The sequence below is a fragment of the Acetatifactor aquisgranensis genome, from assembly GCF_943193215.1.
GTDB lineage: Bacteria > Bacillota > Clostridia > Lachnospirales > Lachnospiraceae > Acetatifactor > Acetatifactor aquisgranensis.
In genome coordinates, this window is sequence record NZ_CALPDH010000017.1 from 1 (window position 1) to 115,343 (window position 115,343).

Annotated in this window: 109 protein-coding genes, 1 tRNA gene and 2 pseudogenes (1 of these 112 running past the window's edge); 85 read left to right on the forward strand and 27 right to left on the reverse strand. The window is 51.4% G+C overall.

Translation table 11 applies throughout. The features are described 5' to 3' along the window. Positions 1–186: 186 nt before the first annotated feature. On the forward strand, positions 187–552 hold the full coding sequence (locus tag NFS35_RS15110) for a hypothetical protein (protein WP_251207959.1): 366 nt from the start codon (positions 187–189) through the stop codon (positions 550–552). A 210-nt stretch (positions 553–762) separates the two neighbouring features. Here the strand turns inward: NFS35_RS15110 and NFS35_RS15115 are convergent, their stop codons facing one another. The 3 genes from NFS35_RS15115 to NFS35_RS15125 form a co-directional block, all read right to left on the reverse strand. Further along, positions 763–1,053: a hypothetical protein gene (locus NFS35_RS15115; protein WP_251207960.1), complete on the reverse strand. Its 291-nt coding sequence runs from the start codon at positions 1,051–1,053 to the stop codon at positions 763–765. Positions 1,054–1,262: 209 nt separating this feature from the next. After that, complete coding sequence (locus tag NFS35_RS15120; RefSeq protein ID WP_251207961.1) at positions 1,263–2,171, reverse strand: DUF2268 domain-containing protein; 909 nt, start codon at positions 2,169–2,171, stop codon at positions 1,263–1,265. A 25-nt stretch (positions 2,172–2,196) separates the two neighbouring features. Continuing rightward, positions 2,197–2,916, reverse strand: coding sequence for a MerR family transcriptional regulator (locus NFS35_RS15125; protein ID WP_251207962.1), 720 nt, complete (start codon positions 2,914–2,916; stop codon positions 2,197–2,199). 124 nt (positions 2,917–3,040) lie between these two features. Here NFS35_RS15125 and NFS35_RS15130 point away from each other — a divergent pair, with 124 nt between their 5' ends. The 6 genes from NFS35_RS15130 to NFS35_RS15155 all read left to right on the forward strand — a co-directional run bounded on the left by NFS35_RS15130 (position 3,041) and on the right by NFS35_RS15155 (position 6,106). After that, positions 3,041–3,214: a hypothetical protein gene (locus NFS35_RS15130; protein ID WP_251207963.1), complete on the forward strand. Its 174-nt coding sequence runs from the start codon at positions 3,041–3,043 to the stop codon at positions 3,212–3,214. 45 nt (positions 3,215–3,259) lie between these two features. Then, a complete protein-coding gene (locus NFS35_RS15135) occupies positions 3,260–3,439 on the forward strand; it encodes a hypothetical protein (protein ID WP_251207964.1) in 180 nt (59 codons plus the stop codon). A gap of 210 nt (positions 3,440–3,649) precedes the next feature. Further along, complete coding sequence (locus NFS35_RS15140) at positions 3,650–4,183, forward strand: Uma2 family endonuclease (protein ID WP_251207965.1); 534 nt, start codon at positions 3,650–3,652, stop codon at positions 4,181–4,183. Positions 4,184–4,458: 275 nt separating this feature from the next. Beyond that, positions 4,459–4,716, forward strand: coding sequence for a CD3324 family protein (locus NFS35_RS15145; protein WP_251207966.1), 258 nt, complete (start codon positions 4,459–4,461; stop codon positions 4,714–4,716). A gap of 135 nt (positions 4,717–4,851) precedes the next feature. Further along, positions 4,852–5,349 (forward strand): GNAT family N-acetyltransferase, encoded by a 498-nt coding sequence (locus NFS35_RS15150; RefSeq protein ID WP_251207967.1) that lies wholly within the window; start codon positions 4,852–4,854, stop codon positions 5,347–5,349. 34 nt (positions 5,350–5,383) lie between these two features. Then, on the forward strand, positions 5,384–6,106 hold the full coding sequence (locus NFS35_RS15155) for a TrmH family RNA methyltransferase (protein ID WP_251207968.1): 723 nt from the start codon (positions 5,384–5,386) through the stop codon (positions 6,104–6,106). Between the two features lie 85 nt (positions 6,107–6,191). Here the strand turns inward: NFS35_RS15155 and NFS35_RS15160 are convergent, their stop codons facing one another. Further along, the gene (locus NFS35_RS15160; protein ID WP_251207969.1) at positions 6,192–6,842 is read right to left on the reverse strand and encodes a hypothetical protein; all 651 of its coding nucleotides are present in this window, start codon (positions 6,840–6,842) and stop codon (positions 6,192–6,194) included. A gap of 277 nt (positions 6,843–7,119) precedes the next feature. Here NFS35_RS15160 and NFS35_RS15165 point away from each other — a divergent pair, with 277 nt between their 5' ends. The 6 genes from NFS35_RS15165 (at position 7,120) to NFS35_RS15190 (ending at position 12,245) form a co-directional block, all read left to right on the forward strand. After that, positions 7,120–7,947, forward strand: a complete 828-nt coding sequence (locus NFS35_RS15165; protein WP_251207970.1) for a hypothetical protein — start codon at positions 7,120–7,122, stop codon at positions 7,945–7,947. Between the two features lie 65 nt (positions 7,948–8,012). Further along, on the forward strand, positions 8,013–9,311 hold the full coding sequence (locus tag NFS35_RS15170; RefSeq protein ID WP_251207971.1) for an ATP-binding protein: 1,299 nt from the start codon (positions 8,013–8,015) through the stop codon (positions 9,309–9,311). 118 nt (positions 9,312–9,429) lie between these two features. Beyond that, complete coding sequence (locus NFS35_RS15175) at positions 9,430–10,311, forward strand: ABC transporter ATP-binding protein (protein WP_251207972.1); 882 nt, start codon at positions 9,430–9,432, stop codon at positions 10,309–10,311. Then, entirely contained in the window at positions 10,308–11,249 is a 942-nt protein-coding gene (locus NFS35_RS15180; protein WP_251207973.1) for a hypothetical protein, read from the forward strand. The genes NFS35_RS15175 and NFS35_RS15180 overlap by 4 nt, the downstream gene beginning before the upstream one ends. Continuing rightward, positions 11,246–11,689, forward strand: a complete 444-nt coding sequence (locus NFS35_RS15185) for a hypothetical protein (RefSeq protein ID WP_251207974.1) — start codon at positions 11,246–11,248, stop codon at positions 11,687–11,689. The genes NFS35_RS15180 and NFS35_RS15185 overlap by 4 nt, the downstream gene beginning before the upstream one ends. Next, complete coding sequence (locus NFS35_RS15190) at positions 11,634–12,245, forward strand: hypothetical protein (protein WP_251207975.1); 612 nt, start codon at positions 11,634–11,636, stop codon at positions 12,243–12,245. Before NFS35_RS15185 ends, NFS35_RS15190 begins: the two co-directional genes overlap by 56 nt. Positions 12,246–12,320: 75 nt before the next feature. On the opposite strand, the gene NFS35_RS15195 is transcribed toward NFS35_RS15190, so the two are convergent. Then, positions 12,321–12,785, reverse strand: coding sequence for a DUF6985 domain-containing protein (locus NFS35_RS15195; RefSeq protein WP_251207976.1), 465 nt, complete (start codon positions 12,783–12,785; stop codon positions 12,321–12,323). Positions 12,786–13,341: 556 nt separating this feature from the next. Here NFS35_RS15195 and NFS35_RS15200 point away from each other — a divergent pair. From NFS35_RS15200 to NFS35_RS15225, 6 genes are all read left to right on the forward strand, one after another. Then, positions 13,342–13,524, forward strand: coding sequence for a hypothetical protein (locus tag NFS35_RS15200; RefSeq protein WP_251207977.1), 183 nt, complete (start codon positions 13,342–13,344; stop codon positions 13,522–13,524). A 93-nt stretch (positions 13,525–13,617) separates the two neighbouring features. Beyond that, positions 13,618–13,827 carry a hypothetical protein gene (locus tag NFS35_RS15205; protein ID WP_251207978.1) on the forward strand — a complete coding sequence of 70 codons (210 nt, stop codon included), beginning with the start codon at positions 13,618–13,620 and terminating at the stop codon, positions 13,825–13,827. Between the two features lie 631 nt (positions 13,828–14,458). Further along, on the forward strand, positions 14,459–15,067 hold the full coding sequence (locus tag NFS35_RS15210) for a hypothetical protein (RefSeq protein ID WP_251207979.1): 609 nt from the start codon (positions 14,459–14,461) through the stop codon (positions 15,065–15,067). Positions 15,068–15,215: 148 nt separating this feature from the next. Further along, entirely contained in the window at positions 15,216–16,286 is a 1,071-nt protein-coding gene (locus NFS35_RS15215; RefSeq protein ID WP_251207980.1) for an SGNH/GDSL hydrolase family protein, read from the forward strand. A 35-nt stretch (positions 16,287–16,321) separates the two neighbouring features. Further along, a complete protein-coding gene (locus tag NFS35_RS15220) occupies positions 16,322–17,017 on the forward strand; it encodes a response regulator transcription factor (protein ID WP_251207981.1) in 696 nt (231 codons plus the stop codon). Further along, positions 17,014–18,309 carry a HAMP domain-containing sensor histidine kinase gene (locus NFS35_RS15225; RefSeq protein ID WP_251207982.1) on the forward strand — a complete coding sequence of 432 codons (1,296 nt, stop codon included), beginning with the start codon at positions 17,014–17,016 and terminating at the stop codon, positions 18,307–18,309. The genes NFS35_RS15220 and NFS35_RS15225 overlap by 4 nt, the downstream gene beginning before the upstream one ends. Positions 18,310–18,703: 394 nt before the next feature. Here the strand turns inward: NFS35_RS15225 and NFS35_RS15230 are convergent, their stop codons facing one another. Then, entirely contained in the window at positions 18,704–19,264 is a 561-nt protein-coding gene (locus tag NFS35_RS15230; protein WP_251207983.1) for a helix-turn-helix domain-containing protein, read from the reverse strand. Between the two features lie 201 nt (positions 19,265–19,465). On the opposite strand from NFS35_RS15230, the gene NFS35_RS15235 reads away from it, so the two are divergent. Then, positions 19,466–20,224, forward strand: a complete 759-nt coding sequence (locus NFS35_RS15235; RefSeq protein ID WP_251207984.1) for an ABC transporter ATP-binding protein — start codon at positions 19,466–19,468, stop codon at positions 20,222–20,224. Between the two features lie 2 nt (positions 20,225–20,226). Then, the gene (locus NFS35_RS15240) at positions 20,227–22,572 is read left to right on the forward strand and encodes an ABC transporter permease (RefSeq protein WP_251207985.1); all 2,346 of its coding nucleotides are present in this window, start codon (positions 20,227–20,229) and stop codon (positions 22,570–22,572) included. Positions 22,573–22,633: 61 nt separating this feature from the next. Here NFS35_RS15240 and NFS35_RS15245 read toward each other — a convergent pair whose 3' ends face one another. Together NFS35_RS15245 and feoB are read right to left on the reverse strand one after the other, a co-directional pair. Next, entirely contained in the window at positions 22,634–24,010 is a 1,377-nt protein-coding gene (locus NFS35_RS15245) for an MATE family efflux transporter (protein WP_251207986.1), read from the reverse strand. 74 nt (positions 24,011–24,084) lie between these two features. After that, complete coding sequence (feoB, locus tag NFS35_RS15250; protein WP_251207987.1) at positions 24,085–26,445, reverse strand: ferrous iron transport protein B; 2,361 nt, start codon at positions 26,443–26,445, stop codon at positions 24,085–24,087. A 471-nt stretch (positions 26,446–26,916) separates the two neighbouring features. Here feoB and NFS35_RS15255 point away from each other — a divergent pair, with 471 nt between their 5' ends. Further along, complete coding sequence (locus NFS35_RS15255; protein WP_251207988.1) at positions 26,917–28,263, forward strand: C1 family peptidase; 1,347 nt, start codon at positions 26,917–26,919, stop codon at positions 28,261–28,263. A 108-nt stretch (positions 28,264–28,371) separates the two neighbouring features. Then, complete coding sequence (locus tag NFS35_RS15260; protein ID WP_251207989.1) at positions 28,372–28,527, forward strand: hypothetical protein; 156 nt, start codon at positions 28,372–28,374, stop codon at positions 28,525–28,527. 61 nt (positions 28,528–28,588) lie between these two features. On the opposite strand, the gene NFS35_RS15265 is transcribed toward NFS35_RS15260, so the two are convergent. Next, positions 28,589–28,948, reverse strand: a complete 360-nt coding sequence (locus NFS35_RS15265) for a YccF domain-containing protein (protein ID WP_251207990.1) — start codon at positions 28,946–28,948, stop codon at positions 28,589–28,591. 88 nt (positions 28,949–29,036) lie between these two features. Beyond that, entirely contained in the window at positions 29,037–30,377 is a 1,341-nt protein-coding gene (locus NFS35_RS15270; RefSeq protein WP_251207991.1) for a DUF4317 domain-containing protein, read from the reverse strand. 191 nt (positions 30,378–30,568) lie between these two features. On the opposite strand from NFS35_RS15270, the gene NFS35_RS29700 reads away from it, so the two are divergent. The 3 genes from NFS35_RS29700 (at position 30,569) to NFS35_RS15285 (ending at position 32,195) form a co-directional block, all read left to right on the forward strand. Beyond that, the gene (locus tag NFS35_RS29700; RefSeq protein WP_275564694.1) at positions 30,569–30,769 is read left to right on the forward strand and encodes an AAA family ATPase; all 201 of its coding nucleotides are present in this window, start codon (positions 30,569–30,571) and stop codon (positions 30,767–30,769) included. Positions 30,770–30,907: 138 nt separating this feature from the next. Beyond that, positions 30,908–31,150, forward strand: a complete 243-nt coding sequence (locus NFS35_RS29310; protein WP_330640255.1) for an MscL family protein — start codon at positions 30,908–30,910, stop codon at positions 31,148–31,150. Continuing rightward, on the forward strand, positions 31,140–32,195 hold the full coding sequence (locus NFS35_RS15285; protein ID WP_251207993.1) for a tetratricopeptide repeat protein: 1,056 nt from the start codon (positions 31,140–31,142) through the stop codon (positions 32,193–32,195). The genes NFS35_RS29310 and NFS35_RS15285 overlap by 11 nt, the downstream gene beginning before the upstream one ends. A gap of 157 nt (positions 32,196–32,352) precedes the next feature. Here the strand turns inward: NFS35_RS15285 and NFS35_RS15290 are convergent, their stop codons facing one another. Beyond that, positions 32,353–32,568, reverse strand: a complete 216-nt coding sequence (locus tag NFS35_RS15290; protein WP_251207994.1) for a cold-shock protein — start codon at positions 32,566–32,568, stop codon at positions 32,353–32,355. Positions 32,569–32,824: 256 nt separating this feature from the next. Here NFS35_RS15290 and NFS35_RS15295 point away from each other — a divergent pair, with 256 nt between their 5' ends. From NFS35_RS15295 to NFS35_RS15350, 12 genes are all read left to right on the forward strand, one after another. Continuing rightward, on the forward strand, positions 32,825–33,496 hold the full coding sequence (locus NFS35_RS15295; RefSeq protein ID WP_251207995.1) for a PTS glucose transporter subunit IIA: 672 nt from the start codon (positions 32,825–32,827) through the stop codon (positions 33,494–33,496). Between the two features lie 105 nt (positions 33,497–33,601). Continuing rightward, positions 33,602–34,654 carry an SGNH/GDSL hydrolase family protein gene (locus NFS35_RS15300; protein WP_251207996.1) on the forward strand — a complete coding sequence of 351 codons (1,053 nt, stop codon included), beginning with the start codon at positions 33,602–33,604 and terminating at the stop codon, positions 34,652–34,654. A gap of 131 nt (positions 34,655–34,785) precedes the next feature. Further along, complete coding sequence (locus NFS35_RS15305; RefSeq protein ID WP_251207997.1) at positions 34,786–35,121, forward strand: metal-sensing transcriptional repressor; 336 nt, start codon at positions 34,786–34,788, stop codon at positions 35,119–35,121. 46 nt (positions 35,122–35,167) lie between these two features. Next, positions 35,168–38,245, forward strand: coding sequence for a heavy metal translocating P-type ATPase (locus NFS35_RS15310; RefSeq protein WP_251207998.1), 3,078 nt, complete (start codon positions 35,168–35,170; stop codon positions 38,243–38,245). A 48-nt stretch (positions 38,246–38,293) separates the two neighbouring features. After that, positions 38,294–39,184, forward strand: coding sequence for an AraC family transcriptional regulator (locus tag NFS35_RS15315; protein WP_251207999.1), 891 nt, complete (start codon positions 38,294–38,296; stop codon positions 39,182–39,184). Positions 39,185–39,348: 164 nt separating this feature from the next. Next, complete coding sequence (locus NFS35_RS15320) at positions 39,349–40,365, forward strand: glycoside hydrolase family protein (protein WP_251208000.1); 1,017 nt, start codon at positions 39,349–39,351, stop codon at positions 40,363–40,365. Between the two features lie 300 nt (positions 40,366–40,665). After that, a complete protein-coding gene (locus NFS35_RS15325; RefSeq protein WP_251208001.1) occupies positions 40,666–41,610 on the forward strand; it encodes an ABC transporter permease in 945 nt (314 codons plus the stop codon). A gap of 27 nt (positions 41,611–41,637) precedes the next feature. Further along, positions 41,638–42,525 (forward strand): carbohydrate ABC transporter permease, encoded by an 888-nt coding sequence (locus NFS35_RS15330; protein WP_251208002.1) that lies wholly within the window; start codon positions 41,638–41,640, stop codon positions 42,523–42,525. Between the two features lie 126 nt (positions 42,526–42,651). After that, complete coding sequence (locus NFS35_RS15335; protein WP_251208003.1) at positions 42,652–44,283, forward strand: type 2 periplasmic-binding domain-containing protein; 1,632 nt, start codon at positions 42,652–42,654, stop codon at positions 44,281–44,283. 183 nt (positions 44,284–44,466) lie between these two features. Beyond that, the gene (locus NFS35_RS15340; RefSeq protein WP_251208004.1) at positions 44,467–46,494 is read left to right on the forward strand and encodes a glycoside hydrolase family 127 protein; all 2,028 of its coding nucleotides are present in this window, start codon (positions 44,467–44,469) and stop codon (positions 46,492–46,494) included. A 282-nt stretch (positions 46,495–46,776) separates the two neighbouring features. Then, positions 46,777–47,946 carry a MotA/TolQ/ExbB proton channel family protein gene (locus NFS35_RS15345; RefSeq protein WP_251208005.1) on the forward strand — a complete coding sequence of 390 codons (1,170 nt, stop codon included), beginning with the start codon at positions 46,777–46,779 and terminating at the stop codon, positions 47,944–47,946. Next, positions 47,930–48,856: an OmpA family protein gene (locus tag NFS35_RS15350; RefSeq protein WP_251208006.1), complete on the forward strand. Its 927-nt coding sequence runs from the start codon at positions 47,930–47,932 to the stop codon at positions 48,854–48,856. The genes NFS35_RS15345 and NFS35_RS15350 overlap by 17 nt, the downstream gene beginning before the upstream one ends. Before the next feature lie 83 nt (positions 48,857–48,939). Here NFS35_RS15350 and NFS35_RS15355 read toward each other — a convergent pair whose 3' ends face one another. Further along, positions 48,940–50,034 carry a hypothetical protein gene (locus tag NFS35_RS15355; RefSeq protein WP_251208007.1) on the reverse strand — a complete coding sequence of 365 codons (1,095 nt, stop codon included), beginning with the start codon at positions 50,032–50,034 and terminating at the stop codon, positions 48,940–48,942. Between the two features lie 211 nt (positions 50,035–50,245). On the opposite strand from NFS35_RS15355, the gene clpB reads away from it, so the two are divergent. The 11 genes and pseudogenes from clpB (at position 50,246) to NFS35_RS15410 (ending at position 60,749) form a co-directional block, all read left to right on the forward strand. Further along, the gene (clpB, locus tag NFS35_RS15360; RefSeq protein WP_251208008.1) at positions 50,246–52,828 is read left to right on the forward strand and encodes an ATP-dependent chaperone ClpB; all 2,583 of its coding nucleotides are present in this window, start codon (positions 50,246–50,248) and stop codon (positions 52,826–52,828) included. Between the two features lie 193 nt (positions 52,829–53,021). Then, on the forward strand, positions 53,022–54,110 hold the full coding sequence (locus tag NFS35_RS15365; protein WP_251208009.1) for an LCP family protein: 1,089 nt from the start codon (positions 53,022–53,024) through the stop codon (positions 54,108–54,110). Positions 54,111–54,212: 102 nt separating this feature from the next. Then, positions 54,213–54,386 carry a DUF4250 domain-containing protein gene (locus NFS35_RS15370; protein WP_251208010.1) on the forward strand — a complete coding sequence of 58 codons (174 nt, stop codon included), beginning with the start codon at positions 54,213–54,215 and terminating at the stop codon, positions 54,384–54,386. Between the two features lie 107 nt (positions 54,387–54,493). Next, positions 54,494–55,735: a 6-phosphofructokinase gene (locus tag NFS35_RS15375; protein WP_251208011.1), complete on the forward strand. Its 1,242-nt coding sequence runs from the start codon at positions 54,494–54,496 to the stop codon at positions 55,733–55,735. A 96-nt stretch (positions 55,736–55,831) separates the two neighbouring features. Then, on the forward strand, positions 55,832–57,430 hold the full coding sequence (locus tag NFS35_RS15380) for a glucosyltransferase domain-containing protein (protein ID WP_251208012.1): 1,599 nt from the start codon (positions 55,832–55,834) through the stop codon (positions 57,428–57,430). Between the two features lie 120 nt (positions 57,431–57,550). After that, complete coding sequence (locus NFS35_RS15385; RefSeq protein ID WP_251208013.1) at positions 57,551–58,252, forward strand: polysaccharide deacetylase family protein; 702 nt, start codon at positions 57,551–57,553, stop codon at positions 58,250–58,252. Between the two features lie 106 nt (positions 58,253–58,358). Further along, positions 58,359–58,712, forward strand: coding sequence for a nucleotidyltransferase domain-containing protein (locus NFS35_RS15390; protein ID WP_251208014.1), 354 nt, complete (start codon positions 58,359–58,361; stop codon positions 58,710–58,712). Continuing rightward, positions 58,705–59,121, forward strand: coding sequence for a HEPN domain-containing protein (locus NFS35_RS15395; RefSeq protein ID WP_251208015.1), 417 nt, complete (start codon positions 58,705–58,707; stop codon positions 59,119–59,121). Before NFS35_RS15390 ends, NFS35_RS15395 begins: the two co-directional genes overlap by 8 nt. A 297-nt stretch (positions 59,122–59,418) precedes the next feature. Continuing rightward, positions 59,419–59,838, forward strand: a pseudogene (gene tnpA / locus NFS35_RS15400) (IS200/IS605 family transposase); the annotation flags it as partial. Between the two features lie 125 nt (positions 59,839–59,963). Continuing rightward, positions 59,964–60,200: a nucleotidyltransferase domain-containing protein gene (locus tag NFS35_RS15405; RefSeq protein WP_251208016.1), complete on the forward strand. Its 237-nt coding sequence runs from the start codon at positions 59,964–59,966 to the stop codon at positions 60,198–60,200. An 18-nt stretch (positions 60,201–60,218) separates the two neighbouring features. Then, positions 60,219–60,749: a hypothetical protein gene (locus tag NFS35_RS15410; RefSeq protein ID WP_251208017.1), complete on the forward strand. Its 531-nt coding sequence runs from the start codon at positions 60,219–60,221 to the stop codon at positions 60,747–60,749. Positions 60,750–60,789: 40 nt separating this feature from the next. Here NFS35_RS15410 and NFS35_RS15415 read toward each other — a convergent pair whose 3' ends face one another. Continuing rightward, positions 60,790–61,176, reverse strand: a complete 387-nt coding sequence (locus NFS35_RS15415; RefSeq protein ID WP_330640265.1) for a TetR/AcrR family transcriptional regulator — start codon at positions 61,174–61,176, stop codon at positions 60,790–60,792. 189 nt (positions 61,177–61,365) lie between these two features. On the opposite strand from NFS35_RS15415, the gene NFS35_RS15420 reads away from it, so the two are divergent. From NFS35_RS15420 to NFS35_RS15485, 14 genes are all read left to right on the forward strand, one after another. Continuing rightward, positions 61,366–61,818, forward strand: a complete 453-nt coding sequence (locus tag NFS35_RS15420; RefSeq protein WP_408629641.1) for a PDDEXK nuclease domain-containing protein — start codon at positions 61,366–61,368, stop codon at positions 61,816–61,818. Positions 61,819–61,885: 67 nt separating this feature from the next. Continuing rightward, positions 61,886–63,163, forward strand: a complete 1,278-nt coding sequence (locus NFS35_RS15425; protein ID WP_251208019.1) for a helix-turn-helix transcriptional regulator — start codon at positions 61,886–61,888, stop codon at positions 63,161–63,163. Continuing rightward, a complete protein-coding gene (locus tag NFS35_RS15430; RefSeq protein WP_251208020.1) occupies positions 63,150–64,118 on the forward strand; it encodes a WYL domain-containing protein in 969 nt (322 codons plus the stop codon). The genes NFS35_RS15425 and NFS35_RS15430 overlap by 14 nt, the downstream gene beginning before the upstream one ends. Positions 64,119–64,233: 115 nt before the next feature. Beyond that, on the forward strand, positions 64,234–64,932 hold the full coding sequence (locus NFS35_RS15435; RefSeq protein ID WP_251208021.1) for a vWA domain-containing protein: 699 nt from the start codon (positions 64,234–64,236) through the stop codon (positions 64,930–64,932). Further along, positions 64,932–65,645, forward strand: coding sequence for a protein phosphatase 2C domain-containing protein (locus NFS35_RS15440; RefSeq protein WP_275564696.1), 714 nt, complete (start codon positions 64,932–64,934; stop codon positions 65,643–65,645). The genes NFS35_RS15435 and NFS35_RS15440 overlap by 1 nt, the downstream gene beginning before the upstream one ends. A gap of 3 nt (positions 65,646–65,648) precedes the next feature. Continuing rightward, positions 65,649–67,079: a protein kinase domain-containing protein gene (locus NFS35_RS15445; RefSeq protein WP_251208023.1), complete on the forward strand. Its 1,431-nt coding sequence runs from the start codon at positions 65,649–65,651 to the stop codon at positions 67,077–67,079. Positions 67,080–67,088: 9 nt separating this feature from the next. Beyond that, positions 67,089–70,226: a DEAD/DEAH box helicase gene (locus tag NFS35_RS15450; RefSeq protein ID WP_251208024.1), complete on the forward strand. Its 3,138-nt coding sequence runs from the start codon at positions 67,089–67,091 to the stop codon at positions 70,224–70,226. Next, complete coding sequence (locus NFS35_RS15455) at positions 70,219–71,817, forward strand: hypothetical protein (protein WP_251208025.1); 1,599 nt, start codon at positions 70,219–70,221, stop codon at positions 71,815–71,817. Before NFS35_RS15450 ends, NFS35_RS15455 begins: the two co-directional genes overlap by 8 nt. An 11-nt stretch (positions 71,818–71,828) precedes the next feature. Next, positions 71,829–74,309 (forward strand): hypothetical protein, encoded by a 2,481-nt coding sequence (locus tag NFS35_RS15460; protein ID WP_251208026.1) that lies wholly within the window; start codon positions 71,829–71,831, stop codon positions 74,307–74,309. Next, positions 74,309–76,447, forward strand: coding sequence for a hypothetical protein (locus tag NFS35_RS15465; RefSeq protein WP_251208027.1), 2,139 nt, complete (start codon positions 74,309–74,311; stop codon positions 76,445–76,447). Before NFS35_RS15460 ends, NFS35_RS15465 begins: the two co-directional genes overlap by 1 nt. A 196-nt stretch (positions 76,448–76,643) precedes the next feature. Continuing rightward, complete coding sequence (locus NFS35_RS15470) at positions 76,644–77,120, forward strand: PD-(D/E)XK nuclease domain-containing protein (RefSeq protein WP_251208028.1); 477 nt, start codon at positions 76,644–76,646, stop codon at positions 77,118–77,120. Between the two features lie 140 nt (positions 77,121–77,260). Then, positions 77,261–77,803, forward strand: a complete 543-nt coding sequence (locus NFS35_RS15475; RefSeq protein WP_275564693.1) for a polysaccharide deacetylase family protein — start codon at positions 77,261–77,263, stop codon at positions 77,801–77,803. An 11-nt stretch (positions 77,804–77,814) separates the two neighbouring features. Beyond that, positions 77,815–78,030 (forward strand): hypothetical protein, encoded by a 216-nt coding sequence (locus NFS35_RS15480; protein WP_251208030.1) that lies wholly within the window; start codon positions 77,815–77,817, stop codon positions 78,028–78,030. A 178-nt stretch (positions 78,031–78,208) separates the two neighbouring features. Further along, positions 78,209–79,612: a uracil-xanthine permease family protein gene (locus NFS35_RS15485; RefSeq protein WP_251208031.1), complete on the forward strand. Its 1,404-nt coding sequence runs from the start codon at positions 78,209–78,211 to the stop codon at positions 79,610–79,612. A gap of 2 nt (positions 79,613–79,614) precedes the next feature. Here NFS35_RS15485 and NFS35_RS15490 read toward each other — a convergent pair whose 3' ends face one another. The 5 genes from NFS35_RS15490 to NFS35_RS15510 form a co-directional block, all read right to left on the reverse strand. Further along, on the reverse strand, positions 79,615–80,499 hold the full coding sequence (locus tag NFS35_RS15490) for a nucleotidyltransferase family protein (protein WP_251208032.1): 885 nt from the start codon (positions 80,497–80,499) through the stop codon (positions 79,615–79,617). A gap of 7 nt (positions 80,500–80,506) precedes the next feature. After that, positions 80,507–80,848: a winged helix-turn-helix domain-containing protein gene (locus NFS35_RS15495; RefSeq protein ID WP_251208033.1), complete on the reverse strand. Its 342-nt coding sequence runs from the start codon at positions 80,846–80,848 to the stop codon at positions 80,507–80,509. A 73-nt stretch (positions 80,849–80,921) separates the two neighbouring features. After that, entirely contained in the window at positions 80,922–81,713 is a 792-nt protein-coding gene (locus NFS35_RS15500) for an ABC transporter ATP-binding protein (protein WP_251208034.1), read from the reverse strand. Positions 81,714–81,736: 23 nt separating this feature from the next. Continuing rightward, positions 81,737–82,717 carry a FecCD family ABC transporter permease gene (locus NFS35_RS15505; protein ID WP_251208035.1) on the reverse strand — a complete coding sequence of 327 codons (981 nt, stop codon included), beginning with the start codon at positions 82,715–82,717 and terminating at the stop codon, positions 81,737–81,739. Continuing rightward, complete coding sequence (locus tag NFS35_RS15510; protein WP_251208036.1) at positions 82,717–83,850, reverse strand: ABC transporter substrate-binding protein; 1,134 nt, start codon at positions 83,848–83,850, stop codon at positions 82,717–82,719. The genes NFS35_RS15505 and NFS35_RS15510 overlap by 1 nt, the downstream gene beginning before the upstream one ends. 162 nt (positions 83,851–84,012) lie before the next feature. Here NFS35_RS15510 and NFS35_RS15515 point away from each other — a divergent pair, with 162 nt between their 5' ends. From NFS35_RS15515 to NFS35_RS15540, 6 genes and pseudogenes are all read left to right on the forward strand, one after another. Beyond that, a complete protein-coding gene (locus tag NFS35_RS15515) occupies positions 84,013–84,804 on the forward strand; it encodes an FAD binding domain-containing protein (protein ID WP_251208037.1) in 792 nt (263 codons plus the stop codon). After that, positions 84,804–85,256, forward strand: a complete 453-nt coding sequence (locus tag NFS35_RS15520) for a (2Fe-2S)-binding protein (protein WP_251208038.1) — start codon at positions 84,804–84,806, stop codon at positions 85,254–85,256. Before NFS35_RS15515 ends, NFS35_RS15520 begins: the two co-directional genes overlap by 1 nt. Before the next feature lie 37 nt (positions 85,257–85,293). Then, the gene (locus NFS35_RS15525; RefSeq protein WP_251208039.1) at positions 85,294–87,591 is read left to right on the forward strand and encodes a xanthine dehydrogenase family protein molybdopterin-binding subunit; all 2,298 of its coding nucleotides are present in this window, start codon (positions 85,294–85,296) and stop codon (positions 87,589–87,591) included. A gap of 39 nt (positions 87,592–87,630) precedes the next feature. Continuing rightward, the gene (locus NFS35_RS15530; protein WP_251208040.1) at positions 87,631–88,071 is read left to right on the forward strand and encodes an Rrf2 family transcriptional regulator; all 441 of its coding nucleotides are present in this window, start codon (positions 87,631–87,633) and stop codon (positions 88,069–88,071) included. A 93-nt stretch (positions 88,072–88,164) separates the two neighbouring features. Then, positions 88,165–88,344: pseudogene (locus NFS35_RS15535) on the forward strand (iron-containing alcohol dehydrogenase); the annotation flags it as partial. Further along, a complete protein-coding gene (locus NFS35_RS15540; protein WP_251208041.1) occupies positions 88,344–88,823 on the forward strand; it encodes an aldehyde dehydrogenase family protein in 480 nt (159 codons plus the stop codon). The pseudogene NFS35_RS15535 and the gene NFS35_RS15540, both read left to right, overlap by 1 nt. 25 nt (positions 88,824–88,848) lie before the next feature. Here the strand turns inward: NFS35_RS15540 and NFS35_RS15545 are convergent, their stop codons facing one another. Together NFS35_RS15545 and NFS35_RS15550 are read right to left on the reverse strand one after the other, a co-directional pair. Further along, positions 88,849–89,025: a hypothetical protein gene (locus NFS35_RS15545; protein WP_251208042.1), complete on the reverse strand. Its 177-nt coding sequence runs from the start codon at positions 89,023–89,025 to the stop codon at positions 88,849–88,851. Then, positions 89,022–89,174, reverse strand: a complete 153-nt coding sequence (locus tag NFS35_RS15550) for a hypothetical protein (RefSeq protein WP_251208043.1) — start codon at positions 89,172–89,174, stop codon at positions 89,022–89,024. Before NFS35_RS15550 ends, NFS35_RS15545 begins: the two co-directional genes overlap by 4 nt. Positions 89,175–89,284: 110 nt before the next feature. On the opposite strand from NFS35_RS15550, the gene NFS35_RS15555 reads away from it, so the two are divergent. Together NFS35_RS15555 and NFS35_RS15560 are read left to right on the forward strand one after the other, a co-directional pair. Beyond that, positions 89,285–89,536, forward strand: a complete 252-nt coding sequence (locus NFS35_RS15555) for a hypothetical protein (RefSeq protein ID WP_251208044.1) — start codon at positions 89,285–89,287, stop codon at positions 89,534–89,536. Positions 89,537–89,635: 99 nt separating this feature from the next. Next, positions 89,636–90,625, forward strand: coding sequence for a Gfo/Idh/MocA family protein (locus NFS35_RS15560; RefSeq protein WP_251208045.1), 990 nt, complete (start codon positions 89,636–89,638; stop codon positions 90,623–90,625). A gap of 17 nt (positions 90,626–90,642) precedes the next feature. Here NFS35_RS15560 and NFS35_RS15565 read toward each other — a convergent pair whose 3' ends face one another. Next, complete coding sequence (locus NFS35_RS15565; protein WP_251208046.1) at positions 90,643–91,635, reverse strand: phosphotransferase family protein; 993 nt, start codon at positions 91,633–91,635, stop codon at positions 90,643–90,645. Between the two features lie 236 nt (positions 91,636–91,871). Between NFS35_RS15565 and NFS35_RS15570 the strand changes: the two genes are divergently transcribed. Next, the gene (locus NFS35_RS15570) at positions 91,872–92,891 is read left to right on the forward strand and encodes an aldo/keto reductase (RefSeq protein WP_251208047.1); all 1,020 of its coding nucleotides are present in this window, start codon (positions 91,872–91,874) and stop codon (positions 92,889–92,891) included. Here the strand turns inward: NFS35_RS15570 and NFS35_RS15575 are convergent. After that, positions 92,827–93,501 carry a helix-turn-helix transcriptional regulator gene (locus NFS35_RS15575; protein ID WP_251208048.1) on the reverse strand — a complete coding sequence of 225 codons (675 nt, stop codon included), beginning with the start codon at positions 93,499–93,501 and terminating at the stop codon, positions 92,827–92,829. The two genes, NFS35_RS15570 and NFS35_RS15575, sit on opposite strands and share 65 nt — an antisense overlap. Between NFS35_RS15575 and NFS35_RS15580 the strand changes: the two genes are divergently transcribed. The 10 genes from NFS35_RS15580 to ptsP all read left to right on the forward strand — a co-directional run bounded on the left by NFS35_RS15580 (position 93,461) and on the right by ptsP (position 108,922). Continuing rightward, positions 93,461–93,733, forward strand: a complete 273-nt coding sequence (locus tag NFS35_RS15580; protein ID WP_251208049.1) for a hypothetical protein — start codon at positions 93,461–93,463, stop codon at positions 93,731–93,733. The two genes, NFS35_RS15575 and NFS35_RS15580, sit on opposite strands and share 41 nt — an antisense overlap. Positions 93,734–93,885: 152 nt before the next feature. Beyond that, positions 93,886–94,884, forward strand: coding sequence for a GH116 family glycosyl-hydrolase (locus tag NFS35_RS15585; RefSeq protein ID WP_251208050.1), 999 nt, complete (start codon positions 93,886–93,888; stop codon positions 94,882–94,884). After that, positions 94,826–95,734, forward strand: coding sequence for a GH116 family glycosyl hydrolase (locus NFS35_RS15590; protein ID WP_251208051.1), 909 nt, complete (start codon positions 94,826–94,828; stop codon positions 95,732–95,734). The genes NFS35_RS15585 and NFS35_RS15590 overlap by 59 nt, the downstream gene beginning before the upstream one ends. 63 nt (positions 95,735–95,797) lie before the next feature. Further along, on the forward strand, positions 95,798–98,551 hold the full coding sequence (locus NFS35_RS15595; protein WP_251208052.1) for an alpha-mannosidase: 2,754 nt from the start codon (positions 95,798–95,800) through the stop codon (positions 98,549–98,551). A gap of 156 nt (positions 98,552–98,707) precedes the next feature. Then, positions 98,708–99,547: an AraC family transcriptional regulator gene (locus NFS35_RS15600; protein WP_251208053.1), complete on the forward strand. Its 840-nt coding sequence runs from the start codon at positions 98,708–98,710 to the stop codon at positions 99,545–99,547. A gap of 136 nt (positions 99,548–99,683) precedes the next feature. Continuing rightward, the gene (locus NFS35_RS15605) at positions 99,684–101,948 is read left to right on the forward strand and encodes a pyruvate formate lyase family protein (protein ID WP_251208054.1); all 2,265 of its coding nucleotides are present in this window, start codon (positions 99,684–99,686) and stop codon (positions 101,946–101,948) included. A gap of 88 nt (positions 101,949–102,036) precedes the next feature. Further along, the gene (locus NFS35_RS15610; protein WP_251208055.1) at positions 102,037–102,951 is read left to right on the forward strand and encodes a glycyl-radical enzyme activating protein; all 915 of its coding nucleotides are present in this window, start codon (positions 102,037–102,039) and stop codon (positions 102,949–102,951) included. Positions 102,952–103,254: 303 nt separating this feature from the next. Continuing rightward, on the forward strand, positions 103,255–105,840 hold the full coding sequence (locus NFS35_RS15615) for a hybrid sensor histidine kinase/response regulator (RefSeq protein ID WP_251208056.1): 2,586 nt from the start codon (positions 103,255–103,257) through the stop codon (positions 105,838–105,840). 72 nt (positions 105,841–105,912) lie between these two features. Further along, the gene (locus NFS35_RS15620; protein ID WP_251208057.1) at positions 105,913–107,235 is read left to right on the forward strand and encodes an ABC transporter substrate-binding protein; all 1,323 of its coding nucleotides are present in this window, start codon (positions 105,913–105,915) and stop codon (positions 107,233–107,235) included. Positions 107,236–107,293: 58 nt separating this feature from the next. Continuing rightward, entirely contained in the window at positions 107,294–108,922 is a 1,629-nt protein-coding gene (gene ptsP, locus NFS35_RS15625; RefSeq protein WP_251208058.1) for a phosphoenolpyruvate--protein phosphotransferase, read from the forward strand. Positions 108,923–108,936: 14 nt separating this feature from the next. Here the strand turns inward: ptsP and NFS35_RS15630 are convergent, their stop codons facing one another. After that, on the reverse strand, positions 108,937–109,356 hold the full coding sequence (locus tag NFS35_RS15630; protein ID WP_251208059.1) for a GNAT family N-acetyltransferase: 420 nt from the start codon (positions 109,354–109,356) through the stop codon (positions 108,937–108,939). Positions 109,357–109,486: 130 nt separating this feature from the next. Beyond that, positions 109,487–109,864 carry a helix-turn-helix domain-containing protein gene (locus NFS35_RS15635; RefSeq protein WP_251208060.1) on the reverse strand — a complete coding sequence of 126 codons (378 nt, stop codon included), beginning with the start codon at positions 109,862–109,864 and terminating at the stop codon, positions 109,487–109,489. A 274-nt stretch (positions 109,865–110,138) separates the two neighbouring features. On the opposite strand from NFS35_RS15635, the gene NFS35_RS15640 reads away from it, so the two are divergent. Then, positions 110,139–111,680 (forward strand): Na+/H+ antiporter NhaC family protein, encoded by a 1,542-nt coding sequence (locus NFS35_RS15640; RefSeq protein ID WP_251208061.1) that lies wholly within the window; start codon positions 110,139–110,141, stop codon positions 111,678–111,680. Here NFS35_RS15640 and NFS35_RS15645 read toward each other — a convergent pair. Next, complete coding sequence (locus tag NFS35_RS15645; RefSeq protein ID WP_251208062.1) at positions 111,647–112,243, reverse strand: FGGY-family carbohydrate kinase; 597 nt, start codon at positions 112,241–112,243, stop codon at positions 111,647–111,649. The genes NFS35_RS15640 and NFS35_RS15645 overlap by 34 nt on opposite strands. Beyond that, on the reverse strand, positions 112,240–112,545 hold the full coding sequence (locus tag NFS35_RS15650; protein WP_251208063.1) for an FGGY family carbohydrate kinase: 306 nt from the start codon (positions 112,543–112,545) through the stop codon (positions 112,240–112,242). The genes NFS35_RS15645 and NFS35_RS15650 overlap by 4 nt, the downstream gene beginning before the upstream one ends. A gap of 98 nt (positions 112,546–112,643) precedes the next feature. Between NFS35_RS15650 and NFS35_RS15655 the strand changes: the two genes are divergently transcribed. Further along, positions 112,644–114,095, forward strand: a complete 1,452-nt coding sequence (locus NFS35_RS15655; RefSeq protein WP_251208064.1) for an aminoacyl-histidine dipeptidase — start codon at positions 112,644–112,646, stop codon at positions 114,093–114,095. 244 nt (positions 114,096–114,339) lie between these two features. Here NFS35_RS15655 and NFS35_RS15660 read toward each other — a convergent pair. Beyond that, positions 114,340–114,414, reverse strand: a tRNA-Pro gene (locus tag NFS35_RS15660). Between the two features lie 259 nt (positions 114,415–114,673). Here NFS35_RS15660 and rlmD point away from each other — a divergent pair. Then, positions 114,674–115,343: the 5' portion of a 23S rRNA (uracil(1939)-C(5))-methyltransferase RlmD gene (gene rlmD / locus NFS35_RS15665; protein WP_251208065.1), read on the forward strand. 662 nt of this gene lie beyond the right edge of the window; 670 of the gene's 1,332 nt are visible here — the first part of the coding sequence; its start codon is at positions 114,674–114,676; its stop codon lies off the right edge, out of view.

A 115,343-nucleotide genomic window follows, 5' to 3' on the forward strand; every position in this document is an offset into this window, starting at 1 on the left:
CTTTTTGTGTTTAAACACCAAGGATACGGGCAGTTTCAAAAAGATGGGGATAAAAATATCTTAAGGATAAGCAAGTTATACACATTTCCACGGTGCTTGTCTTTTGGTCTTTGATTTCTTTGGTTCGGAATAGTGTGGTGCTGGCGGTCTATCTCTTGTTTTCGGTTGCTTGCTTCTTTACCGTACATGAGCATTACTCCCCGGATTGTGATTTCCATCGCGGAGGTGCCGGAGTGGGAGGACGAGGCTTACCTGAAGAGGGCATTCCGCCTGGAGGTGATACACCAGGTCTGCCAGTGCACGGAGGGGTGCCTGGCATCCACATGCGCCTGCGGGACGCTCCATCTGAATGAGGACATCGTGTGGATTGAGCGGGAATATCTGGACGGGAACCGGTTCATCCCCATCGTGATGGATTTTGAGCGGAAAGCCCAGTCCATCATCTGCTACCGGCTGAACGACATTTTGGTGGAAAAGAAGAGCCCCTGCGGCTGCGGAAGCCTGTTCCTGGCTCTGGAGATGAAACGGGTAGAACTCGCGAGAGAAGGCTGATTCACCTGGAGAAAAAAGTTCCTGTGAGACGGCAAATCTGCAAAAGGGGCAGAGCCGCCCTTCAAGCTTGTACTACCTATTGTCACAACGGTATACCGAACGATGCAAAAGCGAATGGGTAAGAGTTCAGAAAAAAGCAAGAACGATAAAAAGACGTGATGCCTGCCGGCGTGAGATGACTGGCAAGAATGGAACGCCGTTTCTATCATTTTATACGAAGTGAAACAAATTCGGAATGTGGCCGCCAAATGTTCTGACGGCCATTCGATACATTGCCTTTGCGTGGATACGGTCATGCCAAATAAAGCGCCGCATCACTTTTCGCAATGACCATTCTTCGCCATAGCTGCCCAGATAGACAGGATTCTTCAAAAAATCTGGCTGGCTTTCCAGCAGCGCAAAACCTCGCTGTCGGCATTCTGCAATGGTTCCCTCATGGTCAGTCTCAACGCCGATTTCCCCAAAGTAATAGTCATTGACATTTTTTGTATGCTCGTACATTTCAGATGCTGTGCGGGGAACTTGCCCATAGAAAGTTAAACACATCGTATTTTCATGACCATTCTCCAGTAAATGTTGATTTATCTATTATATGTTCCAATAATTTATTCGGCATATCGATAATGGTACATCTCATGTTATCGTGTTCTTTGTCATATTTTACCACATTGCCCTGATTTACTCAATCAGAAAAACATCGTTCCGAAGCCTCACCCTTTCCAAAATTCTTCAACCTCCCTCAAAATCTCATCATGAGGAAGAATGGTAGCCTCCTCAATGCTGATGCCGGTCTTTTGGAGATAATATTTGATCAGATGGTACCCCACGGCATATCCCGCACAATAAGGCAGGCCTGCTTCGGGAAAGCACTGCATCCTGGCCATTTCATCGCCGTACAGATAGGCGGTGATGTTTTCAAAGCCCGTTGCGTTCAGGCCGTCATAGATGATTTCTTTTATCAGCGGCAACAGTTCGGGGTCTGTCTTGCTCACCCACGGCCCCAGAAATGCTTCCCCATGTATCGCCGTAGCATAGTTCTCCGCCAGACCCTCTCCCACAAGCATCTCGCCAAGGGTGACGTCTTTCGTCCATTTGATGAACTGGTACCTGACATTATGATTTGCCTCATGGGCAAGGGCGGCAGGGAGCTTTTTCAGATTGCTTTCCGTGGGAACCAGCCATCCCATCACAAAGCCCGGAATACCTCCGTCCCCGCAATAGCCCTCGTTCATTTTCGTATAAGCATTCTCCGGATTAGCCAGAAATACAGAAAACAGATACTCCTGCACCTTGAGTTCGATTCCCTTGCTGAGAAAGCGTTCCAGAGCGTCCTCGATGGACTTTTGGCAGGCATCCCATAGACTCTCACTGGAAATGGCTTCAATCCAGTCCTTTGTCGTCAGGTCCACTTTGGACGGCGGGAAAATCCCCAGCCTGTCGTTCGCCATGATGATGTCATAAGCGCCTTTTTTAGAAGCCTTGAGAGGGATATGATAGCAATCCCATTTGCCCTGAAAAGGGAGCATCAATTCGTAGCGGTAGATGTCCTCCTTTTTCTCCGGAGCCGCAGTCATTATTTTTCTGTAAACATCCGGCGAATATACACGTTTCACAATCATAATAGTCTCCTCCTGTTCTCCGGCCTCAGCCACAATAAGCCTGTATGGCTTCCATCACAAATACCGCTGTGCCCTCACCCGCGTACGCGTCGATATTTTTTGTAAACTCCCCGCCGCTGGCATACATTTTACCCAGCTCGCTCAGAACCTTGTCCGTGCACTTATAAAAGTGTTCTGTCATGAAGTTTTGCAGCTTTATGACCAGTGCCCGGGCGGCTTCGGAGGATGGATCGGTGCCTTTGAGCGCAGCAAATTCCCGGAATATCATCATGCACCGTTCCTCCAGAAGCTGCCGTTCCTCAGGTGTGCGGGCTTTCGATTTTTCCTGGTACTCCCTGTATTCCGGGGAATCGCCCCATGCGGCTTTTGCCCGGGCGGCGTATTCCTCCAGCTTGCTCCTGTCAAATGCCGAAAAATCCGTATGTTTTTGGCGGGACACTTTCATCGCAAAGGCTATCAGGTTCTCTAAATGGTCCTTTTTTAGCTTCAGCAGCGTTATCTGCTGGTCCAATGCTTTGTTCCTGTCATAATCCGGACTTTCCATGATTTTCCTGATGTCTTTCAGCGGGAATTCCAATTCCCGGAACAGCAGAATCTGCTGCAGCCGCTCCAAATCCGTATCTGCATATAGCCTGTATCCGGCATCGCTGTATTTTGACGGATGCAGAAGCCCGATTTTGTCATAATACTGGAGTGTGCGGATGCTCACACCAGCAAGCTTGCTCACCTCGTGTACTGTCATCATTTGGATTTCCTCCTCTGGGAATAGTATAAACTATGACGTTGCGTAATAGTCAACAGGTTTTTTGATATCTTATTCATTTACAAAGAAAAGCCGGCCGCCTGTCACGATAAGGAAAGGGCATGATGTGAGATATTTGGAATGCGCCTATACGTATCTTTGGATGAAGAGCGACCTAGCTGCAGCTGTAAAAATCTTTATGGAAATCGGAACTTTTAAAGAAGCTGGCGGCAGACCTGCTTGGGATACCGTTGGAAGGCATTGGGCAGTTTGTGATACGGAATCCAGAGATGCCGCCTGAAAACCTTGGGGACAAATTCTGCAGGCTGGATATCAATATGGGAGGATGGACTGCATCGTGCGCGCCATGGCCATCCGGGGCGGTGGCGGGCTGCTTCCTGTATTTGCCATGGATGAGGGGAATCGGACAGATTATTATTTTGACATGAAGGGCATCAAAATACTGCGGCTCTGCGCCAGGATACTGCTTGGGTTTATAGAGGAATGCCTGGGTATCCCATTGTGACGGTGGGGGAGATTTTGTTCGGTTCATTGACGGGTTTTATGTGGTATGATACAATTCATAAGAGAAGTATCATAATTCAGGGCAGAAAGATGGAAGGCACATTGCCGGCGGTCTGCAGTCGGGATTCGTGGCAAGTTTTACTGACGTGTAGTATAAATGCTGTTTCTATAGCCGACGAAATTTAGATATTTGAGCGGTGGAGGTGTAGGGATGGATGTATTGAAAAAAGAAGATATTTATACAATAGATGATATTTATGCGCTGCCGGATGGGGAACGGGCAGAACTGATTGACGGAAAAATCTATTATATGGCGCCGCCAAGTTGGAATCATCAAAAAATAAGCCGAAAGCTGCACCAGGCAATATCAAACTATATTGACAGCAAGAAAGGAAAATGTGAGGCATTGGCAGCTCCATTTGCAGTTTTCCTGAATGAAGATGATATTAATTATGTGGAACCGGACATCTCGGTTATATGTGATTTGTCTAAATTAGATGAGAAAGGATGTCATGGTGCACCTGATTGGGTAATTGAGATTGTATCTCCAAGCAGTAAGCCCAGGGATTATATGACAAAATTGTTCAAATATCGTACTGCCGGAGTCAGGGAATATTGGATTGTCGATCCTGATAAACAGATGACGATGGTTTATGGATTTGAGAAAGATACAGTGGAACAGTACGATTTTGGTGAAGAAGTTCCGGCTGGAATCTATGATGGGTTTGCTATAAAAGTAGAGTAAGCGCCTTGCGTCCCACGGCTCGGGGAGACAGGATTTCTGAAAAGAATGCATAAAAAAGATAGATATGAGCAGATGTAATAGAGTCTGGCCAGATTTTGTACAGGGGGGAGCGATGTTATGAGACGAAGAGCACAGGCATTGTATCAAAACGGAGTCAGGGACTTCTTTGCCCATGCAGAATAGCAGACATATAGTCTTCTGTATGGGCGAATAAAGCTATATGTTCTGCTGTTTCTGCACTTTATTTATTTTAAGATAAATAAGGAGCGGTGAAGATGAAATATTTAAATGCAGCAGAAATATTGCCGGAATATCTGTTGAAAGAGCTTCAGGCATATGTGGATGGAGAAATCCTGTATGTTCCAAAGACTTCTTCAAAAAAAGAATGGGGAGCTGCTAATGGTTCACGGGTATTTTATCAAGAGAGAAACAGGGAAATTCAAAGACTTTTCCAATTGGGATTTTCCATAGATACCTTGGCTGATCGATATGGTCTGGCATATAGCACCATCAAAAAAATAGTATACGGATAATCAAAAGGCGCCTGTGTGATGCGACATGGGCGTCTTTTTGTAGTTAGTTTGACTATAATCATTTCCTCTACTTGCGAGCATGCCCCTGATTCCCTACAATGGTATTGCGGCACCGAACGGAAAGGAGAAAGGCAAATGAAAAATATTTCGACAAGGCAATTCAGTGTATTGGGTGATTGCGGGAGAATTTATCAGTTTATGCTGCCGGAGGGATTTTGTTTTGTGGAGCCGGAAGAATATGATATGGACAAGATAGGCAAGTGCTGCTGGAAAGGCTTCGACCATGAGGAGAGGGAGGGCCCATGGAACCGTCAATATGAACAGGCCAATTACCTGATACAGACAGCCCCTCATGGGACGGCGGAGCTTGACGTCATAATCGCCGATGAACAAGGGGAGTATGCATGCCGCGCGGGAATGTGGTGGACTCCGCAAAACAAACCGGCTTATATGGAACCCCTCTGCACGATTCCCGAGTACCGCGGCAGAGGTCTGGCGGCTGCGGCCTTATCGGAAATGTACCGTAAAACGAAAAAACTGGGCGCCACCCACATGATGGGCGGAGAGAATGGTTTTTATCAAAAAATCGGCTATAAACATGCGGCGAAATGGACGTATTGGAAGAAAAGATAGGCTGCTTATGCGGAAAGACAGGTGAGTGAACATTATGGAAATCAGGCGATACAAACATGATGCGGCCTATTCCTATACATTGGGAATGGCCCTTACAATTGAATTGATTGCCCAAAAGGACTCGTATCATATACGGAAAATATATGTTCATCCTGATTATGTGCCAAAACATGACAAATACAATATTTTTGAAATTTGTAATGAAGCGCAGTTGCCTGTCGAAATCAATAAAAAGGTTTTTGGTCGTTTATCGATGAAAGAAAATGTTTATGTTATAGGGATATTTGACAAACATGATATGAATGTTGAACCTGGAAGGCCACATGTTGTTTTGGTCAATCCCAGTGATTCGGGAAATCTGGGCACAATTTTACGGACAGGGCTGGGATTTGGATTTAAGGACTATGTTATTATCAAACCCGGTGTTGATATATACAATCCAAAAACAATTCGATCTTCAATGGGCGCTTTTTTTCATGTCCGATTTACATATTATGATTCGTTTGAACAGTACAGACAGAAATTTTCAAACCATCAAATGTATTTATTTATGCTGGACGGTAAAATCAATTTAAAGGATATGAAAGAAAGGCAACAGAAAAATCCCTTTTCTCTTGTCTTTGGCAATGAGGGTTCGGGGCTTCCGGGCTTTTTTCGCGATTATGGGGACAGCATATATATCGAACATAATAATGAAATTGATTCCCTTAACTTATCAGTAGCATTCGGCATTGCCGCAAATTCATTTTCGGAATAATTGCACAGGAAAACAGCAGAGCCGGAAAAGAATCCGGCTCTTGTGCCGGTATGCCTGAAAATAGCGAGGGCACTGATAAACCGTATCAGGGCGCGTCAGGCAGCAGCCGGATAGCACCGGGGAATCCGGCTTCTTGGAACAGAGCCTGGAGCTGCTCTACGGAGGCTGCGTCAAACCCATCCGCCATGAGGAAAGTGCCGGTTGCCGTGACTGTGCTGTCCTCTCCGGTAGTGAAGACGACCGCGATGGGATTGCCGTTTTGGAATGTATACAGATAGATTGTGCTCTCTTTGGTCTCGCTGTTGACGAAAGTTTTGGATGCCGTATATACGGAAGAGGTTGCAAGGGCGGCAGTCCCGCTGCGTGAGTTGATCAGGCTGACCAAGGAAGAGGCGCTTCGGTTATCGAGCAGTTTTTTCAGGGAATCCGAAAAAGACTCGGTGACGGTGTCGCTTTCTGCGTAGGCAAGCATATCTCCCAGTGTAGGAACTTCGATTTCATAGACCGCTTGGGGAGCGGCGTAGTCCCCGGTGGCAAGTGTCTGGCGCATCTGTTCGATTTCAGCTGCGCCGCTCATAAGGCTCCCATAACTGCTGCTGTCCACCATCTCCTCCATGAGCAAGATTACGTCCATGCCATGTTCATACAGGGACTTTCCGCTGTTTCCGGGGACAGCGCAGCCGCTGAGGGCAATCAGGAGCATCATTGCCAGGAGTATTGTTTTCTTCTTATTCATTTTCGTTTCCTTTCCGGGATATTTCGGGCCCGTACAATTCTGTAATGAGATGCTTTTTTCATATTCTGCGCAGTACAGTACTGTACAAACTCCGATATGCCAGTATCATTATAATCTATTTTCGATGAACACACAATTCCGATAGGGAAGAAAATTGAAAAATTATAAAGGATATTCCATTTTCCCATCCTGGCTGAGGGAATCGGAAATGATGAAACTTCCTCCGACTTTTTGCGTCTAATATTATAGAAGACCAATAATAAAGGAGGGCTGGATTATGAGAAGAAAAAAGGGTATCGTTTTAATGATCTGCGTGTTGGTAGTATGTGTTGCAGGAGTGGCATTGCTCATTGGCAGAGGCGAAAAGCCGTACAGGAACTTAGATGCGTCTCAGATCATATTGGCAACAGTACGGCTGACACCGCCGGATAAGACGATTCAAATTACTGAGATAAAAGAGTTGGTTGAATATCTGGAAGATGTGGTTATCTATAACAAGGACAACTCTTACACGGAGTATGATGGTCAGGGTGTCACTTTCACGCTTACAATGTCCGATGGCACGCAGACAAGCATTATGGCATATAATCCATTCCTTGTGATTGACGGTATCGGCTATAAAACGAAATATGAGCCATGCCAGGCGCTCAACAGTTACGCTAACAGATTGTTGGATAAGGAAGACGCTATTATCATTCTGGAAGAACCTCCCGCATTGGCTGTTGTAAGCGATAATACATCTATCAGTGCCTTGCCGGGTTCTTATTCCTGGCAGAAAGCGGAAGCTGATGGCACAACTACATCATCTCAGGCCGACAGCGCGCACCCATTGGACTGCAAGGATTTACTTCTCAAATTTGAAACCACTGAACAAGCTGCTGCATTAAATTTTACAGAAGAACCTGACAGATTATTAAGTGCACGATGCTGGAGCGATGAATACTGGGGCGTTCTAAGCGCAGACAGCGAAAATGTCGATATTAACGGGAACGAAATTGTACTGAAACCGGGCGGATACATCTATGAGGTTAGGGCTGAATGGGATGCCGATAACGGATATGGCGGTACAGCACAGTATTCTTTCTATGTTGATTATAGTGAATAAAATCGGTTCCACAGAAAAGAATTTCCCAAGCGGTGTAGACCGTTTATAGACTTTTTTGTGCGCATTTGCGGAGGGAGGGCAGAACGCGCCGTGCCGGACAGGTCTTTGACCGGGAGAAGATTTATGAGAGAATCTGGGGATATGACGCCGAGGGCAGCAGCGATATCCTGAAAGAGCATATCCGTAGGATTCGCGCAAAGCTGGCCCGGGTGACAGACAGGGAGTATATTGGGGCCTGTTCCCGGATTCATGACCGGATTACTTTGTCCCACGCCTTTCTGATGAATGCCGCAGTGGTGGAGCATGGCGACGGCGGGTACTACATTATGGATACGGGGCCGGAGAGCATGGGGGATGCAGAAGACGCAGAGAACGCCCCTGTGGAATTTACCGGCAGAGAACTGTGGTTATGCAGGATGATGGAGGCGCTGATGGTGGTTCTTCCCATATTCTTTTCCGGCCTGGGAATCGTGTGCGCCGGAACCTGTTTTTACCGGGTCAAGCTGAAAGAACCGCTGGCGGCATTGAAACAGGGGATAAGCCATATAGCGGAAAACGACCTGGATTTCACCATGGGCTACGAAAAGCGGGACGAGCTGGGGGAACTGTGCAGGGCATTTGAGACTATGCGGGGCGAACTGGTAAAGAATAACCGTTATATGTGGGGGCTGGTAGAGGAGCGGAAGAGAATCAATGCCAGCATCGCCCACGATTTGAGGACGCCCATCACGGTCATCAAAGGCTACAGCGAGTATCTGGACAGGAATGCCGGAAAGGAAAACCTTACAGGGGAGGGCACAAGGGAGATTGCGGGATACATCAACCAGGCCGCCGTCCGGCTGGAGGAATACGCGGATTCCGTGCGCGAGGTTCAGGCATTGGAGGACATGCGCCTGGAATACAGGGAAGTCTTCCTGGGCAGCTTTTTGGAAGAAATGCGGGCGCAATTTTCTGTCATGGCGGAACAGAACGGGAAAGAAATCTGCCTGTGCGCGAATCTGCCGGAGCGGGCTGTGGCGCTGTCCGCCGTCGCGGTATTCCGGATTATGGAAAACATTGTGGACAATGCCCTGAGGTACTGCAGGGAGCGGATAGAGGTGGAGATTTCCTTTGCCGCGCCTTTCCTCACGATAGCAGTAACGGATGACGGCAAGGGATTTTCGGAGAGGGAGCGCAGAGAAGCGACGGATTATTTCTACAAAGGGAAAATGGAGGGGAGGAAAAAGCGGCATTTCGGCATCGGGCTGACCATATGCAGAATACTTGCGCAGAAGCATGGCGGCGCTATCCTGTTGGATAATGCCCCGGAAGGCGGCGCGCGGGTGACGGTGAAAATAAAAATACAAGAAAGTTCTCCATTGTGACGGAATGTAGACTTTCAGATGGTAAACTCTCCTATCATAAGGAACTGTTCAAAACACTTCCTCAGGAACTGCTTTGAGCATTTCCCGGGCGTAAACCGCCAGAAAGGAGAGTTTTTTCATGGAGATAAAGATTACATCTCTGCAAAAAAGATACGGAAACAGGATTGCCCTGGACGGCATTACCTTTTCTGTGGGAAACGGCATGTTCGGGCTGATAGGAAGGAACGGCGCGGGGAAGACGACGCTGATGCGGATTCTTGCCACCCTGAGCAGGCCCTCCGGCGGGCAGGTCACATTTGACGGAATCCCTCTGGAGGATGTAAAGAGGATTCGGTCTTTTATCGGTTATCTGCCCCAGGAGTTTTCGCTGTATCCGGAAATGTCGGTACAGGAGGTCATGGGGTATCTGGCGGCGCTTTCCGGCATCCCGGGAAAGGTCTGGCGGGAGCGCATTCCCCGGCTCTTGCGGAAAGTCAATCTATGGGATGACAGGACAAAAAGGGCGGGGAGGCTGTCCGGCGGGATGAAGCGGCGGCTGGGCATCGCCCAGGCTCTGCTGAACGACCCGCAGGTACTGATTGTGGATGAGCCCACAGCGAGGCTTGACCCGGAGGAAAGGCTCCGCTTTTACGCTCTGCTGGGCGAATTTGCAGACAGCCGTACCGTGTTGGTATCCTCCCATATCATGAGCGACATTGAAGCAGTGTGCGAAAACGTGGCGGTGCTGGATGCCGGGCGGCTGCTGTTTGCCGGGACGGCAGGGGAATTGGCTGAAAAGGCCGGGGGAAAAGTATTTGAAGTGACGGTTCCGAGAGAGGGACAGGAGTCGGTCAAAAGGGATTGCCATGTCCTGTCTGCCCAGGGGCATGGGGCGGATGTAAGGATCCGCGCCCTGGCCGACCGCGTTCCGGCAGCGGGCCGTTCCGTCCCCTGCGTGCCTACGGCATGGGACGGTTATATGGAGCTGCTGCGCCGGCAGGAACAGGAGGTGGGGGAGTGATGAAGCTGTTTCTGATGGAGTGCGGAAAAACGGCAAGGGGGATTCTGTATTGGCTGTTCGTTCTGGTATTGTTTTTTGCGGGCGTCCGTCCGTTGGATGAGACGGTGGAAAGTGAGCTTCGCCAGAAGGACGACCCCTCATCCGTATTTTATACAGCGGCGGATGGCGTATACGCCAGGGATTCCGGCGGGCTGACTGATAGGGAGATACAGGAGAATATGATGGCCGGGGCTGTGGCGCGGCTTTTGGAAAGTTACCAGAAAAATGCTTATGAATATTATCCTTTCGGATATGTAAAAACGAAGACGCTGTCCGAAGAGGGGCAGAGGGTAATCCTTTCCTATCTGGAGGAGCTGACCGGAATGGGGGAAGAAGCCATAAACGGGGCAGCAGAAGAGAGCGGCGAAGAAGAGTTCCGGATTTCCGGCGGCGGTGCTTACGTTTTGGAGCCGGGACAGGGGAGCATGGCGGGAAACGGACAATATGTCATAGAACCAGGCGATTGGAAATATACGGAAAACAGTGCAGAAATAGCGGAAGCATCGGTTCCCTTTGACCGCTTTCAGGAAATCATGGGAGAGGTGGACGCCATGATTGGGCGAGGTTCCTGTTTCAGCGGGGAGATGCTGGAATTGTATTACTGCGGAAATGATATGGAGAGCAGTCCGATGACGGAGCGGCAGCACAGGGAATTCTATGAAAGCGACCATGTGACGGGAGCGTTTGCAAGGTATTACTGCGATAGCATATCCCTGGTGGTTCTGGGACTGCCTGCCCTTGTGATGGTTGAACTGATGATGAAGGATAAGAACCGGAGGATGCAGGCGCTGGTGTACCCGCGGACGGTTCTCGGCGCAAGGCTGGTCTGCACCCGCTTTGCGGCAGCTGTCTGTATGGTGATGCTGCCCGACTTATCTTTCCGGCCAGGTCTCTGGTGACGCTGGTACGGTTCTGCAAGGAAACAGGAATACAGCCGGATGTATTCGCCTTTGTAAAATATGCCTTGCTATGGATACTGCCCACAGTGATGCTTGTGATGGCTATGGGGCTGTTTTTGACCATACTGACCGAGAACTATTCCGGTATCCTGTTTACAGGGCTCCTCTGGCTGACTGGCAGACCGTCCATGGGCAAAATCGCGGGCGGGAATTATAGCTTGTTCGACTTGATTATACGCCATAACACATTGAAAGGGTATGGGCGGATGACGGAGAATCTTCCTATGCTGACTCTGAACAGGGCTGCCATTTCCGGTATGGCATTGCTGTTCGTGGCGCTTGCGATTATTGTATATGAGACAAGGCGGAAAGGAGTGGGCATCTTTGAAAAACGAAAATTTTTTAACGGTTTTAAAGTCAAATGTACGTATAAACCATAAGCATACACTGATTCCGTCTATTCTGCTGCTGCTGGTGATTCCGCTGATTTACGGGACAGCAAATCTGGACTGCGTCAAATCTGCCGACTGCCTGGAACGGATGACGGCATTGATTGGGATTCCCATGTTCACGCCGCTGCTTTACCGGGAACAATCAGAGGACTTATACAGCATAGTCGCCCTGCGTCCGTTTCCTCTCCGGGCCGTGGCGGCTCTGCGGATTGGGATTTCCGCGGTCGGGGCTTTGGGGCTGATTCTGATTTTTGAGGTTTCCATGGCCGTCCGCGGGAGTACATTCCCGGTTGGGGCGTATGCTTTTCGGACATTGGCAGCGTGCATGGTCCTCGGGTTCACAGGTCTGCTTTGCGCTTCTGCTATGAAAAATGTCGTTGCCGGGTATTTGGGGGCGTTTGTTTTCTGCTTTGCGGTACAAGCAAGGGGCGGTGGCTCCTTGTTCAGGGCTGTCACAAATGGGATTCAGCCGCCGCTGCTGTTATTTCTCTTCGGCGCAGCGGCAGCGATTCTCTTTGCTGTGGGCAGACCAGGCGGCCGATAGTTGAGGATGCATGGTTGGAATTTGCGCATTATCTGGATATAGGGCAGCGAAGACCGATATTTACAGAAAGCGAAATTAATCCAGCCAGACACAATCAACAATGTCGCGGTCGACTTTAACAAATTTTTCCTCTATAAAAACAGCAGCCCAGCCATGTTCTTCATCCCACGGACAATTGAGGGACAATATGACGCATACAGCAACATTTTGCGACTCATATGGGGGATGGCCTGTTTTGCTTCTGGCATAGACTGCGTCTTCCAGAGCATAAAGAGTAACATCCGTGCCTATGTGTTTTATAAGGTCTGCAGGCAATTCGATTTCCGGCCAATATTCTTTGCTTTCTTCCTCGTCATCAGGTCCCCAGTCTCCATACATGTCATCATAATACAGGCGTATAAAGGCCTCCAGCATTTCGGTTTCCAGCTGGGGCGTCCAGTTCTCTATCAGCCTTTTGCAGGAAAGGGCACCTTTCCCTCCATCTTCGTCTAACTCTACAATTTTGAATTCTTTTGGATTTAATAATAAATTCTCTGGCATTTTTCTCCCTCCTGTTCTTTATTGATCCACACCATGGCTTTCATTATACAGCTTTTTCTTGAAGTGCACAAGGCCCTCTGTCATTTTGCGCAAAAGCCGCCGCCAAAGCAGCAGATGACCCGTATGCCGAAAAGCTGGAGCGGGCATACCTGAAATGGCGGAAAGACTGCGGCCTGTCAAGTTAGGGCGCGATTCTACTGACTCTGCTTTTCACGGGAATCTTGCGGGATATGATTGATTTGTATTTCGGTTTGTTCCTTACTATAGGGGGGTTTTCATCCCGATTTATATTGTCGGGAACAAATATAAAGAAAGGAAATCATAGTTACCAGTCTTTGTGTTCGGTACTCTTTTTGCACTTTCCCATTATACACTTATTGGATATGCACTGGCTTCGCTCAAAAATAGGCTATATCAGAAAAGGACATCAAATAGTCAGAAAATAGAAAAAGAAGTCGGACATTATCAAAAAGGTATTGGCTTTTGGATGTCTAAATGTTATACTATATATGAAGTCAAGGAATGGCAAGAACTTAACGGAAAGGAGATTAAAAATATGGAGGCATTAGAAGAAATGACCGAGAAAGAGCAGAAGACGATGTTTATAAGCGCATATATGAACTTACAGCGCGTCAAGGTATCAGAGGACAAGGATAAGGAAATCAGAAATCAGGAAAGAGAACTGAAAGCAAAGCTTGAAGCATTAGGCGTTGTAGTTGAGGATTTGAAAATTGAATAGCGGCAAAAGGATGTTCTCGCTCTGTGCCCCATCGGTGCCTGCAGAAGGAGCAGTTCCGGAGAGCGGGCAACAGGCCGCAGAACAGGGCAGACTGTGAATCCAGGGCAATCAGATAATAATGAAAGCGCCAACGGCGGGACCATAGACATCTATACCATCCGTGACTTTGCGAAACCCAACGCCGACGGATACGGGACATTGACAGGGATAGAAAAGTACAGCCAGAAAGAGTTTGACGAACATGCACAGTCAAGCAATGAGGTACAATCCAGCTCCGGTTCCTGTACCGTAACACAGGAGTGACGGCTATTGCATCATCATGTAGTGGCATCACCATACCATTGTATAGCGGGCGCGGGCATCACCGCACATCCGAAAAGGCCGGCCCCGCTGCCATATGTTCCTGTAATTGCGCTATCTGCTCCCCAGGGCTTTCTGCTTCGAAGAATATTATTATTTGGCAAGCTCGTCAATTGCATCCATCATATCGTTATCGTAGTTTCTGCCTATCTTACTACGGATTCGTTTCATGCTCCTATGATAGTAAGCTTTCAACAGCTTTATTATAAACAGGACAAATCTTCTGATCGGGCCAGGATTGTGTATTCCGTTCTTTTCTTTGGAGCGTGGCCTGTCTTCCCTGAAAACTATATCAAGTGTCCAGTGCAGGTTGTTTTCTATATATTCCAGTGCCTGCGTGCGACAATAGAAAACAGCTCTGCACTGGGCTTGATGCTGCACAGGAAATATCGTTCTTAGATTTTACCAGTTTTATCCATAATCCACAATATTTTCTCCCAAAGAACAGGAGTCAAAAATGTTGTCTGCTTATTTTTGTTCATGCGTTTATTCTGATAGTAGAGCTTCGCCCCTTTACATATGCCATTCTGCAACGTATACTGGAAACGTACAAGAAAAGAGGGGGTGCCAGTACATGAAGTGCAAAACCGGAGGATTTCCCATAAGAAAACATATCGTGCTTATCCTTTCTGTTCTGCTTGTGCCTGCCATGACTGGCTGCGGGCAATCAGACGGCCTGGCGCCATTGGAGGAGCTTCCAGAGGATTATAGCCTGGAACAGGCAAAAAAAGACGGCTGTATTACCCATGAAGACGGGGACATAACACAAGGCAAAGAAAGATTTGAGGAATTCTATGATACCACGAAGTCAGGCAAGGCAGATAAGGTAAGGCTTGCGGATTATTATTCGCCCGACGACCCGTCCGGATACGACCCGGAATCCTATGAAGCTCTCAAAGCCGGTTATCCGCGCCTGTATGTTCTTGATTTGTCTTTTGACGGAGAACAATATACAATCCGTTGGTACGAAGACGGGGAGGAGATTATTAGAAATTATCCATACCTTTTGAAATATGAAGGGCCCGCAGAAAGTTCGGACGCAGTCTATAAGTCATACACAAGGTATGTACTGACAAATGATGACGGAGTCACATGGCAGGAATTGGTGTGGGGAATGATCAGCTCCCAATTAGGCGACTATATTGATCATATGAGTATCTGCACCGACTATGTCTATGAGTGAATTCATGGGTGCAAAATCAGGATATGCGGGGAATCACCAAAAGCCTAAGACAGGGTTTTACACATTCTTTTGCGGGTGGTATAATACTTCATGCTATAGTATAATGTCTTTACATTTAAAATCGGATATGGCAGGAAAGGAAAGCAGAATGAAAATAGGAGAGATTGACCACAATCTTGCGGTGGAAACCAGGCTGGACATCAAGGGCCTGAGATACCGGAATGCCTTGGAGGAGCCCTTTGACATCTACGGATTGTACCGGCCCAGGGAGACAGGCGCCTACAGGCGCATGCCCGGAGAAACAGCGGAGCAGGTGAGCCAGGGAGTCCGGGATCTGAGCGCCCACACAGCGGGAGGGCGCATCCGTTTCCGGACGGATTCCCCCTATGTGGCGGTGAAAGCAAAGCTTACGGGACAGTGCTTCATGCCCCATATGCCCCTGACCGGCAGCCACGGCCTGGATCTGTATGTCCATGATGGGGAAGCGGACGTGTTCAAGGGGACTTTCGTGCCGCCTGTGGAATCCCCTGAGGACTTCGAGTCCGTGCTGTATGTTTATAATGCCGGGATGAACGAAATCACGATAAATCTTCCTCTGTACAGCGGAATCTCACAGCTGTATATCGGCCTGGATGAAAATGCGCAGGTGGAGCATGGAAGGAAATACCGTTCCCGGAAACCGATTCTGTACTACGGTTCCTCCATCACCCAGGGAGGCTGCGCCAGCAGGCCGGGCAACCACTATCCTCTGGCAATCTCCAGAGAGAACAATGTGGACTTCATCTGCCTGGGCTTTTCGGGCAGCGCAAAGGGAGAGCCCGTGATGGCGGATTATCTGGCCGACATCGAAGCCAGCGTGTTCGTCTGCGACTATGACCACAATGCGCCGGACAGGGAGCATCTGGAGCGCACCCATCCCGCGCTGTACAGGCGCTATCGGAAATCGAATCCTAAGACGCCAATCATTTTTATCTCCCAGCCGGATATCCGGCTGGCGGATATGGATAGCGTGAGACGCCGGGACGTGATATATCAGACCTACATAGAAGCCCTGAGAAACGGCGATGATCGCGTCTTCTATGTGGATGGATACCAGCTCTTTAACGGCAACAGGCGCTATGACTGCACAGTGGACGGCTGCCATCCCAATGACCTGGGCTTCTTTCGGATGGCGGAGGTGATTGGGGAAGTAGTGCGGCATTGCCTGTCTTTGGTGTAGCCATAGATGATTGCCCGAGGAAAAGGAAACTGAGAATGCAATATGATTGTCTGATTATAGATGACGAAAAACTGCTTGCGGACAGTACGGCGGAGTATTTCAATCTCTTCGGCGTCAATACGGCGGTGGCCTACAGCGCGGCACAGTGCCGGAAGTTTTTTGAGACGGATACGGCACAGCTTCTGTTGCTGGACATCAACCTGGGGGACGGCAGCGGCTTTGCCCTGTGCAGGGAACTCCGGGAAAAGACAGAGATTCCCATCCTCTTCATCTCCGCCCGGAGCAGCGATGACGACAAGATAATGGCGCTGCATATCGGAGGGGACGACTATGTGCAGAAGCCCTATTCGCTGGGAGTGCTGCTGGCCAAAGTGCAGGCGGTGCTGAAGCGCTATGGACGCCAGGGGAGCTCTTGCCGGGAAAAGGAGAGCTACCGCTGCGGCAGGCTGGAAATCGACTTTGAGACCAGACAGGTGTCAGTGGAGGGCAGACCTGTGAAGCTGACGGCCCTGGAGTTCAGGCTGCTGTCTTACCTGGTGCGGAATGAGGACAGGGTGGTCGCCAAGCGGGAACTGTTTGAAAAAGTCTGGGAGGACAGATTCACAGGGGACGGCACATTGAACGTGCACATCCGCAGACTGCGGGAGGCAATCGAAAAGGAGCCTGGAAATCCGGAACATATCCTCACGGTCTGGGGAGACGGGTACAGATTCTGTAAAGGAGACGGATGAAAAAACGTACTTTTATAATCGCCCAGATATTCATCCTGGCGATATGGCTGACCCTGCTCCTTTCTTTCGCGCTGCAGGAGACGGACAGCTTTCAGGATGCAGTGGCAGTAAACGAAGCGCTGCAGTCGGTGCGGGCGGACTGGGACAGACTGGAGAGCCATGAGAACCGGACAGATTTATCCTATGTGGTTCTGGACACAGAGGGGAACGTGCTGTACCGGACAGGCGCAGGATTAAGCGAGAGCGTCAACCGGGCAATCGTTCACAGAGACACGATTCTGGACATTGAGAAAGAGGGGGGTGTGGCGGGCAGGCTGATAGTGTTCAATGACAGCTCCGGGATTCTGGAGTCCCGGAAGCGGACGGTGACGCTTGCCATGGCGGGGAGCGCGCTGGTCCAGTGGGCCCTCTGCGTCTGGTACCTGTTTTACCTGAGGCGCGTCATCATCAGGCCTTTCCGGAAATTAAAGGATTTCGCCAGGCGGGTCGCCGGGGGCAATCTGGACGTCCCCCTTGCCATGGACAGGGAAAATCTGTTTGGGGCCTTTACGGAGAGTTTTGACATTATGCGGGATGAGCTGAAAAAGGCCCGGATGGCAGAGGCGAAAGCCAATGCTGAGAAAAAGGAACTGGTGGCAAAGCTGTCCCACGATATCAGGACGCCGGTGGCCAGCATCAAGGCCGCTGCCGAGGTGGGAGCGGCCCTGGCCAGCGAAAGAAAGACCCGGGAGAATTATGGACAAATCATCCGTAAAGCAGATCAGATAGACGCGCTTGTCTCTAATTTGTTCACTGCCACGCTGGAGGAGCTGGAGCAGCTTACCGTGGCGCCTGTGGACATGGAGAGCAGCGAACTGGCGGCCATGCTGGAAAGCGCGGACTATTTCAGCTATGCGGCGGTTCCGACCATTCCGGAGTGCCTGCTGCATGCGGACAGGCTCCGGCTGCAGCAGGTGTTCGACAATATCTTCGCCAACTCCTATAAATACGGCGTAGGTGCACCTCAGGGGACAGGTACCTTTCCGGAAAACAGGAAGATTGACGTGACTCTGCGGCGGGAGAACGGATACCTGGCCGTCTGCATCGAAGACTGTGGCGGGGGCGTGAAAGAGGAGGAACTGCCCTTTTTGAAAGAAAAATTCAGGCGCGGCAGCAATACTGGGAATCTGGAGGGAGCGGGGCTTGGGCTCTATATCTCCGATTACTTCATGAAAGAGATGGGAGGGGAGCTCCTGGTGGAGAATGGGGAAAATGGCCTGAGAGTGACGGTTGCCATCTGCCTGAGCAAATGACCCGGATAAAGCTGCAAAAATATTTTTGGTTGATTTTATGCTGCAAATTATGTATAATATGCTTAGCAGGGCAGCCGAAAGGTGAGTGCGAGTCACCCGTCCCGGCGAATAACTACATTAGGCATCAAGAAATAGTCGTCCAGTCATTGCTAGTGAGCGGGACGGCTATTTCTTATTTTTCAGATTCAGAATTGCCACAATCAGCAGCGCCATGGTCAGGATGACCATGAATTCCTCGTATGTACTCATAATAATCACCACCTTCCGCAGGACTGGGAATGGGTGAGAGCACGTCCCCCGGCTGCCCGGGTAAGCATATTACAGGAACCGTTTCGCGAACCCTGTAATCAAGTATTGTATTCTCATAGTGCATTTTTGATTCAGGAGAGCTGTCCTATGCCGGTTCATTCGGAGGTTTTTGATACCTGGCTGCTTCGGAAAGAGTTGCCGCATATTCGGCGACTTTTCTCTGTCCTTCCTCATTCAGGGGCGCACATGTGCTTTCGTACCATTCGCGCTGCTTTTGAAGCAGTTTGGCATATGCCGCCATACGGGCATGGAAGTTGCTGTTTTTCTCAAATTCCATTGTCATAAGAGGGAGTCCGTTTTCGTCTCTGACTGAAAACTCTGCCGGGGATGCTTCGGTTTCAGAAATCGTTTCCCTGGGAGCGCCATCAGGAGAAAGCGGCTTTGCCGTTTGCGATATTTTGCCGTTTGCGATTTCATAGAGATCTCCGAAAAATCTATAATAGCTCTCCTCGTTTTCCAGAAGATATGTTGCCGATACTTTGAAGTAATCAGCTATTTTCTGAAGCATATCCAGGCCGGGCTCACGCTTTGCGTTTTCCCAGTTGAAAACAGCGTTTTGTGTCACATGAAGTTCATTCGCGAGCGCAGTCTGGGTCAAGCCATGCTTAAGCCTTAATTGTTTTAGTATTTCCGGAAAACGCGCCATAGTTACAGTCCTTTCCGAAACAACAAAGTGGTGTATTTGCTATTTACATAGAAAATAATAGCATATTGGTGTTCTGAATGCAATACCTAATCTTGCATTTAAGGTATTTTTAAGGATTGAGTAAAGACATTTAAGGATTGAAATGGGAAAATGGAACCTGTAAAGGCCGCATACGCGGAAACATAACGGAGGTACTGATACATGAAGAAAGTTCTGCTGAAAACCGAGGGCCTGAGTAAATCCTTTTCAAACGGCGGCGTGCTGCAGCATGTGCTGAAAAACATCGACCTGGAGCTCTATGAGGGCGATTTCACCGTCATCATGGGAGCCAGCGGCGCTGGGAAATCCACGCTTTTATACGCCCTCTCCGGGATGGATACGCCCACCCTGGGCACGATTACCTGCGGAGAGGAGGTCATATCCGATTACAGTTCCGATGAGCTGGCGGTCTTTAGGCGCAGGGCCTGCGGCTTCGTGTTCCAGCAGATCTACCTGATCGACGGCATGAGCGTCATGGACAATGTGCTGGCGGCGGGGCTTCTGGTGAACCGGGACAGAAAGGAAGTGCTGGCCCGGGCGAAGGAGCTGCTGAAGGCGGTGGACATCCGGGAAGAATCCTGGGGGAAATTCCCCACCCAGCTTTCGGGGGGAGAGGCCCAGCGGGTGGGCATCGTCCGCGCCCTGATCAATTCCCCCCGGATTGTCTTTGCCGACGAGCCCACGGGGGCCCTGAATTCCAAGACCGGCCTGGACGTCCTGGACACCCTGAGCCGGTTCAATGAACAGGGCGTCAGCATGGTCATGGTCACCCACGACATGCGCTCGGCCAGACGGGGCAACCGCATCCTGTACCTGAAGGACGGTGCTCTCCTGGGAGAGTGCGACCTGGGCAGATATGTATCCGGCGACAGGGCACGGCATGAAAAACTGGCCGCTTTCTTAGGGGAAATGGGGTGGTAGACATGAGGAAAAGCATTCTGATAGCAGCGTCCAATCTGCGCAGGGCCAAAGGGCAGACGGCAGCCATCACCGTATTGATTCTGCTGGCTTCCGCCATGCTGAACCTGGGGCTGATGCTGTCCCTGGACTACAAAGACAACTTCGTCCGCTGCTTTGACAATCTCCACGACGGCCATGTGACGCTGGGAATCAGCGCCAGAGACCCCGGAATGGAGGATTTCCTGGAGGAAGTCTTTCGGGAGGACGGGCGTGTGGTGGAGTATACGAAAAACGATGCCCTGATCATGGAGGGATACTTCTCCTACAACGGAGGGGAGGTCAACACGGAATTCGTGATTATGGAAAAAGAGACGGCCCTGAACCGCCCGGTGGGCAGAATGGAAATCGTGGAGGAAGGGGATGAAAAAAGCGGCATCTATCTTCCCATGCTGTACGGGGCGGATGGGAAAATCGCCGTGGGAGAGGACGTCGAAATCACCATCGGGAACCATACGATGCGTTACAGGGTCTGCGGGTTCCTGAACAGCGCCATGGCCGGATCCCACAATTGCGCCATGAGCGCGCTGCTGCTGACGGCGGACAAATATGAGGAGCTGGAAGAAGCGGGCTATGCGCCGACATCCACTTATGTTTCGGTGCGGATCCGGGATAAGGCGGAGAGCGAGGATTTTGAAGCGGCGGTGAAAAACAAGGTATCCGCCAGATACCAGTCCGTCAGGCTGCTCAGCAATAACTATGAGCTGGTGTCCTCTTCCCGCTATATCTCCCAGATGATATGTGCCGGTGTAGTCAGCGCCATGGCGTTTATCGTGACACTGATCACGCTGGTGGTGATCTCCTCCAATGTGATCCAGTATGTCCAGGAGAACATGAAGAATCTGGGGGCATTAAAGGCTGTGGGATATCAGAGCAGACAGATCGTGGCGGGGCTTCTGCTGCAGTTCCTGGGGGTGGTGCTTCTGGCTGCCGCGGCGGGCATCGGTCTCTCCTATTGCCTGTTCCCGGCGGTGAACGACATGATGATCTCCCAGACGGGGATTCCCTACAGGTTGCATTTTCTGCCCATGTCCTGTGCCATTACCCTCTGCGTCATGGTCGGGGCCGTGGCCCTTGTGGTATGGCTGTCCGCGGGAAGAATCCGGAAGATTGAGCCTATCGTCGCTTTGCGCCAGGGCGTCCTGACCCACAGTTTCAAGCGCAACCATGTGCCGCTGGAGCGGACGGGAGCGCCTTTGCAGCTGGCGCTGGCCCTGAAGACCTGTGCTTCCGGGATGAAACAGAATGTCACGGTCTGCACCACGATGCTGGTGCTCTCATTGGTCTTGGTGTTCTCGGCGCTGATGGTGGAAAATGTGATTGTGGACATGGCTCCTTTTATCAATCTGATTGTGGGGGAGACGGCGGATTCCTGTATCAATGTCAAGGCAGAAGCGGAGGAGGCGCTTCGGGAGAGGGCGGAAGCGGAGGAGGATATCACGAAGCTCTATCTGTACAATTCCGAGGAGGTGCGCCATGTGGACGGGGTCGCGCTGACCGCCACCATGGCGGAGGATTTCTCCCAGGTGAACAACCAGGATGTCTGCTATCGGGGACGCTTTCCCAGGTTCGACAATGAAGTGGCCATCGGCGCAAAGTATGCCTGTGAAAAAGGGCTGGAGATTGGGGACGAGATCACCCTGACAGCAGAGGGGAGAGAGGCGGATTATCTGATCTGCGGCTTTACGCAGATATCCAATAACCTGGGCAAGGACTGTCTGTTGACCAGAGAGGGCTATGAGCGGATGGCGGCGTTTTCCAGCATCAGCTTTTACATCAATCTGAAAGAGGGAACGGACATAGACGGGTTCAATGAAAGAATGGAAGAGCAGCTTGGAGACGGCATGAACACTGCCATCAATATCCTGTCGGTCATCGAGGGCTCGGCGAGGGTCTATGTATCGCTGATGAGGGTCATCATCGTGGCGATTCTCCTATTGAGCGCGGCCACCATCGCTTTCGTGCTGTATCTGCTGGTGAGGACATTGCTGAACAGCAGAAAAAGGGACTACGGCATCCTGAAGGCCCTGGGCTTTACCACAGGCCAGCTGGTCCTGCAGACAGCGGCCAGCTTTCTGCCCGCGGTGATTCTCTCTACGATAGCGGGCATTCTGGTGAGCTCTCTGGTCATCAATCCGCTGACTGCGCTGTTCCTGAGCGGAATCGGTATCGTGAAGTGTACCTTTACCGTGCCCGCAGGGCTGATTGCGGTGTCGGGAGCCGGGATGGTGCTCCTGGCCTTTGGGCTGGCCTGTCTGCTGTCGCTGCGGATCCGGAAGATTGTTCCTGTGGATTTATTGGCAGGAGAGTAAGGAACAGGCCCCTGCCGCTGACTGTGCTGCCATACAAAAAGGCAGGGGCTCCCCGAAGCGTTCAGCCCGGGGAGGGCTCGTTCCTTTCATCGGTGCGGGTCAGGCTCCGGATCCAGCGGAAACTGTTCCCGTAAATGGCGGCCGGGATGCACTTCAGATACTGATCCGCGTTCAGCATAAGCAGCACGATGACCGGGGATGCATCCCAGAGGAACGCGCATGCGAAGGACAGCGGGATGACGATGCACCAGATGACAATCAGATCCATAATCATCACGTACCGGGTATCGCCGCCGCCGCAGATGACGCCGGTGTTCATGCACATCTGGTAGGACATCACCACCAGCACGGTGGACTCGATCAGAATGAAAGCATTGGCCAGGCTCTCCGTCTCCGGTTCCAGCACATACAGACTCAGCAATGGGATGCGGATCAGGAACAGGATGGTTCCCAGCAGGACGCCGATGCAGAGGAAGATTACCTGGAATGTCCTGGTGTATTCCTTGACTTTAGCCACATCGCCGCTGCCCACGGTCTTCCCGGTCAGGATAGCGGCAGCGGAGGAAGCGCCTACCGATGTGACTTTCAGGAACAGGAAGATGGTGGAGGAGATGGAGTGGGCAGCGATGGCCCCGGAGGACATGTGCCCCAGGATTACAGTCTGCAGAGCCGTATTGCAGCCCCACAGGAATCCGGTGGTCACCACAGGTAAGCTGACGCGGATGTAGTCGTTCAACAGTGCGGAATCCATGGTGATGAGGTCTTTAGCCCGCAGTTTTAGACGTTCATCCCGAAGCAGCACATAGCAGACCACAATCAGGCATTCCACGATGCGGGCGGTCAATGTACCGATGGCAGCGCCTCGCACACCCATCTCCGGAAAGCCGAAGCGGCCGTTTATCAGGGTGTAGTTGATGGAACAGTTCAGCAGCAGCGCCACGATGGACACGTACAGCGCAATGTTCACTTTCTCCACCACCCGCATGCCGCCCAGCAGAATGGTGGTCACGGCGAAGAACAGGTAGCTGAACCGGACGATTGCCAGATAATCCATTCCCTGTCTGACGATAGCCTCATCATTGGTAAAGATGCCCACAGCCCCATGGGGGAACAGGCTTACCAGAGCGAAGAGGAGCGCGGCAATGCCCAGAGCGGCCCAGAAAGCAATGGCCATCAGCCTGCGGACTGGGTCAGTCTTTTTCTGGCCCCAGTACTGGCTGGCCAGCACCACCATGCCATTACTGATTCCGAAAATGAGCTGCTGGAGGATGAACTGAATCTGGTTCACCGCCGCCACGCCGGAGAGGGCCGTCTCAGAGTAGCCCCCCAGCATCACATTGTCCGCCAGGTTCACGCTCAACACCACGGCCTGCTGAAGCATCAGGGCGCTCATCAATTTAAAAAAAGTCTTGTAAAAAGTCTTGTCCTTTGTCAGCATAGTTTCGACTCCCTTTGGTATTGCGCTTATCTTGCGCTTTCTCTGATTTTCTGTAGCAGACTCTTGCCATCTCTTTAACCCAAACCGAACGCCAGCCCAATCAGCCTGACGATGAAGGCCGCAATCCACGCGATGACGCACTGGCCCGCCACCACTCCTGCAGCCCATTTCCAGCCCAGCTCCCGCTTCACGGAAGCGATGGCGGCCACACAGGGCGTGTAGAGGAGACAGAATACCAGCAGACTGGCGGCGGCAATGGGCGTGATAACGGTAAACAGCATCTCCGTGGTGCCGAACAGCACATTCAAGGTGGAGACCACGCTTTCCTTAGCCATGAAGCCCGTAATCAAAGCGGTGGACATCCGCCAGTCACCGAATCCCAGGGGATTCAGGACAGGGGCGATGACGCCCGCTGCCGCGGCCAGCATGCTGTCCTGGGAATCCGCCACGATATTCAGATGGAAATCGAAAGTCTGCAGGAACCAGATGACAATGGTGGCGATGAAGATGACGGAAAAAGCCCTCTGGAGGAAGTCCTTTGCCTTGTCCCAGAGAAGCCGCCCTACATTCTTTGCTCCCGGCAGTCTGTAATTCGGCAGTTCCATGACAAAAGGGACGGCCTCTCCTTTGAAAGCGGTTCCTTTCATCAGGAGAGCCAGCAGAATCCCCAGAAGCATTCCCAGCACATACAATCCTATCATGACGAAAGCGCCATGCCCCGGGAAGAAAGCTGCGGTAAAAAAGCCATAGATGGGCAGTTTCGCGGAGCAGCTCATAAAGGGAGTCAGCAGGATGGTCATCTTCCGGTCCCGCTCGGAGGGCAAAGTCCTGGTGGCCATCACGCCGGGAACCGTACAGCCAAAGCCGATCAGCATAGGCACGATGCTCCGGCCGGACAGGCCGATTTTGCGCAGCAGCTTGTCCATGACGAAAGCCACCCTGGCGATATAACCGCTGTCCTCCAGAAGAGAGAGGAAGAGGAACAGGGTCACGATGATGGGGAGGAAACTCAGGACGCTGCCCACGCCGTTAAAAATGCCGTCTATGATCAGGGAATGAAGCACTTCATTCACGTTGGCCGCGCTCAGGGCAGCGTCCGTCAGCCCCGCGAGGAAATCCACGCCCATGGCCATCAGTTCCTGGAGCCATGCGCCGATTACATTGAATGTCAGCCAGAACACTATGCCCATGATGCCCAGAAAAGCGGGGATGGCTGTATATTTTCCCGTCAATATCTTATCGATTTTTGCGCTTCTGGCATGTTCTTTGCTCTCCCCGGGCTTTACCACAGTGGCGCTGCAGATTTCCTGGATAAAGGAAAAGCGCATGTCAGCGATGGCGGAGGCCCGGTCCATGCCGCTCTCTGCCTCCATCTGGCAGATGATATGCTCCAGCATCTCTTTTTCGTTCTGATCCAGGCCGAGGGCCCCCAGAATGCGGGAATCCCCCTCGGTGAGTTTGCCGGCGGCGAAGCGCACGGGGATATCCGCCCGTTTCGCGTGATCCTCTATCAGGTGCATGATGGCGTGGAGACATCTGTGCACGGCGCCTCCGTGCTGGTCCTCCTTACAGAAATCGATTCTGCCGGGGCGTTCCTGAAACTTGGCCACATGGAGCGCATGCGATACCAGCTCGTCGATGCCCTCATTCTTTGCCGCCGAGATAGGTATCACGGGAATGCCCAGCATGTCCTCCATCTCGTTGATCTGGATAGAGCCGCCATTTCCCCGGACCTCGTCCATCATGTTCAGGGCCAGCACCATGGGAATGTCCAGCTCCATCAGCTGCATGGTCAGATAGAGGTTTCTCTCTATATTAGAAGCATCCACGATATTGATAATGCCCTTGGGATGTTCCCGCAGGATGAACTGCCTGGTGACGATTTCCTCGCTGGAGTAGGGGGACATGGAGTAGATGCCCGGGAGGTCAGTAATCAGGGTATTGCTGTGCCCTCTGATGACGCCATCCTTCCTGTCCACGGTGACACCGGGGAAATTGCCCACATGCTGGTTGGCGCCCGTGAGCTGGTTGAAGAGGGTGGTCTTGCCGCAGTTCTGGTTCCCGGCCAGGGCGAAAGTCAGCTGCGCGTCGTCAGGCAGAGGATTCTCTGTCGCTTTCACATGGTATTTGCCGCCTTCGCCCAGTCCGGGGTGGACGATTGATTTTTTGTCCTCTTTCTGTCCGGGCAGGGACACCTCCGGCGCGGAGGCGCGTACATTTTGAATGGTAATCTTCTCGGCGTCAGCCACCCGCAGGGTCAGCTCATAGCCATGGAGCATGAATTCCATAGGGTCTCCCAGAGGGGCATATTTGATCAACAGGATGTCTGTGCCCGGAATGACGCCCATATCCAGAAAGTGCTGCCGCAGCGCGCCCTCGCCGCCCACAGCTTCGATAGTGGCCCATTTTCCGATTGGCAATTCTTTTAAGGTCATGATGTCCGTTCCTCGCTTCCGTAAATACTTGCGGGATAAAAGAGAAACCCGGATACAGCCGCTTCGCCGTATCCGGGCTTTCGCCTTCGTCACGTAGAGATGCCAGACCAACAATGCGGTCAGTCAATATCGAAATAAATATACTGCATTACGACAAGATTTGTCAAGGGGAATCATTAAGATTCAATATCTGTTCTCTGCAAGCCGGACAAAGTACAGAAATATTTCGTAAAGGGAATCATGGCGGACGGGATTCTGTATACAGGGGAGCGATTATGATAGAGAGACAGAGGTGAAGGGCGGCGGAGACGGCCTGGGCCATGAGGCGGTAAAAATGGCGGGAAAAATGTCGAAATCAAGTTGCAGAAATCCGCAGGAAAGAGTATAATCAAAATGCTTCACTAACTATATGCAGGACAGGGGAAAGTACGCGAACCCTTTTCCCCGGAGTCTGACGAAAGAGGGATGAACATGAGCGAAAGTATCACAAAGGAACTGCTGGAGCAGTTCGAGAAAAACTGCAGCGCCGACGCGGCCTGCCAGGTGGCGAAGAACGCCGTCGTGGAGAATGGCCTGAAAGCATCGGCGAAGAACGGGGAGGCGCAGCGCACCTCGCGCCACAGCTTTTCAGTCAATCTGAAGCAGGGCGCTATCACCAACCAGAAGCAGAGCGGCCGCTGCTGGATGTTCGCGGCGCTGAACACATTCCGGTTCGAGGTCATCAAGAAGCTGAATCTGGAGAATTTTGAGATTTCCCAGAGCTATATGTTCTTCTATGACAAGCTGGAGAAAGCGAATTTCTTCCTGGAGAGCATTCTGGACACACTGGATGAGCCTACGGGAAGCCGTCTGATCGCATGGCTTCTGTCTGCGCCCATGAATGATGGCGGACAGTGGGATATGCTCTGCAGCCTGGTGGACAAGTACGGCGTGGTCCCCAAGTACGCCATGCCTGAGTCCAAGGCTTCCTCTGCTTCCGGGGAGATGGACTGGGTGCTGACCGTGAAGCTGCGTGAGGATGCCTGCCGTCTGCGCAAGGCTTACGCAGATGGGGCAAAGCGCGAGGAGCTGGCCAGCCGGAAGGAAGAGATGCTGGGCGAGATTTACAGGATTCTGTGCATCTGCCTGGGAGAGCCTCCCAAGACTTTCGATTTCGAGGTGGAGGACAAGGACGGCAAGTTCATCAGAGAGTGCGGCCTGACGCCGAAAGCATTCTTTGAGAAATACGTGGGACTGAACCTGAATGACTACATAAGTTTAATCAATGCGCCCACAGCGGACAAGCCTTATCACAGAAGCTACAGCGTGAAGTTCCTGGGCAATGTGAAAGAGGGCCGTCAGGTGCGCTATCTGAATCTGGAGATTGAGGAGCTCAAGAAAGCGGCCATCGCCCAGATGAAAGACGGGTCTCCCGTATGGTTCGGCTGTGATGTAGGGAAGTGCTCCACAAGGGACGGCGGCGTCATGGACACCAATGTCTACAAGCTGGAGGAGCTGCTGGGCATGAAGTTCGGCATGGACAAGGCCGAGCGGCTGGACTACGGCGAGAGCCTGATGACCCACGCCATGGTGTTCCAGGGCGTGAACCTGGACGAGAGCGGCAAGCCCAACCGCTGGCGGGTGGAGAACAGCTGGGGCGAAGAGCCCGGTGAGAAAGGCTACTATGTCATGAGCGACGACTGGTTCGATGAGTACATGTACCAGATTGTGGTGAACAAGAAGTATCTTTCAGAGGAACTGGTGAAAGAGTACGAGTCGGAGCCGATTTTGCTGGAGCCCTGGGATCCCATGGGATCGCTGGCTGTGGTGAGAGGCTAGACTTCATCTGTAGCTGCATGGGAGACACATAATCGGTTCCTTGGCAGGAACCGGAGGAAAGGGACTGCGGTAATGCAGTCCCTTTTTCTGGCCTTACGGGAGTATTTCATGGATAAAAATTGCTGGCTGTTGCAGATCAAGGACAGGCAGTATGCCTCATGGATTCAGGACTATATGGGGGAGATTCTCCCCATAGGAATCAATTTCGACAGGAAGAGCAAGGAGCATACCTGTGTCATTGAGGCCTGGGGGAAGAGGACCTGAAAAACTCGCGGGACGGCCCTTAGACGGGGAATCTCTGCCTGCGGCAGAACGGGAACCCCGCCTAGCGCACCGTGGCCCCGAACGGCATCAGCGCCAGCTTTGCAATCTTGAAGCACTGCAGCCCGAACGGAATGCCGATAATCGTGCAGCACAGCAGGATGCCGTTTATGGCGGCGGCCAGGGCCAGCGGAATCCCGCTTATGATGATCCACAGGATGTTGGCCAGGAGGGACATGGCCCCGCCCCCGTATTCAATTTCCTTTCCAAAGGGAAAGAATGCCAGGGAAGCGAACTTGAAGCACTGTGTCCCGATGGGGATGCCGATGACGGTGACGCACCACAGAATGCCCGCAAGCGTCCAGCCCAGCCCCTGCCATAATCCTCCGCAGAGGAACCAAATCAGATTACCTAAACAGCCCATATATTACCTCCGTAAGTGTGCCACAGCATGAATGAAGATTCAGGGTGTCCGTCATGCCGCACGGACAGAGCCTTTCATATGATATGTATTATATGCAGTCCGCTCCGTCCGGTTCCGGGCCGCCAGCCGTCCGCACCGTAATCCCATTGACCACGACTCCGCCGTCCAGCGCGATTACCAGGCATTCCCTGCCGTCTACCTGCTTGGTCTCGATCAGGTTCGTGCGGTCCGGCTTGACCTTGATGACCACATCAGGGGTCTTTACCTCAAAGGAGCGGGTCTCCATGATATTGTTCATGAGCAGGGAAGTGCTCTCCCCGGCGGTCTCGTCATAGTGTTTGTCGAACTCGGTGAGCTTCTCGTCCGCCACGCCGCTGTCCGCCAGGATGGTCCTGACCTGGGTCTTGTCCAGGGTCACGGGCTCCGGGGCCTCCTTGTTCTCCTGGGCCAGCTCCGTGAAGCGCTCATGGATGTCCTTTACCATCTCGATGCTGCAGTCCTCCCCCAGGGTATCTTCAATCAGGGTCTGGAAGGTCTCTTTCTGGTCGCCTGCGGACAGGGGCAGGGGGCAGCCGAAGAGCCGGTCCACGAAGCCTTCCTGGAGCTCATCCGGATTCTTGGAATAGTAGAGCAGGCTGTGGATGTCCGCCCCTCTGTCATTAAAAGCGGGGAAGAGGAAGCCTCTGTCCGGCAGGGACACCACCCAGTCCCTGACCCGGTTCTGGAAAGCGTTCTCCTCGGGATTGTAGCTCAGCCCCGGTTTGGACAGCTCCACAGGGCAGATGCAGGAGAGTATGTACTCATAGATTTCATCAGAGGCATCCTCCATCTCCATACCATCGGAGGCCCTGCCGGGCACGTCGTAGACATCGTGCACCAACAGAATCAGGTAATTGCCTACGAATTCGTAGTTCTCTATGATGCGGTCGAAATATTCCTCCAACAGGGCTTCGTCCTTTAGCTTGCTCTCCCGGAGCTTCAGGAGAAGGCCGTGAGCATTCAGGGCATCTGTGGCAGGGCTTTTTTCTGTAGCGGTCCCCGGGGAAGGCATTCCATCGATTCCTGAAACGCCTTCGTCTGTTAGGACATTCCTGCCTGCCGCCGCGTCATCTAAAGCCATATCCCTGGGAACTGCTTCCGATGCACCGATAGAAGAGGGGCTGTCTCCATCCGCCGCCGGGCTTTCGATCCACTCACCGGAAAGCGGGAACTCCAGGTTCAGCAGGTTCTTGCCCAAAGTGCCCGAGAGGGCCTTCCGCAGAATCTCGAAATATTTGAACATCTCCTCCTCCGGCAACGCCAGGAAGGCCTGCCCGAAGAGGGCTTTCTTATTCTTCTCCCCGTCCACGTAGCAGCCGCAGATGCGGGTGATGGAGCAGTTCTTGGGGGTGAGGAGCTTTTTGATCTCCGATATATCCTGTTTCGTCATGTCTGTACCTCCCGCGCGCTTTGGCGCGCATTGTCCGCGTTCGCGGCTGTGAGTCAAGTATATACCAAATTTTTGGAATGGGCAAGTGTCAGGATGAACTTTGAATATTTGGTTGAACTAGCCGCGCCGGTATGTTAGAATGAGTCTCAGAAAGCTGCAGAAAATCGTCAGGTGGACAGGTCTGTGTAAACCTGCCCGCCCGGCCGAGGCGTTTCGGCAGGACGCTGAATATGAGCCTGCGGAAATGTTTCTTCGAGCCAGGGTGCGGCAGTTGTCGTTTTGACGGCTTGGAAATCTACAGGGAAAGGGAACACTGCGGCAAATATACAGGAAGGTTTCCGGCGATATCCATCAGCCTGAAGGATGTGGGAGACACATTAATCAGGCCATAATCAGGGTCGGTGTGGCAAAAAATCTTGTGTTACTATGGAAAAGGAGTTCCTGCGAGCCCTGGGCGGGAGCAGGCCGAATACGCAAAAGACAGGTATCTGCCGTGGATGACAGATGTCCGGGAAAGGTGTAAATATGATATGAAAAAGGACAGGAAGAATTTTGACGGAAAGGGATTCATCGCGGAATTCAGGAAATTCATCATGAGAGGCAATGTGCTGGATATGGCAGTGGGCGTAATCGCGGGAGGCACGGATTTCAGCTACCTGACAGTGACGCTGGGCAGCGGGGAGAATGCACCTGTACTGAATTGCGGTAATTTTATTACGGCGGTCAGATGTCCCCACTGTACTTCACACCTGGAGGATGAACATGCGGCGTAAGAATATTGGAAAAAGATATGCATGCCTCGGAGTGATGGCGGCGATCGCGGTGGTTCTTGGTGGCTGCGGCGGTGGCGGGGAGCGGATTCAGAGCGCCATGCAGATGATTGGAGAGCTGAATTACGAGGGCGCCCTGGAGCAGCTGAGTCTGGCGGAGGAGAATGGGGAGAATGTCCGCCTGATCCACAGGGCCAGGGGAATCGCCTATATGGGGCTCACGGATTATGAACAGGCTGCCGCCTGCTTCGAGGAGGCGCTTGCGGGGAGCAACGGGCTGGTGCAGAACGTGGATTTTGATTTGAATTTCTATCTGGCAGCCGCTTATACAAAAAGCGAGAGATACGGCGAGGCGGAAGACATTTACGATGCGATTCTTTCCCTGCGCTCCGGCAATGAGGATGCCTATTTCCTGCGGGGCAATGTGCGGCTGGCGCAGGGGAACTACGAGGGTGCGAAACAGGACTTCGATAAAGTCGTTGCCATGGACGCGAAGAATTACGACAGGCTGATAGAGATTTATCAGGTGCTGGATTACTACAGCCATGGGGAGGCCGGCAGGGAATATCTGCAGGCGGCGCTGGAAGCCGGAGACAAGAATATGGACAAGTACGCCAGCGGGCGGATCTACTATTATCTGGGAGAGTACCAGAGCGCATATCTCGCTTTGGAAGAAGCCAGAGAGAGCGGAGGCGTGGAGAGCTATCTGTATCTGGGCAAATCCTATGAGGCTACCGGGGATTACAATTATGCCGCAAGCGTCTACAACAGCTATCTGGAGAAATACGAGGGCAATGCGGAGATTTATAACCAGCTGGGGCTCTGTGAGATGGCGAAAGGGGAGTACAGGAATGCCCTGGATGCCTTTCAGGCGGGCATGCAGCTGCAGAACGTGACCATGATGCAGACCCTGTCCTTTAATGAAATCGTGGCCTATGAGTATCTGGGGGATTACCGCCAGGCCGGCATATTGATGGAGAATTATCTGAAGAACTATCCTGACGACGCGCAGGCCAGACGAGAGTACGAATTCCTGTCCAGCAGATGACAAAGCGTGCCTTGCCAAAAACAGGCAGAGCTCCAAAGCGGGCATTCTTCCGGTTTGCGGCAAGTTAAAAAAGAACCGGGCGATGAGCCCGGCTCTTTTTGGAGGGGGATTCCTTCCGGAGGAACCTCCGCCCTGTTATCTGGTTCGGCAGGAGCGATTAGCCTACTACGGTTACGTTAGTAGCGCGAATCTTGCTGCTGTTCTGAGGATCGCACTCAGTGTCGAAAGTAACCTTCTGGTTTTCCTCCAGAGACTTGAATCCGTCAGCGTTGATAGCGGAGAAATGTACGAATACTTCCTCGCCGGTTGCATCGTTTGTGATGAAACCATAACCCTTCTGTGCATTGAACCATTTAACTGTACCGTTGTTCATTGTGGTACCTCCTTTAAGTAATAAAAAATTTGTGATTCTTAAACGTCGGGCAAAAAAATCACATATTTTTGTAAACCATCATCAAAGTAATAGTGACTTACAAAAATATGTGAGTTCCATGACTTTCATTTAGAATACGACTATGAGTATAGCTTGCTTTTCCCAAAATGTCAATAACTTTTTTTAAGATAGAATAACTTTTTTTTATATAGGGAAAACTTGGTATCATACTGAATATAGAAAGGACTGGTTCAAAATGATGATGTTGGGTGTGATGTGGATGATGACTGCGGTGGTGGTGGGCTTCATGCTGGGCAGGGTCTCCATGTACGGGCAGGATCTGGCCCCGGATGAGCAGGGAGAAATGGAAGAGGGCCGTTCCATGGAAGAGGATACACAGACAAGAGCGGGGAGGGGCTTTCCCTGGAGTAAAAAGGGGCATCACGAGGTGGAAAAGGTGCACTGGTCTGTGGGAAGCCCTGTGTCCGGTTTTGCGGAGGTGCGGGAGGACGGTGAGCGGTCAGTGGTAGTGATCGATCCCAATTGCGATTGTGTGTATGCGCCTGCCAACGGAAAGATTACCAGGCTTTTTCCCATGGGAAACGCTTTCCGGCTGGTGACGGAGTTCGGGGCGGAGCTGTATGTCCAGGTGGGAGACGGGGACGATGAACTGATGGGAGAATACTATCGGCCCAGAATCATGCAGAATGAAATCGTAGGGAAAGGGAAGCTGTTGATAGAGTTTGACAAAAAAAGGCTGGAGATGGCAGGGGCTTCCTGCCGGGTGAGCGTCTGCGTGGAGGGCTGCCGGTATGGGGGAAATGTGAAAGAGACCGCAGGAGAGCAGGTCAGGATTGGGGAAGAGATTTTCCGGATCCAGGGAGAAGCCGGACAGGAGATTCCGATTCGGGACAGGGCGTTTGGATGAGGAGCTGAAAAACAGCAGGAATATATGGTTGGCACGGGGGGAGGAGGGATGGTACAATAGAATCAAAGAACAAGGTGAAATACGGACAAAGGAGGAGTTGGCGTCATGGGATGGCAGGAAGAGCGTATGGTTCCGATTTGGACCGGGAATACGGTGTATGAGGAATCGGCGATGTTTATCGGGGGAGCAGACGGCGGGATAAGGCCCGCGCCGTTAATCTATCGGGCGGATAAGGTCCTCGGGGTCTCCGCTGCGGACAGGAAGACGGTTTACCGGGAAGGAGAAGACTATATTCTGGAGGATGGCATGCTGGTCCGGCTGCCGGATTCAAAGATTCCTGTGTGGAATTATGAGGAGTTCTATCTGGAGCAGCCCGCGGCTTTTACAATCAGCAGCAGGACAGAGCAGGGGAAGTTCATCCGGTTCGACACCGCGGATGCATATGCTGCCCGTCAGGTGCTGGTGACTTATGCCCATCAGGACAGGTGGTGCGGAGTGGTGCCTGCGTATCAGGGGGAGATCCTGCGCAGGACCGCGGATTTTCTGCGGAACCGTCAGCCTGTGAAGATAGTGTATTATGGGGACAGCATCACAGCGGGGTGTGACGCCAGCAGCATGTGGAACATAGAGCCTTTCGCGCCGCAGCTGTCGGAACTGGTGACGATGGAGCTGAAAACCCGCTGGGGGTATGAGGAGATTGAAGAAGTGAACACCGCGGTAGGCGGAACCGACAGCGCCTGGGGCCTGACGGAAATTGAAGAGCGGGTGTGCGCCCACAGGCCGGACCTGGTGGTGCTGGGCTTTGGCATGAATGACGGAGGAGGCGTCAATCCCCGCAGGTATGAGGCAAATGTGCGGGAGATGATACGGAAAGTGCGTAAGGCGATGCCCGAGGCGGAATTTCTGCTGATAGCCACCATGCTGCCGAACCCGGACGGGACAGGCTGGACCTGTTTCCAGCCCATGTACCAATGGAACCTGAAAAAAATCGCGGCCCAGACACCGGGCGTGGCGGTGGCCCCGATGACGGATGTGAGCGAATATATTCTGTCCCAGAAGGACTTTGAGCATGTAACGGGGAACGGAATCAATCATCCCAATGATTTCCTGGTGAGGGTTTATGCCCAGGTGCTGGCGGCGTCGCTGGTGGCAGGCTGAGAAAAGGAGGTTCATAAAAAAACACTTGACAAATACCCCGTGGGGGTATATCCTGTAAATGCGAGGATAGATACCCCTATGGGGTATTTTGCATCCTGCAACAGGCAACAATTGGATTGGAGGATAGAAAGATGGCTGAGGGAAATACTACGAAGAGTCGGGAATGTGAGGAGAAAGATTGCTGTTGTCATCAGAAAGCCACGCCACGGAGCGAGAAAGAGCTGAAAGCTTTGAAGAATCGCCTGAACCGTATGGCGGGCCAGTTAAGCGGCATCGGGAAGATGCTGGATGAGAACCGCTACTGCGGAGAGGTGCTGACCCAGGTGGCTGCCGTGGAGAGCGCGCTGCAGTCCTTTGCCTATCTGATTTTACAGGAGCATATGGAGACCTGTGTGGTGGAGGAGATTCAGAAAGGGAATTTTGCGGTGGTGGAAGAAGCGGTGGAACTGATGAAGAAGCTGAAGTGACAGGCGGCTTTTGGAATCAGGACAGAAAAAGGAAAGGGAAAGAAGCATGAAAGAACGATATCATATTTCCGGCATGACCTGTTCAGCCTGCTCCTCCCATGTGGAGAAAGCGGTGAATAAGCTGGCAGGCATAGAGAAAGCTTCGGTGAACCTGCTGACGGAGACCATGGAGGTCAGCTATGACGAAGAGAAGCTTGGAAGAGAGGAAATCATCAGTGCCGTGGAGAAAGCCGGATACGGCGCATCTCTGATTATCGGCGGAGCGGGCGGAAAGACGCGGATAATAGTTGATAAAGGCGGCGGGCAGGGCGCGGCCGGGGCAGCGTCTCCGGGCTGCGACGGAGGAGCCTGCAGCCTGGCCGCCGGTCAGGGAAGCGGAGCAGCCGCCCCCGGCCGGGACAGCGTTCAGCGCAAGGCAGCGGAGGAGGCAAGAGCCATGAAGTGGCGGCTGGGCATTTCCATCGGCTTTCTGCTTCCCCTGATGTATGTGGCCATGTACCATATGTACAACGAGTGGTTCGGGCTGCCGATTCCGGGCTTTGTGCATCGGTATCTCCATGGGAATGAGAATGCCGTGACCTTTGCCATGACACAGCTTCTATTGCTTTTGCCCATCATATATATGAACCGGAAATTTTTTGCCGTGGGCTTTAAGACATTGCGGCATCTGAGCCCGAATATGGACAGCCTGATTGCGCTGGGGGCCTCTGCGGCGATTGTCTACGGCATTTTTGCCATGTACCGTATCAGCTTCGGGCTGGGGCATGGGGATATGGGGCTGGTGGAGCAGTATTCCCATGATTTGTATTTTGAGTCCGCGGGCATGATCCTGACCCTGATTACGGTGGGAAAATATCTGGAGAGCCGCTCCAAGGGCAAGACCAGCGAGGCCATCACAAAGCTGATGGACCTGTCGCCCAAGACCGCCATCCTGCTTTCGGAGGACGGCAGCGAGGTGGAGGTGCCCACGGAGGAACTGGTAAGCGGCGATATCTTTCTGGTGAAGCCGGGGAGCCTGGTGCCGGTGGACGGTACGGTGCTGGAGGGATATTCCAGCGTGGACGAGGCGGCGATTACCGGGGAGAGCGTGCCTGTGGAGAAGCAGGCGGGCGACAAGGTGGTGTCCGCCACGGTGAACAAGGCGGGATTTTTGAAATGCCGGGCCGACAGGGTGGGGGAGGACACCACGCTGTCCCAGATCATCCGCCTGGTGGAGGAGGCCAGCGCCAGCAAGGCTCCCATCGCCCAGCTGGCGGATAAGGTGGCAGGCGTATTCGTGCCTGTAGTCATCGGAATTGCGCTGGTGACTCTGATTGTGTGGCTGATTGCGGGAGCGGGGGCTGAGTTCGCCATCTCCACGGCCATCGCGGTGCTGGTGATATCCTGTCCCTGCGCGCTGGGGCTGGCCACGCCGGTGGCAATCATGGTGGGCACCGGCGTAGGGGCAGGCCATGGGATTCTGATTAAGTCCGGCGAGGCGCTGCAGCGGGCCAGAGAAATCGACACCGTGGTCATGGACAAGACGGGAACCATCACGGCGGGAAAGCTGAAGTGCATGCAGGTGGGCGTTTTTGTGCAGGATATGTCCGTGGATACTATGGTGCAGATTGCGGCGGCTTTGGAGAAGAAAAGCGAGCATCCCCTGGCGGAGGCCGTGGTGGAGCATGCCGCCGTCATGAAGCTGCCATTGCCGGACATAAAGGAGTTCAAGGCAGTGTTCGGCAGGGGCGTGGAGGGCGTGTTGGCAGAAGATATGCCGCCCCGGCGGTTTGTGCCCGAAGAGGATGGGCCTGCTGCATCGGTTAATCTGGTGCCGGAGGAGGATTCCCGGGAAAAAAGCGCAGCAGACTTTGCTCCGGCAGACGGGACGGAAAAACCGGAAGACTGCAATGGAGCCTCAATTGATGAGGGCATAGATACATGCCCGGCTGCCGGAAAGGCACGGAAAGCAACAAAGGCCGGTAAGCCCTCAAAAGCGGGGCGGGAGGCCGTCCTGGCACGAAAGGACGCGGGGGCAAAGGCCGGAACCCGGTACCTGGTGGGAAATCAGGCCTATGTGGAGGAAAACGGAATTGCCATAGATCCCATGGTATTACAGGGAATCCGGAGCATTGCGGATGAGGGAATGACGCCGCTGCTGGTGGCCCGGGAGGGGAGGCTCTTAGGCTTCATCGGCGTGGCGGATGAAATCAAGGCCTCGTCTGAGACGGCTATCAGAAAGTTCCAGGAAATGGGAATCCGGGTGGTGATGCTCACCGGGGATAACCGGAGGACCGCGGAGGCGGTGAGGAGACGCCTGGGCATTACCGAGGTAGTGGCGGAGGTCCTGCCCCAGGATAAGGAGAAGAAAATCAGCCAGCTGATCGCGGAGGGCGCAAAGGTGGCCATGATAGGAGACGGCATCAACGACGCGCCTGCCCTGGCGGCAGCGGATGTGGGCATGGCAATCGGCGCGGGGACGGACGTGGCCATGGAGAGCGCGGACATCATCCTGATGAAGAGCGACCTGCGGGACGCGGTGACAGCGGTCCGTTTAAGCCGGGCAGTCATCCGCAATATCAAGGAGAATCTGTTCTGGGCATTCTTTTATAATGCGATAGGGATTCCATTAGCGGCCGGAGTGTGGTATCCTGTATTTGGGATTAAGCTGAAGCCCATGTTCGGCGCGGCTGCCATGAGCCTGAGCAGCATCTTCGTGGTGGGCAATGCGCTGCGGCTTAGGGGATTCAAGAGCGGATTTGCTTCCTCTAAAAGGAAAAGGCCGGCAGCACAGGACGATGCCGCAGCGGCAGCGGAGATGCCGGATAGGGCAGGGCAGGAGGAGAAGTCCCCGGCCGGGATGAGAGAGACGACAGAGACAGAAACAACAACAGGCGCGGCAGCAGACCGCGCGGAAAGGAAGGAAACTATGACAAAGGTAATGACGATTGAGGGAATGATGTGCGGCCACTGCACAGGCAGAGTGCAGAAAGCGCTGGAGGCGCTGGAGGGCGTAAGCGCCGTCACAATGAGCCTGGAGGAGAAGACGGCCACCGTAGAGCTGGGCGGGGAGGTTTCGGATGAGACACTGACCGCAGCGGTGGTAGAGGCAGGATATGAAGTAAAGGGGATTGCGGAAAAATAACAAGAAGAAAGTCGTGGACAATGACATTGTAACCATGGGAGCCAGGTTATGCGCTATATCGTAAAATGTGGAGACGCGAAAACAACTTACATTTCCGGGGGGGTATTTGTGTCCAATGGAAGATGGACGCACCCTAAGATGACGCTGAATGACTATGAACTCGTAGTGGTACTGAAAGGCCGGTTCTGGATGAAAATCGGTGGAATGAAAAAGGAATTTCAGGAGGGCGATTGCTTTCTGCTATTTCCTGATGAAGAACATTATGGGATAGAAGGGGCATGGGATGTGTCGTTTTACTGGCTTCATTTTCAGATTCAGGGGGAAGAGGTCATAGAAGGGGAAAGGCATATCCTGCCGGTCATAAGGCAGATGTCCGAGCAGGATTCTGACTGTTCTGTCTTGAATGAGCGCTGTCATCCGGAAGAAATGGTGCAGTTAATTATATTGATTAACCAGCTTCTGTATTATCAGTCCCTGTATAAGAAGACAGAGGCGCCTGTACGTCCCTGTGATATCATGATGGAAATGGTATTGTATGAGCTGGCGCAGGTGACCCGGAAAATCAATCTGGAGAAGCTTCGGATAGAATCTCTGGATAATGGGACGGAGATGGATAAGATATATGATTATATCCGCGCCAATTGCTACAAGAATCTTCAGATTGCGGAGGTGGCCAGACAGTTTGGGTATAATCCCCAGTACTTTATCAGGATGTTCCGACGGAAATCGGGACAGAGTCCCAAACAATACATGATTCAGCAGCAGATACAACAGGCAAAATATCTGTTCGCGACCACCAGCCTGAAAATCACGGAAGTGGCCGAACAGGTGGGGATGAGTGATGTGAGAGCATTCAGCAAGCGTTTCAAGAAATATGAAGGGATTTCTCCCAGCGAATACCGCAAAGCGTTCCACAAGACGCATTATAACAGCAGATAGGCGATTATGACAGGGGCTGCCGTACAGAGTGATGTACGGCAGTTTTTTTATGGATATAAAAAGTCAGCTTTTGATACATAAAATCAGAAAGAGCATATTTTTTTAGTACAGATATTTGACTTATAATGTGCATATTCTTATATTTCCTGAAAGGAGCAAAAGAAATGATTCCATGGCAAAAAAATGAGAAAGACAGTCTGATTGAGGCGGAGGTGATGGAGGAAATTTATCAAAAACTGCGGACGCCGCTTAAATGCGGTCCGGTGATGAAGCTGGAGGATAAGTTCACAGACAGCCCCAGCATATTCCGCCTTAATGACTGTTACTGCATGTACTTTGTCACGATTTCAAAGGAGTGCAGTACATCGGGATACGAAACGCATCTGGCAGTCTCAAAGGATCTGCGGCATTGGGAGGATAAGGGCACGGTGCTGGAGAGAGATGGAAGCGACAGGTGGGATTCCCGCCAGATAGCGGGATATGCGGCTTTTATGCCGATTGCCTTTGAAGGGGACCACGAGCTGAAGCGGATAGGGGGAGAGTACTGCCTTTTCTATCTGGGAGGAAATCAGGATGGCTATGAACCTGATCCGCTTTATACGGGAATGGTGCTGTGCGCCGATCCCATGGCTCCGTCTACCTACAGGAGGATGGGAGAACCAATCCTCTCTCCCTGTGACGCCGATTGCCGGCCGGGTGAAGAAAAGACCATTTACAAACATTTTCCGTTTGAAGATTCTGCCCGGGCGACAGGATATCCTTATGTTGATTTCTATAATGCGAAGGACAGGGAAGACAGGGAGAGAATCTACCTTGCAGTGTCTGAAGACGGCATTCATTGGGAGCGATATGGAGATGGTCCTGCCCTGGATCAGATTACGGACGATCCGGAGGGCCGGATCTGCGGCGATCCTCAGATTCTGAAAATCGGAGATCTGTACGTGATGCTTTATTTCCGATATCGCAGGGGAGCCGGCGCTTATAACACCTTTGCCTGTTCCCGAGATTTGATCTGCTGGACGCCCTGGGAGGGAAAGCCGTTGATTGAGCCTGAATTTGCCTGGGAAGATGTTCATGCCCACAAATCATGCTTTCTCCGGGAAAATGGAATCAATTACCATTTTTACTGTGCGGTGAACAGCCGAAATGAACGGTTTATTGCGCTTGCTGTTTCCGGATGAATGTTTAAAAGTATTAAAAGTACACATTATAGTATAATAAGCAAGTTTGATTTATAGTGCAAAAAATCTGATTAGAGATTTTATTCCTATAAAGTTTAGTGGTTTATGTGAATAAAAGTATGGAATATATAGGCAATAAGCGCATAACAGGCCTGAAAACAGGAAAAGGAAAGACAAAATGAATAAAAGGTCAGTTTATGACACATAAAGTCAGAAACAGTACATTTTAACACAGAATTACTTCGCTTATAATGTGTTTATAGTAAGGAAATATTAATAAAGCTTTTGAAAGAGGGGTGCATGGGAGAGATGAAGGCATTGGTACAGGGAAAGAAAAAGAACACGGTCCTCCACAGGATGAAGAAATACAGGATATTATATTTGCTGGCAATTATCCCCTTTGCCTACTTGATCGTATTTCGCTACTGGCCTATTTTTTTACAGTTCGTGCTGGCCACGAAGAACTATACGATTAAGGGCGGCATATGGGGGAGCGAATTCATCGGGCTGGATAATTTTGCGCAGCTGTTCCATTCCCGGGAATTCAAGAAAATATTGTTCAATACGGTTCGGATTTCCCTGCTGAGGCTGGTATGCGGATTCGTGCCTCCGATTATCCTGTCTATCATGCTCTTCGACATGAACAGCGCGGTTTTTCGGAAAATCAGCCAAAGCATTTTGTATATTCCGCACTTTTTCTCATGGGTCATCGTATATGCAATCGCCCAGGTGCTGTTCCAGAATACGGGGTATATCAACAGCTTTCTGAACCTGCTGGGAATCGAGTCCAAACAGTTCTTGATGTCGGAGAGGTACTTCCTGCCGATCCTGATCGGCAGCGGGGTGTGGAAGAGCCTGGGCTGGTCCACGATTCTCTATCTGGCGGCCCTGACCAATATCAATACGGAGCTGTTCGAGGCGGCGCGTCTGGACGGGGCCGGTCCGATTCAGAGGATTCGCTACATCACGCTGCCAGGGATTGTGCCGATTATCGTCTTTTCCCTGATGATGAACCTGGGCTCTATCTTATCTGCGGCTGGCACGGAACAGATTCTGCTGTTCTACAACCCTACGAACTATGAAGTCAGTGACGTCATCGGAACCTGGCTCTACAGACAGGGGCTGGGAAAGATGAAATATGGACTGGGGGCGGCGGTCTCCGTTTTCGAGTCCTCGGTGGGGCTGGTTCTGGTATTGATCAGCAATAAACTGGCAAATAAGTTCGCCGGACTGGGCATATGGTGATTCGGCGGGGAAAGAGGAAAGGAAATCATGAAGAAAAGACAGATAAATACAGAAAAGGTATATCAGGCAGTCATTGCGGCAGTCGTCGCCATATTAGTGCTAGTATCGCTCTTTCCCTTGATTTACGTGGCGGGTCTGTCCTTCACCAGCCAGCAGGAATATATGTCCAGAGGAAACCTTATGGTAATCCCCTACAGGCCTACGCTGGAGGGATACAAGAGGATTCTGTTCAGGGACGATACATACCTGAAAGGGCTGTTGGTGAGCCTGTTACGGACAGGCATAGGCACGGCAGTGACGCTGGTCTGTACGCTGATAATGGGCTATCTGCTCTCAAAGGAGGATTTGCCGGGACGCAGGGGAATGCTCTTCGCGGTTATGGTCACTGTCCTCTATAACGGGGGGATGATTCCTACCTTTCTGACGGTGAAAGGTCTGGGGCTGCTGGACACTTTTTGGGCCATGATACTTCCGGGAATGGTGGACACATGGTCGGTGCTGGTCTTCAAGCAGTTCTTCTCGGGCCTGCCTAAGGAGGTGATAGAATCAGCGGAAATCGACGGATGCGGGGAACTCAGGATGCTGGTGCAGATAGCGGTTCCGCTGAGCACGGCGGTCATGGCGGCGCTGGGGCTGTTCATGGCGGTAGGGCAGTGGAACGCATGGTTCGATGCCCTGATATACCTGCAGAAGAACACAGATTTGTATCCGCTTCAGCTGCTCCTGCGCAACGTATTCGCGAATGCGAATATGGGCTACAATTCGAGCATTCAAGTGGATATGATGAAAAATCAGACGGACACATCGCTGCGGATGGTGGTGACCATGATAGGGACGGTGCCCATCCTGTGCGTCTATCCGTTCCTGCAGAAATATTTCACTTCAGGAGTATATATGGGGGCTGTCAAGGGCTGACGGTCCAAAGCAGTCGACAGGTGGTTGCTATTCACAGTGACAATAGATGACAGCTTTTTCAGGGACGGCCGCTCTGAGGAATGTCGGTAAAATGAATGCAGAATGAATGCAGAAAGGAAAGGTAGTATGAAGAAAAAGAAGATGATGCAGATGCTGGCGCTGACTATGGGTGCGGTGTTGTCTATGGCCGCATGCGGGAACACGGATTCCGGGAACAGCCAGGAAAGCTCACAGCCTGAGAACTCTGAGAGCGCTGATAGCAGCGATGCCGCTGAAAGCGCAGAGGAGGAAGGGACGGAGGCGGATGAAGGCGGGGAGGCCGAGGGAGAATCGGATGTGGAGATTGAGGTTTTCATCACAGGTCCCTGGACGTCTCGCGCTCCGGCGCAGGACGACCCTTATGAAGCGTATATCGAACAAAAGTTCGGAGGAGACTGGTCCCTTACCTGCGCTACAGAAGGGGAGACCGAGCTGGTGACAAGGTTCAATTCCGATGCCGCGCCTGACCTGATTGGATTCGGGAATGTGGCACAGCTGGACATGATTTATAACGAAGGCGTGCTGATAGACGACTGGAATGTCTATGCGGACAAGATTCCCTCTGTGCTGAAGAATATGGGCGAGGATCAGATTGGGTATTACACCACGGAGGACGGAAAGCTGAGGGCTCTGGGCGGGATGCCGGGAGGTCAAATCTGGTCGTTCATGATCAGGCAGGACTGGCTGGACAACCTGAATCTGGAAATGCCCACCAATCCGGATGAACTGCTGGAGGTCATGAAAGCTTTCACGTTTGACGACCCTGACGGGAACGGCGTGGACGATACCTACGGCTTCACGTCGGCCGGAGGAGGCGAGGGAATCGGCGAGTTGGCGAATCTGGTGCTGATGTATGGAAATCCTGATTTCTATGTCACGGATGACAACCAGGTGAGCCATCCGATTTTGGACGGAGCCTATAAAGAGTTCTTGGATTTCGCGAAGAAGATGGTAGATGAAAAGGTGATCGATCCGGACTGGTATACAGTGGGCTGGCAAGACAGGAAACCCAATCTGTTCAAGGGAATCTACGGCGTCTGCTGGTATCCGCCTGAAGCCCTGATGATGGAGACCGCGGGAGGCGGAGGGGACGAGTCCCTGGCCACCGGATGGACCGTCATGGATATGTGCGGCGGAAAACTGCCAGCGCTTGACCTGCTCTCTGATACGCCTCGCTCCATATCCGCAGCTGCAGCCGAGGACAGCGCAAAGATGGACATCATATGTGACTTCCTGGAGAAGACCGCAGGGCTGAGCGACGATTACCTGAATATCCGCTTCGGGGCAGGAGGAATCGATGGGGATACGATGGGATACGTGAGAAATGAAGATGGCTCTGTCTACGCCTGGCAGGACGACTTTGACAATACCGTGTTCGGCTCGAGCAATGCCTGTGAATGGGGACACGCGGTCGTGTCATATCCGGTGGAGCTGACAGTGGGGTCTACGGAGCAGGTGGATATCTGGACAGAGAGGGCCATGGAGATGAAGCGCCAGCTCATGGGCGCGGATCGCTGGGCGATAGATTACCGTTTCCTGAATCCGGATTCCACAGTGAAGGCGGAAGCGGACAATGTGAAAGATCAGTTTACCAGCAGGTACATTCTGGGCGAGACAGACGACTACGATGGTTTCGTGGAGCAATGGAAAGAAGCCGGAGGACAGGAGCTGCTGGAGGATGCCGAGAAGACATTTAAGAAATATGGCCTGATGGAGTAGCTAAGGCGAAAGGCAGATGGGGGAAGGTGCTGTTTCATCGCCCGTCTGCCTTTTCTGCGCACGAAAGCGCGTCAGGGCATAGAGGAGCATGAGTGGTTTACCCTTTCTATTGTGCCATGGGAGATTTGGGGAGAGGAATCGCATTGGCCACCAGCAGGGAGATATCAAAAGGAGATGAGAGAGATGGAAGATAGAGAATACAGCAGGCCTGTTCCTTTGGGCAGGACGCATGTCACGGACGCATTCTGGGAACAGGAGATGGAACTGGTGAGGAGGGAAGTCATCCCTTACCAGTGGAAGGCGCTGAACGACCAGATTCCTGATGCGGAGCCCAGCTACTGTATGCATAATTTCAAGGTCGCAGGGAAGATGAATGTCAGGAGGAAAGAGCTTGGAAAAGAATATGTGCCGGTGAAATGGCCGCTTGCTCCCTCCTGTCACCCGGAGGACAGGAACCATATGGAGAACCGGTTCTACGGCAATCGGTTTCAGGACAGCGATTTCTTCAAGTGGATTGAGGCTGCGGCGTATTCCCTGGCCCAACGTCCGGATCCGGAACTGGAGAAGACGGTGGACGAGGCGGTCGCTGCCGTGTGTGCGGCCCAGCTCGAGAACGGGTATCTGGATACATACTACATCATAAACGATATGGACTATATTTTCACGAACCTGCGGGACAACCATGAGCTGTACTGTTTCGGGCACCTGACGGAAGCGGCGGTGGCCTACTATCAGGCAACGGGGAAAGACAGGCTCCTGCAGGCAGCCAGAAAATATGCGGATTATATCGATTCCTGCTTCGGCTCGGAGGAGGGCAAGAAGAAAGGGTATCCCGGCCATGAGCTGGCGGAGCTGGCGCTGGTGCGCCTCTATGAGCAGACCGGCGATGAGAGATACTTGAAGCTGAGCCGTTTCTTCATAGAGCAGAGGGGCACGAGGCCGTATTACTATGACCAGGAGCATCCGGAGACCGTGGAGAAAGGCAGGGAAGGGGATATCAGACACTGGTACTATCAGGCGCATCTTCCGGTACGCGAGCAGAAAGAGGCAGTGGGCCATGCGGTCCGTGCGGTCTATCTGTATTCCGGCATGGCGGATGTGGCGCGCCTGACAGGCGACGAATCGCTCTATGAGGCCTGCGTGACTCTCTGGGATAATATCACGAGAGAGAAAATGTACATCACGGGAGGAATCGGGGCCAACAGCCTCGGGGAGATTTTTTCCTATAATTATGACCTTCCCAATGACACTGCATATGCGGAGAGCTGCGCCGCAATCGGTCTGGTCTTCTTCGCGAGGAGAATGCTGGAGATAAAGGCGGAGAGCCGGTTTGCAGATGTAATGGAAAGAGCCCTCTACAATGGAATCCTCAGCGGCATGGCGCTGGATGGAAAGAGCTTCTTTTACGTAAATCCGCTGGAATGTGTTCCGGAAGCCTGTCACAAGGATACGCGGAAACGCCATGTAAAGCCGGTGCGGCAGAAGTGGTTCGGCTGTGCCTGCTGCCCGCCCAATATTGCCAGAACTTTGAGCTCCATCGCTTCTTATGCCTATACGGAATCGCCGGACACCCTGTATGTGCATCTGTATATGGGGAGTGTGGTGGAAAAAGAATTCGCCGGCAAAAAGGCCGAAATCCATGTGACTTCCGGATTCCCATGGGACGGAAAAGTAGCTCTGGAAGTGAAGGTGGAGAAAGAGGCGGAATTTACGATTGCTTTCCGCATTCCGGGGTGGTGCGATTCTTACATGGTGAACGGAGTGGTCGGGGAGATGGAAGGCGGGAATGTCAGGGATGGTTATCTGTATGTAAGACGGACATGGAAGGACGGTGACCGTCTGGAGCTGGAATTCCCTATGAAAGTGCGCATCATGGCAGCAGACTCAAGAGTGCGGGAAGATATCGCAAAGGTAGCCGTGACGAGAGGGCCTGTCGTATACTGCATGGAGGAGGCGGACAATGGGGCAGACTTGCATCTGTACCGCCTTGCGGAGAATCCGGAGCCTGCTGAATATATGACAGAGAAGGTAGGCGCGCCCGTGACAGGCATATCCACTAAGGCACTGCGGATGAAAACACGGGAAATAACTGAATTATATGCGGAATACCAAAAACCTGAATACGAGGAAACAGTTGTGGAATGGGTGCCCTACTACACGTGGGCGAATCGTGGGGAAGGAGAGATGCAGGTCTTTATCAGAGCTGAGTAAGTGATGGGATTTCGTGAGAAATGAGAGAAATATAGGTTATAATTCGGCCCGGGGCAGAAGATGTCTCGGGTTGTCTGTGTTTCATAAAAAGAATCTGTTCTGGACATTCTAACTGAATAGGGATTCCATTAGCGTCCGGAATGTGGTATTCTATATTTGGAACCAGGGATGAGGTAAAGGGTATCGCAGGTCGCGGAGCTGATTCCTATTAAAAACGGATTACCTCCACTACAGGGTCTGTGTGACCTGGACGGCGGAGGATAAGGAGAATAGGAGGAACGAATGAAAAGCAGATTGTTTTACGGTCTATTTATTGTCTATGCTGCCATGGTGGCGTTCGTGCTGAGCATCAACGGTGTTTTTACCGGAGAAATCGAATCTGTCAGCAACCTGGTCATCAACGGCGCCTTTCTGGGAATCATCGGTATCCTGTTCGTCATGTCGGCGGCCAGCTTCATGCGGCTGAATCGCCTTACGGACGAGCTGGAGGATGCCGCGGGAGACCTGAAAGAAGCTTATAAAAAGGCGGGAAACCAGAATGTGTGGAATGAGCTGGAGAAAGATAAGGATTTCTTCGAGGAGGAAAACCTGAAGAAAGCCTTTGACAGATTCCTGCAGCAGATGAGAAGCAGCCGGGTGGGAAAGAGATATGCCAGCTCCTGTAATATAGAGGATTACATCAATGAAGAGCTTCTGGACAGGGTGGGCAGCAGCCATTTTAATTCCGCCATTTCCGGCACGATGACCGGACTGGGAATCCTGGGTACTTTTATCGGGCTGTCCCTGGGGCTTGGCTCTTTCAGCGGAGACGACATCTATACGATTTCCGACAATGTGGGGCCCTTGCTGTCCGGAATGAAAGTAGCCTTTCACACTTCGGTATACGGCATTATCTTCTCTTTGATTTTCAATTTCATCTACCGCAGCATCATGGCGGATGCTTACGGAAAGCTGGAGTATTTTCTGGGCGCGTTCAGGCAGTGCGCTGCGCCGCCTGTAAGCACCGGCGACGAGAATACGGCCGCCATGCTGGTATACCAGGCGAACCAGGCCAATTATATGAAGGAACTTCTGGAATTGGCTAAGGGAGAGGCAAAGGAACAGACACAGGCCCTGGAGCAGATGGCCCGCTCTTTTGTGGAACAGCTGCAGTCCGTGATGGGAACCGAGTTAAAGAATCTCGGCGCAGCCCTGGAGCAGGCCTCCCAGACCCAGGTTTCCGGCGCGGAGAACAACAAGGCGCTTCTGGAGGCGGTGAGCGACCTGGCGGAATCCAACCGCCATATGCAGGAGAACATGGCGCATATGCTCAAACAGCAGGAGCAGCTGGCGGAGGATCTGGCGAAGCAGCGGCGTGAACTGGAGAGTGTCTGCAAGGAAATCAGCCAGGATGTGAGCAGCCAGCTGTATACCTTTCAACAGATGAGGACTTTGTATGAAGACAAAAAATAGACGAAGAAACAGAGAGACATTTTCGGAAAACAGTTACTGGCAGTCCTATTCGGATATGATGGCAGCGCTGCTTTTGATATTTGTGCTGATCATCGCCATCACTCTGGCCATCTACAGGCAGAAGACCGTGGACCTGGAGCAGTCCCAGAACAGTCTGGGAATCGCCAGGCAGGAGCTGGAGGAGGCCAAAAAGGATCTGGAGGAGTACAGGGCGGTCATCGAGAAATCCAACGAGGAGCTGGCCAGTTCCCTGGCGGAGCTCCAGCAGGCCTACGCCAATGCGGCCCTGACCCAGGATGAACTGAACAAGGCCTATCTGGAGATTGAGAACGCCAGGAACGAACTGACGGCTACCCAGCAGGAACTGGAGGATATCGTCGGCATCCGCACGGACATCATCGGAGCCCTGCAGACCGCCTTCAACAATTCGGCCATGAGCGTGGACGCCCAGACCGGCTCCATCACCTTTTCCTCTGACGTCCTGTTCCGGTACAACAGCGCGGCGCTGTCCGCGGACAGCCGCAGCACCCTGCAGGAGATTATCCCCATGTACCTGGATGTGCTGATGCAGGATCAGTTCAAGGAGTATATAGCCGAGATTATCATCGAAGGCCATACAGACACGGACGGCACCTATGAGTCGAATATGGAGCTGTCTTACAACAGGGCCTACTCCGTGGCCAGATTCTGCATGGATTCGAAGAACGGCCTCACGGAGGAGAAGATAGAGCAGCTCAAGAGCATCCTTACGGTCAACGGCCGCTCTTTCAGCCAGCCGATTTATGTGACCGACGCCCAGGGGAACCCCACGGACCAGGTGGACATGGCGGCCTCCCGGCGGGTGGAGATTAAGTTCAGGCTCAAGGAGGACGAGATGATTGAAAAGATTGAGGAGGTGCTCAGACAATAGACTGCGGTTTGGCTCCGGATGTCTTTTGAAAGCAAAAAGGAAGCGCGGCTCCATATGCCGCGCTTCCGTGCCTTTTCTGGCTGTTATCTGGCGCTTGCCGAATCTTTATAAACCAACGCGAATGCGCAATAGGCATCCGTTTCGAAAGTGACAGTATCTGAAGCGGAATCCAAATCAGCTAATACAATAGGCTGTCCGTCTTCGTTGACGCAGATCATCCGGAACGTCCTGCCGGCCTTTTGCAGCTCCTGAGGAATCGTCAGTGTAATCCTTGCCTTGCTGTCCGCCATTCCGCTGGGACAGATATTATAGGTCCTGCCGATAGTGTAATCTCCCAATACGGTCTTAAAGGCGAGATAGCACAGATATCCCTGCTCGGAATTCTCCACAGTGACATCGTAGGCGTTCTGCGGGTCTGTGGTGAAAGCCGGCACTTCTGTGCTCTGGGCTGCATACTGTTTCTCCAGATAAGCTATATACTGCTCCAGGACATCAGCCGCAAGCCCCCAGTCAGCCGGATTGAACTCCCATGCCGTCTTCGCCGGCTCCTGGCTGGCGGCGCCAGGATTTAACGGAATCATATCCGACCATTCGCTGTCCGCATATTTCGTGACGTCCCTGGTTATGGTGCAGACCCTTACATAAACGACATAGTCTAACGACATGCTTCCGCTAAAGTTGATGGAACTTTCATTCAGCCCTTGTTGGAAGACGCGTTTTCCTCCGGCCCACAGTTCGTAGTTGAATCCGTAATCCGTCCCCAGAACATATCCCTCCCCGCCCTCTGCAAGCGTACACGAGACAATGCCGGCCTCGTTTACACTGACCATGGGCTTCGGAAGCCGGATGTCTGGCTTCTGATACTCGAAAGTTTCGCTGCACTCTGACCGTACAGAAGAGTCGTTTGTCAACAACTCGATTTCAAAGGAATAACTGCCTGACTGGTCAAAATAATGATAGAGATCCAAGGTGACGGTGCCTGACTGGCTGATAAGGGGACCGCTGAATTTCTTGCAGCTTCCGTCAGGACAGTAGACATAAGCATTCGCCCTGTACGTCCACCCATCGGGATTCGGATTATCGAAAATACCCTCTCCCTTAGCACTCCATCTCAGATTCTGCGCGGCCTGGAGCGAGGATGCCCTGGACGTGCATCCATGCTGTGTCTTCCAGAGCATTTTGTTTACATTTTATTTACTCATGCGTTTGTCGTGGGCATTTTACCGGAAAAAGTTTTTCCATGAATTGTCAGTGTCTTGTCCGCTTTTCAGAGATATGATAAAATGGAGCAAATGGAAATATTTTAGCATAATTTTATGCTTTCTTTATTGACCTTTGCCGTAATGATGTTATATTTGTTATAGAACAAAAATTTAGGAGGCCTATGACATGAACATACAGAAATTCACGCAAAAATCAATGCAGGCCGTGGAAGGCTGCGAGAAATTGGCATTAGAGTACGGGAACCAGGAAATCGAGCAGGAGCATCTGCTCTACAGCCTGCTGACCATCGAGGACAGCCTGATTCTGAAGCTGATAGAGAAGATGGAGATTCAGAAAGAACACTTCGTGAACCGGGTGGAGCAGGCCATAGGCAAGCGCACCAAGGTCCAGGGCGGCCGGGCTTACGTGGGAGCGGACCTGAACAAGGTGCTGATAAGCGCGGAGGATGAGGCTGGTCAGTTAGGGGACGAATACGTGTCCGTGGAGCATCTGTTCCTGGCCATGATCAAGAATCCCAACCGGGAAATCGCCCAGATCTGGAAAGAATACGGCATCACCAGGGAGCGTTTCCTCCAGGCCCTGTCCACCGTCCGGGGGAACCAGCGGGTGACCAGCGACAACCCGGAGGCCACCTATGACACCCTGGAGAAATACGGCCAGGAGCTGGTGGAGAAAGCCAGGAACCAGAAGCTGGATCCGGTCATCGGCAGGGATACGGAAATCCGCAACATTATCCGCATCCTTTCCCGGAAGACCAAGAACAATCCCGTGCTGATTGGCGAGCCCGGTGTCGGCAAGACTGCGGTAGTGGAAGGCCTGGCCCAGCGTATCGTCAGGGGAGACGTGCCCCAGGGGCTGAAGGACAAGAAGATTTTCGCCCTGGATATGGGCGCTTTGGTGGCCGGAGCGAAATATCGCGGCGAGTTCGAGGAGCGGCTGAAAGCGGTGCTGGAGGACGTGAAGAGCAGCGACGGCCAGATTATCCTCTTCATAGACGAGCTGCACACCATCGTGGGGGCGGGCAAGACGGACGGCGCGCTGGATGCCGGGAATATGCTGAAACCCATGCTGGCCCGGGGCGAGCTGCATTGCATCGGCGCCACTACCCTGGACGAATACAGGCAGTATATCGAGAAGGATGCCGCCCTGGAGCGGCGGTTCCAGCCTGTGATGGTGGAGGAGCCTACGGTGGAGGATACCATTTCCATCCTCCGGGGCATCAAGGAGCGCTATGAGGTCTACCACGGCGTGAAGATTATGGACAATGCCCTGGTCAGCGCGGCAGTGCTCTCCAATCGGTATATTTCAGACCGCTTCCTGCCGGACAAGGCCATCGACCTGGTGGACGAGGCCTGCGCTTTGATCAAGACGGAACTGGACAGCATGCCCACGGAACTGGATGAGATGCAGCGCAAAATCATGCAGATGGAGATTGAGGAGGCAGCCCTGAAAAAGGAGGACGACCGCCTGAGCAAAGAGCGTCTGGAGAATCTGCAGAAAGAACTGGCGGAGCAGAAAGAGGATTTCGCTTCCAGAAAGGCCCAGTGGGACAATGAGAAAGCTTCCGTGGAGAAGTTGTCTAAATTACGTGAAGAAATAGACGCTGTGAACAGCGAGATTCAGATTGCCCAGATGGAGGGCAACCTGGAGAAGGCGGCGGAGCTCAGCTACGGCAGACTGCCCGCTTTGAAGAAGCAGCTGGAGCAGGAGGAGCAGGCGGGCGCCACGGACCGCTCCCTTGTCCGGGAGAAAGTCTCCGACGACGAGATTGCGCGGATTATATCCCGCTGGACCGGGATTCCCGTGACTAAGCTGACAGAGAGCGAGCGGAACAAGACCCTGCATCTGGACGAAGAACTCCACAGGCGGGTCATCGGCCAGGACGAGGGCGTCACCAAGGTGACGGAGGCCATCATCCGCTCCAAAGCCGGCATCAAAGACCCCTCCAAGCCCATCGGCTCCTTCCTGTTCCTGGGCCCCACCGGCGTGGGCAAGACGGAGCTGGCCAAGTCTCTGGCGGCGAGCCTCTTCGATGACGAGAACAATATGGTGCGCATCGATATGAGCGAATACATGGAGAAATACTCCGTGTCCAGGCTGATTGGAGCGCCTCCCGGATACGTTGGCTATGAGGAGGGCGGCCAGTTGACCGAAGCGGTCAGGCGCAAGCCCTACAGCGTGGTGCTCTTCGATGAGATTGAGAAGGCTCACCCGGATGTGTTCAATGTGCTGCTGCAGGTGCTGGACGACGGGCGCATCACGGACTCCCAGGGCAGGACGGTGGACTTCAAGAATACGATTCTGATTATGACCTCCAATATCGGTGCGGGCTTCCTGCTGGAGGGCATCCGGCCAGACGGCCAGATCGAACCGGAAGCCGAAGCCCGGGTGATGAACGAGCTGAGGGCTCATTTCAGGCCGGAATTCCTCAACAGGCTGGACGAGACCATCCTGTTCAAGCCGCTGACCCGCGAGAACATCGGCGGCATTGTGAATCTGATTATCGCCGACCTGAACCGGAGGCTGTCGGACAGGGATCTGGGCCTGGAGCTGACGGAGGAAGCACAGCGGTTCATCGTGGACAATGCCTACGACCCGGTGTACGGCGCGCGTCCTTTGAAGCGGTATATCCAGAAGCACGTGGAGACCCTGACGGCGAAGCTGATACTTTCGGACGGCGCAGGCAGCGGCGACACCGTGTTGATAGATTTGGAGGACGGAGCCTTAAAAGCTTCTGTAAAGTATTAGTAAAAACGGTAAAATTAAGGAAAAGCTATGGCATGCAGGCCTCTCTGCGGCAGGAACCGCCGCAGGGGGCTGTTTTCTGCTGTTTTTCGGAGTTCACGGAATTTCTTAAGGATTTTTAAGAAATCGCTTCATAAAATCCTAAATTCTTTCCTTTATAATGAGAAAATGAAATATACATGAGGAGGATTCTTATATGGCAGCAGGTGCAAACGGCAAAAGGAGACTGAGCCGGAGCAAGACGAAACTGATTTTGTTCGGCATAGAAATCGTTATTATCCTGATAATGCTGACAGTGTTATATCTGGTCATGCATAAATCCAGCGACGGGCCAAAGATGGCGGAACTGGATCCCCAGGTGCTGGAGATTCATGAAAATGTGCAGCAGCTCAAGGAGGAGGGCGGCACCATGCAGGGCTACCGGAACATCGCCCTGTTCGGTCTGGATGCGGAGAACGACTCCCAGCTGTACAAGAGCAGCCACAGCGACAGCATCATGATTGCCAGTGTGAATATGGATACCGGGGATATCAGGCTGGTCAGCGTCTACCGCGATACATACCTGAATCTGGGTAATGACGATTACTGGAAGGCTACACAGGCATACTTTTCCGGCGGCGCGGAGCAGGCGGTGAAGATGCTGAATATGAATCTGGACATGGACATCACGGATTTCGTAGCTGTGGGATATAAGGGTCTGCGCAATGTGGTGGACGGGTTGGGAGGCATCTATATCAATGTGGAAAACGAAGAGATAGTGCACCATCTCAACAATTACCAGATAGGCATTTCCAATGTGCTGCAGTGCGACTACACCCCCGTGACGGAACCGGGCTATCAGCTGCTGAACGGAATGCAGGCCACGGCATACTGCAGAATCCGCTATGGCGGAGGGGATGACTACAAGCGTACCGCCAGGCAGAGGGAAGTCCTGATGGCATTGGAGGAGCAGGCAAAAAAGACGGATCTGGTGACCCTGACCAAGGTATTCAACGACTGTATAGGCGACATCTATACCAGCCTTGATTCCGGCGATATCCTGGATCTGCTGGCGGATATCGGGAAGTACAGCATCGTGGAGCAGAATGCCATTCCCCAGGAGGGCATGCGCACTGTGGGCAATATCGGCGCCAAGGGCAGCTGTATCGTGCCGAAGAGCCTTGAGGACAATGTGGTATGGCTGCATGAATTCCTGTTCGGCGACGAGAATTATACTGTCACGGAGAACGTGAAAGAGTACGAGAACAAGATAAAGGCCGACACGGAGGCTTATCTGACTGAGTGACAAGAAAAGGAGCGCCGCGGCGCTCCTTTTTCTTGTCAATGGGGAGGACCTCTGGTAAAATAAGGATGAAGAAACAGAGGGAAAAAAGAGGAGGTGAGGAGGATGCTGCCCACAGACCCGGTCATGCTGCTCAGCTTCGTGAATACGAAACTGAGGGATTTCTATGACAGCCTGGACGCCCTGTGCGGGGATCTGGACGCGGACAGGCAGGAAATCATGGACAGGCTGCAGAAGATCGGTTATTTTTACGATGAAGAAAGAAACCAGTTTGTGTAATTTCCTGTTGTAATTTTCCTTTTTTTTTGATATGATTTAACAGGTGAATAATACGGTTACATGTCGGAAAATCCGACTTGCAAAAATTTTATTTGGAGGATTTAAAAATGGCAAAAAAACGTAACATTATCGTAGGTCAGTCAGGCGGCCCTACTGCTGTCATCAACTCCAGCCTTGCAGGCGTCTACAAGACGGCCAAGGAAAGAGGCTTCCACAAGGTATATGGAATGCTTCACGGCGTGCAGGGCTTTCTGGACGAGCAGTATGTGGATCTGTCCACTCAGATTCATTCCGATATCGATATCGAGCTGCTGAAGAGGACTCCGTCGGCTTTCCTGGGCTCCTGCCGGTATAAGCTGCCGGAGATTCATGAGAACCCGGAGATTTACGAGAAACTGTTCGAAATCATGGACAAGCTGCAGATTGAGGCCTTTATCTACATCGGCGGCAACGACTCCATGGATACCATCAAGAAGCTGTCCGACTATGCGATTCTCAAGGGACATTCCCAGAAGTTCCTGGGCGTGCCCAAGACCATCGACAATGATCTGGCTCTTACCGACCATACCCCCGGTTTCGGAAGCGCCGCCAAGTACATCGCCGCTTCCACAAAGGAAGTCATCCGCGATGCCCTGGGCCTGAACTACAAGAAAGATTCCATCACCATCATCGAGGTCATGGGACGTAACGCAGGGTGGCTCACCGGCGCTACCGCTCTGGCCAAGACAGAGGAGTGCGAGGGCCCGGATGCCATCTATCTTCCCGAGGCCGTGTTCGATATCGATAAATTCCTGAAGAATACCAAGGAGCTTCTGAAGAAGAAGAACTCAGTGGTCATCGCCGTATCCGAGGGCATCAAGGTGGAAGACGGCAGATATGTATGCGAGCTGGGCGGCGGCGCGGAATATGTGGACGCTTTCGGCCATAAGCAGCTCCAGGGAACGGCCGCTTATCTGGCGGGCTTCCTGGGCGCGGAGATTGGCTGCAAGACCCGCAGCATCGAGTTCTCCACCCTTCAGAGGAGCGCTTCCCATATGGCGTCCCGCGTGGACGTGGACGAGGCGTTCATGGTAGGCGGTGCGGCTGTAAAGGCGGCTGACGAGGGCGATACCGGCAAGATGGTGGTCATCGACCGCGTCTCCGACGATCCTTACCAGAGCGCGGCAGGCATCTATGACGTGCACAGAATCGCCAACCACGAGAAGCTGGTTCCCCGCAACTGGATGAACAGGGACGGCAACTACGTGACCCAGGAGTTCATCGATTACATCGAGCCCCTGATCCATGGCGATTACCAGCCGTTCATGGTCAATGGTCTGCCTCAGCATCTGGTGCTCAGGAAAAAGTAGATTCATATTACAGGAATTTGATAAAGAAAGCACCCGCTGGGATTGGCGGGTGCCTTTTTGTAAATGGCTTTCGTTATGGACAGGAGGAAAGTTGCCATGGAAATGTCAACGGAGAAAACAGAGGAGAAAAGATGGCGGAATATGCCCGGGCAGCCCTGGGCGGGATTTGCGTCTTTCATCAGGACGCATTTCGTTCTGGCAGCGGGGATGGCTGCTTTTCTGGCATTGGTCTATGGGGAACAGGCCTTTTCCAATTATTTTTATATTGACAAGGAAGTCTTCGTGAACAATCCGGGCACTTTTTATAATTGGGGTGAGACAGGACGGTTCGGGCTGGTTCTGATGAACCGGATTCTGGGGATGAACTGGTACAATCCCTATCTGGGAGGGATGCTGTTTTTGGCCGGTCTGTGGCTTGCGGCTATGGCGGCGGGATACCTGTTCCATTTTGTGGAGCGAAAGCTGACGGCTTCCTTTCTGGCGCCGTTCATGCTGCTGTTTGCGGTATATCCCACCTATGCGGAGTTGTTCGCCTTTCAGTTCGTGGCCTATGAAATCGTGCTGGCCATGGTGCTTCTGCTGGTGTCGGACTGGTACCTGGTGCGGGCGGTGCGGGAAAGGAACAGGGTGTCATTTCTTATGTCCATTCCCTTTGCGGTCATCGCTTTCGGGTCATACCAGAGTCTCGTTCCCTTGCAGCTGTGCCTTTATCTGGGCATTTTCCTGCTGTACATATATGCGCAGAAAGGAGAAAGAAAAGCTGTTTTTTCGTTTATCTGCCATAGCGCGGTTCATTTTATAGCTGCCCTGGGGATTTATGAACTGATTGCAAAGATTTTCTTTTCAGGGAGCAATTATCTTGATACTCAGGTTTTATGGCGGACAGAGGACTGGAGGACTTGTCTTCTCTATATCGTGAGGAATATACTGCATGTGGTAACGGCAAGAGGGGCTTTTTTTACGATTGCCTATGACTTATGCTGCGGGATAGGGCTCGCGGCGCTGGTGATTCTGGCAATCAGGTATCGCCGGAAAGCTGCCTGGTATGGGCTGGGGCTGCTGGGCGTGGCTCTTTCCCCGTTTTACCTTTCATTTGTGACAGGGGCGATTCCGGCCAATCGGACGCAGATAGTGCTTCCTATGGCGAACGGTGTGCTGTGGCTGTTCGGGAGCCTGGTCATATCTGAGGAGCTGAAATCCCATTGGAAAAAGGCAGGGAGAGGACTGCTGGTGACTGCCGGCTGCTGCATGATCTATCTCAATCTCATGCCTGTCATGAGGATATTCTACACCAGGGATGTGGTTGGGAAAGCGGATGAGGCGATAGCGGCGATGATAGTGGACGAACTGAACGATATTCCGTCTATTGTCAGTGAGGAGAAAGGGGTCATCTTCATCGGGCGCAGGCCGGCGCAGCTTAACAATGCCTGTTATACCTTGGAGGAATGCTGGACTTACGTCATCATGTCTGCGTTTGAGCTGGACTATGATTTTGAACCATATTATTATCATAGTTCCCGGCGGATTCTGGGCTTCCTTGAGACCTTGGGCATCTGGCATCTTTCGCTGCTGGACGCGGAGCTGCTGCCTGCTGCTTATGAGGACAGTGAGGACATGCCTGTGTGGCCTCTGGAGGGATCGGTCAGGGAGTTTGACGATTATGTGATTGTCAAGCTGGGAGAGAATGAATTCTGACGGATGAGGACTGAGTCGGCTTTTCGCCGGCAAGGAGGTTTCGGACGAAAGGGTCTGTGAATGGAAATGCTTCGAAGCGCATATACTGCACTAAGGAAATGACGGGGACCAGGATTTGATATGAAGAAAATGACGACGGCAATCCTACTATTAGATTTGATGGCGGGATTGCTTTTTTTAGGTTTATACGGGATGCGCAGCGGGGCGGTGGTGACGGACAGCGGCATTGTGCGGATAGGGGAGGAGGAACAGCTGGAGGAGGCGGACGTGAAGAAGATTGCGATTACCTTTGACGACGGCCCGCACCCCTGCTATACGGAGCAGCTGTTGAACGGATTGAAAGAGCGTGGAGTGGTAGCTACGTTTTTCGTAACGGGGGAGCATGCGGAATTACATCCGGATATTATCGAGAAAATGTTTGAAGAGGGGCATTTAATTGGAAATCATACATACAGTCATATCCAGCTGACCAAGAGCAACCGGGAGAAATTCAAAGAAGAACTAATCAAGACCAATGAAGTATTGAAGGAAATCACCGGGGAGGAAGTACAGTATGTGCGGCCTCCCTATGGTTCCTGGGATAAAAGCTTTGAGAAGGAGCTGAATATGTTCCCGGTGCTCTGGACCGTGGATCCGCTGGACTGGAGTTCCCGGAACGTGGGGCGGATTACAGAGAAAATCGTCAGCAAGACCGGGGAGAACGACATTATTTTGATGCATGATTATTATGATACCAGCGTGACGGCAGCGCTGAAGGCTATCGATAAGTTGCTGGAGGAGGGGTATACATTTGTGACGGTGGAGGAGATTTTGTTTGATTAATTGGATGAAAAGATAGTGTAAATCACGCTGTTTTGTGTTATGATAGGAGTGAGCGGACAAAAAGGTGCCGAAGTGCATATAACCGTGATATGCGAGGTGAGGACAAATGAGCGAGATTGTAATGGATGACGTTGTTATTAAAAAAGTGAAAGAAGAAGTCACAGACATGATAAAAACAGTAATGGGAAAAGACCTGATAAAGATAATTTTATATGGTTCGTGTGCGCGCGGTGATTATTCACAGGATTCAGATATAGATATTGCTCTGATTATGGCTTGCGACAGACTGGAAGCCAAAAAGTATAATGAAAAAATCGCCGAAATTTCCATGAGGCTGGCAATGAAATATTTTTCGGTAGTGAATTTTGTCTGTTTGCCATATGCCGAGTTTACAAAAAAGAAATTCTGGTATCCCTATTTTCGAAATATAGATTCAGAGGGAGAGGTATTGTATGGATAAAGAATATTTTGATGCCCTTGCCCAAATAAGATTGAAGAGATCAAAGGAGCTGTTGGAAGAGGCAATCGGATTATTGGAGAGGGATTTCTATAAGTCGGCAAACAACAGAGCCTTTTACGCAATGGAAAAAGGCATAAAAGCCCTCTTGGCGGAAGTGAGGGTTGAGGTGACAACACACAATGGGGGACTAAAACAGTTTAATTACTGCTTTATCTATAAAGGAGACGGTACTTTTACGCCTGAAGACTATCAGAAAATTGCGAGTGCAGAACAAATTCGGAATGCTTCTGATTATGATGATTTTTATATTGCCAGCAAGGAGGAGACAAGGCAGTTAGTAGAAAATACGAAGTACATTGTGGATAAGATAGAGAGGTATATGATAAGCAGAAAAGAGGAAGAGGCTTAAGCAGCAGGTTTGGCAGCCAATGCAGAAAGAAAGCTTTATTATGATTAGGACATATATGCTTGAAAACGGACAGAAACCTACAGAAGAGTAACTCAGGGAAGTAGAGGAGGCGAAAAAATATCCGATCACATTTGACGAGGACTGCCCAGAATTATTGAAAACTCTAATCCCCCAGCTATGCTGGGGAGAATAGAGTAAGCGGCAGCGGTGAGGATACCATAAAAAAAGCCTTCTGTGATACAATGAGTAAGGTGTCGCAAGCCAAACTCAAAGAACAGGAGGCGTCCACATGGACAAGAAAGTTTATCACATACTACATGGAAATGCCAGTACCATATTGTTTTTATCCTCAAATACAGAAAAAATAAGCTGTATGGTCAGGTAAGAACCAATGTACAGGAGATTATTCAGACGCTGTGCAAGTATAAAGGGATAGAAATAGTTTAAGGAGCGGTATGCATAGATCACGTACACCTGTGTGTAAGTGTACCGCCAAAGATGGGTATCTCGAGCTTCATGGGATACTTAAAAGGAAAAAGTACCTTGATGATATATAACAGGCATCTGGAATTGCAAAATAAGTGGAACAAAGCATTCTGGGCAAGAGGGTACTACGTAGCAACAATAGGCAATCTGACAGAAGAAGCGATTAAGAAGTATATCGCAGAACAGTCGGAAGAGTCAAGAAAAGAAGATGACGAAGGATCCGCTTTTTAGCGGAAGCAAGTAACAATGCTTGCGACACCCGCCTTTTAGGCGCGTAAGTAATAGAGGTCCCTTAGGGTGCCTTAGCCCCCCACTTGAAGTGGGGGTTGGTGACTAAAAACTCTGGAGGAAGCCATATGAATAAAGCCAAGGAGCGCGCAAGGGAAATACTTGATCTCTATCTTAATGCTGTCAGAACTCTTGATTTTGTCAGGTCGGTGATATTAGTCGGTTCTCTTTCAGATGACACATATACCGGAAATGCTGGCAGTGATATCGACTTAGTCCATATAGTATCTGACGAAGTGGATTATTACTTTGCAAAAAAGCAAATCGCGGAGTTTATCGGCAAAGTGGAGGATGCAACCGACTAGGACATTCCAATCGCAAAAGTGGTTTTCCAGCTAAGTCACTTGCTGCATCCTTACAGTTATGATTTTATGCCGTCACAGGAAAATAAGGATCTGATAGAGCGCCCAGTTGAGGTGCTTCGTATCCTGGACAGCGGAATTACTGTATATGGGGAAGACTTGATACAAAAGATCGAACGTCCGACACGCGCCGATGTAGAAATGACCCAACAGCTCAACGCTGAACAGCTTGAGAAATTAAAGGATACTGACTGGTATAAAAACGAATATATAAAAATAGTAGCCCATCCTACGATACGAATGATGACTCAATTCGTTCTGACTACAGCCATGTCAGAATATTACTATTACACAGAGAAAAGCTGTTCAAGCAAGTATTACATTTTGGAGCGGGTTGAGAAAGAATGTCCCCAAATTACTTATTTAAGCCTATTACGGCTTTGCCATAAAAACCGCTTTTTGCCCGATAAAATCACAGAACAGGATATTGAGACTATGAACAGAGAATACCAGACTAGTTTCAGAACACGGCCAAAAACCTGGCTCAGATAACTAATGCCGCATTGTTGAATACATCAAATGACAACATATTCTATTGTTTAGAGGAGTACATCTTATGTGGCAGTTTTTTAGAGAATACATCAGCGATTCGGACACGATTGGGGCGAATTGCCATGTGGGTGAAGAGCTTGGTGAAATATTCTGTGGGGCTGTCCTTCTCCAGGCTGATAGCGGAGCCGGAGACAAAATAGTCCGTGACCTGATCCAGCCATTTCTTCAGCACGTCTTTCTTGCTTTCAAAATTGCGGTAGAAAGAAGCCCTGCCCACCCTTGCGTGGCTGCATATTTCACTGATGGTAATCTCGCTGAACGGGACATCTTTCAGCAGCTTTAGAAGGGCGTCCGTTGTGGGTGATAAAATAGAAGTATGGTGTTGTAAAAGCTGGCTTACAGGAGCAGAGTTCTGGAAGTCAGCTATTTATGTGATTTTATGAAATATGATTGTAGAGGAAGTCAGCTTTTGTTATAATATGGATGTAGTGTGCTGGATGAAATCAATCTGCGAGGACACATCATGGAAGAGATTAATGAGTTGGAAAGACAATTAGACAGTGCTCATAAAGAAAATAAATAATAATCCATTTTTGATTCCTATGTCGTTGAATTTTTGAATCTGCCAAGTCCATATAAAGAAAATGATCTTAGGAAAGCATTGATTCTTAATATGCGGGATTTTATCTTGGAACTGGGAAGAGATTTTACTTTTATAGATGCAGAATATAAAGTGCAGGTTGGCGGAGAAGATTATGCAATAGATTTATTGTTTTTTCATCGAGGGTTACAATGTTTAGTGGCGTTAGAATTAAAGATTGGAAAATTTAAACCGGAATACGTTTCAAAGATGGATTTTTACCTGGAGGCGTTGGACAGACAGGTGAAAAAGGAGCATGAGAACCCAAGTGTAGGATTAATCTTGTGTGCAGCAAAGAATGATGAGGTTGTAGAATATGCAATGAGCAGGAGCATGTCACCGATGCTTGTGTCTGAGTATAAATTACAATTGCCGGATAAAAAAATATTGCGAGAAAAGTTGCAAAAGTCAATAAATATATCGGAATAATTGAATATTTATGAAAAGAGAGGTATTCAATTTAAAACCAAAAATATAGTGGGATGGAGATTTGGAGATGGCGCTTAATAAATCCTCCCTGCTGATTAGGGACTATGAGAATATTCGTCAAATACTCCGGGATATATACATATTCGGGTGTTTTTCTCGTGACGATTTTATTGAGAAAAAGGGTATCAGCGGACGCAAGTACGATAAGGAACAACAGAGGATAAACGCATATCTTCCGAAGAAGTTCATTCAAAAGAGACGTGTGGATAAAAAAGTACTGCTTTACTGCGCTTACAGTGTCATGGATGGAGGAAGTAATCATTTGGCGGACACATATAGGAACAAGTCGTTCACGGCACTTGATGTAATGTCATTTTTCTTTGTTCAACAGCTCTTGAACGAAAGTGAAGAAATGACAGCTGCGGAGATATTGGATGCCCTTCCGGCGACTAATGATAGAGCGATTTTCACGAAGGATAATCTCAGAGTTAAGCTGGATGAGCTTGTAGATAAAGGTTTTATCCAGATTAGAAAAGAGGGAAGAAGTATACTTTATCGTCTTGCGGAAGATATATGGGAAGGGTTTTCTGATGATGAACTTATGGACATATGTTTGTTCCTGGAGTTTATGAAAAACGTGTCTCCCATAGAAATGCCATATTATTTTCTACATGAGAAATTGATGCTTTATCTCAGTGTGGAAAGAGGGAAAACTGTTTCCGGGAAGGATATCTTCCACTTTAAGCATAACCATTTATTTAATTCACTTGATAACGATATATTACTGGAAATCCTTAGAGCTATGAAAGCGAATCAGATGCTTGAAGTGTTTTTTTACGGTAACGATAAAGGCGTGAAGATTATTCCGATAGAGCTTATTCATGACAGTGTATATGGTAGACAGTATTTGTATTGCCTTGATACAGAGACAGACCATTCAACAGTTATCAGGCTTGATCGAATGAGTCACATATCAGTTTTACAAAAATTGACAAAAGATGAAGAAAATAGGAAAGCATCTATGGAAGGATATTCGGATTATTGCTGGTGTACATCCGGAGCAGATGAAATCCTGTCGGAAATTGTAATAGAGTTCTGCTTTGATGAACAAAATGAAGACTACATCTTAAGAAGAATCCAGGCAGAGGGGCACGGCGGAACCATAAACAGACTGGCTGAAGGATTGTATGAATACAGGATAAAGCTCAGGGATCCCGATGAGATGGTTCCATGGATAAGAAGTTTCGGGGAAAGAGCAAAGGTGATTTCAAGCGGTCAAAAGAAGACAGAAGAAAAGGTAGCTGAAGAGTGGAAAAAGGCGTTGGTGAAATATGATTCTCTTTGATGAAACAGAAAACAAATATTACGGTCTTCTGGCGCATATGCTTCAAAGCGGAGATGGGTACACTCATAAAGGTATCCGCGATATGTTAGGAAAATATCTGTCAGGCGAAGCGGACTTTGAGGTGATAGAGGCTCTATTTGCGACCAGCGAAGGAGATGAGCTCCTTTTTACAGATAATGATGGGAAAATAGAGCCTGTTTTGGAAGGAGATTTTCCTATAAGAAACAGCATTATAGAGAACCAAGCGGCAAGATTGCTTTCAAGAAGTCCATATGTGGGTCATTTCCTACAGAAGGATACGATTGAAAAATTGGAAAAAGCAACGGATATGGTTTCGGAGGACTGGAATCCAGATGTTATAACTTTAAAAAATGTATTTGAGAATGGCATTCGATTCGAGGATAGATTGTTCAATCATGAGATTGCTGTTATCGCAAAAGCGATATGCGAGAAGTCTGCAATCAAGTACGATAATGTGCGACCTGGGCGTGTTATAAAGAAAGCAGCTTTAGCTTTTCCCGTCAGGATAGAGTATTCGGTAGTAAATGACAGATTTCGTATAAATGCATATGAACCAGTGGAAATGCGGTTTATCAAGATGAACCTTGATACGATGTTGAATATTGACGCGACAGATGAGACGACAGATATAGATTTGGAAACGGAATATGCAGAATTTATCAAAATCAATACTAGAAGAGTTGTGTTGGATGTGGAGGCGGTGGATCACATCATCGAGAGATGCTTTCGCGTCTTTTCGTATTATGATCGAAAGGCGCGTTATGATAAAGAAGCCCATGTTTACAGGTTGGAAATATCATACCTGAAAGCGGATGAGAATGAGGTTATCAAGAACATTCTTTCCATGGGAAGCCATGTTGTTGTAACGGAGCCGAGAGCAATACAAAAAGAGGTTTATCGACGAATTTTAGCGGCAAGCAAGCAGTATGAATAGGGAATTTCAAGTTTGCACAGTTTTTTTATCGTGAAAGAGTGGGCAAGCTGATAGTATAAGCTTACAGAAAGACAAATAGCATACTGAGCCAACATCATTATGGAGGAAATCAAATATGGGATTGAATAACTTTACTATTACAAAGGAAAGAGCACTGCTGATTTTTATTCTTGCTGATACCAGCGGTAGCATGAGCGGGGAAAAAATCCAGGCTGTAAATAAGGCAATTAGTGATATGATTACTACATTAAGAAATGTGGATGATATAAGGGGAGTTTTCAAGATAAGCATTGTTACCTTTGGCGGCGAGAAAGTTACGGTTCAGCAGCTTCCGACGGATGTTCATACGGTACAATTCAGTGAGCTTACTGCGGCTGGAAAAACACCGATGGGTGAGGCTATTACTGAAGTTACCAAGCTGATAGAGAATAGGGAGATTGTCAAATCAAGCGATTACCTTCCAACGGTGGTATTGCTCAGTGATGGATATCCGACAGATTATCCGGGCAGCAGAGATGCATCTCTGGAGCAGTATCTTGAGTGGGAGCCAATCAAACTTATGCATGAGGGCGAACGCAGTAAGAAGTGCATGAGAGTTGCAATGAGTGTTGGAGCTGAGACTGATCTGACAATGTTGAGGGCTTTCCTGAATAATGGAACGGAACCAATGATGGCAACAGATGCTGATGATATAGCTAAGCTTTTTAAATGGGTAACGATGTCAACAATCAACAGGATGTCAAGCGTGAACCCAGATGATGTTAAGAGCTTCCTTAAGTTTGATGACGATGAAGATGAAGATGTGATAGAATGATGACTTTTTACAGAAAAGAAAAATGTTGCGCTTTTACATATTCCTGCATTGGGGAAGCACATGCCATGTCTGAACAGGAGAATCAGGATAGCGTGGTTTTTGAACAGGTTGGAGATGCCTGGTACCTGGTAGTTGCGGATGGTATTTCATCGGCTGCCTGTGCGAAAGAAGGGACACAGGCAGCGGTTTGTGCTATCCGGAATCTCTGTGAGAAGCTTTCCGATGATCGAAAGCCAGCGAAGAACATAGATGAAATAAAGGTTGATATAGTTAGAAGCTGGAAAGGGATAATAGGGTCGGATTGGGACGAATACGCGACAACACTTAATTTTTCAATCTATTTTGACCATATGCTTCTTATAGGACAAATTGGGGATGGGCTTATAGTGGCAGACATAGATGGGAATCCGTTGATTATGACAGATCAGGAAGAATTTTATTCGGCAGAAACATACGCATTGGCGAAATATGTAAAGAAAAGCAGTTTCACCATTAAGGCAGTGGAAGCCAAAGCGATAAGAATATATATGGCATCAGATGGAATTGGAAAGGAAATCAAAGAGGAATCAAGATATGAAATGATTGAATATCTCGATAAAATGATGTTGAATGAAGATACGATTATTGAAGATGAGCTGGATTCATGGATTATTGGTTTGAACGAGAAGAATGACGATGACAAATCTATAGGTTTTGTCAGTTGGGAGGAATAGCTTGTGCAGGATTTAGAGGGCAAGGTCATACAGACTACTGAAGGAGTTAAATATGTGCTGACAGAGATAGCCGGGGAAGGTGCGCAGGGAGTGGTCTATAATGAGGCCAGCGATAAGTTCCTGATAAAGCTGTATAACAGGAGCAATCCGATTCAAAATAAAAACCGGTTTGATAAACTCAAGTGGCTGATACAGCAGGATTATCCGGATCAGTTCATAAGACCTTTGGCATTAATCGAATCGCCGTATGTCGGCTATGTTATGGAGAAGGTTAAGGGGCACAGTTCGCTGAACAAGCTGCTTGTTCCGGCCAGAGATGTGACCTTCAGCGAATGGTATAACAAGCAGACCGGCGGTCTTAGAAGAAGACTGTTTTTGGCATATAAGATAGCCATGCAGTTTTCCCTGTTGCATGATACTAACAGAGCATACTGTGATATCTCGGGAAATAATATCCTTGTGAACATGGATTCGTCCATTGCCTCGATTTGCATGATAGATATAGATAATATCTATATTCCAGGCGGGGATTCAGGTAATGTTCTGGGAACATCCAGATATATGGCTCCAGAGATAATGAACAAACAGGTTTCACCGGATATTTTTACAGATGCTTATTCTCTAGCGGTAATCTTGTTTGAATTATTGCGTGTTGGACACCCTTATGTTGGAGATATGGTGGAGGATGGAACGCCTGAGCAGCAAACCCAGGCATATTTGGGATTATACCCATATGAAGACAATCCTGATACCGATATTAACAGATCGTCACAGATGCTGCCGATGGATGTTGTCACTACAAATGCATTAAGGAATCTCTTTGCAAGGACATTCATTCAAGGCAAGGACGATCGCATGATGCGTACATCCGCAAGAGAATTTGCCCTTGCCTGCCTGGAAGCTTCAAATCGGGTAATGAAGTGCTCTAATCCTGAATGTAAATGCTGGTTCATAGCAAAGGCTAATGCAAAGAAACAGTATGTATGCCCATGGTGCGACAATGTAAACGACAGACCGCACTTCTTGCAGTTTAAGGACAGATACTATGTATCCAAGATTCAGAAGAAAGAAAAAGAGGTATTCAGCGATAAGACGGTATATTCGTTTGTCCTTAGGGATGAGAAAAATGACATTACAAATAACTATATCTCGAATATGTACATAAAGAGAGATAAATTCTCAAAGCCGATTGATGTGTACTTTACGATTAGAAAGGCTAAGAATGGGAAATTTTACCTGATCAATCCGGGAAATAACGAATTGTACATTCGGAAGAATAAAACCGAAAAATATATACCGGTGATTAAAGGGGCTAATCCGGTTGAACTTGAACGGCGTGACATCATATTCTTTGAGGATCCACAGAATTATATAAAGATTGATATTGATGAACATAGCAGGGGAATTCTTTTTAGGTATGCTTTAGTAATGTAGGAGAGACTAATGAAAGCAGAAGATATAATCTGGGGCGGCAATAATAAAGGTGTCATTCGATTGAAAAACGATATAGGGCTTGAACCCGGTACTTTAGTCAATATTGAGTATGACTACATAAAAGAGGCCTACTATTTAAAAAAGGATATAAAGAGGGTAGATATTTCTGCATCGGAGAACGTGATTGAGATGCTGAATAATATTTATCTCACCGGGAGTGCACCGACTACAATGGTATGGGTCATAGACAGGGAAGAAGACCTCAATTACATCATTGAGATTAAGGTATTCCGTGAAGAAATTACTTTTGGGAAGCTCAATGCAATCAAGATAAAAATCGGCGATGAAGTTATCGATAAAATGCGTGTAAGGGATAAAGAGAGTCCTATTGCGTATTTGGATAATGCTTTCAAATATGGGGATAGGGTTTTTGTAAGGGGATATGGCAGAAAAGGCGCGAGCTTTACAATTCTTTCCGCTGACAGAGCATTGAATGTCCGTCAGATGGGAAATGAGTATATAGCAACAAACCTTGTCAGGTATGACAAATCACGGGCTGATATGGAGGCAGTGTTCATCCTGAAAGGAGATTTGTCTTTTGTGGACTCGTCCAGAAGTGCATTTGTTTCGGGTGAAGTAGCACAAAAAATGGAAGTTATAACATCAAGTGGAGAATACTTTGATATTTGGGATGCGTATAACGATTTGGATAGGATATTTGCGTTCAGACAAGCTACAGAAAATGGAATACTGAAATATTCAGCATGTACCTGCGTTTTGACAGATGCTTTTGAATATTGCTTTACATTGGAAGGATCCGATATTGAAGCATTTCCAGAGGGGACACAGATTGACTGCACCGACAATGATGATATTTTAAAGATTGATACCTTTACGAAGGCAGACCAGATGGGCAACCTGCGGTCTACCTCTATAGGGGTGTTTGACAGGATAGAGAACGGAATGTGCTATATCATTGATCGTGAATACGACAGCAAAAAGAATCTTCCATCACAGGGATATCTTTTTGTATCAGTGGTAGGTGACGCTGTCAGGTTATCGAGACGTGAGAAGGCTAAGGCGGATATTATTACCAAGCAATCGCCAATCAATAATCTTGCAATGATTATTGATAAGGGTGTAGGAACGGATTTTCAGTCAAGACATGAAGCACCGATTACGGGTATGCTTTCGAGAAAATTTGAAGGAAGAGAGTTCAATGAAGAGCAGCGAAAAGCTATAGAGGTAGCAATCAACACTCCTGATATTGCGCTGATATTGGGGCCTCCCGGAACAGGAAAAACAACCGTGATTAAGGCCATTATTGCGCGATTTGAAGAATACTATAAAAAGCATAATGACAAGAATGTTCCTAAGATACTTGTGACAAGCTTCCAGCATGAGGCTGTGGAAAATGTCATTGTAGATATGGAAGGGAATGGATTACCACCTGAAAGAAAAGGTGGAAGGCGAGATGGTACGGATAAAAAGAGCATAAGCATCCGTACATGGCGTGATAAAATTGGGGATTATGTGGGCAGAGAAATTGCAGAGCTGGTTCCAGAGCAAGATACGGCGCATCAAACCCTTAGGGATCAGATTTATGCATGGAAGTCTAAAGGGATGGATGCTGCCGAAGGCTTGGAGCTACTAAAAACGGTGGCGGAAGCAAATAGACTTAAACTCTCAAATAAGCTGAATGAGTCCATTAATGAGATATTGGGGAGGGCCATGGTGCGACCTACAGGACAGAATAAGGAACTCCAGGCAGTGGAGGATGAAGAGCAGGAAGAAATCAAGAAAGTCCTTTTGGCGCAGCGTACAACGCAGGAATCTTATGCAGATGATGGGAAAAAGCAGGCATACGCCCTTAAGCAGTTGATCTTACAGGAAATTGTTGATAATGGTGGGGATACCAGTGTCATAGATGAAGTTTTGAGGACGAAAGGGCAGGATACAAAGGCCCTTAGGGCATATGAGCAGTTTGTTGAGGGGCTGAAGAAAAAATATGTAACTGTCGAGAAGGTTGATACCGCTATTTCCAGTGTTGATTCAGTGGAGCAATGCCTTAAGGAAGTTGATTCTGAATTGGAGAGAGCCCGGCTGGAAAGACTTGAAAACAGAAATGAAGCAACAGCCTATATTCTTCAAAACTTTTTGGACAGTATCCAGGATGAAAAGGAGATTGAGAGGATTATCGAGAAATATGCAAATGTAACGGCGGCGACATGTCAGCAGTCCATGGAAGTAGGGCGTTTTGCAATGAATATGACCTATGATTTAGTGATTGTTGATGAGGCGGCAAGAGCTAATCCTTTGGATCTTCTGATACCGGTTTCGATGGGAAAGCAGGTGATTCTGGTCGGAGACCATAAGCAGCTACCCCATATGCTAGATCCGGATGTTGTAAAGCAGTTTGAAACAGATGAAAAGATGCAGGAGCTTGGAGTGCTTCAGGAAAGCCTGTTTGAGCGTTTGTTTAATATGTTCTCACAATCTGAGGGACGGGTGAAGAGAACAGCCAGATTATCTAAGCAATATAGAATGCATCCTATTATCGGAGAATTTGCCAGCGATAATTTCTATGGCGAGTATAAGCTGGATTCATCTGAGGTAAGAGTTGAGGATAAAACGGCTCATATGAACGGGCTTTATAATGATTGTCCGATTGCCTGGCTGAATCTTGATAAGAATAACTATGGGATGGAAATCGGCCGATGCAGTAAAAAGCGCGAAAAGGAAGCGGCAAGAATCATTAAGGAAGTAAAAAAGGTATTGGCAGTAGATCCCAAAAAGAGCATAGGTATTATTTCATTTTACAAGAGCCAAAGTGATTATCTGAAGGATATTGCAAAAACGGAATTGACTGATGCCCAAAACGACAGGATTGAGATTGGAACAGTCGATGCATTTCAGGGAAAAGAATTTGATGTTGTATTCCTTTCCTGCGTAAGAGCTAATGTTATTGAGCTGGAAGACAGGAGACATAGGATTGGACATATTGATGATCTTAGCCGTTTGTGTGTCTCCTTTACCAGAGCAAGACAGCTGATGGTGGCAGTAGGAGACCGCGAAACAGTTGAGTGCGTTCCAGCGCTTGCCGATTTTATAAGAAGATGCAGAGAAGGAGGCTCTTATTATGAGTAAATTCAAAAATAATCAAAGAGTAATGTCTTTTCGCAAATTCGACAGGTTGGACGGGGATATTTACACGACATATGACATTGCTTGGCCGGTTGAAGCGATAGAGTGCTATGCTAATAAGGTGGCCGAGGGGATGCTGGATGTTCTGGCTGAAACGGTGCTGGAACTGCTGAATGTCAAGGAAATGACACCGGGAAGAATTGCAAATCTTCTTGATGTCAGCTATGAGGTTGTAAATAAAATAATTAAAGATTTATCAAAATCTGAATATCCCTTATATGACGAAAAGGAAAAGTGCGTTACACAGTACGGTATCGAATATATAGAGAAAAAAGACGCAGGTGAATTTTTGGAGGAGAAGGTATTCGGTTATATGTTCGTGAGCCGGATTGATGGAGAGGTTTTTCCCTATTTTATGGAGGGGAAACTGCCATGGCCATTAAGACAGAGTGAGATTCTATATCTTTCATTTGATGAAGAAAGTCAAAGCATGCTGTCAAGCGATAGGGTGCAGTTACTAGATAGAGTGAATCAATCATTTCATAGGTATGGAAGGATTACAAAGGCATCTAAAGAACTTGAGAGAACAGGAACGGACGTAACTATAATTGATTTTATCAAGGAGGAACTTCACGACAGATCATTCCATGAGGAAGAGACTCTTGCGGATGTTGAAGAGGAGAGAAATCTCCGCAATGCCAGAATAAAGCTTTTAAATACTCAGCCAACGGAGCTATACATCAGGTGTAGATTATGTGTTTCAAAAGCTAATCCAGAGAAATTCATCATTGATTCGCCATTTCCACTGAATAATACATCCTGGTATTCAGAATGCTTTCATAGGATGATTGCAAACAATGAGTTGATATATGCTGAAGATGATGACGAGATAGGACTTGAATATTTCTGTGAAGGGATAACAAATCAGTTCTATGTTGATTTCCCTGAGATGCAGTCAAAGGATTTCGAGCATTACATTAAGGCACAGTTCCCGAGAATGCTGTCCTGTTCTATAGCGTCTGAATGCATGGACAAGTACCATGAGGTGTTTAATTTGCGAAATCTTTGCAATGAGCACCAAGTGAAACGCAATGTGATTGTTACAGAGGGAACCAAGGCTCTGGAACTGATTCTGAATAATTATGTTGCCAATACACGTAAGGACGAGATTATACGGAAGTACAGGGACAATATTCAGACTGAAACTGAAATTGAGGATATGCTGGATCGCTTTGGTATCACAGATTGTATGGCGCTCAGGAAAGAGAAGCGTAATCTGGACTATGGAAGAGTGAATATGAATCGTTCAATCATGTCGAATTTCAGGGGATACAGGATGGGATCAACCGTTATAGAAAAATATTTTTACCTTACCGCCGAAGCTTTTTTTAATGAAAACTCAAAGTTCAGAAAGCTTCTGATTAAGGAGGGCTCAGATATTATCAGCTATATTGATTTTATTAATCAGATGAGAAATAAATATGGCGGACATAACGATGGGACGAGAGCGGTAGAGGTTTCAGTAGCTGATTATCAACAATTCTATGAGTATTTTGTAAGATCCACAAAGATTTTGCTTGATTACATCGATTAAGGGGGGTTGAAATGGGAAAAAGGAAAGGAAATAATAGGAATGCAAAATCAGCACAGCCGTCAGCATCAAAGACAGCTGCCAGCACTCCTAATTCTTCAACAAATTCTAACGGCCTCTCGGATGAAAATCAAAAATTGTTGGAACTTGCCAGGAAAGCAAAATTGGCTTCGGAATCTGAGTTGGAAGAGTTTAAATCCATACTGATGGATGAATATTCAAAAGAATATGATGAGAAAAAGGCAAACATGGATCAGGAACTGGAAGCAGAAAAGAAGGCTCGGAAAAAAGAATTTGAGGATTTGCTGAAAAAGGAACACGAAGAAGCTGTTGCCGAGAACGAGCGTCTCCAAAAGGAAGTAGGCGACCTTGAAAAAAAGATTTCATCCCTTGAAAAGAATGCTGAGAAAATTGAGAATGAGCAAAAAAAGATTCTGGATGGTGCTCAAAAAGAAGCAGGTGGCATAATTGAAAAGGCAAAGAAAGAAGCAGATAAGCAGAATGAAGAATTACTGAAAGCAATAAAGGACAAAAAGAAGGAACTTGATGAGAGAGAAGAGACTATCGAAGATAGGGAGATTGAGCTGGACGGAAAAGAGAGAGCTTTGAAGATTAAAGAAAAGAGAGTGCAAAAGCAGGCCTTAATATACGAAAACGCCAATCCCGATGCAGTAGCGTCTCTCGAAAAAGCGCTAGAGCTTCGTGCTAACCAGCTTGAATCTGTCCGACATGAATTTGAAGAAGCCCAGATGGAGCTGAACAAAATAAGGATACGAATGATTCGCTCGGAAGGCGTTTCCCCAGAAGAGCTACAACAGGAAAATGATGCTCTGCGTAAGAAAATTGAGGAGCTTGAGGACAAATGCAGCCGGTTTACGCAACAGCAACTGAATGAAATGCTCGCAGCGTATGAGTCGAAGGATGAATGGCTTACACAGATTAGAAATCTTCAGAACGATAATGCGGCAAAAGGACTTGAATTAACACGGCTCAATAACTCCATATGTGAATATGAGCAGCTTAAGGCACAGTTGGATCTTCTCCGGACACTGAACGAGCATTTAAGGGCGGAATTGAACAACACTAAACGTATGCTGGAGAGTAATGTAGGAGAAATATGTCCGGCATTGACGGCGATTGATGTTGATGAATCAGCTAATACTGGAGATAGCTATGTGCGTTTTGGAGAACGTCAGAGCAGTAAGAATGAAGGCATCACAAACCTAAAGGGTCTTGTGGATCATGTCAGAAGGTATGCGGCCGCACAGTCCAAACCGCTCTATTATTCAGAGCAGGATATGCGTGCCTTTATTGCTGGTCTTGCTGCATCACCGTTATCGATTCTTCAGGGTATGTCCGGAACCGGAAAAACCAGCTTGCCGAAGATTTTTTGCGAGGCTGTTTTGGGCGAAATCTGTGTTGTCCCGGTTGAATCTTCATGGAGAGATAGAAATGAATTGTTGGGTTACTATAATGACTTCAGCAAGAAATTTACTGCAAAAGAGTTCACATGTAATCTGTACCGTGCAGGATGTGAAAGATATGAGGACACTATCTATTTTATAGTGCTTGATGAGATGAATCTTTCACGTGTGGAGTATTATTTTGCCGATTTCCTTTCCGTATTGGAAGACAAGAAGGAAAATTGGGTTATTCGTCTGGTAGACACTGACATGAGGCAGTTGCCGACTGAGATTACGGAAGAGGTAATAAAGGCTATTGAAAAGGATAAATCTGATGAAGCAAGGGAACTGGAAGAAATAGTTTCAAAGCTTTATCCAGAGAATAACACATTATCTGATGACGCAAATTCCACAGTATCCGGGGGCGATAAGCTTAAGCTCATAAAGTACCTTGCTGACAAGAGATTTAAGAATAAAACAAAGACCAGAAGCCTCGTTGGCGGTCCTCAGCATCTGATTGACGGAAAAACTATTCGGATACCGAGAAATGTGTGGTTTATTGGTACCGCGAACAGGGATGAATCGACATTTGAGATTACTGATAAAGTATATGACCGAGCACAGGTTCTGAATTTTAATACCAGAGCTACAGGTACAAGGCTTGATGCAGAGGTGCCAAGGATATTCCTTACATATGGGGAATTGAGCAAAATGTTCATGAATGCTACAAATAGTAAGAACTGTGCTTTCAAGGCGGAAGAAAGCGAGCTTCTGAAGGAGATTGAAAGCATACTAAAATCAAGCTTCAGGATATCATATGGTAATCGTATTCAGGATCAGATGAATATATTCGTTCCAGTTTATATAGCAGCTGGAATTTCTGCTGCAAATGGACGGATAGATGAAAAGATGAAGACGACTCTGATTAACGAAGCAATCGACTTTCAGCTTACAAATAAAGTGTTAAGAAAACTGGAATATGAGGAATTAAGCAAGGAAGCGGCACAAAAACTGAGAGCGATCTTTGAAAGAAATGGTCTTGTACGTGCAAAGGATTTTATAGACTGGAAAACCGGAGGGATTGAAAACTGATGGCTATGACGGTAACCTATGTTGACAGACAAAAGAATAAAAAGACTTTGTCACCGGAGCTTACCAGTTATGTTTTGCCGGATTCAGGTAAGCTTTTGATTCGGGAAATAGCTTCCTCACATATTTATATTAACGGCGATTCCTATGAGGTTGAGAACAAGGCAAGAGATATAGAAATCAAGGATTGTCCTCTCGAAATCGAGGCTGATGGAAGTGTATATAGCATCAGAGTATTGTGCGGTCAGTGTAGGGATGAAACAAAATTTGATTACAACACTTTAAGGACAGCGTTCTCAAATAAGCTGGTACAGGGACGAATGGATGAGGATATTCTTTTCTCTGCCATATCGGAGGATTTGGATACGCTGAAGATATCCCTGTGCACCTTTAATCGTAAATTTGAATCCATCACAAAGGATTATGATGTGGCGGCTATGGAGGAATGCACAAATCAATTACCGCATATTTTTCAGAAGCCCAAGCAGCATTTAAAACAAATAAATGAAATCCGTCCTGCTGCTGTTGTATCAAGAATCGGACAGGAATCGATTCGACACCTTGCCTCCCACAGCGAACACTGGAAAGGAATCAAAGCGAGCGGGCTTGTTCCGGAAAGACTTCTGGCAAGAACACTTGAGGATGATTTTGCAATATACGAAAATGTTGCTGTTAAATCAATCGTCGATCAACTCTATAAGGAAATGAAGGTGCTAAGCGAAGAAAACATAGATTGCTCAATGCAGATGGATATAGATGATGGACATGCGGTCAGCGGTGAACAGAAAACATATTTTCATGCACGCGATCTTCTCCTTAAAGGTATGGATAATGAAAGCGTTGCCTATAATCAAATGCTCTTAGAGGATCAGCGTGAGCATATAACCAACATTCTGGAGAAATTGTCCAAGTGCAGATCCACCCCTTTGTACAGAACGCTGAAGCGTCAGAGACCTATAAAAGGGAAGCTAAAGAAGACCAATATCTTCATGATGGATAAATACTATAAATATGCATATGAGTTATCTGAATTAATGCTTAACCGGCAAGAGGTTAATCCATATGAGGCTGTTCAGGATATCACAGGAGAGTATGCGCTGTTTTGCAAAATTCTATTTATCTTTGCGCTAAGATATTTTAATTTTAAACTTTCAGATTTGACAGAAGAAATATTTGAAGGCGAAAAGCTTTTGAATATTACTTATAATTTTAAAAAGTGGCATATTATTCTGTCAGATTATAATGTGGCATCGCTGGATATTAATGGGTTTTGTCTTGAAATGTATGTTGATAATCCAATAGAGGTTAATTGCGGTCCTATTGATATTAACGGTGCAACCATATCGCGTTTTTCTGGCGTGCGTGCATCTGGTAACATGCTTGTCTTTGACCGACCTTGGAGTAATCAGGAACAAGAGAATCTAATCCGTGAATTGAAGAAAACCTGGCCTAAGAACAAGACGGCATGGCCTGCAGATTTCAAGATGAAACTGGTTGCCGCTTTCCATAACGCAAATACAGAATCAAGAAGATGCTTAATGCTACCATGGAAATATATCGTGCCTGATAATATCGAGGAGATTTCCCAACTGAAGAGTATCCTTTTGGGTAAGCTGAAGAATGAGTCCTTTGATATGGTTTATATTCTTACGGCATCAAGACCGAATGAGCTCGTCAATATTGAGGATCAGACTGTTCTTAATGGCCTTTTGACATATGGAAAAGCAAATGATGCTACGGGGCAGATAAAGTCATGTTATGCTATCCTTCCTATAGGGATTGGAGATATAAATTCCTACAGAAGGTATACAAAGATATTATTGGATCATATGATAGCTCTTGATTGTGAAAGAGATGTATGTCCAATATGTGGTGATAAGCTTTTTGCCGGTAAGGGTGAACAAAATAATATATTCGGCTGTTGTACATGCGGGTTTGAAATAATTGATACACAGTGCAGTAGCTGCAAGCGCAGATTCCCTTATACAAGATACATTCTACCGAAAACCACATCGGTAAGAATAGATAATCCCGGATTTAGAGTTATGGCAAGGGAAAACGAGCTGGGGTTTAAGAATATTACGGGGGTACGTTTGGAAGGCGGAACAATACATCCAATCTGTCCGTATTGCGGGAAATAAGAGCATCCTGACTGTTTTTCCCGTGGGCTCTGTCTACACCCGGCCTCTAGAATAAGATTGGGTTTTGTGGCAATATTATAGATGCCGATGGAAAAGGCTGGGGACAGCAGCGCTTCTCCGCTGTGCGCGGTCCTAGGCTTTCCTAATGATAGGGAACCTGCATATTATCAGAAAGTGGTTCGGGGTGTGCCGCGGAATGCAGGATGGTTTTCTGAAAGCGCTGCTTTCCGATGATTTGGAGGGAATGAACGATTATATGAACGAGGTGTCCGGTGAAATGTTCAGCAGTTTCGACACCGGAAAGAAGCCCTCAGAGAAAGCGCAACCGGAGCGGTTTTATCACGGGTTTGTATTGGGGCTTCTGGCTCAGCTGCAGAATCGCTATGTCATAACTTCCAACAGAGAGGAGCGGAAAGCAAGCTGCACTTGCTTGGGACGGTATGATATCATGATAGAACCGAAGCAGGCGGGAGATGCCGCATTTATCATCGAATTCAAGGTAGTCCACGCAAAAAGAGGAGAAACTCTGGAAGACGGAGTAAAGGCCGCGTTGCAGCAGATTGAGGGGAAGCGGTATGAAGCTGTGCTGTTAAGCAGAGGGATTGAGCCCGGAAAGATTAGGAAGTATGGATTTGCCTTTGATGGGAGCCAGGTGCTGATTGGGAGAGCGTGAAGAGAGTTTGGGAGGCATGGTACGGCTAATATTTATCTGCCAGAATGGACTATATGGCAAGGGAATAATGTTTGTCAGATAGCTGATTTAAAGAAATAGAACCTAAAATACAAAAAATTTAAAAAACTTTTAGTCCATACTTGACATCAGCAGACGACGGCCCGCACCCCTGCTATACGGAGCAGCTGTTGGACGGATTGAAAGAGCGTGGAGTGGTAGCTACGTTTTTCGTAACGGGGGAGCATGCGGAATTACATCCGGATATTATCGAGAAAATGTTTGAAGAGGGGCATTTAATTGGAAATCATACATACAGTCATATCCAGCTGACCAAGAGCAACCGGGAGAAATTCAAAGAAGAACTAATCAAGACCAATGAAGTATTGAAGGAAATCACCGGGGAGGAAGTACAGTATGTGCGGCCTCCCTATGGTTCCTGGGATAAAAGCTTTGAGAAGGAGCTGAATATGTTCCCGGTGCTCTGGACCGTGGATCCGCTGGACTGGAGTTCCCGGAACGTGGGGCGGATTACAGAGAAAATCGTCAGCAAGACCGGGGAGAACGACATTATTTTGATGCATGATTATTATGATACTTCCGTGACTGCGGCGCTGAAGGCTATTGACGAGTTGCTGGAGGAGGGTTATACCTTTGTGACGGTGGAGGAGATTTTGTTTGACTGACCGGCGGGGGGATGAGGACATCATTCACAGTATTTTGTGAGAAGTGCACGGATTGCGGAAAACTGATAACAAGCAGGGACAGCGTTTATGAATGTGACGGATGCGGGAAAAGCTATGAGAAGATTACTCTGATACGGAATCGGAAAGTAGCGGATGGACTGATTGTCGCCGGGGCCACAGGGACCAATGTGAACGATGTGGCAGTTCTGGTCATAAAGAGACAGTGAGTATGTGAGACGTTACCAAGAAACAGAGAAATGAGAGAGCATGCCAGAAAAATGGGTGACAACCAGGGAGCAGTATGTTATACTGTGAAGCTGTATAAGAGACAGGGGTATAATCAATAGAAAAAGGATTTGCTCCTGTGCGAGAGTAAAAAAGTTTGACAAAAGAGAGGATGAAAGTATGAAAAACAATTTGCAACTTTCAGAAGCTGCTTTCCAGCTGGACGGAAAGATGCCGCTGCGTCAGGCGATTCCCCTGGGGCTGCAGCATGTGCTTGCCATGTTCGTGGGCAATCTGACGCCGCTGCTCATCATTACCGGAGCCTGCGGCATTGCCAGCGGCGAATTCGCAAGTCTTCAGCTGAGCCTTTTGCAGAACGCCATGCTGATAGCAGGTATCGTCACGCTGGTACAGCTTTTCGCAGTCGGGCCTATCGGCGGCAAGGTCCCCATCATCATGGGCACTTCTTCCGGCTTCATCGGCGTGTTCAACAGCGTGGCCGCCACCATGGGAGGCGGCGTCATTGCCTATGGCGCCATTATGGGGGCCTCTATTATAGGTGGTCTGTTTGAGACGATTCTGGGATTTTTCCTGAAACCCCTGCGCAGGTTCTTCCCCGCGGTGGTCACCGGCACGGTGGTGCTGTCCATTGGCCTGAGCCTGATCTCCGTGGGCATCAATTCTTTCGGCGGCGGGAACAATGCCGCTGACTTCGGCTCTGTGGAAAACCTGTGCCTGGCGATTTTCGTGCTGGTGATGATACTGGTGTTCAAGCATGGCACGACAGGATTCTTAAGCTCTTCTTCCATTCTGCTGGGCATCATCTGCGGCTATGCTGCAGCCGTTGTCATGGGCTTCGTACTGCCCGTTACCGGCGTCACGGCGGAGGGCGTGGAATATACCAGGGCATGGGTGCTGAACTGGCAGAAAGTGGCCGATGCGGCCTGGTTTGAGATTCCCAGACTGATGCCTGTGAAACCTGTGTTCGATATGCGGGCCATCATCCCGGTTCTGATTATGTTCATTGTCACCGCAGTGGAGACAGTGGGAGATATCTCCGGCGTCATGGAGGGCGGCTTAGGCCGGGAAGCTACGGACAGGGAGCTGTCCGGCGGCGTCACCTGTGACGGCCTGGGTTCCGGCTTTGCGGCGCTGTTCGGCGTGCTGCCCAATACCTCTTTCAGCCAGAACGTGGGTCTGGTTGCCATGACCAAGGTGGTGAACCGATTCGCCCTGGCAACCGGCGCTGTTTTCCTGATTCTGTGCGGTCTTTGTCCCAAGCTGGGAGCCCTGGTGTCCATCATGCCCCAGTCCGTTCTGGGCGGCGCTGCGGTGATGATGTTCTCCTCCATCGTAATCAGCGGTATTCAGCTGATTACCAAGGAGCCCCTTACTCCCAGGAATCTGTCCATTGTGGCGGTGGCGCTGGGCGTGGGCTACGGCATGGGCGCGAACACGGGCATTCTGGCACATACGCCCCAGACCGTTCAGCTGATTTTCGGCGGCTCCGGTATTGTACCTGCCGCCATGGTGGCGATTCTGCTGAATATCCTGTTGCCTAAGGATAAGAAAGAAGCGAAGTAGCTTTATTGTGCAGGCAGGGATTGCTCCGCCAAAAATGTCAAATCTTCCGGCGTGTCGATATCCATAAGTTCATATTTGTCCCGGACAGGTGTCGTGTGCACCTGTCCGGGATATTTTTTCAGCACAAAGCCGCCGCCCTTTCCCTCAGGGAGCGTCAGAAGTTCCGGAAAAGCCCATGCCGGGAACAGCACAGGGGAACCGACGGCATCTTCAAAGGCGGTGCGCCAGATCCCCTCTTTTTCATGGAAAGCGCTCAGGGCGAGGGAAGCCACGGTGTCCCATCGCAGCAGCGGCTGGTCTCCGGGGCAGAACATGCAGCTGTCGATGTCCGGGAGGATGGCCTGGAGCCCCAGGCGGACAGTATCGCTGCGGTAGGGCAGGTCATGGAAAATCACATCGATATTCTGTCTGCGGCACAGTTCCCTGACTGCCGCATGTCTTGTGACTACGATGCGTAGTCTGAAAATGCTTTCCGTGGCATCCAGAGTCCATTGCAGTAAGGGCTTTCCCCGAAAATCGGCCATCAGCTTATTATCGCCGAAACGTCTGCCCAGGCCGGAAGCCATGATGACACAGCCCGGGTTCCCAAAGGGGGAATCCAAATCTACCAGAAAAACATCGTCACGGCGGCATAGTTCCTCTAAAAAAGGCAGCGTTTGCGTTCGGACTACGGCGATGAGACGCTTTTTTTCCATCAGACGCAGAATCTCATCGCAGTATTCCGGGCATACGGTTTCCGGATATCCGATTTCGTCAATGGAAATCCATTCGCTGTCCGTTTCCGCACACTGCCGCGGGGAAGCGGTTCCAAGGAGGCGGAATCCGGCGGGAGAGAGCCGGGACAGCAGCGTGGTCTTACCGCTTTTCCTGGCTCCTGTGAGAATCAAGTGACGTTTACGGCTGTTCCGGAAAGAATTCCAGATACAGTCTGCGGTTAGCCTGTATGCAGGCGTCTCGGTAGGACTCATATCGGTTCAGAAGCTCCTTTCCTTGAGGCGTTACGCGGCTCCCGCCCCCGTTTTTTCCTCCGGCGGCGCGGACGGCCAGGGGGAAGCCCAGGGCGGTTTCAGCGTTTTTCAGTATCTTCAGGGCTTTGGTATAGGCCATGCCCATGGAGGCTGCGGCGGCCCGGAGAGACCCTGTTTCTTCCACGCCGTGGAGCAGCCGGGCCGGCCCCTCTCCGAAGAACTTTTGTCCGTTGTCGTCCATTAGACGGATTCGTGTTACTGGTTTCATAAGAACTTCTCCTTGCAGTGGTTTTGCCGCATGGCAGATAGTTTGAGCCGTGGATAGGAGAGGGATATTCCGGCTATGCCTCTTCCCGGAGCATCACCAGATGCTCCCGGCCGCTGCGGGCCGGCAGTCTGGCCAGGCTGATTTGTCCGTAAATCTGCTCCAGCAGTTCTTCCATCCGGGGGAGGGAATCCGTCCCGGGGGAAAGAGTCCCCAGAATCTTACCCTCCGAGAGCAAAAGCAGCCTGTGGCAGTAATTTAATGCCAGGGAGGGGTCATGGAGGGTCACTATGGCGGCTCTGGCATCCTCTGACAGCCAGCGCCTTAGGCGTTCCAGCATCTGGTAGCGGAATCGGAAATCCAGCGCGCTCTCAGGTTCATCCAGCAGCAGGAGATGTCCCTCGCAGCAGAGGGCACGGGCGAAGATGCAGAGCTGTTTCTGCCCCTCGCTGAGAGTTTGATAATTCTGCTGCTCTTTTCCCTCCAGACCGGCCAGCGCCAGGGCTTTGCGGCCTTTCTGTTCCATGGAGGCGGTGGGGCGCTCCAACAGGCCGAGCCAGGGATTGAAGCCCATGAGAACCACATCCAGAACAGAGATGTCAATGGAGATTCCGCTTCTCTGCGGAATGTAGCTGCAGCGCTGCGAAAGCTGCCTGGGATTCAGCTTTTCCAGTGTCGTTCCCTCCAGGATACAGCTGCCGGTATGGGGCAGAATTCCGCAGATGGCTTTCAGCAGGGTGGTCTTGCCGCTGCCGTTGGCCCCCAGGACGCCCGCCAGGCAGCCGCTGTCCACAGAGAAGGACAGGTGGTCTATTATCTCTTTTTTGCCGTATCCGGCAGTCAGGTCTTCAACAGTGAAAAAATCCATTGGCTATGATTCCCGTATCTTTTTTAGTGTTTTTTTGTCTGCCTGCGGATGAGCAGGATTAAAAAGGGCGCTCCCAGCAGGCTGGTGAATATGCTCACAGGCAGCTCCGTGGAAGCCGCGCTGCGGGCCAGGATGTCCGCTGCCATGAGCAGGGAACCTCCCGCCAGACCGCTGAGCAGCATGGTGGCCTGGCGGTTATCCTTTGTCAGGAGCCTTGCCCCATGGGGAGCCAGCAGGCCGATGAAACTGATCAGCCCGGTGAGGCTTATCACGGCGGATACAGTGAGGGTTGCCGTAAGCAGTACGAAAAGCCGCAGCTTCCCCACGCTGACGCCCAGCATCCGGGCTTCGCCCTCCTCGCCGGACAGCAGGATAATCTGGCGGTGGAGAGGAAAAAGCACCGCCAGGCAAAGGGCGCAGAGGAGCAGGTTCCCGCCCGTGGAGTAGCCGCTGATGCCGTTAAGGCTGCCCATGATCCAATATTCGATGGAGGCCAGCTGCCGTTCCGGATCCGCGGTGAGCTTCAGGCACATCAGGACCGTCTGGGCCAGGGAATGGACGGCGATTCCGGCCAGTACGATGGTATTTTTGGAGCCGCTTTTGTCCAAAGCAGAAAGGGCCAGTACGATGACTACCGCCAGAAGCGCACCAGTAAAGGAAGAAGCCGTCACGGCGGCAGCTCCGGAGAAAAACAGAATGCCTGCCGCCGCGCCTGCGCTGGCGCCGGAGGAGACCCCGATGATATCCGGGGATGCCAGGGGATTACGGAAGACAGTCTGGTAGACGAAGCCCGCCGCGCCCAGGGCAAATCCGCCTACAGCGCCCACGCAGGTCCTGCTGGCCCGAAGGGTCCAGAACACCCGCAGCTGCAGTTCATTGCCGGCTGCCAGCTCCCGGAGGGATAAGGGATATTTCCCCACGAACAGACTGGCCGCGAACAGTACCGCCATGGCAAGAGCGCCAAGTACGCACATGACTTTGGCTGCTCCGGTTCTCCTGCCCATCAGTCAGAGCAGCTTTCGCTGTATGCAAAGCCATAGAAAGTCTCATAGTATTCGTCGATCGCCCCGGCGCAGTCGGCTTCCGTGCACAGGTCAGGGTGCAGGATGCCGGAGAGCCACACAGAGCCTAAGATGCCGCCGGGCACAGGGCTGTCCCAGGCTTCGGCATTGCCGGGCATCTGATAGACATTGCCGTCTGCCACGGCAGAGCAGCCTGCCAGGTTCGGGTCTGTGAGCACATCCGCTATGCTGTATTCCGCATCCGAGGCGAGGATGATGTACTCAGGATTCCAGGCAAGGAGCTGTTCGTAGCTTATCTCCACCCAGTAGCTGTCCGTGATTTCGGCAGCCGCATTGGCACCGCCTGCCAGACTGATCATATCGGATTGGTACATGGCGTCTCCCGCGGTGGACAGCATGCTGGAATTGCCTGCCAGATAGACGCGGGGAGTTTCCGCATGGGCCAGGGCCTGCGACAGGCGTTCTTCCTGGGCGGCGGTGAAGTCCAGCAGGGCCTGGGCCCGGGATTCGGTATCCGTAGCGGCCGCCACCAGATGAATCATTTCGGTGAGCAGCTCCCGGTCTTCCGGGTTCACCAGCAGGACAGAAATGCCCAGGTCTTCCAGCGTCCCGGCGGCATCCTGGAGCTTGAGCGGCAGGATGACCAAATCCGGCTCCAAAGCGGCGCAGCCTTCCAAATCGAATTCTTTCGCAGAACCTACATTGGGCAGGCCGGTCAGTTCCGGAGCGCTGAGCCTGTAGATGGCCCGCTTGTCAGCCTTGGCTTCTATACCTGCGATTTTGTCTTCCAGATTCAGGGCAATCAGGAGGCTGGTGGAGATATAATAGCCGCTGACCAGCTTCTGGGGTTCCTCCGCAATGGTCACCTGGCGGCCCGCCTGATCGGTGAGGGTGATGGGGTAGTGAGGGGCAGAGTCATCAGAAGCTTCATCGGACGACATATCGTCCTGGGCAGAGTTTTCGATGGATTCCGTGGAAGACTCTGTGAGAGCGTCGGAAGCAATGGTTCCGGGAACGGAGGAACCGGAGCCTGATTCCATAGATTCGTCTTTACCACAGGCAGCTATGGACAGAGTCATTGCAATAGCCAGCAGTAGGGAAAGTAACTTTTTCATAATTGATCTCCTCTTCGTTATAGTTTTGAAAATACAACGCTACTATTATAACAAGCCATCTTTTCAAAAGCAAGATGTACTGCTATAATAGAATCAAAGAACAGATTCTATTCTCAAAGAGCTATATATGGAGACAAAGCATATCCGGAAGGAGTATTCGCCGTGATCAATATACAGAAATATGTCCGGGCGGAAAGCCTTGAAGAGGCGTACCGGCTGAATCAGAACAGGCAAAATCGGGTTCTTGGCGGCATGTTGTGGCTGAAAATGGGAAATGGAAACGTGAACACCGCCATTGACCTCTGCGGGCTGGGACTTGACACGATTCAGGAGACCCGGGAGCAGTTTGCCATCGGCGCTATGGTTTCTCTGCGCCAGATAGAGCTTCATGAGGGACTGAACGCCTATACCCGGGGGGCTGCGGCGGCAGCCGTGCGGGATATCGTGGGGGTTCAGTTCCGAAACCTGGCCACGGCAGGAGGCAGCATCTGGGGACGGTTCGGCTTTTCCGATGTGCTGACGGTTTTCCTGGCCATGGAGACTTATGTGGAATTGTACAAGGGGGGCATTCTGCCGCTGGAGCAGTTTGCGGCCATGAAATATGACAGGGATATTCTGGTCCGTATTATCGTGAAGAAGACTCCCGGGGACTTTGCCTATAGAACCATGCGGAATCAGCGGACGGATTTTCCTGTGATTGCCTGCGGGCTGTCCCGGATAGGCGGAGAGTACCGGGCCGTAATCGGCGCGAGGCCGGCCAGGGCCATGGCAGTCCGGGATGAGAGGGGATTCCTTTCCGGCGGCCTTACGGAGGAGGGCTGCAGGGCCTTTGCCGGATATGTGGCAGAAACGGTTCCAACGGAAAGCAATATCCGCGGCAGCGCTGCCTACCGCACCCATCTGATTCGGGTGCTGACGGAGAGAAATCTTGCGGAACTGAGAGGAAGACGGTGATGGAAATAACGATAAAATTAAATGGAAAAAACGTAACCGCTCATATAGAGGCTGACCATCTGCTGATTGATTTTTTGCGCAGCCATGGGTGCGTAAGCGTAAAACGGGGCTGCGAGACCTCCAACTGCGGACTGTGCACGGTGCTCATGGACGGAATCCCTGTGCTTTCCTGCTCCGTGCTGGCGGCCCGGGCGGACGGACATGAGGTACAGACCCTGGAGGGGCTTCAGGAGGAGGCGGAAGAGTTCGCAGGCTTCATTGCGGACCAGGGCGCCGACCAGTGCGGTTTCTGCAATCCGGGGCTGGTGATGAATACGATTGCCCTGCTCCGGGAGAATCCTGACCCAACTGACGATGAAATCCGCGCTTTTCTGGCGGGAAATCTGTGCCGCTGTTCCGGCTATGACGGACAGCTTCGGGGGATCCGGAATTATCTGGACAGCCGCAAATAATTGCAGGACACAGCAAAGCAAAGAAATGAGGATTCCTATGGAACAGAAAGAATATAAATCTATCAATAAATCCGTCCGCAAAAAAGACGCCATGCAGCTGCTTCTGGGAAAGGCGGTGTATATGGACGATATCGCGCCTGGTGACGCGCTGGCAGTAAAGCTTCTGCGCAGTCCCCACGCCAATGCCATTGTCCGGGAAATCGACACGTCGATTGCAAAGAAAGTGCCGGGAATCGTGGATATCTATACCTGGGAGGACGTGCCCTCCACCAGGTTCGCCATTGCGGGACAGACCTATCCGGAGCCCTCTCCCTATGACCGCCTGATCATTGACCGCCATGTGCGCTTCGTGGGAGACGCGGTGGCCATTATCGCGGCGGAGTCGGAAAAAGCCGCCTGCAGGGCCATGAAACTGATCAAGGTGGAATACGAAGTGCTGGAGCCGGTTCTGGATTTCCGCACAGCCAGGGACAATTCCGTCCTGGTGCACCCCGAGGAGGACTGGTATCCGCCCTGTGAAGTGGGCGGCGACAACAGACGCAACCTGGTGGCCAGCGACACCAGCTCCCAGGGGGATGTGGAGGCGGTGCTGGAGCAGTGCCATATCCGGCTGGACCGCACTTTCCATACAAAGGCTTTCAATCAGGCCATGATGGAGACTTTCCGCACCTATACCCGTCTTGACCGCTACGGACGGCTTCATGTGGTGTCCTCCACGCAGATAGTCTTCCACTGCCGCCGCATCCTCTCCCGGGCCCTGGGCATTCCAAAGAGCCGGATTCGGGTGGAAAAGCCCCGAATCGGCGGCGGATTCGGAGCCAAACAGACCGCGGTCTGCGAAGTCTATCCCGCTTTTGTGACCCTGCGGACCGGGAGAGCGGCCAAGCTGATCTACACCCGGGAAGAGGCCCAGATCGCAGGTTCTCCCCGGCATGAGATGGAAATCCGCGTGCGCCTGGGAGCCGACAGGGACGGCAGAATCCGTGCGCTGGACTTATATACCCTGTCCAATACCGGCGCCTACGGAGAGCATGGCCCGACTACGGTGGGCCTTTCCGGCCACAAATCTATCCCGCTGTATACAGGCGGCCTGGAAGCCTGGCGGTTCGGCTATGATGTGGTATACACGAACACCTGTGCAGCCGGCGCCTACCGGGGCTACGGTGCGACACAGGGAATCTTCGCCCTGGAGACCACGGTCAACGAGCTGGCGGAGAAGCTGGGAATAGATCCCACAAAGCTCCGTGACCGGAACATGGTCAGGGAGGGCATGCGCATGCCGGCTTATTATGACGAGACGGCCAATGCCTGCGCCCTGGACCGCTGTATGGAGCATTGCAGGAAAATGTTCTGCTGGGAGGAGAAGTACCCCGTCAGGGATATGGGGAACGGAAAGGTCCGGACGGCCGGTGTGGCCATGGCCATGCAGGGCTCCGGAATCTCCCATGTGGACGTGGGCTCCGCCACTGTCAGGCTGGACGAGGACGGCCACTATAATCTCCTCATCGGAGCGGCGGACATGGGCACCGGCTGCGATACGATTCTGGCCCAGATGGTGGCCGAGTGCATGGAATGCGATGTGGAAGATGTGGCTGTCTTTGGCGCGGATACCGACGCCTCGCCTTACGATTCCGGATCCTATGCCTCCTCAACCACTTACATCACCGGAAAAGCCGTGGAAAAGGCCTGTGGGGATCTGAGGAAAAAGATTTGTGCCATCGCTGCCGAAATGATGGAATGCGATGTGGAAGAAGTGGCATTTGAAAGAAACCAGGTGCGCAGCGTCAAAACGGAGCAGACGGTCAGCCTGTCGGACATCGCTTACAGGACCCAGGCGTTCAGTTCGAAATCCGCAGAGGCCAGCGCCACCCATTCGTCGCCGGTGTCCCCGCCGCCCTATATGGTGGGCATGGTGGAGATTGAGCTGGACAGGCTCACAGGGCAGGTGACCATACTGGATTACATGGCTGTAGTGGACTGCGGCATTCCCATCAATCCCGCTCTGGCGCGGATTCAGGCGGAAGGGGGCATCGTACAGGGGATTGGGCATACGCTTTTTGAGAATGTGCATTACGACCGAAAGGGCTGCCTGGCGGAGTCCTCTTTCCTGCAGTATAAGTTGCCCACCCGCCTGGACATGGGCAGACTTCGGGTGGAGTTTGAGAACAGCTATGAGCCCACCGGACCTTTTGGGGCGAAGTCCATCGGCGAGATTGTCATCAACACACCGGCCCCGGCCATTGCCCACGCCATCTACAGGGCCACGGGAGTCTGGCACAGGGAGCTGCCCATCACTCCGGAGCAGATTCATGTAAACATTGACATTAAACCGTAAAAAGCTTAAAATATGGGAAAACAGCTTGGAGGTGGGAGGATGCAGATATCCAGCCGGTTCACGATTGCCATCCACATATTTGCCTGTATGGAAACCTTTGGAAAGGATTATAAGATTACCAGCGATTTCCTTGCATCCAGCATCAATGTCAACCCGGTCATCATACGGAAGATTCTTTCCCAGCTGAAAAACGCCGGGCTGATTGAGGTGGCCCGGGGGACAGGGGGCACGACGGCGGCCAGGCCCATAGACCAGATTACATTTTATGATGTATATCTGGCGGTAGACCTGCTGGAGGAGGGGGAGCTGTTCCATTTCCATGAAAATCCCAACCCGGACTGTCCGGTGGGAAGAAATATCCATACTGTGCTGGACGGCAAGCTCGTGGATATCCAGGAGGCCATGGAAAATGAAATGAAGAAATATACGATTGCGGATGTGGCGGATGGCCTGAAGCATTGCCCCGGTATCGCGGGATAGAGAGAGGCGCTTTGTGATCGGTTCTGCCGTCACAGAGTGCTTTTTCCTTAAAAAGCAAATAAGCGGCGGGGATATTTTGGACTTGATAAATCATATCCGATCAATGATTTCGCGCTGATTCCCCGCTACGCCGTGCTGGACTACCGTGTGACCACCGGCCTGCCCGGGCAGATTACGGCCACCACCGGGATGGACGCGCTGACCCACGCGGTGGAGGCCTACATCGGAGGCAGCACCACGAAGCTGACCCGCAGGATGGCAGAGGAGGCGGTATGCCGGATAAGCTTGTGTACGGAGGCGAGGCGGATTCGGACAGACTGCGGATCGCGCCTACAGTGATGGACAATGTGACCGGGGAGGACGCGGTGATGCAGGAGGAGATTTTCGGCCCCATCCTGCCGGTGCTTACCTTTGATGAAATCGGGCAGGCTTTTGATTTTGTGCGGGGGAGAGAGAAACCGCTGGCTGCCTATCTGTTTACGAGAGATAAAAATACGGAAAAACGATTTCTGGAGACAGTGTCTTTCGGCGGAGGATGCGTGAATGACACCATCATGCATCTGGCCACATCCCGGATGGGTTTCGGAGGCGTTGGGAACAGCGGAATGGGTTCCTATCACGGGCGGAAGAGCTTCAAGACTTTCACCCACGAGAAAAATGTCCTGAAAAAATACGGCTGGATCGACATGCCTTTGCGGTACCAGCCGTATAACAGGAAAAAAGATGGATTGATTCGTATGTTCCTGAAATGACAGTCCTGAAAAACAGTCATATGTACTAATTGCGGACACATGCCAGAATGACTTTGACTGGTGCTCCATCAGTGGAACAGATTCGGTATGCCCCGGCAGCCTCGGGAACGATGCAGGTCTCCGCATAGTGCAGTTCCAGAGGCGGGAACCCGGCAGTTTCGCTGATAAGCGTGACGGATTCCCCCTCTACCAGATTCATCACATGGTCATGATTCCGAATACAGGATTCTCCGTAAGGTCTCGCCGGATGGTTTCATCGATTTCTTCCGGCGGCAAGGCCAGATCGTCGCTGTGAATCACCGTCGCTGTCTCCGAAAGGGGAAACAGACCTTTCAGTTCCTCCTGATTCACGCCCGGATAGCATTCCGCTACGATGACGGTTTCGGCCCGTCCGGCGCAAAGGCGGGAAAAACATTCCCGGATGCATCCTGATCAATACTTTCGATACGCCGCTGCTCTATATGGGAGAGATGAAGAGTCATCCTATTGTGCTGTGCGGCACCATGGAAGATGAACATTCCATGGAGAGGAACAATCGCCGTCCCGTGTACAGCTGGGTTATGAATAATACCTGGGAGACGAATTTCAAGATGGACCTGTCCGGTTTCGGAGAGTTCCGTTACAGCCTGGAACTGCGGGAGGGTTCGTTGGAAGAGAATCTTCAGAAGCTGAAAGAAAACGATTTGGGCACGACGGCCTTTATCGTCGGGTAACCGCGCGGTTATCATGGATTTCCGGCGCCGGCCGCAAAAGAAGTGCGGGAACATATATCAGGAAAGAGCCCGCTGTCGGCGGGCAGATGGGAGAGGGATATGGAAAAAGGGCATTCCATAAAAAGATTTCGGTTCGCCATTATGGGAGCGGGGAATATTGCCGGCAGGTTCTGCCATGCGGCGGGGCTGGTGCCGGGAGCCGTGGTGACGGCGGTAGCCAGCAAATCCGCGGAGCAGGCGGAGGCGTTCGCCGCAAAGAACGGCATCTGCCATGCCTACGGCGACTACGAACAGATGCTGAAAGAGGAGAGGCCTGACTGTGTGTACATCGCGGTGTTGCCAAGCGACCATTTCCGCCTGTGCATGCTCTGCATGGAATATGATACCCCCGTGTTGTGCGAAAAGGCTATGTTCACCGGGGGCGCGGAGGCGAAGCGCCTGTTTGCCGAGGCGGAAAAGAGAGGCGTATTCGCTATGGAGGCCCTGTGGAGCTTCTTCCTGCCGCCTCTTGGGCAGGTGAAGAAGTGGATGGAAGAGGGCCGCGTGGGAGAATTGACCCATGTGGATTTTTCCATCGGATTTCTTGCCGAGAAAAATCCCGCCAACCGTTTTTTTGACAAGAAGCTGGCAGGCGGAGCCGCATATGATATCACGGTCTACGCCTACGAAATCGTGGCGCATCTGATGGGCCAAAGTCCCTCCGGCATCCAGGTGGCCGCAAGGTGGGGAGAGACGGGTGTGGATGTGACGGACCATGTGGTGCTCCAGTACCCGGGCTGCATGGCCACGCTCACTGCCAGTATCGTGGCGTCGATGGAAGACAGACTTGTGGTATATGGAAGCCAGGGAAGAATCGTTCTTCCCGCGCCTCACTATGGGAGCGAGGCCTTTCTGTACGACGCAAAAGGAGAGCTGACAGAGCATTTCCGGGACCAGGTCACCCAAAACGGTTTTACCTACGAGATTCAGGAGGTCATGGACTGCATCCGCGCAGGCAGGCTCCAGAGCCCGACGGCTTCCTGGGAGATGACCACGCGTTGCGCGGAGCTGTTTGATCGGATTGAAGCCACAAAAGACAGCGGATTGTAATGGGAAAGGGTTCCCGCTTATCGGGAGGCAGCCCCATGAGAGAAAGCCTCTTTCAGATACGCCATCTGCAGCCTTGCATCCCCCGCTTCGTGGGAGGCGTTTTCCGGCTCATTATATTCTTCCTGGTATACATAGGAATTCCAGAGGCGGTTCAAAAGGGTATAGACGCTGCGCCGGATACGGCTGGCATCGTCCCAGGCGAGAGGGCGGCCGTATCCCTCCCAAAAAGCAGCCTCGCCGTAAGACCATTGGATGGAGGAAAACTCAAAGTCCGTGTCCCCCCAGAGCGCTCTGTCCGCGTCGATGATGGCGGCAAATTCAGGGCGCTCCGTGTGGGTGCGGATCAGGATATTTCCGAACCAGAAATCTGTATGGACCAGGCGGGGCTTTTTTATTTCGTCAAGGTAAGGGGCTGCCTTTTCAAACAGCAGCCGGATTTCTCCGTGCTCTTCCGGGCTGAAAATCGACGTGGGGACGCCCACTTTTTCCCATTCGTGCAGTTCGTGGGCCAGGGCATCGCTCCAGCGGCTGAATCCGCCGCCGCGCTTCACATCTACGATTCGTCCGAAGCGGGGCGCTGAAATGTCGTGAAGCTTTGCTGTGGCAGCGCCGATGTCCCGGACGATGCGGTCCTTGTCCTGAGAATCCAATTCCGTTTCGCTCATGGGATGGCTCGGTATGTAGCGGACGAACATGAAATCCCGGTCCAGAAGCGTCTTCGATGTATCTGCTATCATGATTTCCGATGTAGGGATGCCCTGTGCGCCGCAAAGGGAATATACAGTTTCTTCCGCCTCCATCAAATGGTGCTCGAAGGGCATGAGCAGATGGCGGTTCACGGGGCCTGCCCGGAGAATCGTTTTTCCGTACTCTTCTGTCTCCACGAGATATGTGGTGTTGAACAGCCCGCCCGTCAGCGGATGCGCGGAAATGAGTTTGGCGCGCAGCGCTTCTGATACAAGCATGTTCAACTCATAGTCTGTCAGTTCACGATATAATGATGATGCCATGTAAACTCTCCTTTTCCTGTTTGCGGCGTACCATGTCCGCTATCTTCCGTGATTCCTTAGTGCAATCTCCATTCTTTGTCGATTATACTGCCGGAGGATGAAATGTCAAGAAAATTTCGCATTTCTGTCAGCGCGCTTATTTTGGGCAACCGGGTAGACAAGCCTGCTGCCATATGCTATAAATACAATAAAGAATGCGAATCGGACAATTCGGAAAAAGCAGAGGAGGCAATAGGATGGAAAAAAGGATACAAATACCGGATACGGACCTGGCGGTCTACCCCATCGGGCTCGGAACAGGAGGCGCGGGGCTGGAGAGGGAGAGCGGGGCGGCAGAGAGGGTTTTCGATACCTATCTGGACTGCGGCGGGAATCTGATTGATACCGCCCATGTGTACTCGGACTGGGTGCCGGGGGAGCGGGCCAGGTCGGAGCGTGTGATCGGGGACTGGCTCGCAAAGAGCGGCAAGCGCAACCGGATCGTACTGATGACAAAGGGCGGTCATCCGGAGATCGCGGAGGGAGCGCCGAACAGGGGGCAGAGCCGGATGACCCGCGCGGATATGCGGACAGATCTGGAGGACTCTTTGAGGAAACTGAGGACAGACCGCATCGATATCTATTTCTATCATCGGGACGACAGGCGCCAGACGGTGGAGGGGGAAATCGAGGCCATGGAAGACTTCGTGCGGGAGGGCAAGATACGTTACTACGCGTGCTCTAACTGGGATGCGGACAGGATGCTGGAGGCGGTGGCTTACTGCCGCAAGAAAGGCTATCGGGGATTCGTGGCGGACCAGAGCCTGCTGAATATCGGGATGAAATATATGGACGATCTGGCGGACGCCACGCTGCGCTGCACAAGAGGGGAGGCATATCGGTTCCACATAGAGCATCCGGAGGTGCTGGAAATGCCTTTCTCAGGCAACTGCAACGGTTTCTTCCAGCAATTCCTGGCCGGGGAATGGGAGAGGATAAAGGGAAGCGACTACAATACGGAGAAGAACCGGGAAGCCGCGGAGCGGATAAGGGAGCTGACAGAGAAGTATGGCTGTTCGGTGACACAGGCAGTGATGGGGTTTTTCAGGTACCAGCCATTTGCCTGCGTGCCTCTGTACGCCACGTCCAGCCCGGCCCATGTGGCAGATGTGTGCGGTACGCTGGAGATTCCTTTCGCGGAAGAGGATTACCTCAGTTTCCTGCCTTCCGATAAGCCAGCGGAGTCCCTCCAAGGTTCTCCTGAAAGAAACGGTTAAAGCTGCGCTGACTGTTGAATCCCGCTTCTTCCCACACCCGTGTGACGGAGTAATCCGTGGTCCGGAGGAGCTGCAGGGCATAATCCAGGCGGATATGGTTCAGATACTGGCGGAAATTCATCTGCAGACGGTCAGAGAAAATGTGGGAAAGATAATACTTGCTGATATGAAGTTCCCTGGCCAGCTGCTCTAAGGTGAGCGGTTCCTGAAAATGTTCCGAGATATAATGTATGAGCCGATAGGTAATCCCGGTGTCTGCGGACAAATCGCGTTCCTGCAGATGCAGAGACGGCATCAGCAGGGCCAGGAGCACCTGAATCCAGGCGCTTTCCATCATGGAGAAATCCGTGGCGGAGGGCGCCTCTTTCTGTCCATGAATAAAAAGTCCTTTCAGGCGATTGGCGGAGAGCCAGACATCTGCCGGGAGGTCAGAGGCGGAAAGGAAGGGCGTGGACGGAATCTGCTTCTGGATGGAGCGGGCATGAAAACCTGTCATGGAAAGGGAGAAAATCAGAAGAAGAATCTTATTTTCGGTAAAACGGCGGTAGCTGTGAATCAGGCCCGGAAAGATGACCGCGCAGTCTCCGGCGGTCAGAGTCTGCCTTGCCAATGCGGTGGAGTCCGGATATGAGGGATATCAGGAGTTTGCGGAATGGGCATTTGACGATGTGAAGGAAAGCGAATATGTAAATCGTTCGTTCTTCGCAGAGTCTGAAGAGGAAGCCCGGGAAATCCTGGAGGATTATCAGGAGTATCTGCGGACGAACCAAAACGGACAGATGCAGGAATTTCTTGACTATATGACAGAACAGTCCAGGACCAGGGATGACTTTGCTTATTGATCTTTAAGAATGGCCGCCAGAATGATGCACGCATGGTTCTGGCGGCTGTCCGCATCTGCCGGTTGATTGCTGGAAAAAGGTATTATATACTAATCTGCAGAGCGATTGCAAATATCCATAATAACAGACAATGAAAGGAAATGGAGAGGGACATGAAATTTGCACTTGGATATCCCACAGGCGTTCCGCTGGGGGGAATCGGCACAGGAATGATAGAATTAAGATCGGATGGCAGAATCGGTACAGTTGGATGCAATAACAACTGGTCCGCCCCATTTACAGAGACACCCGGCTGTTTTTTTGCCGTGGGGATGAAAAACTTTGAGGGAAAAGAAGAAATCAGGCTTCTGCGGGATGGAGACGAGGGTGCCTGGAAAGGGATGGACAGGATTCGTTTTCGGGCGGAATATCCGTTCGCGAAAGTCGTCTATGCGTGCTGCAATCCTGTCTTTGAAACAGAACTGACGGCCTTTTGCCCGAATATTCCCCACGAAAACGAAGATTCCTCCATTCCGGGAGCCCGGTTTGAGTTCGTGTTCAGAAATTCCGAGAGGAAACCGCTTTCCCTGCGGCTGTACCTGTCCTGGGAGCATTTGTCCGGCTGCGGCGCATTGCCCGACAGGACCTGGCGCTGTGACCGGACAGGGAACCGTATCGTTCCTGTTTCGGAGGAGAAATGGGAGGGGCTTGTCTTTCTGCCGGGAGAGGGAGAAAAAGAGCTGCCCAATGCGGTGGGAGAGTATGCCCTGTTTGCGGAAAAGCAGGAGAAAGCTAAATTGTCTCTTCACTGGTGGAATGTGCTGGAGGGGCAGGAGGGCTTTTTGAAAGCCATAGGGGAGGGCTTCCCCGCCCCGACGCCGGAGGGCAGGGAGGGAAATTGCCATCCCGCAGGAGTCCTGGATTTTGAAATCAGCCTGGATCCGGGAGAGCGGCTGGTGCTCCCGGTTGCCCTTTCCTGGTATATGCCGAATCATTTCGCGGGCGGCGCTGCCGGAATGGATGAGGAGATGCGCGCAAAGCTTGCGCCCATGCATCAGGAAGAGGAAATGGAATACGGCGCAGGCAGTGAGCGCGTGAATTACGGACATTTTTATGAGAACAGATTTGCGGGAGCCAGAGAGAATATGGCCGTCATCCGCCGCTTTGTTTAACGGAACCTATTTCAACAAGCTTTATAATCCCGTGATGGGAAAGGAATCGGACGAGATTTTTGTGGGCCAGGCGGCGGGAGAGTGGATGGTGCGCCTGCTGGGGCTGGAAAGTGTCCTGCCGGAGGACATGGTAAGGAGCGCGCTTAAGACCATTTATGAGAACAATGGGGACACATCCCGTTATGCGCTGGCGCCGATTAAGGTGACAAAAGAGGGCAGAATGGTGCAGAGGGACTGTGCGGAGCAGGCATGGCCTCAGTATACCATGGTATTCGCCGACTGCCTTGCCATGTATCTGGGCATGGAGGAGGGGATGGCGAACCTGCGCCATTTCGGCAGGATTGTCACGGAGCTGATCCAGGCGCCCTGTACCACCACTCTCTGGCACAACTGCGTCACCGGCCTGCCCGACTGGGGCGGCATTGACCGCTATATGAACACGCCGTCAATCTGGTTCGTCCTGAATGCCATGACGGGATTTCATCCGCAGTTGGATGAAAATGCGATTAAATTTGATGCGGACGGATATGGTTTTCGGTCTGCGGCAGTATTGCCGTTTATCGCTTCGGCTTTCTGGGCGAAAGCGGAAATCGGATGCGGCAGGGCTGAAGAAAAGTATGTGAAGATATCATTTGACAAAGTCTTTTTGGGGGTACGGCTGGAGAAACTTCGGATCGGCGGCTGCCGGAAAGTGCTGGCATTTTCCCTGAATGGGAAAGAGATTCCCTTTGAGGAAAAGCGGGAAAGCGGCAGAGAGGCGATATCCTTTGAAGGCATCAGCATTGTCCGGGGAGACGAAATCGTGATAATCTTTTCCGAAGAAAATGTGAAAAGCGGCTTGATAGTATAGAAGAAAAATGATAGCATATGATACAACAAACACAGAGCCGACGGCAGGAAGGGAACAGGCAGTATGAAGACTATAGTACATATCATTTCCCATTCTCACTGGGACAGAGAATGGTACATGGCGTTTGAGCAGCACAGGATGAAGCTGGTGGATCTGATCGACCAGTCCATGGATTTGTTCGAGACGGACGCTTCTTTTAAAAGCTTTCATCTGGATGGTCAGACAATCGTGATGGACGACTATCTGGAGATCAAGCCCCAGAACAGGGAAAGACTGAAAAAACATGTCCGCGAGGGAAGATTTTCGGCGGGCCCCTGGTATATCCTGCAGGATGAATTCCTCACCAGCGGGGAGGCGAATGTGCGCAATCTCCTGGTGGGCAGAAAAGAAGCGCTGGAATACGGGGGCTACTGTCCGGTGGGCTATTTCCCGGATGCTTTTGGCAATGCGGGACAGATGCCCCAGCTGCTGAAGCAGGCGGGGATGAAAGCAATCGTGTTCGGACGCGGTGTGAAGCCGGTGGGCTTCAACAACGAGGTCCAGGGCGGCGAATATGAATCCATGTATTCGGAAATGATGTGGGAGTCTCCCGACGGCAGCGCCCTCCCCGGCATCCTCTTCGCCAACTGGTACAGCAACGGGATGGAAATCCCGGTGGAAGAGGAGGCGGCAAAGGCGTTCTGGGAGTCCAGGCTTGCCGGCGCCAGACAGTATGCGGGGACCCGCCATCTGCTGCTCATGAACGGCTGCGACCATCAGCCGGTACAGAAAGACCTAAAAGCGGCGCTGGAGACGGCGAGAAAGCTCTACCCGGAGATAGAGTTCATCCACTCTGATTTCAACACTTATGTGGACGCGGTGGCCGCGGAAATGAAAAATGTCTCCACGGTGCGGGGCGAACTGATCAGCCAGGAGACTGACGGCCGCTTTACTTTGGTCAATACCACATCATCCCACATTCCGCTGAAACAGATGAACCGGGTCTGTGAGACGGCGCTGGAGAAAGAGGCGGAGCCCGTGTCGGCTCTGGCCTATCTGTGCGGAAAGGAGTATCCGGAGGAATTTCTGTGCTACAGCTGGAAGACGCTGATGCAGAACCATCCCCACGACAGCATCTGCGGCTGCAGCGTGGATGCCGTGAATGCGGAAATCAAGACCCGCTTTGACAAGAGCCGCCAGGTGGCAAAAGAATTGTTTGCTGACGGCATGTCATGGATGGCGGACCGGATTGACACCAAGGGGATGGCATATCCTTTCGTGGTATTCAATATGACCGGATGGAACAGGGACGGCATCGTCAGCACGGTGATAGATTTCGCAAGAAGCTATGCGGGAGGCTGTGCGGAAGAATATAAGGAAATGGAGCAGCTGGAACTCCCTGAACTGGTGCTGAAAGACGCGGACGGAAATGTAGTCGATGCGAAAATCCAGGATGCGGGCGTGCGGTTCGGCTATGAGCTCCCGGAGGACAGGTTCCGCCAGCCCTATATGGCGAGACAACTGAAGGTGACCTTTGAGGCGAAAGATGTCCCGTCATTTGGGTATTGCGTCTATTCCCTGGAGAAAGCGGAAGCCGCCGGGAAAGCAGCCCGCGAGGCAGGAACATCCATGGAAAAAGCCCGGTCCCTGACCCCGGCCGAGAGGGTGATGGAAAACGATGCCCTCCGGGTGGAAATCCATGAGGACGGCAGCTATTCCTTGACGGAAAAGGAGAGCGGGAAATGCTATCCCCATATCGGATATTACCAGGAGTGCGGAGATATCGGAAATGAATATATTTTCATACAGGATTCCGACAAAAAGGAAATCACCACCCAGGGGATGGCGGCCCTGATTGAACTGGCAGAGGATGAGGCCTGCCGCTGTACCTATCGGATTACCCATAAGCTCATGGTGCCCGCAGGCGCGGATGAACTGCTGGAGAAAGAGCAGCGCCGGTGCGTAGGGCTTTACCAGAGGAAAGCGGGGAGGAGCAAAGAGCTGACGGAGCTCACCATCACCACGCTTTTAAAGCTGGAGCGCAGCGCAAAGGGACTGAAAGTGGAGACCACCATGGACAACACGGCGAAGGACCACAGAATCAGAGTGATGGTGCCCACCGGCCTGGAGACGGAGACTCATTTGGCGGATTCCGCCTTTGAGGTGGTGGAACGCCCGAACCGCCACGGCAGGGCCTGGGAGAATCCCAGCGGCTGTGAGCACCAGCAGAATTTCGTCGCCATGCATGATGAAAAAGACGGCATCCTGGTGGCCAACTTCGGCCTGTACGAATACGAAGTGCTGCCGGACAGGGACAATACCATAGCCGTGACGCTGCTGCGCTGCACCGGTGAGATGGGTGACTGGGGCGACTTCCCCACCCCTGGGGCACAGCTTCCCGGGACACATACGGTCGCATACGAGGTCCTTCCATATAGAAAAGAGGAGACAGCGGCAGCGTTTACGGAGGGGCATCTGTTCCAGACAGAACTTGCTGTGAGCAGTCTGGCGTCGAAGCGCGGTTATCTGAAGAAAACCGCAGAATCCGCGGAGGAGAAGCTGCTGCCGCCGAAAGCGGGCTTCTTTGCCTGGAGAGGCAGAGGGCTGAACCTGACAGGATTCAAGAAAAAGGACGGGGACAGCGATATCATCGTCCGTTTTGTGAATGAAACGAAAGAAGCAGTGGAACTGACGATAGAGCGCCAGAAATGGTTCGGAAAAGTATACAGAAGCAATGTCATTGAGGAAAATCTCGGAGAGCTTGCCGGAGGAGAGGACTCCTGTTATCGCATGACCGTGAAGCCTTTTGAAATAGTTACAGTCGGTATTACTCATTAAGGAAGCGCCGCTTTGGTGGGGAAATGGCAGAACAGGAAAAGATGAAAAGAAGAGTACTGTTTTAAGGACCGGCGGTTCGACGAGCGGCCGGAGTGAAATTTCATATGGCCAAAAAAGAGCAGCGGGACGCTCTGAAAGAGAAATGAGGGTTGGGAAATGTACAGAAAGTGCCTGTGGACGAACTATGTGACAGACCGGAATCAGAGTTTCTACATGGCGGATTTCTTCCTGAATCCGGGCCAGGAGGCCTCGGCGCACAACCATGACTATTATGAGTTTTTCATTGTCCTCCAGGGGGAGTTCACGGAAGATTTCGGAAAGGGCAGGACAAAGGTGACGCGCCGCCAGGGCCATATACTGCGCCCGGAGGATGTGCACTGTCTGAAAAACGACTCGGACAGGCCGGCGCTGCTGCGCAATATTGCCGTCCGCAGGGATACCTTTGAGGCTATCCTTGCGGAAACAGGTTTCTTTTCAGGAGACGACATGCCTGTCTCGGATCCCTGCGGGTATTTCTCTCTGGACGAGAGCGCTTTCCATGTCTACTGTTCCCGGACGGCCATGGTGGACCGTTTCCTGCCGCATCCCCGGACTTACGGATTCCTGATGAGGAGCATCTGCGGCGATGCCCTCATTTCGGCGGGCATGCCGGAACGCTCGGATTTTGTGCCCGGATGGCTTTCGCGCCTGTATTCGCAGATGCGGCAGCCGGAAAATTTCACGCTGGGAATCTTGCGGATGCGGGAGCTTTCCGGCCGCAGTCAGGCGTACATCAATCGTATGTTCCGGAAATATTATGGGCAGACACCCACAGATTACATCAATGACCTGCGCCTTTCCCATGCGGCTTCCCTGCTCCAGACCACAGGTCTGACGGTGCTGGAGATTGCCGGGATCTGCGGATTTGAAAATCTTTCCTGGTTCAACCGTCTTTTCAAGCAGCGCTATCAGCTGACGCCCAGCGAATACCGCAGTCGGAAAAATTTCTTTTTTTAGGTCAAAATAGTATCAGGTTGTGCCTTTTTGTGGGAGCGGGATTTCCTGCGGTATGCTATACTGCGTACATAAACATAGTCAGGGCGCTGAAAAAAGTGCCGATAACACATCGGGGGAAAAAACAGGAGGTATGTTTATGTATCAGTCAGGCAGATTGTTGGAGAGGGAACTTGCTTTTACGGAGTGCTACCGGAAAAACGCTATGGAGGATAAGGCCGTCAGGGAAAGCCGCTGCATGGAGGTGCAGATTTCCACCTATTTTGTCTCTCCCGAAGAAGGAGATTTGATTGCCGGAAGAATCAGCCGACCTTATGTGGTCTTTGCGCCCTGTCTGGAGGGAGACGGCATCGACAAGGTGGGGTATTGCATCAACGAGACAGCCTGCAGGCAGCTGGCGGAGCGGATAAAGGAGGATGCCTCCTACGACGAGGGATACCGTCTCCGCGTGCAGAACATGATCGATTTCTGGAGGACGGAGAATACCAATACCAAAATCCGCCGCCGCTTTCCGGCCTGGTGGGAGGGCTCCATGGGCGGAGATGCCTACAATACCGACAACGCCGCCATCCATCCCCTGTACCGCCTGGCAGGGGTCAATCTGGATTTCAGGAAACTGTTTTCTTTAGGGATATGCGGCCTGCGGGACGAGGCATTGCGCTACGCTGCCGGCAGAATGGAGCAGGCTTCGTTTTATGAGGGGATAGCAGCTGTGATGGAGGCAGTGCGGGGCGTGATTCTGGACTATCGGAAAGAGGCGCTGGCACTGGCTGCGCAGGCGAATGAGGAGCGCAGGGTGCAGTTGATGCAGATGGCAGAGGTGTTGGAGAATGTTGCCGATAAACCGCCTGTTACCATGCGGGAGGCCGTACAGCTCCAGTGTATCTATATGCTGGCCTGCCGCTGCGTGGAGATTGGCAGGATCGACGATTATATGGGAGATTTCTATGTGCGTGACCTGAAAGCGGGGCGCATCACGAAAGATGAGGCTGTTGCCCTCCTGAACAATTTCTTCTCCATCATCGAGACCCAGAGCGGCAGGGATACCAGGGTGATCATCGGCGGCATGGGGCGGCGCAGTGAAAAGGCGGCGGACAGTTTCGCCATGCTGGTCATGGATGTGCTGGAGGTGCGGAAAGACCATTTCTATCCCCAGATCAGCCTGCGGTTCTGCAAAGATATGAATCAGGCCGTGTATGACCGCGCGCTGGAGATTATCGCAGGCGGCTGTACTTTCCCCATGCTCTACAATGACGATGTGAATGTGCCCTCCGTCATGCGGGCCATGGATGTGCCGCGTAAGGTTGCCTGGCAGTACTCTTTCTTTGGATGCGGGGAATATATGCTGGCCCGGAAGAGCATCGGCACCCCGAATACGGCGCTGAACGTGGCGAAGATACTGGAACTGGTGCTGCACGACGGAATCAATCCCGCCACAGGCAGGCTCTGCGGCCCGGCGGCTGCAGGGAGGCCTGTCAGGAGGCTGGCGGACATACGGGATTTCCGGGAACTGATGGAGCTTGTGGAGGAATATCTGTCCTTCTTCATCGATATCTCCGGCGGCTTTGAGGAACTGCTCTACGACGTGTGCGGCGAGGAGGCCTGTTTTCTCCAGTACAGCGCGCTGCTGGACGACTGTATGGCAAAGGGAAAGCCCATGCTGGGAGGCGGCCTGGCCCATTTGGGCGGCACGGTGGAGACCTATGGGAATATCACCCTGGCTGACAGCATGACGGCGATTGCGCACACGGTGTATCAAAACCATACCATTGGGATGGAGCGTCTCGTGGAGGCCCTGGACCGCAATTTCGACGGCTATGAGGAGGAGCGCAGGCTGCTGCTGGCCGCGCCGAAATTCGGCAATGACCACGAGGAGGCGGACGCCATCGCCGTCAGGCTCCATGAGTTCATCTGCGGGACCATCCGGAACCAGCGGACGAAGACCCGCATGGATTCTTTCCTGGCCGTTATCATCAACAACAACATGAACAGCACCCTGGGGCGCTTTGTGGGCGCTACGCCGGACGGCCGGCTGGCGGGAACTTTCCTCTCCAACGGTGTGAGCCCCTATAACGGCCAGGACAGGGAGGGAGTGACGGCCCTGATCCGCTCCCTGACCAAGATGGACACCTCCATCCATGCGGGGGGCAACCAGAACATGAAATTCTCCCCCAGGATGTTCCGGGGAGAGAATCCCCCGGCCCGGGCTTTCCTCTCCGCTTTTTTCGCCGGAGGCGGCCAGCAGGTGAACCTGAGCGTAGTGGACCAGGAGGACATGGAGGACGCGCTGATTCATCCGGAATGCCATGAAAACCTCACGGTCCGGGTGGGAGGGTTCACGGCGCGGTTCATCGATCTGGACGAGAGGACCCAGAAAGATGTGCTGTCCAGGACGGCTTATTAGGTTCCGGACAGGTCAGGATATCGTTCGCGGGTCGGAGGCTGCCTTTCTGCTGTCAGAAACGGAGAGGCGCCTCAGGAAAGGAATGAAAATGGAAGCATTGCTGATAGATATCCAGCGGGGCAGCCTGAACGACGGCCCGGGCATCCGTACTACGTTTTTCCTGAAAGGATGTCCGCTGCGCTGCAGCTGGTGCCACAATCCGGAATCCCAGAAAGCCGCGCCCCAGCTGTCTTTCCATCGGGAGCGCTGTACCCTTTGCGGGCGCTGCCGGGAAATCTGTCCCGCCCGTGTCCACAGGATGGAGCCTGACAGGGCTTCCCATCAGGTGGACTTTGAGGACTGCCTGAAATGCGGGGCGTGCGCGGCTGTCTGCCCGGCTAACGCGATGAAAGTAATCGGCAGGGCCTGTACGCCGGAAGAAGCTGTCGAAATAGCGGTAAAAGACAGAGAATTTTACGAACAGTCCGGAGGAGGGGTCACTCTGTCCGGCGGGGAACCGTTGACGCAGCCGGATTTTTCCGCGGCATTTCTCTCGCTCTGCCAGGACGAGATGATGCACACCTGCATGGAGACCAGCGGGTACGCGGGCAAGGCTGCCGTGGAAAAAGTCCTGCCCTACGTAGATCTGTTCTATTTTGACTGGAAAGTGTCCACGGAAGAACTGGCCGGGGAGTATCTCGGGGTGCCGCTTGCGCCGATTCTGGAAAATCTGAAGCTGCTCTGCCGGGCGGGAAAGGAAGTAGTCCTGCGCTGCCCGATCATTCCCGGCGTCAATGACCGGGAAGCGCATTTCAGAAAGATACTGAGCCTGCTGGAGGAGTTTCCGGGCATTCAGGAAGCGCAGCTTCTGCCCTACCATGATTTCGGGACGGGCAAGAGCCGCAATATCGGCCGGCAGCCTTCCGTATTTCCGGTGCCTTCCCGGGAGGAAAAAGAGGAATGGGAAGCATGGTTTTCCCAAAGCGGCGCTGCGGGGGCGAAGCGAGTAAGGCTTGCAGGTTGAAAAACTGCGGGCTCTGCCTGAGGCAGCAGCAACAGCAACAGCGCCATTGAGCTGTCCTGCGAAGAACCGGAGAAGTATTCCGGCTATACAGCGTGGGCCGATGTCTGCGAAAGCTGAAAAAATGACGTCTGCCGTGTCGCCGGCGCCGGGTTTTCCGCTTGTTTCCCGAAAGGATTTGTGATAATATAGCTTATAAGAACTTATAGATTTTCTGCATGTCTGATTACAGGGTTCGCGAAGCGGTTCCTGTAATATAAGGCTAAGGACTTATATGGCGTATGTCACGAAAAACGTTGGAGGCAAATGGGAACAGCGATGAAAGGGAAACAGAGCACAAGAAAGACGGATAAAGGGATTTCTCTGCTGCTTTCTATTATTTTGGTATTTTGTGTTCTGGGGGCAGTGGTATTTTCCGTATCGAGGAAAATTTCAGTGGAGATGTCCGATGCGGCCATTCAGAATCTCACTGAGAGCCTGAATCTGATCAAGAGCACCATCGAAGCAATCCTGAATAAGGATGCGGAATTCCAAAAGCTGATGGCGCAGGAAATCGCCGCTTCGGATGACCCGGAAGAGCTCCTGCGCGCCTACAGCGGCAGCCAGACCATGGTCAAGATTTCCATGATATGGGCGGGAGAGACAGAAGGGATTTCCGACAAGGGCGAAGTGTTTACGGAGGAGGGACTGGACTTCTCCGCGGGCGGATCGGTGGACGGCGTGGCGGTCTCCCAGTCCTACCTGAACTACATGGGCACATGGGCCTATACCATGAAATGCCCTGTGGTAAAGGACGGGGAGGAAGAAGCGTATCTCTACGTGGAATATATCTACGATTCCCTGGACAAATCCCTTCCGGCCGGATTCTACAACAAAAAGGCCATGCTGTATATCATGGACGCGGAGACAGAGCGACTCGTCCTAAAGCCCAAGGGAATGGGCCAGCGGGACGCGGGCCATCTGAACCTGAACGATTTCTACCGGGCCAACGAGATCCGGGAGGAGGGGCTGCTGGAGGAAGTGGACCAATGTCTGAGTGAGGGCATGAATATCATGTTCCACCATGATATCCGGGGCCAAAAGGCATTGAACTATATGTGGTCCGTGAACGGAGGGACCATTTATCTGATTGGCTATGTGCCGATTGAGGCGATTCAGCAGGAAGGATCTACTGTTAACCAGAACATTTTTATCGTGGTGGCGGTGATGCTGATTGCCTTTTTGTTGTGCTGTATTTTATTTTATTTCAATCAGAGGCAGCAGATCAAGATCCGAAAGGAACGGGACGAAGAGAGGGAGATTCACAACAGGCAGCTGGCGGAAGCGCTGCAGGCGGCCCAGGCGGCCAGCAATTCCAAGACCACGTTCCTGTCGAACATGTCCCACGACATTCGGACGCCGATGAACGCGGTGCTGGGCTTTGCGTTGCTGCTGGACAGGGACGCGGAGGATTCCGACAAGGTGAGGGAGTACACGAAGAAGATCATGGCGTCCGGACAGCATCTGCTGAGTCTGATCAACGATGTCCTGGATGTCTCCAAAATCGAGAGCGGCAAGGTGGTGCTCTCGGTGGAGGAGTTTACTTTAAGCGATCTGATGGCGTCCGTGGACGCAATCATCCGCCCCATGGCAAAGGCCAAAGAGCAGAAATTCTTTGTGACAGTGACCGGCGTGAAGCACGAGTATCTTCTGGGGGATGAGACCCGGATCAATCAGATCCTCATCAATCTGCTTTCCAATGCGGTGAAGTATACGCAGGAAGGCGGGAACATCTGGTTCAGAATCGCGGGGCTGAAGCAGCGGTCCAGCCAGTTCGAGCATATCAGGATTGAAGTGGAAGACGACGGGTACGGCATGACGCCGGAATATCTGGAGAAGATTTTTGACGCCTTTACCAGAGCGGAGAACAGCACCACGAACAAAGTCCAGGGAACCGGCTTAGGGATGGCAATCACGAAGAACATCGTGGAACTGATGGGCGGCACGATAGATGTCTCCAGCGAAGTAGGCAAGGGAAGCATATTCCGGGTAGAGCTGGAATTCCGCATACCGGAGAGACAGGCCGACAGGCAGTTCTGGAAGGAAAGCGGGATCTCCGGGATACTGGCGGTGGACAGCGACGTGCAGTGCTGTGAGAACATACAGGCCCTCATGCAGGACATGGACGTGGCGGCGGACACGGCGCAGAGCATGGAGGAAGCCATGGAGCTGCTGCGCTCTTCCGGCGCGGGTGAACGGAAATACCAGCTCGTTCTGCTGAACCAGGATATACCGGACCTGGACGCGGCGAAGGCAGTGGAGAGCGTCAGGAATGTTTTACCGGGAGTGCCGGTTCTGTTCCTGACGGAATATGAGGAAGAGGGAGAGAGCCATGTCCCTCAGATAGAGAAGACAGGAATTCTGACAAAGCCTTTCTTCGTGTCAGCATTGAAAGAAAAAGTGATGAAGATGCGAGACGGCGGAAAGGCGGATTCAGACGACGGGAAAGGGGAAGAGGTCAGCCTGGAAGGGATGCGCTTCCTGGCCGCGGAAGACAATGAAATCAATGCGGAGATTCTGCATGAGATTCTGTCCATGGAAAAAGCCGAATGCGAGATTGTGGAAAACGGACAGCTGGCAGTGGAGCGTTTTGCGGCTTCCGCCGCGGGCGAGTTCGACGCGATTCTGATGGATGTGCAGATGCCTGTGATGAACGGCTACGATGCCACAAGGGCAATCCGCGCTCTGGACCGCGGGGACGCGGGCGAGATACTGATTATTGCCATGACAGCCAACGCCTTTGCTGAGGATGAGAGGGAAGCGCTGAAGGCCGGCATGAACATCCATCTGGCGAAGCCGATTAATGTGGAGCTGTTAAAGCAGATTATACTGCAATATGTGACAAAAAAGTAACAGGAACAGCGCCGGCTCTGCCTGTGCCAGGCACCGGCGGGGCGGATGCCGGATTTTATAGGAGGACACGAAATGGACAGGAACGGGGAAAGACGCTTTGTAAAAGCTGTGGGCGCCTGCCTGGTGTGTGCTGCGGTGCTTGCCATAACAGCCTGCGGGAAAAAGGGGAACAACAATATTCTGCATGTCGAGGATGCGGAGGCAGAGAGAGCCGTGAACATGTTCAGCCCTATGGAGAAGACCGAAGCGGATACTGTCAACACCGCAAGGAGCGCCGTGGACAAGACGGTCATCATGGCGGAGGAGAAGCTGGGCATCAAGGTGAGCTATGTGACTTATACGGCTGAGGATTATCAGGATAAGACTTATGACGAAGTGGCCCTGGACAGGGCGCGCAACAATATGGACGACTTATATCTGCTCAATCCGGACACCATCCGGATTCTGGGGGAGGAAGGGAAGCTGGCGGATCTGTCGGAACTTGCCAGTGTGGAGAACCTGCGGGACATGGTGAAAGCGGCGAATGTGGTGGATGGAAAGCTGGTGGCGATTCCCCAGGAGGTGGTGGTATACGGCCTGTTCATCAATAAGGACATGTTCGATCGGTATGAGCTGGAACTGCCGAATACCCCGGAGGAGTTCCTGGAATGCTGCCGGGTGCTGAAAGAGAATGGAGTCGAGACGCCGGTGGGGGCTAACAGGTGGTGGCTGGAGACATTCGTCCTGGCCCAGGCTTACGCGGATCTGTACAACGGCGGAAATACGGGTGCGGAGATTGAGGCGCTGAACAGCGGGGAGAGCAAGTACAGTGATTACATGCGCCCGGGCTTCGAGTTCCTGCAGGAGATGATTGACAAGGGATATATCGATGCCGGGAAAGCGTATGTCAGCGAGGCCATCGAGGGGGAAGGTGCGGATTTCCTGGCGCAGAAGACTCCCATCGTGATGGCGTACTGGGGGGCGGCGAATACGGATACCGCCTACGGCAATCCGGATTTCAAGATGGTAGTCATAGGATTCCCCACAGACAGGGGGCAGATGCCGGTGATGCCCATGACAGGGCTCGGCGTGGGCACGGATGCGGAGCATAAGGAGGACGCCCTGCAGGCGCTGGAAGCGATGACCTCCGACGAAGCGCTGAAAGTGTACGCGGAGACCAATAAGGTGATTTCGCCGTCGAAGAACGTGGAAGTGGAATGTATTCCGGCGCTGAAGCCGTTGAATGACAGGATTCAGGAGAATGTCTATGTCCTGGGGGCCAATGCCAGCATGAATATGGAGCAGTGGGGCAATACCTGCCAGGTGGTGCGCATGCTCCTGAACGGCGCCACAGTGGACGAGTGCATGGCGGAATTTGACAGGCTGCAGGAGGAAAGCAACCGTTCGGTAAAGTAGCCCTGCGGGAGGCGCAGAAACGACGCGGATAAGCGGCAGATGCGGAGAGGAAGGAAATATGATGCAGTTTACCGGAAAATCCGTATATAAAGGGATTGCATCGGGGCCGATTGCTGTATTGAGAAATCAGGACGGGCAGATAAAGCAGAGGGTGATAAAAGATGCGGAAGCTGAGATAGAGCGGGTGAAAGCAGCCGGAATCCAGGCCGGGGAACAGCTGCGGAAACTATACGATAAGGCGCTGGAAGAAGCCGGTGAATGCGCCGCCGCTGTTTTTGAAGCGCATCAGATGCTGCTGGAAGATGAGGGATATCTGGAATCCATCTATGACACAATTCGGACAAAGCGGGTGAATGCCGCCTGCGCGGTTCAGGCGACAGGGGATGGCTTTGCGGAAAAGTTTGACGCCATGGATGATGATTATATGAGGGCAAGGGCCGCAGATGTGAGGGATATTTCCAATCGGCTGGCGGGAATCCTGGAGGGGCATGGGGAAAAAGAACCGGTGGTCGCGGAGCCGTCCATTATCGTGGCGGATGACCTAAGCCCCGGCGAAACCATGCAGATAGGCCGGGAAAAGATTCTGGGCTTTGTGACGGTGCATGGATCGGAGAACTCCCACACTGCCATCCTGGCCCGCACCATGGGCATTCCGGCTTTGGTCGGCGTGCCGCTGGATCTGGAAGAACTCCATACGGGAATGTCCGCTGTGGTGGACGGACTGGAGGGAAAAGTGTCATTCGAGCCGGATGAAGAGCTCCGGGCACGGACAGAGGAAAGGATGGAGGAAGAGCGGGAAGGGCGCCGCCTCCTGGAAGCCATGAAAGGGCGGGAGAGCGTGACCAAGGACGGAAGGCGCGTCTGCCTGTACGCCAATATCGGAAGCGCGGACGATGTGGCATATGCGCTGGAGAACGACGCGGAGGGCATCGGGCTGTTCCGCAGTGAATTCCTGTATCTGGGCAGGGACAGCTTCCCCACGGAGGAAGAGCAGTTCCGGGCATACAGACAAGCGGCGCAGGAGATGGCCGGAAAAAAGGTGATTATCCGCACCCTGGACATCGGGGCGGATAAGCGGGCGGATTATTTCGGCCTGGAAAAAGAAGAGAACCCGGCTCTTGGCTACCGCGCCGTCCGCATCTGCCTGAAACAGCCGGACATTTTCAAAACCCAGCTGCGCGCGCTGCTGCGGGCCGCTGTGTTCGGAAATGTCTCCGTCATGTATCCTATGATCACGTCGGTGGAGGAAGTGCGGCAGATTTTCGGAATCGTCAAAGAAGCGCAGGCCGAACTGGAGGACAGAGGGGTTCCATACAGGCTTCCCGAGCAGGGAATCATGATCGAGACCCCTGCGGCGGCGATGATAAGCGATGAACTGGCGGAGCTGGTGGACTTTTTCAGTATCGGGACCAACGATCTCACCCAGTATACTCTCGCCATGGACAGACAGAATGGAAAACTGGACGATTTTTACAATCCCCATCATAAGGCTGTCCTGAAGATGATCCGGATGGCGGTGGACAGCGCCCACGGCCATGGGAAACGAGTGGGCATCTGCGGGGAGCTGGGAGCTGACCCGGAGCTCACGGAGACATTCATACGAATGGGGGTTGACGAAATATCGGTTGCCCCGCCTATGGTATTGAGACTCAGGAAAGCAGTCAGGGAGCTGGATGGGGTGCGGTAGAGCGTTCTGTATGTTCAGAGCGGTTTGCGCATCCAGATATGGGGGCATCCCTGCTCGTCTTCGATATCGCCGTATTCCGTGAATCCAGATTTTCGGTAAAAGTCCGCGGCCTGGCACTGGGAGTGCAGGACCAGGGATTGTCCGCCTGCAGATCGCACATACGCTTCGGCTTCCCTGATAAGAAGCGAGCCGATATTTTTGTGTCTGTATTCTTTCAGGACAGCGAGCCTGCCGAGGACGTAGGAAGCTTTTCCGGCATCCCGGAACACCCTGCAGGTGGCGACGGGCATTTCGTTTTCGTCAAAGAGCACGAAATGCACAGCCGTGTTGTCCGTGTCGTCATATTCGTTCTGAAACCCCTGTTCTTCTATAAAGACCTTTTTCCGGATTTTCTTTGCGCAGTCCGGGAAATTTTCGTATTTGACTGTTTTCATGACAGAATTCACCCTCCCGATTCCAATCTGTTGTTCCCTGCTTTTTTAGCAAATATGATACAATGATTTTAGCATATGCGGCATCGGGTTACAAGGGTGCTGATGCGGAAAAAAGGCGGCCGGGCGTATGCTAGTCTGCCGGCTGATCCGGGGCCGGGGCTTCATCATGCAGATGCTTCATAAATTTCACGAAGTCGACAACGGAGGTCTGCCGTTCCTGATTCAGAGTCAGGACTGTGTCAACGATATTATAAAGGGTATAATCCGAAGTGATATGCTTTTTAAGGGCTTCGGGAGGACAGCGGTATTCCGTGCGCCCCAACAGGTAATCCGTGGTGACGCCGAAGAACTCCGCCAGTCTGCACAGCATGACCGGGTCAGGGGCATGCACATCATTTTCATAGCTGGAGATGGCGCTTATGGACAGATTCAGGCAGGCGGCCATCTCTTTTTGGGCCAGCCCTTTTTCGCTGCGGAGCTGTGACAGAGTCGTTCCCAGTTTCTTCATGAAATGCCGCCGCCTTTCTTTTTTCGTCTGATATCAACAGATAGTTAGCTGAAATTTACGTACCGTGAATATTATATTAATACATTTTAGGAAATATAAAATAGCATTTTACGAATAGTGTAAAAAAACAGAAAAATTTCACGATTCGTATAAAGCATCTCTATTTTCAGCTCTGCCAAAAATATGTTGTTTCGTCATGGAAAATTCTGTATAATGAAAAGAAAGGGCCGTGCGCGTCTGGCGCCCGGGAACAGGGATAAGGAGGGAATACGGTATGGGTTTGGAGATGATAGAGGCAGGGTGGCTGTCCATTTTGCCGCCGCTGATTGCGATTACGCTGGCTTTAATCAGCAAGGAGGTGTATTCCTCCCTGTTCCTGGGAATTTTCTCGGGGATGTGCGTATACTGCTTCTGCAGCGGCGGGAATATCCTGCAGGCGGTTACATATGTGTTCGATATGATGGCGGCTAAGATTGGGGAAAATGGTTACATGATTATTTTCCTGGTGCTGCTTGGTTCCCTGGTGGTCATCGTGACCAGGTCCGGCGGGTCTGACGCTTACGGGCAGTGGGCGGGACGGCGGATTAAGAACAAAGCCAGCGCCAAGCTGGCTACCGCGGTGCTGGGGCTTATGATTTTCGTGGATGACGGATTCAACTGCCTGACCGTGGGAACTGTTATGCGGCCTATTACGGACAAGTGCAGGATTTCCAGAGAGAAGCTGGCATACCTGCTGGACGCCACGGCTGCGCCGGTATGCATCATCGCGCCGATTTCCAGCTGGGCGGTGGCAGTGGCCTCCGAGGTGGAGGAGGCGGGAGGCCTGAATGCTTTTGTACGGACGATTCCCTATAATCTGTACGCTATTTTGACAATCATTATGGTATTTTTCCTAAGCGTCACGGATTTTGATTTCGGTCCTATGGAAAAGGCGGAGGCCGGGAGGAGAGAGGTAAAGTTCGAAGAAAAGGAAGCTAACAAGAAAAAGGGTACCATACTGGATTTGGTGTTGCCGGTGGCGACGCTGATAGTGTGCGCGATTCTGGGCATGGCCTATGTGGGCGGCTTCTTTGAGGGGAAATCCTTTGCGGAGGCAATCGGGGAAAATCCCACGGCGGGCCTGACGCTTGGAACTTTTGCGGCGCTGACAGTGGCATTGATTTTGTACCTGCCCAGGAGAATCATGAGTCTGAAGGAATTCATGAATGGGGTCATCGATGGTATCAAGACGATGATTCCTGCTCTGACGATTCTGATTCTGGCATGGGCCCTTGGGGGCGTGTGCCGGGAGATGATCGGGACGGGGTTTTTTGTCAGTGACTTTGTGCGGGGCGCGCGTCTGCCCTTTGGCGTGCTGCCTGCAATCGTATTTGCCGTGGCGGCGTTTTTGTCCTTTTCCATGGGGACGGCCTGGGGGACTTTTGGAATCCTGCTTCCTATCGTGTCCATGATGTGCGTGGGAGACGAGGGCGCAGCGGTTCTGATTCCTGCGCTGGGCGCCACGCTGGCAGGGTCTGTGTATGGGGACCACTGCTCACCGATTTCCGATACCACGATTCTGGCATCCACCGGGGCGCAGTGCGAACATCTGCGCCATGTGGAGACTCAGCTTCCTTATGCCACGCTGGTGGCGGCAGTGTGCTTCTTCGGGTATCTGGTGGCCGGTTTTTCCAGAAATCCGTGGATTACGATAATATCGTCCGTCCTGCTGCTTTTTGCAGCCTTTGGCGCGATGCTTTACCGGCATAAGCGCGGGAAGATTTCAATCGGAAAAAATGAGCCTTACGCGGATTCGTTCTGTGACAGGGCTGAATGAGCGAAGAGGGCCGCGCCGAAAGCGGCCTCTTCCTCATGCTGTTCTATTTCCGGTTTCATTCCGAAGCACTCTTGCAGGATATCCTGCAGGGCGCTGTTTTTGCGGATGCCGTTGCCGGAGGCAATCAGCCGGGTTCTGGTGATGCCGGTGCCCGACTGGATGACGCGATATAAATCATGAAGTTCCCGGACCATGCCGTTCAGAACGCCGCGGATCATGGCGGCAGGATGAAAGTTGTCCAGCCGGATGCCGGTTACGGAGCCGGTGTCTTTGGGATTTTCCCGCGTGCCGGAAAAGGTAGTCCTTATCTGCCAGTCCTGTGCGCTGCCGCGGGGGGCTGTCAGGAAAGACTGCATGATGCCGTACTGCGGCTGGTCTTTTCCTCCGGCGGCCGCAGCGTATTCCCGGAAGAAATGCTCCAGCGCGGCATAGGCGGCGCCGCCGCAGAGGGCGGCTCCTACCAGCAGATAGGAATCCGCCGTAAGGGGCCGGGCCTCGATGCCGGGGCCTTCAAACCAGGAATCGGACAGCACGGAAATCTGCGAACCGGTGCCGATGTTCACCAGCACGGAATCCCAATGGAATGCGCCTCTTCATAGTCAGGCAGATTCCCGCGTCCGTCCTGCCAGGTATAGAGCGGGCTGACCGGATTGCCGTCTTTGTCCAGATAGACGATGCCATGCATCTGCCCGGTGAGTCCGATGGCGGTGATATCGCTGTATGCCGTGGTCAGCTCCTTCAAGGCAGCCAGCACCTTTGCCCGGATGGAAGAAACGTCCTGAAGCCGCTCCCAGGGATGGGACGCAGCGAGGAAGCTGTCATTGGGCAGAGCGGCTGTGCGGAATATGGTAAAACTTTTTGGCAAAAATATTTGTAAGAAAATCTTTGCAGACAGGCCTGAAAGGAGTAAAATAGAAGAAGTTCATGCCTGCGGGCAAATAATAGAAAGGAATGGATATTCATATGGGAGTGTTATCGAATCTGGAACCACGGAAGGTGTTCTGTTTCTTTGAGGAAATCACCCAAATCCCCCACGGCTCCGGCAATGTGGGGCAGATCAGCGACTATCTGGCGGAGTTTGCCGCAAAGCGGGGGCTGTACTGCGTCCAGGACGAGCTGAAGAACATCATCATTGTCAAGGAGGCCGTGCCGGGATATGAAGACGAACCCGTAGTGATACTGCAGGGCCACATGGACATGGTGGCGGTGAAAAAGCCGGACTGCGATATCGACATGCGGAAAGAAGGCCTGCGGATAGCCGTCAAAGGCGACGAAATCTACGCGGAGGGCACCAGCCTCGGCGGCGACGACGGCATCGCGGTGGCTTACGCGTTGGCGCTCCTGGATTCCGATGCCATAAAGCACCCCCGCCTGGAGGTGATCGTCACCGTGGACGAGGAGGTGGGAATGGACGGCGCCAGGGGCATAGATTTATCTGTGCTTACCGGGAACCGCATGGTGAACCTGGACTCAGAAGAAGAGGGCATCTTCCTGACCAGCTGCGCGGGAGGAGCCAGGGTCAAGTGCAGGCTGCCCGTGGCTGCGGCGGAACAGGACGGTGAGGCCATGGAGGTAGTGATAGGAGGGCTCCTGGGAGGCCACTCCGGCGGAGAGATACACAAGGAGAGGGGCAATTCCAACTGCCTGTTCGGCAGACTTCTGAACCGCCTTGCGGAAAAACTGCCTGTATGTCTTCTGGGGGCAGAGGGCGGACTGGCGGATAACGCCATCTCCCGGGAGACAAAAGCCGTGCTCGTGGTGCAGGAGCAGGACAGGGCATTGTTCCTGGATACCGTAAAAGAGGTCGAGGCGGAATTTCGTTCAGAGCTGGCCTCCAGGGATCCGGATGTCCGTATCACAGTAGGAGAGGGGAAAAGAGGAAACTATCGGTGCGCTTCGGCAGAGGATACGAAAAAAGCGGCCGCGTTCCTGATTGCCCTGCCCAACGGCGTCCAGGCCATGAGCGCGGATATGCACGGATTGGTGGAGACCTCTCTGAATCTGGGCATCCTGAAATATGAGGACGGTGTCCTGAGCGCGGACTTCTCCGTGCGCAGCAGCGTGGAGAGCGCGAAGAGGGCATTGATAGACAGGCTGTGTGCAGTGACAGGACTGGCGGGGGGCAGCTGCATGGTCAGCGGCGATTATCCGGGCTGGAAATACCGCAAGGATTCCCCGCTGCGGGACAAGATGACGGCTCTTTATGAAAAAATGTACGGAAAAGCGCCTAAGGTGGAGGCTATCCACGCGGGCCTGGAATGCGGCATCCTGGGCAGCAAGATAAAGGATTTGGACTGTGTTTCCATGGGGCCCGACATGAAGGCCATCCATACCACAGAGGAGACCCTGAGCATTTCTTCCACCGGGCGGGTCTGGGAGTTTCTGGTCAGGCTGTTGGAAGAGAAAGAGAAGTAACGAAAATAAGAATGATGAAATTTTCCCATACCTGAATGCTCCAAAATGAAAGGTGCAAAGTCTTTGATAATTCCATAGAGACTTTACACCTTTGTTTTTGGTTGCTGTTCAGTTGTGGTCAAAGTGTTATAGTTTCCGGAAAGCAGGTGATCATAGGTCTTACCTTTTTGATTATCCTTTATGCGCATGAAAAAAGAAAGTGCCAAAAGCCGGTAAAATCAAGCCTTTGACACTTCCCGCTCTATCGGAGTGGCGGGATTCGAACTCGCGACCTCCGCCTCCCTAAGACGGCGCTCTAACCAAGCTGAGCCACACCCCGTAAGACATTTAGTATTATAATGTGTACCGGGAAAAAATGCAACCTTTTTTTTGCAAATTTTGCAAATTAGTAGAAATAGATAAGTAAAATCAGAAATTCCGCATATATATTAGGCAAATCGACCAAGGTGATAAAATGCACGCTGAAGTCATAAACATTCGTAAACATTCAAAAGTCAACAGATATATTGAAAACAGTGCGGAATCTGTTATAATATGGGTGCAGAAAAGTGATTTGCAGGAGAGGGAAAAATATGCCTATGAAAGCAACACCAGGAAGAGAGAGGCCTGAAAAAGCAAAGTTCCAGGGAGGGGCCTCAAATTTAAAAAACGGAGAAAGAAGAGCGCCAAAGCAAGGGGCAGCCGGACGGGAAGCGTCAAAGCGGGAGGTAAGGCAGGTGCCGGAACGAGGAAAGCCGCAGGGGAGAGAACAGGGAACCGGAAAAGGCCCAAAACAGAAACTCTGCCCCGTATCCTCCAAATGCGGCGGTTGTCAGTGGATCGACCAAAGCTACAGCAAGCAGCTGGAGGCCAAATCCACAAAATTCCGCAAACTCATGGAACCCTATTGCAGGCCGGAGCCCATCATCGCCATGGACGAGCCTGCCCATTACCGCAACAAGGTGCACGCAGTCTTCGGAGAGGACAAGAGACACAATGCCATCTCCGGCACCTATGAGGAAAAGAGCCATCGCATCGTTCCCATAGACAGCTGCCTGATAGAGAACCGGAAAGCGGATGAGATTATCGTGTCCATCCGGGGGCTTTTGAAGTCTTTCAAGATACGCCCTTATGACGAGGATACCGGCAGGGGGCTGCTGCGCCACGTGCTGATTCGCGTAGGGCATGCCACGGGACAGATCATGGTGGTGCTGGTGCTGGGCTATCCCGTTTTGCCCTCCAAAAATAATTTCGTGAAAGCGCTGCTGA

Bases quoted from the DNA above. Each gene is read 5' to 3' on its own strand.
- NFS35_RS15110 (WP_251207959.1), top strand. From the start codon at position 187: ATGAGCATTACTCCCCGGATTGTGATTTCCATCGCGGAGGTGCCGGAG.
- NFS35_RS15115 (WP_251207960.1), bottom strand. From the start codon at position 1,053: ATGTACGAGCATACAAAAAATGTCAATGACTATTACTTTGGGGAAATC.
- NFS35_RS15120 (WP_251207961.1), bottom strand. From the start codon at position 2,171: ATGATTGTGAAACGTGTATATTCGCCGGATGTTTACAGAAAAATAATG.
- NFS35_RS15125 (WP_251207962.1), bottom strand. From the start codon at position 2,916: ATGATGACAGTACACGAGGTGAGCAAGCTTGCTGGTGTGAGCATCCGC.
- NFS35_RS15135 (WP_251207964.1), top strand. From the start codon at position 3,260: ATGGACTGCATCGTGCGCGCCATGGCCATCCGGGGCGGTGGCGGGCTG.
- NFS35_RS15140 (WP_251207965.1), top strand. From the start codon at position 3,650: ATGGATGTATTGAAAAAAGAAGATATTTATACAATAGATGATATTTAT.
- NFS35_RS15145 (WP_251207966.1), top strand. From the start codon at position 4,459: ATGAAATATTTAAATGCAGCAGAAATATTGCCGGAATATCTGTTGAAA.
- NFS35_RS15150 (WP_251207967.1), top strand. From the start codon at position 4,852: ATGAAAAATATTTCGACAAGGCAATTCAGTGTATTGGGTGATTGCGGG.
- NFS35_RS15155 (WP_251207968.1), top strand. From the start codon at position 5,384: ATGGAAATCAGGCGATACAAACATGATGCGGCCTATTCCTATACATTG.
- NFS35_RS15160 (WP_251207969.1), bottom strand. From the start codon at position 6,842: ATGAATAAGAAGAAAACAATACTCCTGGCAATGATGCTCCTGATTGCC.
- NFS35_RS15165 (WP_251207970.1), top strand. From the start codon at position 7,120: ATGAGAAGAAAAAAGGGTATCGTTTTAATGATCTGCGTGTTGGTAGTA.
- NFS35_RS15175 (WP_251207972.1), top strand. From the start codon at position 9,430: ATGGAGATAAAGATTACATCTCTGCAAAAAAGATACGGAAACAGGATT.
- NFS35_RS15195 (WP_251207976.1), bottom strand. From the start codon at position 12,785: ATGCCAGAGAATTTATTATTAAATCCAAAAGAATTCAAAATTGTAGAG.
- NFS35_RS15200 (WP_251207977.1), top strand. From the start codon at position 13,342: ATGGAGGCATTAGAAGAAATGACCGAGAAAGAGCAGAAGACGATGTTT.
- NFS35_RS15210 (WP_251207979.1), top strand. From the start codon at position 14,459: ATGAAGTGCAAAACCGGAGGATTTCCCATAAGAAAACATATCGTGCTT.
- NFS35_RS15215 (WP_251207980.1), top strand. From the start codon at position 15,216: ATGAAAATAGGAGAGATTGACCACAATCTTGCGGTGGAAACCAGGCTG.
- NFS35_RS15220 (WP_251207981.1), top strand. From the start codon at position 16,322: ATGCAATATGATTGTCTGATTATAGATGACGAAAAACTGCTTGCGGAC.
- NFS35_RS15225 (WP_251207982.1), top strand. From the start codon at position 17,014: ATGAAAAAACGTACTTTTATAATCGCCCAGATATTCATCCTGGCGATA.
- NFS35_RS15230 (WP_251207983.1), bottom strand. From the start codon at position 19,264: ATGGCGCGTTTTCCGGAAATACTAAAACAATTAAGGCTTAAGCATGGC.
- NFS35_RS15235 (WP_251207984.1), top strand. From the start codon at position 19,466: ATGAAGAAAGTTCTGCTGAAAACCGAGGGCCTGAGTAAATCCTTTTCA.
- NFS35_RS15240 (WP_251207985.1), top strand. From the start codon at position 20,227: ATGAGGAAAAGCATTCTGATAGCAGCGTCCAATCTGCGCAGGGCCAAA.
- NFS35_RS15245 (WP_251207986.1), bottom strand. From the start codon at position 24,010: ATGCTGACAAAGGACAAGACTTTTTACAAGACTTTTTTTAAATTGATG.
- feoB (WP_251207987.1), bottom strand. From the start codon at position 26,445: ATGACCTTAAAAGAATTGCCAATCGGAAAATGGGCCACTATCGAAGCT.
- NFS35_RS15255 (WP_251207988.1), top strand. From the start codon at position 26,917: ATGAGCGAAAGTATCACAAAGGAACTGCTGGAGCAGTTCGAGAAAAAC.
- NFS35_RS15260 (WP_251207989.1), top strand. From the start codon at position 28,372: ATGGATAAAAATTGCTGGCTGTTGCAGATCAAGGACAGGCAGTATGCC.
- NFS35_RS15265 (WP_251207990.1), bottom strand. From the start codon at position 28,948: ATGGGCTGTTTAGGTAATCTGATTTGGTTCCTCTGCGGAGGATTATGG.
- NFS35_RS15270 (WP_251207991.1), bottom strand. From the start codon at position 30,377: ATGACGAAACAGGATATATCGGAGATCAAAAAGCTCCTCACCCCCAAG.
- NFS35_RS29310 (WP_330640255.1), top strand. From the start codon at position 30,908: ATGAAAAAGGACAGGAAGAATTTTGACGGAAAGGGATTCATCGCGGAA.
- NFS35_RS15285 (WP_251207993.1), top strand. From the start codon at position 31,140: ATGCGGCGTAAGAATATTGGAAAAAGATATGCATGCCTCGGAGTGATG.
- NFS35_RS15290 (WP_251207994.1), bottom strand. From the start codon at position 32,568: ATGAACAACGGTACAGTTAAATGGTTCAATGCACAGAAGGGTTATGGT.
- NFS35_RS15295 (WP_251207995.1), top strand. From the start codon at position 32,825: ATGATGATGTTGGGTGTGATGTGGATGATGACTGCGGTGGTGGTGGGC.
- NFS35_RS15300 (WP_251207996.1), top strand. From the start codon at position 33,602: ATGGGATGGCAGGAAGAGCGTATGGTTCCGATTTGGACCGGGAATACG.
- NFS35_RS15305 (WP_251207997.1), top strand. From the start codon at position 34,786: ATGGCTGAGGGAAATACTACGAAGAGTCGGGAATGTGAGGAGAAAGAT.
- NFS35_RS15310 (WP_251207998.1), top strand. From the start codon at position 35,168: ATGAAAGAACGATATCATATTTCCGGCATGACCTGTTCAGCCTGCTCC.
- NFS35_RS15315 (WP_251207999.1), top strand. From the start codon at position 38,294: ATGCGCTATATCGTAAAATGTGGAGACGCGAAAACAACTTACATTTCC.
- NFS35_RS15320 (WP_251208000.1), top strand. From the start codon at position 39,349: ATGATTCCATGGCAAAAAAATGAGAAAGACAGTCTGATTGAGGCGGAG.
- NFS35_RS15325 (WP_251208001.1), top strand. From the start codon at position 40,666: ATGGGAGAGATGAAGGCATTGGTACAGGGAAAGAAAAAGAACACGGTC.
- NFS35_RS15330 (WP_251208002.1), top strand. From the start codon at position 41,638: ATGAAGAAAAGACAGATAAATACAGAAAAGGTATATCAGGCAGTCATT.
- NFS35_RS15335 (WP_251208003.1), top strand. From the start codon at position 42,652: ATGAAGAAAAAGAAGATGATGCAGATGCTGGCGCTGACTATGGGTGCG.
- NFS35_RS15340 (WP_251208004.1), top strand. From the start codon at position 44,467: ATGGAAGATAGAGAATACAGCAGGCCTGTTCCTTTGGGCAGGACGCAT.
- NFS35_RS15345 (WP_251208005.1), top strand. From the start codon at position 46,777: ATGAAAAGCAGATTGTTTTACGGTCTATTTATTGTCTATGCTGCCATG.
- NFS35_RS15350 (WP_251208006.1), top strand. From the start codon at position 47,930: ATGAAGACAAAAAATAGACGAAGAAACAGAGAGACATTTTCGGAAAAC.
- NFS35_RS15355 (WP_251208007.1), bottom strand. From the start codon at position 50,034: ATGCTCTGGAAGACACAGCATGGATGCACGTCCAGGGCATCCTCGCTC.
- clpB (WP_251208008.1), top strand. From the start codon at position 50,246: ATGAACATACAGAAATTCACGCAAAAATCAATGCAGGCCGTGGAAGGC.
- NFS35_RS15365 (WP_251208009.1), top strand. From the start codon at position 53,022: ATGGCAGCAGGTGCAAACGGCAAAAGGAGACTGAGCCGGAGCAAGACG.
- NFS35_RS15370 (WP_251208010.1), top strand. From the start codon at position 54,213: ATGCTGCCCACAGACCCGGTCATGCTGCTCAGCTTCGTGAATACGAAA.
- NFS35_RS15375 (WP_251208011.1), top strand. From the start codon at position 54,494: ATGGCAAAAAAACGTAACATTATCGTAGGTCAGTCAGGCGGCCCTACT.
- NFS35_RS15380 (WP_251208012.1), top strand. From the start codon at position 55,832: ATGGAAATGTCAACGGAGAAAACAGAGGAGAAAAGATGGCGGAATATG.
- NFS35_RS15385 (WP_251208013.1), top strand. From the start codon at position 57,551: ATGAAGAAAATGACGACGGCAATCCTACTATTAGATTTGATGGCGGGA.
- NFS35_RS15390 (WP_251208014.1), top strand. From the start codon at position 58,359: ATGAGCGAGATTGTAATGGATGACGTTGTTATTAAAAAAGTGAAAGAA.
- NFS35_RS15395 (WP_251208015.1), top strand. From the start codon at position 58,705: ATGGATAAAGAATATTTTGATGCCCTTGCCCAAATAAGATTGAAGAGA.
- NFS35_RS15405 (WP_251208016.1), top strand. From the start codon at position 59,964: ATGAATAAAGCCAAGGAGCGCGCAAGGGAAATACTTGATCTCTATCTT.
- NFS35_RS15425 (WP_251208019.1), top strand. From the start codon at position 61,886: ATGGCGCTTAATAAATCCTCCCTGCTGATTAGGGACTATGAGAATATT.
- NFS35_RS15430 (WP_251208020.1), top strand. From the start codon at position 63,150: ATGATTCTCTTTGATGAAACAGAAAACAAATATTACGGTCTTCTGGCG.
- NFS35_RS15435 (WP_251208021.1), top strand. From the start codon at position 64,234: ATGGGATTGAATAACTTTACTATTACAAAGGAAAGAGCACTGCTGATT.
- NFS35_RS15440 (WP_275564696.1), top strand. From the start codon at position 64,932: ATGACTTTTTACAGAAAAGAAAAATGTTGCGCTTTTACATATTCCTGC.
- NFS35_RS15450 (WP_251208024.1), top strand. From the start codon at position 67,089: ATGAAAGCAGAAGATATAATCTGGGGCGGCAATAATAAAGGTGTCATT.
- NFS35_RS15455 (WP_251208025.1), top strand. From the start codon at position 70,219: ATGAGTAAATTCAAAAATAATCAAAGAGTAATGTCTTTTCGCAAATTC.
- NFS35_RS15460 (WP_251208026.1), top strand. From the start codon at position 71,829: ATGGGAAAAAGGAAAGGAAATAATAGGAATGCAAAATCAGCACAGCCG.
- NFS35_RS15465 (WP_251208027.1), top strand. From the start codon at position 74,309: ATGGCTATGACGGTAACCTATGTTGACAGACAAAAGAATAAAAAGACT.
- NFS35_RS15470 (WP_251208028.1), top strand. From the start codon at position 76,644: ATGCAGGATGGTTTTCTGAAAGCGCTGCTTTCCGATGATTTGGAGGGA.
- NFS35_RS15480 (WP_251208030.1), top strand. From the start codon at position 77,815: ATGAGGACATCATTCACAGTATTTTGTGAGAAGTGCACGGATTGCGGA.
- NFS35_RS15485 (WP_251208031.1), top strand. From the start codon at position 78,209: ATGAAAAACAATTTGCAACTTTCAGAAGCTGCTTTCCAGCTGGACGGA.
- NFS35_RS15495 (WP_251208033.1), bottom strand. From the start codon at position 80,848: ATGAAACCAGTAACACGAATCCGTCTAATGGACGACAACGGACAAAAG.
- NFS35_RS15500 (WP_251208034.1), bottom strand. From the start codon at position 81,713: ATGGATTTTTTCACTGTTGAAGACCTGACTGCCGGATACGGCAAAAAA.
- NFS35_RS15505 (WP_251208035.1), bottom strand. From the start codon at position 82,717: ATGGGCAGGAGAACCGGAGCAGCCAAAGTCATGTGCGTACTTGGCGCT.
- NFS35_RS15510 (WP_251208036.1), bottom strand. From the start codon at position 83,850: ATGAAAAAGTTACTTTCCCTACTGCTGGCTATTGCAATGACTCTGTCC.
- NFS35_RS15520 (WP_251208038.1), top strand. From the start codon at position 84,804: ATGGAAATAACGATAAAATTAAATGGAAAAAACGTAACCGCTCATATA.
- NFS35_RS15525 (WP_251208039.1), top strand. From the start codon at position 85,294: ATGGAACAGAAAGAATATAAATCTATCAATAAATCCGTCCGCAAAAAA.
- NFS35_RS15530 (WP_251208040.1), top strand. From the start codon at position 87,631: ATGCAGATATCCAGCCGGTTCACGATTGCCATCCACATATTTGCCTGT.
- NFS35_RS15540 (WP_251208041.1), top strand. From the start codon at position 88,344: ATGCCGGATAAGCTTGTGTACGGAGGCGAGGCGGATTCGGACAGACTG.
- NFS35_RS15555 (WP_251208044.1), top strand. From the start codon at position 89,285: ATGGGAGAGATGAAGAGTCATCCTATTGTGCTGTGCGGCACCATGGAA.
- NFS35_RS15560 (WP_251208045.1), top strand. From the start codon at position 89,636: ATGGAAAAAGGGCATTCCATAAAAAGATTTCGGTTCGCCATTATGGGA.
- NFS35_RS15565 (WP_251208046.1), bottom strand. From the start codon at position 91,635: ATGGCATCATCATTATATCGTGAACTGACAGACTATGAGTTGAACATG.
- NFS35_RS15570 (WP_251208047.1), top strand. From the start codon at position 91,872: ATGGAAAAAAGGATACAAATACCGGATACGGACCTGGCGGTCTACCCC.
- NFS35_RS15580 (WP_251208049.1), top strand. From the start codon at position 93,461: ATGACCGCGCAGTCTCCGGCGGTCAGAGTCTGCCTTGCCAATGCGGTG.
- NFS35_RS15585 (WP_251208050.1), top strand. From the start codon at position 93,886: ATGAAATTTGCACTTGGATATCCCACAGGCGTTCCGCTGGGGGGAATC.
- NFS35_RS15590 (WP_251208051.1), top strand. From the start codon at position 94,826: ATGAGAACAGATTTGCGGGAGCCAGAGAGAATATGGCCGTCATCCGCC.
- NFS35_RS15595 (WP_251208052.1), top strand. From the start codon at position 95,798: ATGAAGACTATAGTACATATCATTTCCCATTCTCACTGGGACAGAGAA.
- NFS35_RS15600 (WP_251208053.1), top strand. From the start codon at position 98,708: ATGTACAGAAAGTGCCTGTGGACGAACTATGTGACAGACCGGAATCAG.
- NFS35_RS15605 (WP_251208054.1), top strand. From the start codon at position 99,684: ATGTATCAGTCAGGCAGATTGTTGGAGAGGGAACTTGCTTTTACGGAG.
- NFS35_RS15610 (WP_251208055.1), top strand. From the start codon at position 102,037: ATGGAAGCATTGCTGATAGATATCCAGCGGGGCAGCCTGAACGACGGC.
- NFS35_RS15615 (WP_251208056.1), top strand. From the start codon at position 103,255: ATGGGAACAGCGATGAAAGGGAAACAGAGCACAAGAAAGACGGATAAA.
- NFS35_RS15620 (WP_251208057.1), top strand. From the start codon at position 105,913: ATGGACAGGAACGGGGAAAGACGCTTTGTAAAAGCTGTGGGCGCCTGC.
- ptsP (WP_251208058.1), top strand. From the start codon at position 107,294: ATGATGCAGTTTACCGGAAAATCCGTATATAAAGGGATTGCATCGGGG.
- NFS35_RS15630 (WP_251208059.1), bottom strand. From the start codon at position 109,356: ATGAAAACAGTCAAATACGAAAATTTCCCGGACTGCGCAAAGAAAATC.
- NFS35_RS15635 (WP_251208060.1), bottom strand. From the start codon at position 109,864: ATGAAGAAACTGGGAACGACTCTGTCACAGCTCCGCAGCGAAAAAGGG.
- NFS35_RS15640 (WP_251208061.1), top strand. From the start codon at position 110,139: ATGGGTTTGGAGATGATAGAGGCAGGGTGGCTGTCCATTTTGCCGCCG.
- NFS35_RS15655 (WP_251208064.1), top strand. From the start codon at position 112,644: ATGGGAGTGTTATCGAATCTGGAACCACGGAAGGTGTTCTGTTTCTTT.